This window comes from Nocardioides speluncae (assembly GCF_003121585.1).
GTDB lineage: Bacteria > Actinomycetota > Actinomycetes > Propionibacteriales > Nocardioidaceae > Nocardioides > Nocardioides speluncae.
In genome coordinates this window covers 55313-168697 of sequence record NZ_QEOO01000051.1, presented here as the reverse complement: position 1 = coordinate 168697, position 113385 = coordinate 55313, and the positions used below count along the sequence as shown (strand labels likewise).

Sequence of the window (113385 nt, the reverse complement as noted above, 5' to 3'; positions counted from 1 at the left end):
TAGGCGAGGCTGTCGCCGTCGACGATTGCTGGGCTGCGCGATGCGATGGCGGGCAGGCAGAGGCCGGACTCAACCGCCGCAGGTTGCGCCGCGATACGGCAGGTCCGTGGCTCGGTAGCGGTCATCAGCAGCCAGAGCCCGTCGAACGGCTCCTCGGGATCAACGGTGACGCCAGACCAGGCCTCCAGCCTGGGCTGGTCGAGCACCCCGGCCAACGCTGCGGCTTGGATGGGCTGGTCGGCATCCCAGTGCAGCGAGACCAGTCCGTCGTTGTCGATGGTGCCGGTGAGCTCGCCTTCCTGACCGACCAGAGGGACAAACCCGCAGAGCTCGACGGACTCCGCTACAAGGCGTTCGCCGTCGCGGACCAACGCCAGACTGCGGGTCTGGCCGCGCCACCTCAGGGGAAGGACCAGTCGCCCGCCAGGTGTGAGCTGCTGCCACATGGCCGGCGGTATGTCCCAGGCGCCCACAGTGAAGATGATCCGGTCGTACGGCGCATTCTCCTCGGCGCCGAGCGCGCCGTCGCGAGTGATCACCTCGATATCGGGATTGCCGGTCGCGTCGAGCGCCGCACGCGCTCGTCTGGTGACCTCGGCGTCGATGTCGACCGTGGTGACGCTGCCGCCAGGTCCAGCAAGGACGCGGAGGAGCGCGGCGTTGTAACCGGTGCCGGCGCCGATCTCCAGGACCCGGTGACCCGGTTGTACGTCGAGCTGGTCGAGCATCATCGCCACGGTGGTGGGGACGGACGCACAGCTCAGGGCAGTGCCGTCGTCAGTCTGCTTGGTGATGACGGCGATGTCGGCGTAGGCGTCCTCGACGGTGGCGTCGGGAACGAATCGGTGCCGAGGAACGGTGCGCATCGCTCGCTCGACAGCCGGCGTGCGGGCATGCTCGGCGTTGAGGATCGTGTCGACCATGGTGTCCCGGAGCGCCTCAGGGTTGGCGCTGGCGATGCTGTTCACATGGGTCCTTCCGAATCGTCTGTCGGGTAGTTCATCAGAGTTGGGCGGTCAGCAGGAGGCAGGCGTCCCAGCGCGTCGTGTCCTCTGGGTCGCCGATTGTGTTCTCGGCAAGTCGGAGACCGGTCACACCCTCGAGAAGCCCGGCGTGGCTCGGCTGGACGCGCTGTCCCCGCAGGTTCCGGAGACGTGGAACCGCTTCGGCGAGTCGGAGGTCGGCGCCCACCTCGCGAGCGCAGCGCCAGGTGGTTAGCAGCAGGCCAGTCGATCCGTGACAGAGCGAAGCGTCCTCAAGAAGATCGAGCTGACGGTCGTCGCAGACGCAGTCAAGGAGCGCGAGCTCGGCGAGGCGCTGGCGACCGCAGTCGTCGAGTGCAACGCCGGCCAGTTGTTGGGCTCGGGCGATACCGGGTGTTCCGTAGCACCAAGAAGGCCGCTCGGGGTGCCGCGACTGGAGAAGTAGCGGCTCGCGGTGCTCGGCTCGCGACACGAGTCCGGGCCAACGCACGGACTCGGCGTCGCAGATCCGGTAGTCGTCGATCCAGGCGAGGATTCTGCGCATGGCCTCGGCCTGACCGTCGACGGTAACGCCGCGTCGCTGGCTGTGGGCGAGCAGACTGAGCGGCCCTGCGATTCCGTGTGCGATGCCGACGTTGCCGTGGCCGCCTATCCAATTGGGATCGGCTTGATCGCTAGGCCCGTGGGAAGTCCACCAGCCCGGGAGGAGGTCGTCCCCTGAAGTCAACGGATGGGTGAGCCGGACGAGATAGCGGAGGACATCACGCAGCAGTTCGCCGTCCTTGCTTCGGTTGAGTAGGTAGGCGCCGAGTCCGGTGAGGCCACTGATCAGGTCGAACTCGCGGAGCGCAGGCAGCGCGCCGCGGTTGATGCGAGCCCGTGCGACGGCGAGGCGCTGCTCGACGATCGTCGCGATGTGTTTGTCGAGGCGGCTGAGCGATGGTTCGTAGCCGGGATGTCTGGCTGTGTGAAGTGCAAAAGCGACGGCTGGCGCCCCTCGGAACAGTCCGCAGGATTCGGGGTCGGCCGCCACCGGATCGCGGGTGAGTGCGCGTACGGCGTCGTGCAGTTCATGCCAAGGGCGGAGCCCGAGGCGGACCTGCTGGGCCTTCACGAGCAACTCGCCTGCGGCACCGTCGCCAAGCGAGTCTAAGCGAACGCGTTGAGCGGATGTTGGCGGCATCATGGGTGTCCTCGATCCCGTCGCGCACCCATGGCCAGCGCTGCCCTTCTGGCCAACGCACGGCAGGTGGCTTCTCCGCGACGGTCGATGCCCAGAGCCCGGTTGTGGTGCATGTGCAGCAGCGCATCTAACACTCGGTCGACGTCCTCGTCGGAAAGGTGGTCGCGATAGGCGGCGAGGGTGCGGCTGCGGTTGTCCCAGGCACTGACCACTTGCCTCGGCCAGGCGCTGGTCGGTGACGCCGACGACTGCCTGAGCACTGCGTCGACGACCTGGTCAGCGAGGGCGCGCTCGACAGGAGCTGTCAGGGCGGGCGGAGGGCGGGCGATCAGCCAGTCGACTGCGTCTTGGGTGCTGCCGAGGAGACCGGTAACGGTCGCAACCGCGTTGAGCGCGGCCAGGACTTGCGGATCGATGAGCTGCCCAGACTGTTGTCCTAGCTGGGCTGCGACGACGCGAGAGTCTGCGGCGAATACGCCCTCGGCGGCGACCATGGCCGGGCCGTCGCCGTACCGACCGGTCTCGGGTTGGTAGGTGTCGATGACGAGCCGTCCCGCGAGACAGTGTTCACGTAGGTGCTGCACCCACTCACCCACCGCGGCAATGAGGAGGGGCCCCTGACCGTGAGCAGCACGGAGCCGAAGGCGGAGATGGTCAGCCTCATGAGCACTGCGATAGCGGGCGAACCAGAAATCGGGCTCATCTAGTCGGTCAAGCAATGTGGGGAGATGGTCGCCAAGGATCTCGTCCATCCGCTCTGGATGGGTGAATACCTTGGCGAACAGCCACCTGCTCTCCGGCGTACCCGGGATCTGGCCATGTCGTCTGTTGGTGATCAGTGGCTGGCGCCCGCTTAGTGGTGAGGCGACTGGTCGGCTCGTCGACGCCAGCGGCAGGACCAGGTCGTGCGCGTGCCCGTCGATCCAGCCGAGTCCATCGGGGGTGATCGTCTCGTGGAGTACGGCGTGCCCGTGCTGTGCCAGGTGGGCTTGGAGAATCGCCGCGTGGCTCTGTTGGCCGAGAGTCAGCGGCAGGGACCGGTCCTCGTCGACCAGTTCAACGCCCTCCGGGCAGCGCCATCGGGCGCGCCATCGCGCCAGGTGGACCTGCCATGCGGCGGCGTCCAGGTCTGGCGGGAGGTCTGAGGAAGTTAGGCGCCAGCGCGACGGAGCGAGGATCGAGCGGCGGTATCGCACGCGTGGTAGGTACGGCATGTCAGCTGCCTGTTGTCCCCAGTCGAATCGGTGCCAGCTGGCCCGATTGGCCTGCGTGATGTGGGCAAGGAATCGAGCGAGTGCTGGTGGCTGGCTCTCCAGCGCGAGGGCATGGAAGACCTCAGGTTCGATCACCTGCCGCCGCGAGATGCTCACCAAGTGAAGGTTGTCGTTGGTAGCCATGACCGCGAGGTCACCCGGGGCAACGGTGGTCTCGTCGTAATGCCTGTGCTCGCCGAGTGACAACACCTGAGGCAAGTAGGCAGGGACGCGGCATATGTTCTCTGACCGCGGGAAGTTGGGCGGAAAGGTCAACTGCACCCGCAACGCCCCTTCGGTCGCGGCCGGAAGTTGCCGGTATGCGCCTCTCCACCCCTCCCCTTCAAGCAGATGCTGATGGCGCGAGGTCAACGTCCCGGCCGCGCGGGCCGGTTGGACGAAGATGAGGTAGTCGCCGCGCTCAAGATCGTCGACGCTGGCCGCCTGGAGCCGGGCGGACATCTCCACGTGCGGCGGTGTAGTCGGATCGGTGTCAGGGTCGCCGACGGCGAGCGCGCGGATAGTGTCGTCGGTCAGCACCACCTCGTCGGTGCCATCCGCCAGCGCCTGCCAGGCCAGTGCCAACAGCTTCGCATCACGCTCGGAGGCAGGGACGGCCGGCGACCGAATGACACTGCCGGGGTAGGTAGCGGGCAGTCCGAGACCAGTCTCGGGGTGGACCACGCATGACAACGGCACTAAGGCGTTGATGCCGTACCGATCGCAGAAGGCCGTGAAGTACTCGCGCCAGACGGCCTCGCCGGTCGGCTGGCGGGTCAGTCTGGCCAAGGCCGTCGCAGCCAGTTCGACTTCCTCGGCCACGCTTGTCGGCAGGTGAACCTCGCAGTCCAGCCGCAGATCGAGCGCAAGCGGAGTCCGCCCGTCCTCGGACAGAGGCGCCATCCGGTCAGGAAGAACCTCACGGATACGTATTGCCTCGGTTGGCGCGGTCGCTGGGTTGTTGTGTCGCGCGACGTCGGCCGCGATCTGATCAAGTGTGCGGTAGGTCGACGCGACCGGCGCGACGGCCTCCGCATTGACGTCGCGCAGCCTGCTGAGGACGTGTCCGAGTTGATCGGTTTCCGTCATGGGTGCGCGGAGGTTGGTGATGAGGAAGCCCTGCGCGACCAGGATGGCCAACATCGCGCGAATCTCTTGCTCGTCAGCGCCGGGGAACAATGCGCCCAAGTGGTCGACCAGCTCGTCGAAGCGCACGGGCGATGCCGCCGCCTCCCCAACTGCCCGGACCGCCGGCGTGTACTGGATCGTCACCCGACCGGAGCCGCGCGGCCACTCCAGTCGGCCGCCCCGCCGTACCGCGAGGTCATTGAAGACCACCTCCAGCCGGTCCAAAAGCGCTGGGCAGCGCTCAAGGCGCTGGACGACCCCAAGCAGCCACTCAGCGTCGGGGGCGATCATGGCTTGATGACCGTCGCCCCAACGCACCTTCGCCGAGTCGGCGACTGCCGCCGCCGCGACACCAGCGAAGAGGCCGAACGGCGTGCAGCGACCGGTTGCGCGAAGGTGGTAGCGGACTAACGAGAGCGCGATCCGAAGCAGATTCTTCTCAGCAACCGGATTCCCACGACCGATCCGCTCGATCTGCCTCGCGAGGCTCGGGCTCGCGTGCTGTACCGCTCCGGCGATGTCGGCGGTGGCGCCGAACTCCGCCAGCCACCGTCGACACTCAAAGGGGTCGGTCAGGTCCGGCCACCAGCTCGGTCCAGCATCCTTAGACAACCGCGCGCCCCGTAGCAGCCCGACGCCGAGATGCCGGTACAACGGCTCTGGTCTCTGATCAGACATCGGCTTCCTCAATCGGTGGGTGGTAGCAGGGACTGGGCCGTCGAAGACCCAGCCCCTGTTCCGAACAAGGGCTTCAGACCCTGCTCACGCACGACGACGGGCAGGTCGCTGCGCATCCATCGTTAGTGCCGCATCTGCCCGCCATCTCGAGCTCGGCGTCGGTCACCACCTGGATGTCGAGATCGAAGTCCGGCTCGATCGTTGCGGTCATCGGTTCCATTTGCTTCTTCTCCTTCTGTTCGGCGAGTGATGAGGCGACTGCCGACCTGAGCATCAAGACGTCAGCCCGCCAGATCAGTCGGTCCTGTCTGTGGACGGGTGGAGCGACGGAGCGCGCGTGGACTCTCGGGGTTCGACACGCGCTCCGTCGGTTCGTGGGCGCCTACAGGCAGGGCAAGCACCGAGACGGGCCGACAGGTCAGCCGGACCGTCAGTACAGGCATGCTTGCCTCCTCGCGGTGATGGGTGATTGGCGCCACCACAGAATCTGGTGCTCCGCAGTGATGCGAGGAGGCCGTATTCAGTTCCTGAATATGAGCCGATGCCCGGAATGTCTACCGGCCGTTACCCTCGGGGAGTGGACGCCACCGACGACGTGCTTGCCGCGCTGACAAGCGCTGAGGGTCAGCGCGCTGTCGCATCTGGCGACACGGGCGCCGTCGTTAGGGTCGTACGCAGGAGGCTCGGCGTTAAGCAGGTCGAACTCGCGAGGCACTCGGGATGGTCCCAGCCGACGATCTCCCGGGTTGAGAAGGGACTCAACCGTGACCCCGCAGTGCTGACAGATCTGGCCGGCGCGCTAGGCATCCCCCGGTCCATATTCAGTGACCTTGCGGCTGGATCCAAGCCGTCTAGCGTTGACGATATGGATCGGCGAAGGTTCCTGGAGAGCGTGACAACGGTCGCCGCTCTCGCCATGCTGCCGCCGCCGCTCTCCGACCTGGCCAGCGGAACACGCATCGGTGCCTCGACCGTTCGGCAGAGTTGGGCAACTCTCGCCCGACTCGACCAGTTAGAAGCAACCCATGGCGGCGGGGCGGTCTACGAGCTGACCACGTCCATCGCCAAGCGACTGATCGACGCCCTCGGCTCTGCCAGCTACAGCACGGCCACAGGCCGAGAACTCCGCGGCGTCGCCTCCGCCTCCGCCGTCAAGGCAGGCTGGCGCGCTTACGATGCCGGCCGATCAGAGGAAGCGCGCCGGTGGTGGCTGGAGACCCTCCGCCTCCACGAACTGGGACCCGGGGCCGAAGAGGCGCGCCATCGGGCCTTGGCCGCGATGTCGAAAGATGCGTCCGACCAAGGCAATGGCCGTGACGGCATCGCACTCGCGCAAGCCGCCGCCAAGGTTGGGGCCAACCTCGGGTCTCCGGCCATGATGTCCTTCGCGGCGGCGCGCGAGGCCATAGGTCACGCCAGTGTCGGTGATCAAGCGAACTCGATCCGCGCACTGCGACGAGCTCGCCTGCTCATGGACCGAGAAGCGGCCTACGACCGGCCTGAGTGGCTGATCTTCTGGGGTCCAAGCGACATCGCGAGCCACGAGATGCGATGTGGTCGTCTCCTGGAGAGTCCGCGCACATCCCAGGAAGCGGCCCGCACGGCCGCCAAGCTCGTTACGGACGACACCTCCCCACGGAACCGCGCGATCTACGACGTGTACCTCGCTTACGAACTCGCTCGCGCTGGCAACCTCGACGAGGCCATCGCGCTCGGCACCGGGATCCTTCGTCACACCGCGCTGCACGGCTCGGGACGAATCCGCAACGAACTCAAGTCGACCGCAACCTCGCTAGCTCGACATGACTATCAACCCGCAAAGGACTTCGCGTTGACCGCTCACCGAATCCTGTTTGCCTCATGAATGTCGATGACCTTGTCTTCACGGTCCACGGGCCGACGACGGCAATCGAGCAACTGGAGGTCGTCGTCGATCTGTACCGGGCGGCCTTCGAGAAGCCACCCGCTGAGATGGAGCAAGGTGTCGGTTGGCTGACCCAAGCCTGGGCCCGCCGAACCTCCGCCCCCGGATTCCGGCTCGTCGTTGCATCGCACGACGGGGCACCAGTCGGCGCAATCTACGGGCATCAGATCGGCGAATCCTGGTGGGAGTCAGCGATCGGCATTCCGTCCGACGTAACCAAGGAATGGCCAGGACGGACCGTCGCCTTCATTGACATGATGGTCCGCCCAGCCTGGCGACGGCACGGCGTCGCCAAGCGGATGCACGCTCTTCAACTCGCGGACCGGGCCGAGGAGAGGGCCACACTCCTCGTCAACCCGGCAAACACTAACGCCCGGGCTGCCTATATCAAGTGGGGCTACGAACGGGCCGGCGCTATCGAGCCCGTGGCCTTTCCTGGGAAGAGCTACGACGCCATGCTGCTCGATGGGCTGGGCGGCTGAACCCTCGAGCACCGATTGGATTGGTCCGGATTGCCTGGGTGAGGCGTGCCGTCGCGTCAAGACCTCGTGCAGACGAGGCTCCATGCACGCGCAGTCAGCTAGCGCGGTGCTCTGCCCAATGATGCGCGAGCCACTCGACTTGAGGATCGCGCAGACAAGTGCGGAGTGTCTGATCATGCAAGGTTGCGTACTGCGGATATGCCTCTAACGAATCCGAAACGTCGACTCGGAGGGTCCCTGGATCTACCGCCAGCCAGCCGTCATCGAATAGGCGATGGATGTCTCGGCGAAGAAGGAGGCCTCCGTGCTCATGATGCTCTCCGAGCTCCGCGTAGCTATACAAGTGGCCCGCCTCGAGAACTCGGGGCGGCGTGTCGCCGGTGAAGGCACATACTTCGCCCTGCGCCGCCAATAGGTGCTCACGGAACTGTCGCTGTCCTCGACGGACTCGCACCGTCTCCAGATGGTGGCCCTGCGGAACAAAGAAGCCTGGTGCCCGATGCGCTACTCGGTCGACCGCTCTATCGGCACCCCGCAGGGTGACAGCCTCCCGGAAGTCGTCCCATCGCAGCTGCCGCATACTCAGCTGGCTCCTGGGCGCGTCGCACAACTGGCGCAGGGCATCGCCAGGGAGAAGACCGTCCAATGATGTCCACGCTGCATCGTGTCGGGATCGGTACTCGACGACTGTCGCCGTCAAGGCGTGCGGTGTCTCGAACTCCTCACTGCACTTGTAGCACTTGAAGCGTGGCGACTTGACCACTCGCTGCTTGATGCCTGCCTTGCCGCAATAGGGACACTTGAAGAGGAGCTTCTCCTTGGTCTCTCGCACGATCTCCTCGATGACCGAGAGACCTAGGAGGCGCTCCTTGTCCCAGACTGCGATCGGGTCGCCGACCTTGATCCGTGCGTGATTCGGAACGGTGCTGTCCCACGTGTAGTAGACGTCCGCTTGGTCGTCATAGCCGGCATTGCCACCGTGCTGACGGTTCTCGCCCACGGTCATCAGAAGCCAGGCCGAAACCGCGCCAGGACCGGACATCACCACGACACGCCTCCCTGTCCATCAGCAGTGGTCCGAGCTTGACACAGCGGGCGAGACTGCGGACACCAGTTGGCGATATGCCCGCTCCACCTCGTCGGCCGCCTGACGCGGATCGGTGTGCTCCCAGATGCGGACGACGGTGGCCCCCATCTCCTCGAGTCTTTGCCGTGTGTCGAGATCCCGCCGATAGTTGCCGTTGATCTTTTTCAGCCAGAACTCGGTCCGCGTCTTTGGCTGGACGAAGTGCTCCGGACACCGGTGCCAGAAACAGCCGTCGACGAAGACATAGAGGTCGACTCGGGAGAACGTGAGATCCGCCCTACGCCGACGATCAAACGGCAGAGGTTGATTGACGCGGAACCGCAGGCCCCTCGAGTGGAGAATTGACCGAATCGCCAGCTCGGGCCCGGTGTCCCGACCGCGGTTCGCCTGCATCGTCCGACGCGTCGCGGGCGTCACCCCCTGACTCGCTTGATCCCGCATTCGTCGGTGCTCCTCGGTACGCTCTCGGCCACGGAGTGTCGGCCGTCGAGGCGGCCCCCCCAGTGCGATTATCTACCTCAGGAGGTGCTAGGTCTTGGCCGTGCGCAGGAGCTACTTCGATGTCCCGCCGTCGGCCGCCCGGCTGACAGGTTCATTACGTGACATCGGGTACGACTTCCAGACGGCAGTCGCCGACCTGGTCGACAACTCCATCTCCGCTGGTGGGCACCGCATCGGCGTCGAGCTCGTCTTCGAACCCAACAACTCCTACGTGCTGATCTGGGACGACGGCCGCGGGATGGGCCCAACCGAACTCCTCGAGGCACTCCGCTTCGGAAGTCGCAGGGACTACAGGCGCAACGAGCTCGGGCGATTCGGGCTCGGACTGAAGACAGGCTCGTTCTCGCAGTGCCGCCGACTCACTGTCGTGACTCGGAAGGCACCGAAGCAGCAGACGTTCCATGTACGAACACTCGACTTGGACTACATCGAGCGCGACGACTCCTGGAGTGTCTTAGTCGACGAGCAGAGCGAGGCGATCGAGCACGCGAAGCGGATCCTTCGTGATGGCCCCGGCACGGTCGTCGTCTGGGAAAATCTCGACCGGGTCCTTCCGGATCGCTACGCAGAGTCCGGCTGGGGTCGGCGTAGGTTGAGCAGCCTCGCCACCAAGACAGGTGAGCACCTAGCCATGGTCTTCCACCGCTTCCTCGCCGGGACACACGGGCTGGACCCCGTCACAATCTCGGTGAACAATTTGAACGCCGACACCAGCGAACCGGGAGTTCAGCTCAAGCTAGAAGCGTGGGACCCGTTCGCGACGGCTGAGGATCACACGCAAGCCATCCCTGTCGAGATCTTTGAGGTTGAGACCGACGAAGGTGCGTCCGACATCAGGTTCAGCGGATACGTACTCCCTCCGCGTGACAAATTCTCCTCTCCCGAGCGCTTCGAACGTCTCTCTGGGCCACTGAAGTGGAACCGTCAGCAGGGTCTCTACATCTATCGGGCGAACAGGTTGGTCCAGTACGGCGGATGGAACGGGCTCCGAGGGATCGATGAACACACGAAGCTCGCACGCGCTGCGGTTGACTTCGACACAGAGTTGGACGAGGCCTTCCAGATCAACGTGGCCAAGATGAGTGTCGTCCTCCCAGCAACCTTGAAGAACATGCTTGAGCGACCGATCCACGACCTGTGCGTCCGCGCAGACGCCGCCTACCGGCAGTCGGCCTCATCCGCGGGCGGTCGCAGGCCATCAAGTAAGTCAACATCAGCCGACGGTGTGGCCCTTCGCGAGGTCGGCGTGGCCTTGAAGGCCGTCATGTTGGAGTCAACCGATCTCAAGGGCTTCCGCGCTGCCTTGGGAAAGCTCAAAGAACGACACCCTGACCTAGCCCGTTCGCTTGACCTCTAGCTGAAATCAGCAGCCGAACGGCACCACGACTGCAACGGACACGCGCCACAGTTTGGGCGGGTCGGGAGACAGACGTCCGCTCCCACCTCGAGCAGGCCGAGTTGGGCAGAGCGAGCGTCTGGGCCGTAGCCGACCAGTTTTGCGATGGCGATCCGGCCGTCGCTGTTCTGGTTCTTGCGACCGAGCTGGTTCTTCTGCAACCGCGCTGCAACCCGAAGGGCACCAGATGTGACGACGACCGGCTCCTCGCCCTCGATACCTGCGAGCTGTGCCCGGTCGGCAACGCTCTGCATGACGATCTTCTTGCTCACCAGCGCGTCGAGCTCGTCTTCAGTCGGATCAGCCACGTCCCCCATGGCCTTCGCCAGGTTGATGACGGCGTCGAGGCGGTCTGCGCGGTCGATCCACCCGAGGATCTCCGCGACCTCGGCACGATGGTCAACAAGATCCTTCGGCGTGCTGTACTTCTCCAACAACGGCCACACTGAGCCCGCGACCAAGGGCGATACGCGATCCAGGAGCAGCTCTCCCACCATGACGTGCCAAGCGGACGCGGTGTGGTACCAAGGCGACGAGCTCGCGTGAGGCTCGCGGAACCAAGTTGCAAGGGCTCCGCCCACCTCCTCACTGGAGGGGCGATCGCTCGGCTCAGTGGAGAGAGCCGCGACTACAGCGGATCCAATCGCGAATCCAAGTCGCGGCGGGACTGCGTTCCCGATCTGCTTGAAGGCCGCCGAAGGCGGCCCTGCGAACCGAAACCAGTCCGGGAAAGTCTGGATCCGCGCGGCCTCACGCACTGTCAGCGTGCGGTTCTGCTCTGGGTGGATGTACCAGTAGCCGTCCTTGGCGATGTGGGCGGTGATAGTCCGTGAGACGTCGTCCCCGGAGAGACGCTTGTACTTGTCATCGAAGATGTCGTCCCGGTATCGCTTCAGGTGTTCCGGCAGGTCCGAGTAGCGACTCTCCGAGTCCAGAAGTTCGAATGCCCGCTCGTCATCCTCGCGAACTGGTCGCGTGATGTGATCGAAGACCTTTGCCTCGTCGTCGTTCTGCACCCCGGAGCGCATCGCGCGCTGGAACGCTGAACGGGGGCCTGCGTACTCGGTCCACCCCTGCGCGCCACCTTCGGGCCGCCAGCCACCCTCGACCGACGGCAGATCCGAGATCGCGTTCGCAACCGTCACCTTGCGGGGGGTCTCAGACGGCCATTCGAATTGGCCGCCGTCCCTGATCGCGACAAGGATCAGCCGCTGGCGGAACTGAGGGACACCGTACCGCCACGCATCGACGACCCGCTCCTCTACCGAATAGCCGAGTGACTCCAGCTCGAACACCATGCTCCGGAGGATGAACATCTCTCGGTCAAGAGCCATGTCTGGGACATTCTCCATTACCACCGCACGCGGCATGGCAAGCCGTACGACCTCGAGGTACGACCGCCAGAGGTCCCGTCGACGGTCGTGCGGATCCCGAAGCCCTTCACGTACAAGGAACCGCATTCCAGATCGGCCGGCCTTGGAGAATGGCTGGCAGGGCGGGCCACCAGCGAGCACATCGATCCGGTTCGCCACAAGGATTGATGCAACTCGCTCGACGACGTCCGCATCACCAAGGTCCCAGTCAATCGCCATCCCACCCATGTGGTGGCGGTGGGTCTCCAAGGCCTCGGAGTCATGGTCCGCGCCCAAGACGACGCGGACGCTGGCCTGCTCCAAGCCGAGGCCCAACCCGCCCGCACCGCAGAAGAGGTCCGCGGCGAGGAGCACCTCCGGATCGCGTTGACGGAGTCTTGAGCAGAGGTCTGCAAGTTCCACTTCGGTCTCACAATGGTCCTTGTGTGGCTCAAGGCGGAGGAAAGGACCCCTCACCAGCCGGACGCCTGGCCTTCGTCTTGCAGTCATGACTCACTCCTCGACGTGAGTCTAAGTAACCCACCCATCACTTCCCGTATCTGGCGGCTGTGTCCCGACTGACACGAGACACGGCCAAGGCCTCGTCTGGGTACCGTCCAGATGTCGCCCCCAAGGTCGATACGGACCACCTGTCCGGTCCTTCTCGGTTGCGACACTAGCCCGGAGATTTCGTGAGGTGGGCGTGCCGGTGAACTGAAAAGTGCTCCTGACCTGTGACGATGCGGAGTGTCTAGGTCCAAGTCGTCACAGCTCAAGGAGCACCTTCCAGGTGAGGAACACTACCGGGTTCTATCCACGTCCTCGTGTCGACACGTCCGCGTGTGGGGCGGTGGGTCAGGCGGGCGGGGTGCTGCTCACCCAGACCGTGGCCGCGACCGGGCTCGGAGCAGAGCTGTCGGCCGCTTTGGCGCCGTGGCGCAAGCCGTTGGCGGTCCATGACCCGGCCAAGGTTGTGTTGGATCTGGCGGTCGCGCTCGCGCTGGGCGGGGGCTGTCTGGCCGATGTCGCGCTGCTGCGCGCCGAGCCCGGCTTGTACGGGCCGGTGGCCTCGGATCCGACTGTCTCGCGCACCATCGCGGCGCTGGCTGCCGACGCGCCGACGGTGTTGAGGGCGATCAACACCGCACGCGCGGCCGCCCGGGCCCGTGCCTGGGAGCTGGCCGGTAAGGCCGCAGCGGATCACGGTGCCAGCGCCGCCAGCCCGTTGATCGTGGACCTGGACGCCACGCTGGTGACCTCGCACAGCGAGAAGGAGAACGCCAAGCCCACCCACAAGAAGGGGTTCGGGTTCCACCCGTTGTGTGCGTTCGTCGACCACGGCCCCGACGGCACCGGGGAACCACTGGCCATCCTGGCGCGGGCCGGCAACGCCGGGTCGAACACCGCGGTCGATCACATTGCGGTGATCAAGCAGGCGCTGGCCCAGCTGCCCGGCCACAAGCCCGGGGTCCGACCGGGCCGGCGAGTGCTGATCCGCACCGACGCCGCCGGCTGCACCCACGAGGTGCTGGACTGGATGGCCGGGCAGCGGCTGTCCTACTCGGTCGGGTTCACCCTGCCCGACCACACACCTGACCTGCTCAAACAGATACCCGAGCAGGTGTGGGTCCCGGCCTACGACGCCGACGGCGAGGTCCGCGACGGCGCCTGGGTCGCCGAGTTGACCGGGCTGTTGGACCTGACCGGATGGCCCGCCGGGATGCGGGTCATCGCCCGCAAGGAACGACCCCACCCCGGCGCCCAGCTCCGGATCACCGACATCAACGGCCACCGAGTCACCGCGTTCGCCACCAACACCACCAAGGGCAACTGGCCGACCTGGAACTTCGCCACCGGCGCCGCGCACGGTGCGAGGACCGGATCCGGATCGCCAAAGACACCAGCCTGACCAACCTCCCTCTACAGGGGTTCGACCAGAACCAGATCTGGTGCGCCATCGTGATGCTCGCGGTCGAGCTCACCGCCTGGATGCAGACCCTCGCCCTGCACGGCCACGCCGCCCGCAGATGGGAACCCAAACGGCTCCGGCTCAGGCTGTTCACCATCCCCGCCACCATCGCCCGCACCGCACGCCGCGTGACCTTGCACCTGGCCGACAAAGCACCGTGGGCAACCCTCGCCCGCCACGGCTTCCACCGGCTGGTCGCGCTCGCCGCACCCGGCTGACCACCAGCCCACCCGTCCCGACAACCCGCAACATCCCCGGACCGTGGAACCGGCGCCCACCCGAGGCGACACCCGGGCCAATGTCGGCGCCACCCGACACAATCAAAGCCATCACGCGGCCCTCACCGCCGCGACGAACCACATCACCCCTGCGATGAAATATCCGGGCTAGTCGTCAGGGCTCCAGCGGTCAGGAGTGGAGCCCGTGCGCCAAGCTCCACAGGCATTCATGTCGAGCTGATACGTGAGGCCGGCGACGCCATGCGGGAGTCCATCTGGGAACGTGGCTTGCGTGAGCCTCGGAAAGTCATCCGTCACTCGGTACAGTCCCTCGTCGACGACCCGGTAGGTCACCTCGCTCTCGTTGCGCCCAGCCGGCGTATACCCGCGACGAGCGAGCTTTGCCTTCAGGTCGGCCCGAGTGACCGGATCGTCGCGAAACGCGTTGATGGCAGATGTAGCCAGGCTGCTTAGGCTATTCGCCGCGAGCGAATCGCGAGCAATACGCAGGCTGTAGAGGTAGAGATGCCCGGTGACGGGGTCGTCGAGCTGCTCGAGGTGCTCGATGGTGTGCGTGATGGCACCACCGAGCGCGGTCGTCTTCACCTCAACGGACGATGTCGGCCACTGAAAGTCGTGCCGCGAGCCGTTTGACCCTTCCCAGGCCTGCACCGACGCCGCGGAGTGGCCCGCCCACCGGTTGAGAAACCAAAGCTCTCCAAATAGCCCGACGGCGCCGGCTACCGACATGCGATCTGGGTCGACACCCCAGAACCATCGCCACTCTCGCACGGCGGCGGTCACTGAGGCCGTGCGGAGCTCGATCGGCTCGTCGATAACCACAGTTGCAATGTCCGCTGCGACAGTTGCGAACGTCTGCACTGTGCCAGGGTCTAGGCACAGCAGGTCAACGTAGGCCGCGTCGGTGCGTCCCGCGATCCGGTGACGGATGATCGCGGCGCTCAGCCCATGAGTCTCGTCGAGCCCCAGGTCGGATCTACCGTCGACGAGGACCAGCAGATGCTGATGCTCGGCGTTGTCGCGTGCGATCCAAACCCCGGAGTCGGGAACGACCTCGCGCGCCTCCAACTCCTGATTCGTCGTCGGCGTTGCTAGCGACTCCCAGATCTCAACGAACTCATCCGGAGTCATCGAGGGGCTCCCGGACTTGGCGCAGACAGGTACTCGACCGTGGCATCCGACTTGCTGAACGGGAACGAAATGGCGTACTGCACGATCGTTGGCACGTCCTCAGGCTTCTCGAACAGTCGGACGCGATTCCTCGCTCGCCGAGCGTCCGGCTCGGCAGCAGGGCTGATCGGATAGATCATGAGAAGCCCTTCCGTAGGATCCCGCTGCTCGCGTTGCCGTATAGACAAAGCCACACCAGGGAACTCCCGGTACCGCTCTTGAGCGGCAGCGAGGGCCGCTTCAGTCAATCCAATCAGTTCATCACCAGGGTCGGTGACGACGCCCATGGAGGTCGGATCCTGCTTCATGCGCGTACGGCTGATCAGCGGCACGCTCTCCCGACCAGCCACCCCGAGGTTCTCACTGAATGATGGGTCGGGCGAGGCGCTGGATCCGCAGGCAAGGAGAACCTGCCAGCGCACCAGTTCGCCCATCTTGGCCTGAGCCTGGATGTAGTCCACCAGCGACGTGACGTCGAACTTTCGCTCCTGCGCAATCGAGAAAGTCCGAAGGAACTCGATCACGTTCGCTGGTTCGACGTTCACCCAGGTCGGCTTGGCCGCAGCAGGGTCCTCTGGTACCCCAAGTCGTTCGAACAAGCTCCGCGTCGCCTCGAGGTTCGCGAGGATCGTCTGCCGATCAGTCTCGCGGAGGTTGCCGGTCGGCAGCGCCTCCGGCACCCGTAGCGTCTGAATCAGCTCGCCGGAATAGCTGAGGTTGTTCTCCTCGGCGTCCCGCATCTTGCTCGGCTGGGTCACCTTCATGACGGAGTGCTTCCGAACGCGGACAACGAAGTCCGTCGGCGTCAGTCGGTCGCGCTCGTAGCGGGAGACCTGACTCCGAAGGTCAGCCTCAGCCGTTGCCAAATCGTGGAAATACGAGACCAGCGCTTTGGTGCTGTAAAGGCGCGTCAGATCAACGTATCGCCCGCGGTAACCAAACCACCGGGCCATCTGCAGGAGAGTGTCGTAGTAGAGCGTTGACCGCACGTAGAAGGACACAAGCAGTCCTTCGATGGTCAGGCCGCGGCTGAGTTTGTTGCCGCCGATCAGCACAGCCTTGAGCGTTGGCTCCGCGTCAAAGTCCAGTTCGTCCGCATGATCGGAGTTGAGCACTCGGATATCGATGCCGTCCCGCAACAGACGGTCAATGTGCGGCTCAATCTCGGCGAACGTCGCGACTCGGCTGATGTCCATCCCGGCCGTGACGCGCATGAAGCTCGCGGTCCAGCGCTCTGCGAGCTGCGGTCGGTAATCACGGGCCTCGTACAGCCAGCGCTGGCGGATGTAGGCGAGTTCCTTTCCGACGTCGGGTGCCAACTGGTTCTGCATTGCCCGCTGCATGTCGGTATGGATGAGCATCGTGCAGGGCTCATCCCGCCCGGCCCGGTGTACCAGCGCCGCCGAGGCAAGCACGTAGTCGGCGAGAGCCAACTTGAGACTTGGCGGAACCGTCGGCACGAACCCGGCGCGCTGTCGCGGTGGTGGGACGATGAGCGCAAGGTCCTTGTCGGAGACGAACTCGACTACGTCCAGCCCATCTTCGTCCAGGGTGCCGGCCTCACCCGAGATGGCATCGCGACCAAACAGGCGTACCGAGCCGACGTACAGGTCCCCTGGCGGGTCCGGCAGGTTGATGATGAAATGTCGAGGATAGAGGTCGCCGCCGGCGGCCCTATCGAATGCATCGGGATCGATGAGCACGTTTGCAAACGGCGTAGCCGTGTATGCCACGTAGGCACACTTGTCGAAGCGGTTTATGAGAATGCGAATGTTCTTGTTGATTGCGCTCGGGCTTAGCTCGTCAGCCGCGGGCGCTCCGCCATCGAAGTCGCGGCCGTCCCCCACCAGGTCGACTTGGTCTTCGAAGCCGACCTCCGCGGGCACCTCGCCGAAGCGGTTACCGCCGGTGTTGATCGATGCCTGGTCTGCTTCGTCGTCGATGACCAAGACGGCGACGTCCTTCGGGACGCGATCCTTCATCCATTCGTTGAGCCACTCAAGTCGTGACTTGTTCTTCTTAACGACCAGGATGACCTGTTCGTTGCCCTGCAGCACTGCGGCGTTGACGCCGCTCTTCGCGAAGTCTTCCCAGAGGCCGGGACCCGTCATCCACTGCCAGCGCTTGCCCGCTTCCGGCTCGCCGACGCCCTTCACATTCTCACGACCAAGATCGCGTTCCAACCGCAGCTGCGTCTGACGCCGCAGCGAGTTGTGCAGTCCAGACAGGACGATCACGATCTTGTAGCCGGCATCAGCCGCCTTGGCGATCAGCGCTGAGAAGTTCTGTGTCTTTCCGCTCTGAACGTGGCCAATGACTAGGCCGCGGATCGCAAACCCATCGTCAGACTTCGGGTCTTCGAGGTGCGAAAGGATCCTGTTGGTGGCCTTGTCAAGGCTGTCGATCTCGAATTCTTGACGTCTGAGGTCGTGCGCGAGAAGCTCGCGCTGTCGCCGCCAGTAATAGCCACCTGCCGGGTTGTGGTCATCGAACCACGCGCGCGGCCCGCCTTCGGCCAGGACGCCGGGCTCAAGCACCTGGATTGTCGTCGAGGTCTGCTGGGTGTAGGCACGCCGAACCGCCTCGTGATCCTCGGCTGGGATCAGATGTGCGGCGGCGCCAAGGGCGTCGTCTAGCGTCAAGCCGTCCGACATCAGCAATCTGACCATCCGAACGTGCTTGTCGATTCGCTCACCAGCCGAGGTCACGGGCCACCTCCGGGTAAGTTCGCTGCAGACTGGACATGATTCGACCGAGAGCGTCCCCCTCGCCGGCATCCTGAGCTGCCTTCTCCAATGCGAGGCGCGCCGCTGAGCGTGACGCCTCCAGGTCAAGGCCTGTTCGCCTCCGGTCCGACCCGGACGTCGGCGGCAGTCCGTATGGCGATCCAGCGGAGCCGGACGGAGTTGGCACCGGCTGGGGCATCGGCGAAGGCCCAGGCGTCGGCCGCGGCGCCGGACGTGGACCCGGCTTGGGGCGCGAGGACCGGTCAGCGTTGCGATACCGACTCTGAGCAGCGGAGCAGACCTGCCTGATCACAGGCTGAATCTCCTCACGGATGTCTACCGGCAGCTTAACGATCGCCTTCGAAATGTTGATGCCGAAGGCAGCGTCTAGTTCGGGCGAGAAGTCGAGGGAAACGCGCGCCAGCTTGGTGTGCTCGTCATTAGTGCGCAGCCGATTCCAGCCTCCCCATTGGATGAGACGATCAGCCCGATAGATGTAGAGACCCTGCTGGTTGTTCCACCGGTTGGGTCCGGACGCACGATTCCATGCATTAGTGTCGGTAAACTCCGACTGTCCTGGCAGGACGTACGGATGAAGTGCGACGATGCCCTGCGACCCCTCCGAGATAACCGGGTAGTAAGACGACTCAAGCGACTCGGTTGCGGGCTCATCGAGACAAAAGGGGTCCCACGGCTCAACTACAGCGTCGTTGACGAAGATGTCGACCTTCTGTCGGCCCCGGACCTTCCCACTCAGGAACCGATGGAACACCATACCCAAGTGCTGAGCCACATTCTCGGTCTGCTCAAGGAGCTTTCGCTTGGCCCAACCTCCCTCGGGATCCTTGTATGTCAGCACTCGGTCGAGCACCTGCCAGAGCACCACCGTGCCGGTCGTGGTCTGGAGCGGCTCCGTCAGGTCGATAGGTCGATCGTCCGGTTCGAGGACCAGAATCTCCCATCTGTTGGTGCGCTCGATGTGGTTTAGATCAAAGACGCGAGCCTCGACCCGCGCTCGCTGCGGCGCGATGCGACTCGCCACCACCACACGGCGACACTGCGAGATAGAGGCCGTCTTGAGGCCAAAACCGAACTTGCCCAAGTCATCGTCGCCGTACTCGCGGATCGAGCCAATCCGGAGGCTCTCCGTGATGGTGTCGGTGTCCATACCAGTGCCGTTGTCGGCAATCCGCACCCACGAGTCCGCGCCGTCAAAGACGAGGTCGATGCGCACCGCCGTCGCCTCAGCCTCGATGCTGTTGTCAACAAGGTCGGCGATTGCCTGTGGCAGCTCATAGCCGATGTCACGAAGGGAGTGGACCGTCCGGCCAGCAGCCGGGATAACCTCTTCGACCTTCTTCCGCACTGAAGCCACTACAGCGCTACCTTCCTCGAGTCCGCGGGTTTCGGAGCCTGCGCCAACGAGCGTAGGGCGTCACGTCGACACAGGTCCGAGGAACGCCGCCCTAAGTCGCAAGCGTGACGTACCCACCGCCTCCAGGCGGCACCCGTTCGCAAGTTTATTCGCGGTAAAGCCACTCCCTCGAGGCGCGCACCAGGTCGGCGGCGAGCATCAACCGGAACAGGCGGAAGCGGTGTTCTTCGACCGCGGTCCCGGCCGCGCAGCTCAGCGGACGCGACCTGCCCGCAGGCTTGCGATTGGGTGGCCACGAACTCAAGGGCAGCGCCTTCACTCACCCAGCACCGTCGGCCCCGTCGTCAGCTGCGTTGCGACAAAGGGCCGTCGAAGTGCTCGGGCATGGGCGGCGGTCGCGACTGAGTCACTCGAGGTGCAGTCCGAATAGTGCGCCATCAGGGCCTTCGTTGAGCTGAGGCAGTCGACCGCGGAGGAGGTCCTCATCGATCGGCGGGACCGGCACACCGTCATCGAGGGCGAGGCTACCTGACCGTGGGCACGGGATAGTCCGCCGCGGGTCGGTGCGCGACGCACAACTCCTCGGGGGTGGGCGGGCGTTGTCGAGGAACATCAGGCTGCGAAGCGGAAGTTGCAAGCGTTCTGCTCGCGGGTGTTCTGCGGGAAGGTGCCACCGATCTTGTAGCCGCGGGGCAGGGTGGGGCTGGTGCCGGTGCCGTCGACCTGTCACGGAACATCGGGAGCGTAGAAGCCTCCAGCGGCCATCTCGCCGGTCGTGCAGTCGAGCATCGCGGCGAGGTGCGCCCACCTGCCCCGCGCGGGTCAGCTCCCTGCCAAGGCTGCCAGGTCGGTGGACTCGTCCGCGAGGCGGTCGCGGGCGACGGCGGCGCCGACGAGCGCCCGGATGGGGTCGATGGCGTCCCAGTCGTTGACGTGCATGCCGGCCAGGACATGGTCGCCCTTGAGCCAGAAGGCGGTGAACACGCCGGCGGGGTTGCCGCGAAGGATCACCTCGTCGTAGCCGTCCGGCCCGACGTTGCCGACGTACTCCATGCCGAGGTCGTACTGGTCGGTGAAGAAGTACGGCAGACGCGTGTAGGCCTCGTCCTGGCCGAGCATGTTGCGCGCGGCCACCTTGCCCTGCTCGATGGCGTTGTCCCAGTGCTCGACGCGGATCCGCCGACCAAGGGTCGGGTGCCGGTGGTTGGCCACGTCGCCCGCGGCGTACACATGCGGATCGGCCGCGCAGAGCCGTTCGTCGACGACGACGCCGTTGTCCACGGCAAGGCCGCTCTCCCGTGCGAGCTCGTCGTTGGGCGCCACCCCGATGCCGACGAGCACCAGGTCCGCCGAGACCTCAGACCCGTCGCCCAGGCGTAGGACGGTCTCAGCGGCACCGGCCGAGGTGAAGCCCTCGACACTGGCGCCGAGCCGCAGATCGACGCCGTGCGAGCGATGGAGCTCGGCGAACGTGGCAGCGACCTCGGACCCGAGCACGCGGAGCAGCGGCAGGTCGAGTGACTCGATGACGGTGACCTCGGACCCAGCGGTGCGTGCGGCAGCGGCGGCCTCTAGCCCGATCCAGCCGGCCCCGACGATGACGATGCGCCGACCGGGCTGGAAGGCGGCCTTGAGCGCGCGGCTGTCCTCGAGGGTGCGCAGGTAGGCCACCGCTCCCCCGGCGTCGTCTGCTGCGGGAAGCCGACGCGGGGTCGAACCCGTCGCGAGGAGCAGCCGGTCGTAGGCGTGCTCGTCGGTGCCGACGTGGACTCGGCCACGGTCCAGGTCGATCCCGGTGACCCGGGAGCCGAGGTGCAGCTCGACGGACTGGTCGGCGTACCACTGCCCGTCGTGGACGAAGATCGACGCCTCGTCCTCGTTGCCGAGCAGGTAGCCCTTGGAGAGCGGCGGACGATTGTAGGGAAGGTGAGGCTCGGCGCCGAACAGCGCGATGCTGCCGTCATGGCCCTGGCTGCGGAGCTCTTCGACGGCGTTGGCGGCGGCCAGTCCAGCGCCGACGATGACGATCCTCATCGCGCACCTCGCGAGGGACGCGCCAGGGACAGGAACTCGGCGCGGGAGGCAGGGTCGTCGCGCAGCTGACCGAACAGCGCGGACGTGACGGTGCGTGCTCCCGCAACTCGGGCGCCGCGCAGGCTCATGCAGGTGTGCTCGGCATCGATCACCACCCCTACACCGTACGGCGTCAGCTGGCGTTGCAGGTGGTCGGCGATGCGCTTGGTCAGCCGCTCCTGGGTCTGAGCGTGGCGCGCGTGGAAGTCGACCAGCCGGGCGAACTTGGAGAGGCCGAGAATGCGCTCGCCGGGAAGGTAGCCGACGTGCGCGACCCCGACGAACGGCAGCATGTGGTGCTCGCACAAGGACTGCACCGGAATGTTCTCCACCAGCACGAGCTCGTCATAACCCTCGTCGTTGGGGAACGTGGTCATGTCGAACTCCGGGACCGTGAGCATCTCGGCGTACGCAAGCGCCATCCGTCGCGGCGTCTCCAGAACGCTCTCGTCCTCGATGTCGACCCCGAGTGCGGTCAGGAAGTCGGCGGCCGCTTCCTCGGCGGCCGTCGGGTCGATCTCGCGGCCCGGATGAGTGACCCGCGGTCGCCAGCGCAACAGGTCCGGCGCGGCCTGCGAGCTCATCGCGTGGTCTTGCCGACGCGGGTGCCGGTCCGGGGAGCGAGCAGGCTCAGGGAGAGTGCCGCCACGAGCAGACCGAAGTCGCGCAGCGCGACGTCGTAGTACTCGCCCATGGTGACGAGGTTGACGATGATCCCGCCCAGCCAGGCGGCGACCAGCAGCCCGCCGAACCTCGGACGCACCGCGACCGCGATGCCCGCGACGATCTCGACCACGCCGACCATGAGCATCGCGTCGTGGGCGCTGCCCGGCGCGATGTCGTTGATCCATGGGGCGAGGTAGTCCTCCCAATCGGTCAGCAGCCCGAAGAACTTGTCGAGCCCGAAGGCGATCGGGGCGACCGTGAAGACCGTGCGTAGCAACAGGAACGCCCGGTTCGCTGCCTGTGTCGTGTCCTGCGCGGTGTGGTCACTGTGAACGGTGTCGGTCATGACGTCTCCGATTCTAAAAAGTAAGTATCCACACTTTAGGAACAGAAGAAGTGTAAAGTCAAGGTAGTTCGGTTTTAGAGGTGGTGACGGTGGACATCGAGACACAGGCGGCCGGCATCGGCGCGCTCGCGGAGCCGATCCGCCGCGCGCTCTATGAGTACGTCGTGGCTCAGGGCGAGCCGGTCGGTCGCGAACAGGCGGCTGCGGCAGTGGACCTGCCCGGACACAAGGCGATCTTCCACCTGGACCGGCTCGTCGAGGAGGGGCTGCTCGAGGTCGAGTTCCGCCGGCTCAGCGGGAAGAGCGGTCCAGGCGCCGGCCGGCCTTCGAAGCTCTACCGACGCTCCGAGCGCGAGTGGTCGGTCTCCCTGCCTGCCCGGCGCTACGACCTCGTCGGGCGCATCCTGGCTGCCGGCGTCGACCGTGCGCGGAGGGAGCAGGTCGAGCTGGACGACGCACTCGACGACGCAGCCACTGCCGAAGGGGTCTCGGTCGGGGACGACGCGCGACCGAGCTCGCTGCCCGACGTACTCACCCACCTTGGCTACGAACCGCGCTCCGAGGACGAGGTGCTCGTCCTGGCGAACTGCCCCTTCGATGCACTCGCCCAGGACCACACCGACCTCGTCTGCGGCCTCAACCGATCCTTCGTCCAAGGCGTCGCCGACGGCTTGGGCCGCAAGGATGTCGAGGCATGTCTTGCGCCGCAGCAGGGCCACTGTTGCGTCAAGATCCGGCCCCGCCGGGCGGATCGCGGCGGCGCGTGATCGCGGCTCAGACGCATTGCAGCCAGAAGCGCTCACGAAGCCGGTGGCGGATGGGATCGGTCAGGTCGTACATGTCGAGCGCGTCCGACAGGTCGACCAACAGCGCCCGGTCGAGATCACGCGGGACAGACGGCTTGCTGCTCAGAAGCTCCGCCATCTCCTCGGCAGTCGCGCTCTGCCGGAAGGCGGAGACCACCTTCGTGACAACGGCGTCGATCTGGTTGTCGTAATCCGCCGGGTCGTCGTAGCCCGGCATCACCCGGGAAGGCACGCCGGTCGAGCCCTGGTAGGCCAGAGCCGCGGCCGGCGGCGTGGGGATGCGACGAGCCGCGGCAGCGAGATCGCTCGGCGTCGGCCGAGGCGACACGTTTCCCTCGGTTGCTGGCGCAGGCTTGGGCGGCGTCATGGGCGCGGGCGTTGCCGGCTCCGGCTTTGGCGGTACCTCGACGCGAATGACGGCTGCGTCGACGACGGGACCGGCCAACAGGTCCAGGTCATCGGCGGCGCGCAGAAGGTGGCGACTTACGCCATGTGGCTTGTCGTCGCCATCTGGGACCGCGAGGACGATGACCTCCACGCCGTGGCCCTGGGCTTCTTCGACTGCCTCGGTCAGGTCGTCGTCGCCCGAGACGAGGAAGAAGACGTCGGCCGCACTGTTGCGGGCGTGAGCCACAAGGTCGAGGCCGATGCGGAGGTCAACGCCCTTCTGCTGACCTTCACGGCCGAACCGGCCGAGCCTCAACTTCACCTTCCGTAGCTCGCCGATTCGGACCTGCTGTGGGTCCGGAACCGCGTCCCGTGCCGAGTCATACCAGTGGACTCGCAGCAAGGGCAGGCCCGACCGCTCCTCAGCCGCAGCGATCAAGGACTCGATCAACGCCCGGTACTCGACGTGGATGCTGCTGCGCAGCGACGTCCCAGCGACACGAGTCGCCACCGCCGCGAGGAGGTAACCGACGTCGACGTACAGGGAACAGGCAGATCGCATGCCTCAACGATCGCAGCGGGCCCCGCAGATGTCCGCGGAATCAGCAGCACGACCCGAAGGGTGGGATCGGCGTTGGCCATGCAGCATTGCAAGGGAGCCAGGTGGCCTCCTCGCCCATTGTCGTTTGGAGCCTCAGTTAGTTACTATTTGGCAAAGAAAGGCGGTGATCGGCAATGGGGCGAGCGATCCCGACATCACTGGCCGGCGTCGTCGAGCATCTGGAACTCGAGGGCGACCTGGTCGTCACGCACCGCTCCCTTCGCGCCGCCATGAAGGCCGCAGGACTCGAGGACACATCAGATGACCGTGTCCGAACGGTCGCGTACCAACTCCAGCGGGCTGGCTGGCTGGGCACTGTCCGCAGCAGGAACGCGTGGGAGTTCCAGCCCGGCTCACGCGGCGGCCCATTAGGGTCCGGCGACCGGTTCATGGAGTTCCGCGCCTACGCCGCAACCCACCCGAACTGGCCAGGGACGCTCGCGATGGAGTCTGCTGCCGGCTTAAACGGCCTGGCACAGCGGTTTCCCGAACGTGAGGTCATCGCGTTGCCGAAAGGGCTGTCCGAGCCGAAGCCCTTTCGAGGCGAGTGGCGAGTCATCACCTCCGCGCTCCCCACCGACGTATCCTCGGAGATCGATGACCTCCGAGTGTGGACCCTCGAAGCACTCCTCGTCGGGATCGGCGAGCGCCCAACCAACTACCGCGACACGGCCGGTCTGGCGCAATGGCTACCTGAGGCCGCTGGCCGGGCCGACGTCGCAGTGATGAGCGACTTGCTGAGCGTCCTTCCGGCCGCGGTCAGACAGCGCACTGCTTACCTCTTCTCGGCGGTCGGCGATCACCACACCCGCGACAAGATTCTTGGCCAGTCCAGGCCCACGCACGTCGCGTGGTTCGGTCCGCGGAACAGGAGCGGCACATTCGACCCGTCCACGCGCGTGCATGACACTGTGCTGCGGCCGTTCATGTCAGGGGGCATCGGGGCATGACACATAGGCTCACCGACGGACACATCGCCCGGCACTACCAGGGAGTCAAGGGTGGTCGGGACGCGGCACTCCTCGACATCGCCCAGGACTTCGCACTAAACCACCTCCACCGGCAGGGGCTGTTCGTAAGAGACCTGGTGTTCAAGGGTGGAACGGCATTGAGGAAGTTCCGGGCTGGCAGTGCCGGGCGCTTCTCCACCGACCTCGACTTCAGTGCACCCGACGAGGATGTCGCTCTCGATGTCCTCCAAGCGCTCGACGGCGTCGACGTCGACGGTTTCCGGTTCGCGATCACGAACATGGGCGACGACGGCCGTCGCGGTGACCTGCGGGTCGAGACGCCATTCGGAACTCCGGCGATCGGAGCGAAGGTGGAGCTCTCACGTCACGGGCTCAGCCTGCCCGCCGAGGTCATCGAGCCGGTGCCCCAGGCCATCCACAGCCGGTACGGATTCGCCTTACCTGCCCTTCCGGTGGTGCGGATGGAGGAGGCCATCGCCGAAAAGCTCGCTCGCTACCGGCGGGTCTCGCTTGCGCGAGACCTCTACGACCTGGCCTGGTTCGCCGAGGCTGGGACACTCGAGGATCCGCTGATCCGCCACCTCTGGGTCCTCAAGGCCTACCGCGACGTCATCGTCGACGGCCGAGGAATCAAGCCGCTCGATCCCGAGGAGATCCTGGCGAACCGAGAAGTGGCCGACTTTGACAGGGAAGACATCGGCTACCTGACCAAGCCCGTAGACGTGCCGAAGTGGATCAGCCAAGTGCGGGCGCGCTACGCGTTCCTTCGCGAACTGACCCCCGACGAACGGCGCTGGTGCGCGTGCAACGCCCGTGACCGATACGAGGTGGAGCAGATCCTCAGCAATCTCGGCTGAGAACGTCGAAGGCGGCTTTCGGATCACGCCGAAAGCCGCCTCCGACCTGCTGTCTCACTACGCCGTCATGGCCTACTTGAGGAACCGGCGGAACTGGTCGCTCACCTCCTCGGCGCTGGCGGCGTGGTCGAGGAACATCAGGCTGTCGAAGCGGCAGTTGCAGGGGTTCTGCTCGCGGGTGTTCTGCGGGTAGGAACCGCCGATCTTGTAGCCGCGGGGCAGGGTGGGGCTGGTGCCGGTGCCGTCGACCTGCCACGGGTCGCCGGGGGCGACGTAGAAGCCGTCCAGCGGCTTGCCGTTGCGGTAGAGCGCCATCTCGCCGGTGGTGTAGTCGAACGTCGCGGCGAGGTGGACCCACTTGCCCTGCGGGAGCAGGGTCTGCCAGTCCTGCGAGGCGGCGAAGGTCTGCGACGCCCCCTCGTCGATCCGCCGGCCAAGAGCGACGAGCCGGAGCTCGCCGTTCACGTTGATCAGCTCCAGCAGCGCGCGGACGCCGTGCCCGTCAGAGTTGCCGGACAGGATGCCGGCGAGCCCGACGGCATTGAACCGATCAGTGGGATCCGGGGTGTTCGAGTTGAGGTTCGGGTTGGTGCCGGTCATCTTGAACCAGCCCATCACCGTCGCCTGCTCGACACCGCGGAACGCCTCCAGACTCCGTACGCCGTTCGCGTTCCACACGCCGGCCTTCCAGTCGTCGTTGCCAGCGACCTCAGGGTTGACCTGCTGCGTCTGGATCGAGCTGTTGCTGCCCGGGAAAGCACCGTCGCGGACCCGCGACTCCTTCCGCCCGTTGACCAGGTTGAACAGCGTCTCCGAGGACCCGAGGTCGGCCTCGATGTCGTCGTGCTGGACGACCGGGAACGGGTGCTCGAAGTCGTAGTACGAGACCAGGTTCTCCCGCACCTCCGGGGTCACCTCGTTCTGCGCCGGCGCGTGGCGGGTGCCGACGACCTTCCACACCTTGCCGTTGGACTTGGCCAGGAAGTAAAGGTTCTTGCGACCGTCGACGCCGAACCGCACGTCGACCCGGGCGTCCTCGGCGAAGTCGGTCATCCGGAGCCGCTTGCCGTTGGTGTCCCAGAGCTGCATCTCGTGGAGGGTGGCCTCGCGGCCGGTCTCCTGCCTCATCTCGGATGCCTCGGTCCAGAAGATGCGCCCGTCGACCAGGTCGCCGAAGACGTACTTGCCGCGCAGCCCGGGCAGGTCACCCCGGTAGACCTGGCCACCGCTGATCCCGTGCCCGCTGTCGGAGCTGCACGGCCAGCCCGGCGGCGGGTCGTGGTCGAACGCCGCGACCGGGTAGGTGTAGCCCCACTCCTCGTGGTTCGCGGGCAGCGGGTAGAGATTGCACTCGTCGGTCGGGTCGTAGACGAACCGGCCCTCGACCGTGCTCCAGCCGATGTTGTCGCCGGCTCGGATCTCGTAGACGCCCTCGATCGCGTGCTGGCCGATGTGGCCGAGGTACATCCGGTTCTGGCCGCCGGAGTCCCACGCGAACCGGTGCGGGTCACGCATCCCGAGCGCGTAGATCTCGCCGATCGTCCCCTCGTCACCGACGAACGGGTTCGAGCTCGGAATGCCGTACTCGCCGTTCGGGCCGTTGGTCCCGTCCGGGTCGATCCGCAGGATCTTGCCGTACGGCGTGTGCCGCTCCTGCGGTACGACCGTCCCGACACCGCGGCCGCCGTCACCGACCGCGACGTACAGCAGGCCGTAGTCCTCGTCGTACCGGCTAGCGGTCGGGTTGAAGTCGATCTGCTGGATGCCGTGGATCTGGGTGCCGAAGCCGAGCCGCAGGATCTCCCGGCTGGTCCCGGAGAAGCTGTTGGCGTCCGGGTCTGAGGCGGTCCACTCGGTCACCACTCCCTGGATGAACTGGTTCGCCTGGGCCGGGTACGTCGCCGGCTTGGTCGACAGGTCCGCGAACTTCTCGGTGTGGACGGTGTAGAACTTGCCGTTCCGCTCGAAGTCCGGGTCGAAGGTGGCGAACCCGAAGCCGCTGCCCATGCCGCGGCCGGAGAAGAAGTCCGGGAACTGCGCCTTGACGTCGAGGTAGACGTGCCGCTGCCCGCGGTCGAGCAGGTAGAGCGGGCCGTTCAGGTCGGGCACGTACTGCCGGCGGCTGCCGTCAGGCACGTCGCCGATGTAGTTGATCCGCGCGCGCCGCATCAGCCGGTGGTCGGTCGGCGCGGGCGTCGGCTCGGTCTGCGGGAACTGGTGGTACTCCTTCAGCACCAACCCCAGCGACGACTTCTTCGGCGCCTCCGGGATCGGGTCGGGGATGGGTTCGCCCTCGGCCGCTGCCGGCGCGGGGCTCAACGAACCCTGCGCAGGCGAGCTCTGGGCGGACGTGATGGGGGCGAGCAACGCGGCGGCGAGTGCCGCCGTCGTCGCGGCGGCCCACCAGGCTGACTTCTGCATATCTTCCTCTCTCCACGGGTTAGATGAGTTGCTCCGAGGGGTCGCGCAGGCGAGCGTCGCTCAGCGCGTGCGCTGGCAAGGCGCCGGCGCGAAGGCGGGCCGGCGGCCCGTCGAGCGTCGGCAACGCCGCCAGCGTGCGTGGTGAGCGGCGCTCGGTGCGCGAGCCCTTGGAGCAACTCATCTAAAGTGGAACTTCCTTGTAAGAAGGACGCTGCCGGTGGCTGCCGGCAGCCCCGCCGGCCCCGCTTCCGCCTCGCGCGGCTGCGGGGCCGTCGTGGATTTGGGCTAGCTCCGGGTGCCGACGACGAACACGTCGCGGACCCGGCCGTAGTTGTCGAAGGAGCCGAACCCGACTCGGCCGCCCGAGTACGACGTGTCGGTGGCTGTCATCAGCGGCTTGCTGGACCGGTCGACGTACACCGCGACCTTGCCGGTGCTGGCGTCGTAGTCGAGGCGTACGTCGTGCCAGTCGGTGTCGTCGATCGCGGGCGGGGCGCCAAGGTTGGTGCCGTTCCACTGGTCGTCGATCCGCCGCCGGTCCGCGTTGTCGACCACGAAGATCCCGTTGTGGGGATAGATCGTGTTGTCCTGCGAGAGGTGGGCGTAGTAGAAGCGGGTCGGCGACTGGTAGTTCCAGATCAGTACGACGTCGCGGTCGTTGCGGGTCACCGGCTCGTCGATCCGCACCTCGGCCGAGTAGCTCAGCGAGCCGAGCTCCGGACCCTTGGTCACCACGGCGTACTCGAACGGGCGGCGGGGGCCGGGCGGCGCGGTGCCGCGCTCGGTCATCAGGAGCGTGCCGCGCTCGAACGACCACTTGGTGTCGGTCAGCGGGTCCCAGTGGTCGGCGGCCCGCGGCACCACGACCGCGAAGCTGCCACCCCGGTCGGTGTCGGAGTCGTCCGCGCCGGCCGATGGGGCCAGCAGCGTCACCGTCACCGCGGCCAGGGCGGCTGCTAGCGCAGCCGCCCCCCTTAACGATCGCAGTCTTCTCTTGCTCATGTGCGTCCCTTCCCTAGAGTGGCGCCAAGAACGGCTCCACCAGATCCAGATAGCGCCGGGCCAGGGTCTCCACGACCTCCTTGCCGGCCCTCCCCCACAGCTCCGCGTTGAAGATCTCCACCTCGACGTCACCTCGGTAGCCGGCAGCGGCCACCGCCGCGGTGAACGTCGCGAAGTCGATGTGCCCGTCGCCGACCATCCCGCGGGCGAGCAGCGCGTCCGGCGGAAACGGCGTGATCCAGTCGCTGACCTGGTACGACGCGATCCGCGGCCCCGCGCGGGCGATCTGGTACGCGATCCCCGGCTCCCACCACAGGTGGAACGTGTCCACCACGACCCCCACCTCGTCGACCGGGTGCGCCTCGGCGAGGTCGAGCGCCTGGGCGAGCGTCGACACCACCCCGCGGTCGGCGGCGTAGATCGGGTGCATCGGCTCGATGCCGAGGCGGACGCCGCGAGCACCGGCCTCGACCGCCAGCGCGGCGACGGCCTCGGCGGCCCGGCTGCGGGCGCCGGCCAGGTCACGGTCGCCGTCGGGCAGGCCGCCGGGGACCAGCACCAGCACCGGCGCACCCAGGGCGGCGGTCTCGTCGAGCGCGCGCAGGTTCTCGTCGTGGGCCTCGCGTCGGGCGGCCGGGTCGGCACCGGTGAAGAAGCCGCCCCGGCAGACCGACGAGACCCGGAGACCTGAGTCGCGCAGCCAGGCGGCGGCCGTGTCCAGACCGACCTCGGCGACCGGCTCGCGCCAGACGCCGATGGCCGGAAGGCCGGCGTCCAGGCAGCCGTCGATCGCCTCGCGCAGCGACCACTGCGCGGTGGTGCGCTGGTTGAGGGACAGCCTGTCGAGACTCATCGCGCCAGCCCGTGTACGTCGAGCCAGCCCCGCATCCGTGCGGCGGCGAGGTCCGGGTCGCGGAGCAGCCCCGCGGCGTCTGCCAGCTCGACCAGCCGGGCGAGGTGCAGCGCGCTGCGTGCCGACTGCAGGCCGCCCACCATGGTGAAGCCGGGCTGGTGGCCGTTGAGCCAGGCGAGGAACGCGATCCCGGTCTTGTAGTGGTACGTCGGCGCCGCGAACAGGTGCCGCGACAACGGCAGCGTCGGCGCCATCGCCGCGTCGTACGCCGCGAGGTCGCCGTCGTCGAGGGCCGCCAGCGCGCGCGAGGCGGCGGGCGCGATCGCGGCGAACGCCCCGAGCAGCGCGTCGGAGTGGTGGCTGCCGTCGCCGCGGATCAGCTCGGGGTAGTTGAAGTCGTCGCCGGTGTAGAGCCGGACACCCTCGGGCAGCGCGGAACGCAGGGCGATCTCGTGCTCGGCCGACAGCAGTGACACCTTCACTCCGTCGATCCGCGATGCGTGCTCGCGGACCAGCTCCAGGAAGGTCGCGGTCGCCGTATCGACGTCAGTGCTGCCCCAGTAGCCGCGCAGCTGAGGGTCGAAGACCTCGCCCAGCCAGTGCAGGATCACCGGCTCGCTCACCTGGTTCAGGATCTTGCCGTAGACCGCGTGATAGTCGTCCGGGTAGGCGGCGGTGGCCGCCAGCTCGCGGGAGGCCATCACGATCACCTGGGAGCCGCACGCCTCGACGTACTCCACCTGCTCGGCGTACGCATCGGCGACCTCGTCGACGCTCGCCGCCTCCGGCCGGTGGTCGGTGCCGGCGCCGGACGCGATCCGGGCACCCAGCTCGCGGGCCTGGGCGGCGCTGCGGCGTACCAGCTCCCGGGTGGCCGGCCAGTCCAGGCCCATGTTGCGCTGGGCGGTGTCCATCGCCTCGGCCACGCCAAAGCCGTAGCGGAACAGCTCGCGGCGGAACTCGAGCGTCGCGTCCCAGTCGAGCACCGCGGGCGCCCCGGGCGTGTTCTCCCCACGCGGGTCCGCGACCACGTGCGCCGCCGCGAATGCCTCACGGGAGGCGAAGCCACCCGGACGGTCGGCCCACGCGGTTGGTGGGCCGAGCGCCAACGTGTGCCATCCGCCCCCGGAGGCCGGGAGGTCGAGGGTCACCACGTGCGGGTCTCCAGCGGTACCCGCCGGCCGTCGGCAGAGGACCGAAGCCCGGCCTCGACGAGCTCGAGGCCACGGACCGCGGACATGAAGTCGTACGGGTGCGGCCGGCCGGCGTCGACGTCGAGGAGGTACTGCTCCCACTGGGCCCGGAAGCCGTTGGTGAACGTGTCGTTGTCGGGGACCTCGTCCCACTGGCCCCGGAAGTCCTGGTCGGTCGGCTGGTCGGGGTTCCACACCGGCTTGGGCGTGCGCACCCGCGGCTGCACCCGGCAGCCGAACAGGCCCGCGACCGCCGAGCCGTGGGTGCCGTCGACCTGGAACTCCACCAGCTCCTTGCGGTCCACCCGGACCGCCCACGACGAGTTCATCTGGACGACGACGTCGCCGATCTCGAAGATTGCGTACGCCGCGTCGTCGGCCGTCGCGTCGTACCGCCGGCCCTGCTCGTCCCATCGCTCGGGGATGTGGGTCACCGCCTTGGCGATCACCGAGTCGACCCGGCCGAAGAGGTGCTCGAAGACGTAGTTCCAGTGGCAGAACATGTCGAGGACCATCCCGCCGCCGTCCGCGGCCCGGTAGTTCCAGCTCGGCCGCTGCGCGGTGATCCAGTCGCCCTCGAACACCCAGTAGCCGAACTCGCCCCGCACCGACAGCACTCGGCCGAAGAAGCCGCCGTCGATCAGCCGCTTCAGCTTGATCAGGCCGGGCAGGAAGATCTTGTCGTGGACCACGCCGGTGACGGTGCCCGCCGTCGCCGCGGCCTCGGCCAGCTCGAGGCCCTCGCCCACCGACTCCGCGAGTGGCTTCTCGGTGTAGACGTGCTTCCCGGCAGCGAGCGCCTCGAGCAGCGCCTTCTTGCGCTCGGAGGTGACCTGGGCGTCGAAGTAGACCGGCGCGGTGTCGTCGGCCAGCGCGCCCTCGAGGTCGGTGGTGAACTCCGCGATGTCGTAGCGAGCGGCGAGCTCGGCGAGCTTGTCGCGGTTGCGGCCGACCAGGATCGGCTCCACCTGGATCCGGGTGCCGTCCGGTCGCTCGACGCCGCCTTCGTCGCGGATGGCGAGCACCGACCGCACCAGGTGCTGGCGGTGCCCCATCCGGCCGGTGACGCCGTTCATGACGATGCGCAATGGAGTGCTCACAGGGCCTTCTCCTCGGTAGTCAGGGCGGCGGGCCGTCCGCCGAGATAGAGCTCCGCCAGCTGGGGGTCGACGAGCAGCTCGGAGGCCGGGCCTGTGATGTGCACCCGGCCCAGGTCGAGCACGCAGCCGACGTCGGCGGTCTCCAGTGCGCGCCGTGCGTTCTGCTCGACCAGGAGTAAGGCGATGCCCGCGTCGCGCATCCGCACCACCTGCTCGAACACCTTGCTGGTGGTCTTGGGGTCCAGGCCCATGCTCGGCTCGTCGAGGAGCACCACCCGCGGGCTGACCATCAGCGAGCGGGCGAACTCGACCTGCTTCTGCTGGCCACCCGACAGCGCACCAGCCAGATCGTCCCACCGCTCCGCGACCACCGGGAAGAGCGTCTTGACGAAGTCGATCCGTTCGGCGATCAGCGCCTTGTCGCGCACCGTGTAGGCGCCGAGCCGGACGTTCTCCTGGACCGTCATCTCCTTGAAGACCGAGTGGCCCTGGAGCACGTGCGACAGCCCGTTGCGGATCATGTCCTGCGGGCCGTGCTTGGTGACGTCGACGCCGCCGACCCGGATCGTGCCGGAGCGCGGGGTGAGCATCCCGCTGGCGACCTTGAGCACGGTCGACTTGCCGGCGCCGTTCGGGCCGACCAGGCAGACGATCTCGGCGGGCCGGACCTTCACGGTCAGCCCGCGCAGCACCAGCGCCGCGCGGCCGTAGCCGGCCTCGATCTCGTTGAGCTCGAGGAGGTAGTCGGGGGCGTTAGACACCAAGGTAGGCCTCCAGCACTCGCGGGTCGTTCTGGACGGTGGCCGGGTCGCCCTCGGCGATCGGAGCGCCACGGTCGAAGACGACGACGTGGTGGCTGAGGCTCATCACCATCTCCATGTTGTGCTCGACGATGATGAAGGTGCGGCCCTCGGCGTTCAGCTCGCGCACGAGCGTGCCGAGCCGGCCGATCAGGGCCGGGTTCACCCCGCCCGCGGGCTCGTCGAGCATGATCGTCTCCGGGTCGGTCATCAGTACGCCGGCCAGCTCGAGCAGCTTCTGCTGCCCGTAGGAGATGTCGCGGGCCTCCGAGCGCTCCAGGTGGTCGATGCCGACCCGGCCCAGCAGCTGCCGGGCGCGGGCGATGTCGCCGGCGTTGTGTCCGCCGCGGAGCCGGTGTAGCAGCCCCTGCGGCCGGACCCCGACCAGCATGTTGTCGAGCACCGTCATCCGCGGGAAGACCCGGCACAGCTGGAAGCTCCGGCCGATCCCGGCCGCCGCGATCCGGTGCGGAGCCGCGCCGGTGACGTCGTCGCCTCGGTAGGAGACGCGGCCGGAGTCCGCCCGGATCATCCCGGTGACGCAGTTGAAGAACGTGGTCTTGCCCGAGCCGTTCGGCCCGATCAGGGCGTTGATCTTCCCGTCCTGGAACGCGACCGACGCGCCGTTGACGGCGTGTACGCCGCCGAACGACTTGGTCAGCCCCTCGGTCTCCAGCGATCGCGTGCTCATCGGCTGACCTCCTCGGCCTGGCGGGGCTCCGTCTTCGTGGTGCGGGCCAGCAGGTCGGCCGCGGACTCCTCGCGGATCGAGGTCGCCGTCGGCCGGAACCGGTTGACCAGCTGGCCGATCGCGGGCAGCACGCCGTCGGGCATGAACAGCACCACCAGGCCGAGCATCAGGCCGAGCGCGACCAGGTGGAACTGGCTGTCGCCGTACTGGTTCTTGAAGTACTCGAGCGAGTAGCCGACGATCACCGCGCCGACCACCGGCCCGAACAGGCTGCGGATCCCGCCGAGCAGCGACATCAGCACCATGTAGGAGCCGATCAGGATCGAGAACTGGAAGATCGGGTCGAGGTAGCCGAACCACAGCGCGTACATCCCGCCGGCCAGCGCGGTGAAGAACGCCGAGATCACGAAGACCACGAGCTTGTACTTGAACGTCGGCACCCCGAGCGACTGGGCCTTGTCCTCGTCCTCGCGGATCGCCTTGAGCCCGATCCCGAAGCGGGAGCGGTCGATGGCCCACCACACGAGGAGGGCGACGGCCACCAGCGCGACGTGCAGGTAGAAGAACCGCTCGTGCTGCTCGGGCCGGAGCACGTCGTCGCTGAACGGCCGGGGCACCCGCAGGCCCGACGAGCCACCGGTGACGTCGGCCCAGCTCTGGGAGACCAGCAGCAGGATCAGCACCATCGCGATCGAGACGATCACGAACGACGCACCGCGCACCCGCAGCGACGCCACACCGATCGGGACCGCGACCACCGCGACGCCCAGGGCGCCGACGCCGAGCGCCAGCCAGGGGTTGAGGCCGCCGTCGATGATCAGCAGCGCGGTCGCGTACCCGCCGAGCCCGGAGTACGCCGCGTGCCCGAGCGAGATGTAGCCGGTGAAGCCGCCGACGAAGTTCCAGCCGACCGCGAGGGCCGCGTAGCTGGCGATCGTCACGCCCACCGAGAGGATGAACGCGTCCGGCGCCAAGCCCGGGAAGGCCAGCACCAGCGCCAGCCCGGCGAGCAGCAGCAGCACCTTGCCGCCGAGCAGGACCCGGTCGAACGTCGTACCGCTCGTGCCGGTCGTGCCATCAGGGGCCTTAGAAGCGCTGCGCAAGACGACCTCCGAAGAAGCCCTGCGGACGAACCATCAGGGTGGCGAACAGGGCGATGTAGAAGACCGTCTGCGCCCAGGTGGTGCCCATCGGCACCTGCAGCAGGCTCTGGGTGACGCCGAGGAGCATCGCGGCGATCGCGGCGCCGGGGATGCTGCCCAGTCCGCCGATCACGATGATCGCCATCAGCGGTCCGATCCAGTGCCAGTGCAGGGAGGGGTAGATCGTCGAGTCGAGCGCGAGCGCCGTACCGCCGACCGCGGCCGTGGCCAGGCCGATGCCGAACCCGTAGCCCGCGATCCGGTCGGTGCTGATGCCGAGCAGCCGGGCCGCCTCGGGGTGCTGGATGGTGGCCCGCAGCGCCTGGCCGAACCGGGTCTTCTTCATCAGCAGGTAGAGGCCGAGCAGGGAGAGGGCCGCGAGCCCGAAGGCGATCAGCTTCACCACCGCGATGTTGGCGCCGGCGACCTCGAAGCTGCTGCCGGAGTAGTCGAGCTGGATCCGGCGCTGGGTGCCGGTGAAGACGTAGCCGAGCAGCCCCTCGATGGTCAGCGCGATCGCGAAGGTCAACAGCACCGACATCATCGTCAACGTCGCCGGCCGCAGTCGGGACAGCAGCAGACGCTGCATCGCCACGCCCGCCACGAAGAACAGCGGCACCGTCACCAGCAGCGAGAGCAGCGGGTCGATCCCGGTCTCGCGGTTGAAGTACCAGGCGAGGTAGGCGGCCAGGATGAGGAACGCCGAGTGCGCGATCATCACCACCCGCATGACCCCGAAGTAGAGCGTCAGCCCGGCGGCGAGCAGGGCGTACAGACCGCCCAGCAGGATGCCGAGGATGAGGCTCTGGAGCAGGAGAGAGCCAGACATCAGGGCCTCACCAGGCCGGCTTGACGGGGATGAAGTCGGCCTCGGCCTGGTCCTCGGGCAGCACGATCCGGATCTTGCCGTCGACATACTGCTGGATCATGTGGGCGCTCTCTGGGCGGCCCTCGGCGTCCCAGCTGAGCGGGCCGACCACCGTGTCGACGGTGGCCTCGCGCAGGTAGTCGATCAGCTCCTGCTGGCACTCCGGGGACGGGTCGGCGCAGTCGGCCGCCTCGACCGCCGCGGCCACGACCTCGCCGGTGGTCCAGGCGTTCGCCTCGTCCTCGGTCGGCGCGGTGCCGTTGAGCTCGGTGTAGTACTCCACGAACTCCTGGTTCTGCTGGTACGTCGCCTCCGGCGTGTAGCCGGTCGGCGAGAGGATGCCCTCGGTCTTGTCGCCGATCGCCTTCGGGAACTCCGGGTTGGTCGGCGCGGTGGAGAACGCCGCGAGCTTCGGCTGGTAGTCGAGCTGCTGCAGCGCCACGATCAGGTTCACCGCGTCCTGGTACTGCGAGCCGCCGACCACCATGTCGGCCTTGGAGTCGGCGATCTGCGCCGCGATGCTGCTGAAGTCGGTGGTGTTGGGCGGGTAGACCTCGTCGACGACGGTCTTGACCCCGGCCGCCTCGAGCTTGTCTTTCAGTCCGTACGCCGTTCCCATCGCGAACGGGTCGTCCATGCTCGCGTAGGCGACCGTCTTCGGTCGCTGGTCGGCCGGCATCGCCAGGATCTTGTCGGCGAGCAGGTTGTAGTGGTCGTCGGCGACGGCCGGCGCGGCGTAGAAGAGGTGGTCGAAGCCCTGGGTGAAGACCTCCTCGGCGGCACCCGCGGGCTCCACGAAGAGGTAGCCGTAGTCCTTGGCGACCTGCGCGGCCGGCACCACCAGCCGGGTCGAGAAGGGCCCGAAGACCAGGTCGACCTTCTCCTGGCTGATCAGCTTCTCGTAGTCGGAGGCGACCCGGTCGGCGCTGGACTGGTCGTCGAGGATCTCCAGCCGGACGTCCTTGCCGAGCAGCCCGCCGTTCTCGTTGACGTACTTCGCCCAGGCCTTGTAGCCGCGCTCGACTCCCTTGCCGGGCTCGCTGAAGTCGCCGGTCAGCGGCAGCGAGATGCCGATGACGATCTCGTCGTCACCGCCCTCGCCGTTCCCCGAGTCCAGGCCGCAGGCCCCGAGCGGGGCGAGCAGGGCGATGCAGGCGGCCGAGCTGATCGTCAGCTGCCGAACGTTCCGGGGACCGATCATCGGACACTCCCTCGAGTAGTTGCGTAAGCGCTTACGTAAGCGGTTACACTGACCGTACACAGCACCGCCGGTCAGTGGCAAGGGTCACAGGCCGACGAACTTTCAGGGGGTCACCGACTTGCGCCGACAATCCGGGCAAACGCGTCTGATCGACGTGGCGAACGCCGCGGGGGTCTCCATTGCGACCGCCTCCCGCGCTCTCGCCGGCACCCCTGGCGTCAGCCCCTCGGTCGCCGAGCAGGTACGCCGGGTCGCGGCCGAGCTGGGCTACGTGACGAACATGCATGCACGGTCCCTCGCCGGCGGCACCACGAGTGCGATCGGCCTGGTCGTGCATGAGATCGGCGACCCCTACTTCACCGAGATCGCCAGCGGGGTGATGCGGGTCGCGGCGGCCGAGGAGCTCACCGTGCAGATCTGCCACACCGGCCGCGATCCCGGGACCGAGCTCCGGCAGGTGCGCAACCTGGTCGCGAACCGGGTCGGCGCGATCCTGATCGCCGGCTCCGGCTTCGTCGACCCGGAGATCGAGGTGCCGGTCCGCGACGAGCTCGAGCGGTACACCGCCTCCGGAGGCCGGGTGGCGGTGATCGGCCGGCACCACCTGCGCGCCGACACCGTCCAGCCCGACAACACCGCCGGCGGGCGGCAGATCGCCGAGCACGTGCTGGGGCTCGGCCACCGGCGGCTGGCGATCCTGTCCGGCTCCCGCGGACTGACCACCGTCGCCGACCGCCTGGCCGGGGTCCACGACGCGATGTGGGCCGCGGGGGTCGAGCCGGACGCCGTACCCGTGATCGAGGAGGAGTTCACCCGGGACGGCGGGCGGGTGGGCACGACCCGGATCCTGGCCGAGCACCCTGACACCACGGCGATCGTGGCGATCAACGACGACATGGCGATCGGCTGCCTGTCCGAGCTGCGCCAGGCCCGAGCCTCGGTGCCCGGGCGGATCACCGTGACCGGGTTCGACGACGTCGCCGTCGCCGGCGATCTGGCGCCCGGCCTGACCACGATCCGGCTGCCGATGGCCGACATGGGCGCCCGCGCGCTGGCGCTCGCCCTCAAGGAGCCCGGCAAGCGGCCGCGAAAGGTCCGGGTCGGCGCCGAGCTGGTCGTCCGCGGCTCGTCCGGGCCGGTTCGGGGGTAGCCGGGTTGCGCGTGGTGCTGGCGGCCGACAAGTTCAAGGGATCGCTGACCGCCGCGGAGGTGGGCGAGGCGCTTCGCCGCGGGATTCAACGCGCGGATCCTTCAGCCGAAGTTGTTCGCGTCCGGGTCGCCGACGGCGGCGACGGCACGCTCGACGCGTTCGTGGCGGCCGGCTTCGAGCAGCAGCCGGTGACGGTGACCGGGCCGACCGGCGAGCGGGTGCGGACAGCGTACGCGCGTCGCGGCGAGGTGGCGGTGGTCGAGCTCGCCGACGCGTCCGGTCTGAGTCGGCTGGGCGCCGGGCCGGCGCCGTTGCGCTCTTCTACGTGCGGCACGGGCGAGGTCGCGCTCGCGGCGATCCGGGCCGGCTGCCGGGAGCTGGTGATCGGCATCGGCGGCAGCGCCTCCACTGACGGCGGCGCCGGGCTGGTCACGGCACTCGGGGCGCGGATCCTCGACGCGCGTGGGGAGTCGGTGCCGCCCGGCGGCATCGGGCTGCTGGACGCCGCGAGCCTCGACCTCGGGCCGCTCCGTGAGCTGCTTTCCGGCGTCACCATCACGCTCGCCTCCGACGTCGACAACCCGCTGCTCGGGTCGGACGGCGCGGCCGCCGTCTACGCGCCTCAGAAGGGCGCCACGCCGGCCGACGTCGAAGTGCTCGAACGGGCGCTGACTCGGTGGGCCGACCTGGTCGCCGCGACCACGGGCGCCGACCTGCGCGACGCGCCCGGCGCCGGCGCAGCGGGCGGCGCCGGCTTCGGCGCCCTGGCACTGCTGGGCGCGACGATGCGCTCCGGCGCCGACACCGTGCTCGACCTGGTCGGGTACGACGATGCGCTGGCCGGCGCCGACCTGGTCGTCACCGGCGAGGGGTCGGTCGACGAGCAGAGCCTGCGCGGCAAGGCGCCGTTCGCCGTACTGGAGCGAGCCCGGCGCCGGTCGATCCCCGTCGTGTTCGTGTGCGGCCGTACGTCGCTGGTCCCCGAGTCCCTCACCGACGCCGGCGTCGCGCGGCTGTGGGCACTCACCGACCGCGAGCCCGACCTCGCCCGCTGCATCACCGAAGCCGCCTCGCTGTTGGAGGAGGTCGGCGCGGAACTGGCCGGCTGGGATCCGCGGTAAACGGTTCGTCGGGGTAGCCGGTGTCGACGAGGGTCACGGTGTCGGCGAGACAGATTGCGCTCGGCCTTCACTACCCATGACTGAAAGATGTCTCCCACTTATCGGCAAGATCGGGGCGACGTCGGATGACGGTCGATCGACGTGACGCCCGCCCAGGACAGGCCACGTCGCCCGTTGGTGATCCAGCTGTGTCACTAACCAGCGGACGGATCTGTCCGATCGTTGGTAACACACCTGGATCACCAACGGCCAAGCACCCTTTCGCGGGCCCTTGGGGTCGTGCTGCAAGGATGGCCGCGTGCGTCGTGCTGTGGGTCCGTTGCTCGCGGTGACCGTCGCTCTGGTGCTCGCGGACTCCGCCATCGTCACGCTTGCGCTGCCCGACATCCTTCAGCACCTCGACACCTCCGTCGCCCAGGTCGCCTGGGTGCTGATCTCGTTCAACCTGGTGCTCGGGCTGGTCGCCGTACCGACCGCGGTCGTCTTCCACCGGGCTCAGCCACGGATCCTCGGCGCCATCGGTATCGCGGTCTTCGCCGCCGCCTCGGCGTGGTGTGCGGTGGCGCAGTCGATCGAGATCTTGAACGCGGCCAGGTGCCTGCAGGCGCTCGGCGGCGCGCTGGCGCTGGTCGGGTGCCTGGAGCTCCTGATCGATGTGTACGGCGAGCGCCGCGGGCTCGCTGCCTGGATCACCGCGGGCGTGGTCGGCACCGCCGCCGGCCCCGTCGCCGGCGGGCTGCTCACCCAGGCGATCTCCTGGCAGGCGATCTTCGTGGTGCAGGTGCCGTTCGCGGTGCTGGCGGTGCCGGCGGCCCTCGCGGTGCGCGACGTACCGAATGTGCCGGAGCTCCCACCCGAGGCGGACGATCCCGACGATGGCGAGCCCGCCCAACAGGGTCCGGCCCGGCACCGGCCGGCGATCCGTCACAACCTGACCCTGGCGCTGCTGTCCGCCGCGCTGACGGCAGCGCTCTTCCTGCTGGTCCTGCTCCTGGTCGACGGCTGGCGCCACTCCCCCGCGACCGCGGCGGTGACGGTGTCGGTGGTGGCACTCGCAGCGCTCGCCGCCCGGCCACTGGCCCGGCTCCTCGACCCGTCACCCGAGGTCGAGGTCGCGGTGGGCAGCTTCCTGGTCGCCGGCGGCCTGGTCGGCCTCGCGCTGCTGCCGTCGGCCGAGCTGGCCTGGACGATCGCGCCCCAGGCGCTGGTCGGGCTCGGTCTCGGCCTGACCGTCGATCAGCTCACCGCGCAGGCGATGCACCTGCGGCTGCCCCGGGTCGAGCACGCGGCCTGGACCATCGGCGCCCGGCACCTCGGCGTGGTGCTCGGCCTGGCGATCCTGACGCCGATCTTCGTCAGCGACCTCCAGGACGCTCAGGTGCCCGCCCAGGAGGCGATCACCTCGCTCGTGCTCGACGCCCCGCTGACCGCGCAGGACAAGGTGGCCCTCGCCAAGGCGCTCGGCGACGAGCTGAAGAACCAGCAGGGCGAGGTGCCGGACCTGCACAGCGCCTTCGTGGCCGCCGATCTCCCCGCCGACGCGCGTCCGGCCGCCGCCGAGCTCGAACGTGCCCTCAACGACCAGCTGGAGCGCGCCGCGACCCGCGCCTTCCGTGACTCCTTCCTCGTCGGCGCCGGACTCGCGCTGCTTGCCCTGCTGGCGATGGTCGCGCCACGCCGGCGGAGCAGTCCGGAGGACTCATGAAGCGCGATCTGCGTGGCGTCGCCGGCCTGCCGGCGGTCGCACTCGTCCTGGTGGCCGGCGTACTCGGGGTCCAGGTCGCGGCCGGTGGTGGCTCGTTCGAACCGCTCAAGCCGGCCGACGCCTGCGCCGAGCGGGTGGTCACCACTCAGTCCGAGGGAATCGAGGGCCTCACCGAGCGGCTGGTGCTGATCGGCATCAACGAGGCCGCCTGCACCCTCGGCCTCAGCCGCGAGGCGCTCACGCTGGAGCTCGCCCAGCCCGGCGAACGCACGGACGAAGAGATCGACGCGCTGCGCGAGGGCCTGAAGTCGGCCGTGCGTCAGCTGGAGGAGGACGGCGAGCTGCCGCCGCCGTCCGAGCTGGTCAACGAGGCACTCGACACCTCAGACATGAACGGCTTCCAGAAGGCCGCGATCCGCGCCATCCCGGACGCCATGATCGACGCCTCCCTGGACACCGACGACATCCTGCTCCGCGCGATCGACGACCTCGACCTGCGCGACCTGCTGGCCAACCTCGACAACGAGGACGACCTCAACAAGCAGATCCAGGACGCCGTCACCCAGGCGGTCAAAGACTCGCTCCTCGATCGCCTCAGCGACCTGCTCTGACTGGCGTAACGTCGTGGCCATGCCCTGCGACTACTGCGGCAAGCAGTTCGACCCGATCGCCACGCGGTGGCTCTGCCCGCACTGCCACATGAAGGCGAACTGCTGCGACGGCGCTCCGCTACCCCTGCCGCAGCCTCAGACGTCAACCGGCCGACAGTAGCGTCGGCCCGAGCACTGGCACACCCTCCACCCACACCTTGTGTACGTCGCCGGGGGTGCCGAGGGCGAACAGCTTCGCGAGCGCGTCGGTGTCATCCCGCGCGTTCCTGAGTACGACGTCCAGGGTGCTGCCGGGCGCCGGCCGGATCCACTGCGCGTCGAAGGGCATGCCGACGCCGAGGTGGCCGACGTTCAGGTCGAGGGCCCGGGCACCCGCCGTGGTGGCCAGGTACAGAAGGTGCCGCGGCGCCAGCGGGTAGCGCTTGCGGCCCGGCAGCTGCTGGCTGAAGTAGGCCTGCATCCCCTCCTTCAGCAGCGAGAACCCGTTGCCGGCGCCGACGTCGGTCCCCAGCGCCACGTGGACGCCGAAGGCTCGATGCCGGCGGAACGGGAACAGCCCGTTGCCGAGCGCGGCGTTGCTGGTCGGGCAGTGCGCGACCGTCGCACCACGATCGGCCATCACCCTCAGCTCCCGGTCGGTCGGGTACACGTTGTGCGCGAAGACGCTCCGGGGTCCGACGAGCCCGTGCCTGTCGTAGGTCTCGAGATAGTTGCGGAGGCCGAACAGCGTGGCGACGGTGCTGATCTCCTGCTTGTTCTCGTTGAGGTGCGAGGTGAAGAACGAGCCCTCGACGTCGCTGTGCAGGGCGCCGCAGGCCGCGAGCATCGGGTCGGTGCACGACAGCGAGAACCGCGGCGTGACGGCGTACCTGGCGCGGCCGGTGCCGTGCCAGCGATCGGCGAGCGCCAGCCCCTCGGCGTACGCGCGGTCGGGGGTGGTGAGCAGCTCCTCGCGCAGGATGCCGTCGCTGGTGACCAGGCCGCAGGTGACCCGCAGCCCGAGGCGTGCCGCCGCCTCGAAGAGAACGCCGACCGCGGGGGCGAAGTGCGAGCCGAACACCAGGGCGCTGGTGGTGCCAGCCGCGGCCAGCGACCGCACGAACTCCTCGGCCACGCCCGTGGCGTAGGTGACGTCGGCGAGCCGCACCTCCTCGGGGAGCGCGCACTGCTCCAACCAGTCCAGCAGCGACATGCCCAGCCCACCGATGACCCGCACCTGCGGGAAGTGCACGTGGGTGTCGACGAAGCCGGGCAGGACGACGCCGTCGGTCAGGTCCACGACCTCTTCGCCCAGGTGCTGGGCCTTGACCGCGGCGAACTGCCCGCGCCCGACGATCATGCCGTCGTGCACCAGCAGGCCGGCGTCGGCTTCGGCGCGCAACCGTCCGCCGGTGAAGGGGTCGTCCGGCGTGTCGAGGACCGTCGCGCGGTAGATCGTCACCGTCGTCCTCCGGTGCGCCATGCCTTCCCGACAGCAGAGAGCAGCCCGGCCGCGATCGACAGCGCGATCATCGCGGGCTCCTTGCCCTGGATCGAGGGGTCGCCGATCGGCGTGGTGATCCGCGACAGGGCGGCCTCGTCGTGCCCGAGCTCGCGCAGGCGCGCCTGGAAGCGCGCCCACTTCGCGGCGGAGCCGATCAGGCCGATGCTGCCCAGGCCCGGCGTCCGCAGGGCCGCGTCGCACAGCGCGAGATCCTCGGCGTGGTCGTGCGTCATCACCAGCACGTGCGTACCCGGGGGCAGCTCGGCGAGCACCAGCTCAGGCAGCACCGGCACCTCATGCACCACCACCCGGGCCACCGCGTCCGGGAATGAGTGCTGCTGCTCCGGCCGCGAGTCGGCCAGGTGCAGGTCGAGGTCGTGCCGGCTCAGGAGGTGCGCGAGCTCCAGGCCGACGTGGCCGACACCGAAGATCGCCACGGAGGGTACGACGGGCAGCGGCTCGAGCAGCAGGGTGACCTCACCACCGCAGCACTGCACGCCGTGTTCGTACGGCGCCTTTTCGCTGAGGTTGACGGTAAGCAACTGTGGTCGGTCGAGCTTGTCGAGACCCCCGGCGCGAGCCCGTTCGATGGCCACGGCCTCCAGGTTGCCGCCGCCGACCGAGCCCCAGGTCCGGTCCGCGGAGACGACCATCTTCGCGCCGGCGTCGCGCGGGGCGTGACCACGCACGTCGGCGACCGTGACCAGGACTCCGGGCGTGCGCGTCTCGCGCAACCGGCGGACCGCCTCAAGCCAGTGCATGCGTCACCGTCCGCACCGACTCGATCGCCCAGAACACCGCCTCCGGGGTCGCGGGCGAGGCGAGCTCGACCGATACCCCGGCCGGCCCGAACGCGGCCACCGCCTGGCGGATCGCCTCGCGCACCGAGAACGCCAGCATCAGCGGCGGCTCACCGACTGCCTTGGAGCCGTAGACCGCCCCGGTCTCCGTCGCGTCCTGCAGCAGCGACACGTTGAAGACCGCGGGCATCTCGCCGAGGCTCGGCAGCTTGTACGTCGAAGCCGCCTGGGTCAGCAGCCGCCCACGATCGGGACCGTCGGACTCGTCCCACCGCAGGTCCTCCAGCGTCAGCCAGCCGGCGCCCTGCACGAAGCCACCTTCGATCTGGCCGAGGTCGACCAGCGGCGAGAGGCTGTCGCCGACGTCGTGCACGATGTCGACGCGGCGTACGTCGTACGCGCCGGTGCTGCCGTCGAGCTCGACCTCGGCGGCGGCCACGCCGAACGCGAAGTACTTGAACGGCTCGCCGCTCATCGTCGCCGCGTCCCAGTGCAGGCCCTCGGTCTTGTAGAAGCCGGCGGCCGAGAGCTGGATGCGCTGCATGTACGCCGCCCGGACGCGCTCCTCCCAGGTCGTCCCCTCGACACCCGCGATCCGCGCGAGGATCTGCTCGCAGGCGTCCTTCACCGCGGCGCCGTTGAGGTCGGCGCCGGAGCTCGCGGCGGTCGCGCTCGTGTTGGGCACCTTGTCGGTGCGGGTGGGCGCGAGCCGCACCTTCTCCTCGGGTAGGCCGAGGGTGGTCGCCGCGACCTGGAGCATCTTGGTGTGCAGCCCCTGGCCCATCTCGGTACCGCCGTGGTTGACCAGCACCGAGCCGTCCTTGTAGACGTGCACCAGCGCGCCGGCCTGGTTGAACGCGGTGAGGTTGAAGGAGATGCCGAACTTCACCGGCGTGATCGCCAGGCCGCGCTTCACGCGAGGCTGCGAGGCGTTGAAGTCGGCGATCTCCTTGCTGCGCTGAACGAACTCGGCCTCGGTCAGCACCTGCTGCCAGGCACGGTCGAGCCGCTCGGGGTGCCGGACCACCTGGCCGTACGGCGTGGCCTGCCCCGCGGCGTACAGGTTGCGGTGCCGCAGCTCGGCCGCGTCGTACCCGAGCAGCGGCGCGCAGCGGCCCAGAATGTCCTCGATCACGAGCATGCCCTGCGGCCCGCCGAAGCCGCGGAACGCGGTCTGCGAGGTCTTGTGGGTCTGCGCGACGCGACCGTGCGCGCGGAGGTCGGGGATCCAGTACGCGTTCTCGATGTGACACAGCGCCCTGCTGAGCACCGGCTCGGACAGGTCCAGGCTCCAGCCGCCGTCGGAGGTGAGCGTCGCCTCCAGGGCGAGCAGGTGGCCGTCGTCGTCGAAGCCGACCTTCCACGTTGCGTGGAAGCCGTGCCGCTTGCCGGTCATGGTGAGGTCCTGGGTGCGGTTCAGTCGCAGCCGCACCGGGCGGCCCGTCAGCCGAGCGCCGAGAGCCGCCACCGCCGCGAATCCGTGCGGCTGCATCTCCTTGCCGCCGAAGCCGCCGCCCATCCGCAGGCACTGCACGGTCACCTCGTGACTGCGCAGGCCCAGCACGTGCGCGACGATCTCCTGAGTCTCGGTCGGGTGCTGGGTGCTGGACTGTATGAACACCTGCCCGCCCTCGTCGACCAGAGCCAGGGAGGCATGGGTCTCGAGGTAGAAGTGCTCCTGGCCCGCCATCTCGGTCTCGCCCTCGAAGACGTGCGCGCTCTTCGCCAGCCCTGCCTCGGGGTCGCCACGCGCGACCTTCGGCCGGGCACCCTGGAACGACTCCGCGGCGATCGCCTCGCGGACCGTGATCAGGCTCGGCAGCGGGTCGTACTCGACGCGCACCGCCGCCGCTCCGAGCCGGGCCGCCTCGAGCGTCTCGCCCAGGACCCAGCACACGGCATGCCCGTAGAACATCACCTCGTCGGGGAACAGCGGCTCGTCGTGCTTGGTGCCGGCGTCGTTGACCCCGGGCACATCGTCCTTGGTGAGCACGCGCACGACGCCCTCGACGTCGTACGCCGGGGCCGGGTCGAGGCTGGTGATCCGGGCGTGCGCGTGCGGTGCCTGCACCGGCCAGGCGTGCAGCACGTCCTTGGTGCTCCGCACCAGGTCGTCGGTGTAGAGCGCCTGGCCGGTGACGTGCAGCGCCGCGCTCTCGTGGGGGACGGCCTCGCCGATGCTCACTGTGCCCTCCCCAGCAGCCTCCGCAGGCTAGTGCCGAGCATCGCGCTGCGGTACGCCGCGCTGGCCCGGTGGTCGTCCATCGGGGTGCCCTCGCCGGCGAGCACCTCGGCAGCGCGCGCGACCGTCTCGTCGTTCCACCGCTGGTCGACGAGCGCGGCCTCGGTCGCCAGCGCCCTGATCGGCGTAGCAGCCACCCCGCCAAGCCCGACCCGAGCCCGCCGTACGACGCCCCCGACACCTCCGTCGATGTCGAGCGCGACCGCCACCGCGACGCTCGAGATGTCGTCGAGGCGGCGCTTGGAGATCTTGTGGAACGCGACCGTGCCGGCAAGCGGCAGCGGGAGGTGAACAGACTTGATCAGCTCGCCGGGCCGGAGCACGGTCTCGCGGTAGCCGGTGAAGTAGTCGCTCAGCGGCACCTCGCGCTCCCCCGCCCGCGACACGAGCACGACGGTCGCGTCGAGGGCAAGCAGCGCGGGCGGCAGGTCCCCGATGGGAGACGCCGTACCGAGGTTGCCGCCGATGGTGGCGCCGTTGCGGATCAGCCGGGACGCGAAGAGCGGGAAGACCTCGTCGAGCAGCGGCACCCGGCCGGCGAGCCGGCGCTCGATCTCGGTGAGGGAGAGCGCTGCGCCCAGCAGCACCCGGTCGCCGGTCACCTCGAACTCACGCAGCTCGGGCACCTGGTCGACCGCGACGGTCCGCTCGGGGCGCGCGCCGCGCAGGTTGATCTCGACACCGAGATCGGTACTGCCGGCGACCACCACCGCACCCTCGGCGACGGCGGCCAGTACGGCGGCCAGGTCCCCGGCCAGCTCGGGCGGCGGCTCCTGGGTCCGGCCGGCGAGTACGTCGTCCGCTGCCGGCTGCTCGAGGGCGAGGGCGGCGTCCTTGATCGGGCGGTACCCGGTGCACCGGCACAGGTTGCCGCCGATCGCCTCGAGGTCGAAGTCCGCCCGGCCGGGCCGGTAGTACTCCGCGGCCATGCTGCAGACGAACCCCGGGGTGCAGTAGCCGCACTGCGAGCCGCCGCGGACCGCCATCTCGCGCTGGACCGGGTGCAGCGCGCTCGGCGTACCGAGTCCTTCGGCGGTCACCACCTCCTGGCCCGACAGCGACGACGCCGGGACCAGGCAGGAGTTGATCGCCGTCCACTCGGTCGGGGCGTCGATCCCGGGACGCGCGAGCATGACCGAGCACGCCCCGCACTCGCCCTCCGCGCAGCCTTCCTTGGCGCCGGTGAGCCCCTGCTCGCGCAGCCAGTCGAGCGCGCTGGTGTACGGCGCGCAGGCTGCCAGCGCGCGAGACTGCCCATTGACGATGACCTTCCGCCTGTGCATGAGCGCCTCCTGATTCCGAAGGTACCCGCTGGCCCGGTGGCCGCGTGGCAGACTCAGTGACGTGAGTCACCCGGACGAGAAGCGGATCCTGACAACCGACGCGCTCGACCTCGTGCGCGCACTGCACCGCGAGTTCGGCGACCGGCGCCGAGAGCTCCTCGCCGCCCGGGCCGCCAGGCGCGGCAAGCCCCTCGACTTCCTGCCCGAGACCGCGCACGTCCGAGAGGGCAGCTGGCGGGTCGCGACCGCGCCGCCCGACCTGCTCGACCGGCGGGTGGAGATGACCGGCCCGACCGACCGGAAGATGACGATCAACGCCCTGAACTCCGGGGCGCGGGTGTGGCTGGCCGATCAGGAGGACGCCAGCACGCCGCACTGGGACAACGTGGTGGGCGGCCAGGCCAACCTGTACGACGCGATCCGCCGCGAGATCGACTTCACCTCGGATCAGGGCAAGCACTACTCGCTGAACGACGGCCGGCTGGCCACGATCGTGATGCGCCCCCGAGGCTGGCACCTCGACGAGAAGCATCTACCCGTCGACGACGAACCGGTCGCCGGAGCGCTGGTCGACTTCGGCCTCTACTTCTTCCACAACGCCCAGGAGCTGCTCGACGGCGGCAGCGGGCCGTACTTCTACCTGCCCAAGATGGAGAGCCACCTCGAGGCGCGGCTGTGGAACGACGTGTTCGCCTACGCCCAGGAGCAGGTCGGCATCCCCTACGGCAGCGTCCGCGCCACCGTCCTGATCGAGACCATCCCGGCGGCGTTCGAGATGGACGAGATCCTCTACGAGCTGCGCGACCACGCGTCCGGCCTGAACGCCGGCCGTTGGGACTACCTGTTCAGCGTGATCAAGTACTTCCGGGACGCGGGCCCGTCGTTCGTGCTGCCCGACCGCTCCGCCGTCGGCATGACCGCGCCGTTCATGAAGGCGTACGCCGAGCTGCTGGTGAAGACCTGCCACAAGCGCGGCGCGTTCGCGATGGGCGGCATGTCGGCGTTCATCCCGTCCCGCAGCGACCCCGAGGTGAACGAGCGCGCGTTCGCGCAGGTCCGCGCCGACAAGGAGCGCGAGGCCGGACAGGGCTTCGACGGCTCCTGGGTCGCGCACCCCGACCTGGTCCCGCTCTGCGCGGAGGTGTTCGACGGCGTACTCGGCACCCGTCCCAACCAGCTCGGCCGGCAGCGCGACGACGTGGCCGCCGACGCGAGCGCGCTCCTCGACGTCGCCTCCACCCCAGGCGAGATCACCCTCGCCGGCCTGCACGCCAACGTCGAGGTGGCGATCCGCTACCTGGAGTCGTGGCTGCGCGGCCAGGGCGCGGTCGCGATCCACAACCTGATGGAGGACGCCGCCACCGCCGAGATCTCGCGGTCGCAGCTGTGGCAGTGGGTGCGCAACGGCTCGACGCTCGACTCCGGAGAGACGGTCACCGCCGACCTCGTCCGGAAGGTGATGGACAAGGAGATGGCCGAGCTCGGGCCGGACTTCCAGCAGGCTCGCGAGATCTTCGAGCAGGTCGCGCTGGCCGAGGAGTACGTCGACTTCCTGACGCTGCCGGCGTACGAAGCGGTGCAGTGAGGCAGCCCGTCCACACGGTCTACGTGCCGGCCGACCGCTTCGACGACGGCACGGTCGCGTCGTACGGCGAGACGGCACTCGCGCTGCTCGACGAGTGCGCCGCCGTACTCGAGGCGTCGCCCGACCTCATCGACCGGGTCAAGGCCAAGCTGAGCAGCGAGCCGGTTGAGGACCTGCGCATCGACTTCGAGGACGGGTACGGCGTCCGCCCCGACGACGTCGAGGACGCCGACGTCCGACGGGTAGCCGGAGCGGGCCACGGCATCCGGTTCAAGTCGCTCGAGCCGGCGACCCGCGAGCGCGGGCTGCGCACACTGCGACTCTGGCTCGCCGAGGGCGGCACGGGCCGGGTCACGCTGCCGAAGGTCACCGCCGTCGACCAGGTCGAGACGATGGTGGCCGTCTGCGACGAGCTGGGCCTGCCCGGCTTCGAGATCCAGATCGAGACGCCGGAGTCGGTGCTGCTGCTGCCCGAGCTGATCCGCGCCGCTTCCGGGAGGTGCACCGGTTTGCACTTCGGCACCTACGACTACACGGCCTCGGTCGGCGTCGCGGCGCCGTACCAGTCGCTCGAGCATCCGGCGGCCGACCACGCGAAGAGCGTCATGCAGCTGGTCGCGGCCGGCACCGGCATCGAGCTGAGCGACGGCTCGACCAACATCCTGCCGGTGGGCGAGCGCCGAGCCGACGCCTGGCGGCTGCACGCACGGCTGGTACGCCGGTCGCTCGAGCGCGGCTTCTACCAGGGCTGGGACCTGCACCCCGCCCAGCTGCCCAGCCGCTACCTCGCGACGTACGCCTTCTACCGAGAGGGGCTGACCCGGCTGGCCGAGGTGGACCGGGCCGAGCCGGCCGCGGACCGCGCGCTGCGCGACTTCCTGCGCCGTGGGGTCGAGTGCGGCGCGATCGACGAGAAGGAGATACCGGCATGAGGCTGGACGCGGACACCCTGCTCGCCTGCGCCGACGTTCCGTCCTGGGCCGAGCAACTCGCCGCCGAGGACTTCGCCGACGAGCAGTCCCTCATCGACGCCGCGGACAGGCTTGCCGGCGACTGGACCGACGACGAGGTCGTGCGGGGACTGGCCGCCCACCCTCGTATCGGCGACAAGGCTGTGTCTCTCAAGGTGCGGGGCTGGTCCGCTCAGGAACAGGCCGGCGTCCGGCCGAGCGACGAGCTGGTCGAGGTGAACGCGGCGTATGAGCAGCGCTTCGACCGCGTCTTCCTGATCTGTGCGACCGGTCTGTCGGGCGACGAGATCATCGCGGCCGCGCGACAGCGACTCGGCAACGACGACGCCACCGAGGCCGCGGTGGTCAAGGACGAGCTGCGCAAGATCGCGCTGCTCCGGCTGCGAAAGGCGCTGCACCCATGAGCCAGGTGACCACGCACGTGCTCAACACCGCCTCGGGCAGGCCCGCCGCGGGCATCTACGTGACGCTCGAGGGCAACGGGGTGGCGGCGGAGGGAGTCACCGACGCCGACGGCCGGATCAGCGACCTCGGGCCGGACTCGCTCGCACCGGGGGTCTACCGGCTGGTCTTCGAGACCGGCGGCTTCTTCCCGGAGATCACCATCGCCTTCACGGTGAGCGACCACTCGCATTACCACGTGCCGCTGCTGCTCAGCCCGTTCGCCTACTCGACGTACCGGGGCTCGTGATGGTGCGACTCGGGCCCAACCAGTACGGCAAGGCAGAGAACCGCGTCGTCCGGGTCTACCGCGACACCGACGTCCACGTGCTGCGCGACCTCAACGTGTCGACCTCGCTCCGCGGCGACTTCGAGGCTGCGCACATCGCCGGCGACCAGAGGGACGTGCTGCCCACCGACACCCAGAAGAACACCGCGTTCGCGTTCGCCAAGGAGGAGGGCGTGCGGGCGATCGAGGAGTACGCACTCACCCTCGGCCGGCACTTCCTCACCGCCGCCCCGGCGGCGACCGGCGCCCGGATCGCGGTCGAGGAGTACCCCTGGGAGCGGGTTGGCGACCACTCGTTCGTACGGGCGGGTGGCGGCGTCCGCACCACGGTCGTCGAGGTCTCGGCGACCGACGAGATCGTGGTCTCGGGCATCAAGGACCTGGTGCTGATGAACACGACCGGCTCCGAGTTCAAGGGGTTCCTCAAGGACGCCTACACGACCCTTCAGGAGACCGACGACCGGATCCTCGCGACCTCGCTCGAGACCACCTGGCGCTACACGTCGACGGGGTTGGACTTCGACACGGTGTACGCCGAGATCAGGCGGCTGCTGATCACGACGTTCGCCGAGACGCACAGCCTCGCCCTGCAGCAGACCCTCTACGCGATGGGCGAGGCGGTGCTGTCGGCCGTCGAGGACGTGGCCGAGATCAGCTTCTCGGCTCCCAACAAGCACCACCTCCTGGTCGACCTCTCGCCGTTCGGCGTGGGGAACCCGGGCGAGGTGTTCATCGCGGCCGACCGGCCGTACGGCCTCATCGAGGCGACGGTCGTGCGCTAGTGGCCCCTCCCCTCGTGACCAGGTTCTCCGGACGCGTGCTCCTGCCGTCGGGCGAGGTGCGCTGCCAGGTGCGGGCGACCGACGGCGTGATCACCGCGATCGGCTCGCTGGGCGACGCGGACGTCGTACTCGCCGATGACGAGGTGCTGCTGCCCGGCCTGGTCGACACCCACGTCCACGTCAACGAGCCCGGGCGCACCGAGTGGGAGGGGTTCGCCTCCGCGACCCGCGCCGCCGCGGCCGGTGGGGTGACCACGATCGTCGACATGCCGCTGAACTCGATCCCGCCGACCGTTACCGTCGATGCGCTGGAGGTGAAGCGGAAGGCCGCCACCGGCCAGTGCTTCGTGGACGTCGGCTTCTGGGGCGGCGCGATCCCGGGCAACCTCGCAGACCTCCGCGATCTCCACGACGCCGGGGTCTTCGGGTTCAAGTGCTTCCTGGTCGACTCGGGTGTGGAGGAGTTCCCGCCGCTGAGCCTGGACCAGGTCGGCGACGCGATGGCGTCGCTTGCCGACCTCGGCGCCCTGCTCGTCGTACACGCCGAGGACGCGCAGGCCATCGGGACCTCCGGCCCGGACTACGCGAGCTTCCTGGCGTCGCGGCCGGGGCGCAGCGAGGCGGCCGCGATCGCGCACGTCGCGGAACTGTCCGAGGCGACCGGTTGCCGCGCGCACATCGTGCACGTGTCGAGCGCGGACGCGCTGCCGCTGTTGAGGCAGGTCACGGCCGAGACCTGCCCGCATTACCTCACGTTCCGGGCCGAGGAGATCGGCGATGACGCCACGCAGTTCAAGTGCTGCCCGCCGATCCGTGAAGAGGCCAACCGCGAGGCGCTGTGGGACGGGCTGCGCAGCGGCGCGATCGGGCTGGTCGTTTCGGACCACTCGCCGGCCACCGCCGACATCAAGACCACCGGCGACTTCGGCACCGCCTGGGGTGGCATCGCCTCGCTCCAGCTCGGGCTGTCGGCGGTGTGGACGGGCGCGCGCGAGCGGGGGTTCTCGCTGGCCGACGTCGTGCGCTGGATGTCGGCAGCACCGGCCGCCCTGGTGGGGCTCTCTCAGAAGGGCGCCATCGAGGTCGGCCACGACGCGGACCTGGTGGTCTTCGCCCCCGACGACTCGTTCGCGGTGGCGGGTGCCGACCTCCATCACAAGAACCCGGTCACGCCGTATGACGGGATGACGCTCTCCGGCGTCGTACGCAGCACCTGGCTGCGCGGCGCCCCCGTCGACGTCGACGGCGACCCGCACGGAAGGCTGCTGAGCCGATGACCGGTGAGCCGACAACCTTCACCGACCTCCCCGACTTGGCCTCCCGCGCGCTCGGTGGCGGCGTGGTGTTCGCCAACGACGAGCTCTTCGCGGAGAAGGAGAACCTGATCAAGCCCGGTCCTGCCGAGGCGACCGACGCCTTCGGCCACAAGGGGAAGGTGTACGACGGCTGGGAGACGCGCCGGCGGCGGGAGCCCGGCAACGACTGGGCCGTGGTCAGGCTCGGGGTTCCCGGCGTGGTGCGCGGGGTCGTGATCGACACGGCGTACTTCACCGGTAACTACCCACCGCACGCGTCGGTGGAGGGTGCCGCCGCGTCCGGCTATCCGGCGCCGTTGGAGATCACCGACTGGGTACCGCTGCTCGGCCGGGTCCCGTTGCTCGGGGACACCCCCAACCTCTTCGAGGTCGCGTCCGACGAACGGGTCACCCACGTGCGCCTCTCCATCTACCCCGACGGCGGCGTCGCCCGCTTCCGGGTGCACGGCGAGCCTCGTCCCGAGCCACAGGTCGGGTCGGTCGACCTCGCTTCGGGTGGGACGATCATCGACTGCTCCAACCGCTTCTACTCCGCGCCCGAGAACCTGCTCCAGCCCGGACCGCCGACCCACATGGGCGACGGCTGGGAGAACGCCCGCCGGCGCGACGACGGCAACGACTACGTCGTGGTCGGCCTCGCCACGCCGGGCCGGGTCCAGCGCGTCGAGATCGACACGACGTACTTCGTCGGCAACGCCCCCGGCTGGGCCTCGCTCACCAGCGGCCCGCTCGCGCTCCTGCCGCGCACGCGTCTCCAGCCGGACACCCGTCATGAGTTCCTGGTCTCCTCACCGGAGCCCGTCAGCCAGGTTCGGCTCGACGTCTTCCCCGACGGCGGCGTCGCCCGGCTGCGGATCTGGGGCGAACTGGACGGCTGACGTGGCGGCACGGCGTACGGCGCGTGCTTACTCAGCGACTGAGAGTGTCAATCGACCAAGCCGATCTCGTCGGAGAACTCCGCAAGCGCCTCTGCTGCCTTCGCCCGCCGCGCGTTGCGGGCGCGCTGGAAGTCCAGGATCGCTTGAGCCGGGATCCGGTGATGCGTGCCGACCTTGACGTGGTCAATCTCCACGGACTCAACAAGTTTCATCAGAGTCGGCCGCGACAACCCGAGCATCGTGGCAGCCTCAGTCGTGTTGAACACAGACACCATCCTCAACGCAACGGCAGATAGACGACCCGCCCTGACCATTCATCGGCCTCGCTTGCCTCGACGATGAGCGCGAGCTCGTCAATCATGTCGGCAATCGGGAGCGTCGACCGAGCGAGGAACACGCCGGGCATGGGCAGACCGGCCTTGATGCGGTCGTGCGCGAAACCGGGAATGGTCTTGAGGTCGTGCGAGACCAGCACTCGGCCCGCATCGGCAGCCCACTGGAGAATGGTCGGATCATCGACAGTACGAAGCCCGACCTCCTGGACGCGAACGATGTCAACCCGTTCCACCCGCCGTTGCAGGCCCAAGACGATATCGGGATCGATGTTCTCGTCAGCCAGCAGCCGAACGGTCACGTGTCCAGCCGAGCGAGCAGGGTGGCGCGCAGGCCCTCGGGGCGGTACTCCGCCTCCATCTGCGCCTGGATCTCCGCGCCGTCGCGCTCTTGCTCCGCGAGGTATGCCTCAACCTCACCCCGATGCCTGAGGTAGTACGTGAACACCGCATAGACGTCGGCGAGCGAGACAGTCTCGTAGGCGTCGTGGATCGCCTCCGGAGTCTTGCCCCGCTTGAAAGCCGCAACGAGTACGTCGAGCGAGATACGGGTGCCCGCAACCATCAGTCGGTCTGCCTCGTCCCGTACGAGCGGGACGGGCTCCGGATCGAATGCGGCTGCTGCGGTCATCGGAAACACCTCCGCCAATCAGTGTAGTGAAACGCCCTCGACTTGCTCTCGAGGATTGACCAGCCCGCTTCACACTTAGATCGCCAAAGGTCCTTTATAGTTCTAAGCATGCACTTGACGAAGCGGGAGCGGGAGATCGTCGCGTTGTTGCGGCGCGAGCCGACGATCAAGCCGTCGGCGATCGCCGAGCGGATCGGCAGCAGTACGGCCGCCGTCAACGTGCACCTGTCGAACCTGAGCCGGAAGGGGGTCGTGCTGGGGCGCGGCTACCTGCTCAGCGATGCACCCGGAGTCGTCGTGGTCGGCGGCACCAACGTCGACGTCAAGGCGCGCAGCGCCGCTCCGGCGACGCCCGGCACGAGCAACCCGGGCAGCGCCTCGATGCGGCCCGGAGGGGTGGGCCGCAACATCGCCGAGAACCTCGCTCGGCTCGGCACCCGGACCCACCTGGTCAGCGTCGTGGGGCGCGATCCCCTGGGCGAGACCGTGATGTCGCAGACCGCCGCGGCCGGTGTTCGGCTCGAGCACGTGCTGCGCACCGACGAACCAACCGGCACCTACACCGCCGTCCTCGACTCCGACGGCGAGCTGGTCGTCGCCGTCTCGGCGATGACCGCCACCGAGCGGCTGGGGCCGGAACACGTCAGTGAGGCGCGAGACCTGATCGCGGCCTCCGGCATGGTCATTGCCGACGGGAACCTGCGCCTCGACACGCTGCAACACACCCTGAACCTCGCCGCCGCGGCGGGCGCGCGCGCCGTACTGGAGCCGGTCAGCGTCCCCAAAGCGCGTGCGCTGGCGCCGGCGCTGGCCGCCGACAGACCGCTGTACGCCGTCACCCCGAACCGCGCCGAGCTCGGCGCCCTGACCGGCCTTCCCACCGACACCGACTCCGAGGTCTTGCAAGCCGCCGCCAGCCTCCACGACCGCGGCGTCGAGCTGGTCTGGGTCCGGCTCGGCGACCGCGGCTCACTGCTGAGCGGAGCCGACGCCGAACCGGTGACCATCCCCGCCATCCCCACCGAGGTCGATGACGTGACGGGTGCCGGCGATGCCGCGCTTGCGGCGTTCTGTCATGCCCTCCTTGCCGGCGAGGAGCCCGCGTCCGCGGTGAGGTTCGGGCACGCGGCGGCCGCGCTGACCGTGGCCAGCACCGACACCGTGCGCACCGACCTGACCGAACGCCTGGTCCGGTCCGCGCTGCCAGCCCTCACCTGACACCCACCCAGGAGTACCGATGACCGCCGTCCACCCTGACCTCGTCCTCAGCGACGAGGTCGCCACCGCGCTGCGCGACCGGACGCCGGTCGTCGCGCTCGAGAGCACGATCATCAGCCACGGCATGCCCTACCCGCAGAACGTCGAGATGGCGACCGATGTCGAGCAGATCATCCGCGACGGCGGCGCGGTGCCCGCCACGATCGCGCTGCTCGACGGCCGACCGCACGTCGGGCTCGACCGCGACAGTCTCGAGCTGCTCGCGAGCAGCTCCGAGGTGGCCAAGGTCAGCGTGCGCGACCTTCCCTACATCGTCGCCCGAGGTCTCCACGGCGCGACCACGGTCGCCGCGACCATGCGCCTGGCCGCCCTCGCCGGGATCAGCGTCTTCGTCACCGGCGGTCTCGGTGGCGTCCACCGAGGCGCCCAGCAGACGTTCGACATCAGCGCCGACCTCACCGAGCTGTCGCTGACCAACGTCGCTGTCGTCTCGGCCGGCGTGAAGAGCATCCTCGACATCGGGCTGACCCTCGAAGCGCTGGAGACCCTCGGCGTTCCCGTCGTGGCCTACGGCACCGACGAGTTCCCCGCCTTCTTCTCCCGGGAGAGCGGGTATCAGGCGCCGATGCGGCTCGACACGCCCGCCGAGGTCGCAGCACTGATGGCGGCCAAGTGGCGCCTCGGCCTCACGGGCGGGGTATCCCTGGTCAACCCCATCCCGGAGGCCGACGAGGTCCCGGAGTCGGAGATGGCCGCCGTCATCGAGCAAGCGCTCAGTGACATGGAGGCCGCCGGCATCCACGGCAAGGACGCGACCCCGTTCCTCCTCGGCCGCATCGTCGAGATCACCGGCGGCGCCAGCCTCACCGCGAACATCGCGCTCGTGCGCAACAACGCACGACTCGGCGCCCAGATCGCCACGGCGTACGCCGCGCTCTGACCTCTGTGCCATCAGCGGGCCATATGCTCCGCGCATGAGGATCGTCGTCGGCGTGACGGACAACCGGTGGGCGGCGTTCTTGCGCGACCGGAGCGAACTCACTGAGGCGAACTTCTGGCAGCCGTCTCCACACGGCTTCAAAGCCTTGTCCCCGGGCGAGCCCTTCCTCTTCAAGACCAAGGACCCCAAGAAGTTCCGGCACGTCGACATCCCGGGATACTCGTTGGTCGGCGGCGGCTTCTTCGACGAGTACGTCGAACTGCGGGTCAGTGAGGCATGGACGATCTGGGGGCCGGCCAACGGTGTCGCCGACGAGGCTGAACTGTTGGCACGAGCCCGGTCTTACCGGGCTGGGCCGTCTGAGGGCACGGAACCGGACCCGACCATCGGCTGCGTGATCCTTCGCAACATCTTCTTCGCCGTGAGGGGCGAGGAGCTCCCCGAACCCCCCAACTGGGCGAGGAACAGCGTGACCCACACCGGCTACGACCTGGCTCAGCCTGAGAAGCGACCGGATACCGAGTACGTCCAGCATGCCTTCGGCGCGTTGCAGGAGCGCGCTCGCATCGACCTCGTCTGGGAGCCCGATCTGCGCGGCATCGCCCTGGACTGGCAGGGCCCTCGACACGGACCGCCCGCGCTCGTGCGCCCACGGATGGGGCAAGGTCACTTCAAGCGAGCCGTGGCCGCGGCGTACGAGAATCGCTGCGTCATCACCAGGAGCGGCACGTTTCCCAGCCTCGAGGCGGCGCACATCCGACCATTCGCGGAAGGCGGCGCTCATGCGGTCTCGAACGGGATTCTGCTGCGAACCGACGTGCATCGTCTCTTCGACCGCGGCTACCTCAGCATCGACCCCGACCTACACCTGAGGGTCTCCCCGCAGCTTCGCGATCACGGCTGGAACGGAGTCGAGTTCTATGACCGAGAAGCGGACGGTTACCTCATCCCCGAACCTGCCCACCCCGAGCTGAAGCCTGATCGCGACGCCCTCGCGTGGCACTTCGAGACGAAGTTTCGAGCGGCCTGACTGGGCCGTGTCCGGTCACAGAGTCTCTGGGAGCAGCGTGAAATGACCACCGTGCTTCGGCGTGATCGCCGCGAAGTGTCGGCGGTCGAAGGTCGCGATCTCGCTCGCACCCAGGCGCTCCGCCAGTGCGACGACCGAAGCGTCCGTACCACCGAGCGGGAACGACGAGAACTTGCGGACCAGCTCGGCCATCCGTTCGACGTCCTCGGTGGTCAGATCGACAAGCTTGAACGTCTCTTCGGCAACCGCATCCAGGAAGGCCGCCTCGACCTCGGGACCACCGTGCTCGTTGAGCCAATAGCACGTCTCTGCAAGTACGGTCGAGGGCAGCAGCAGCGTCTCCCCAGCCATGTGGAGGTCACGGAAGAGGTCGTTGGCGGTGAAGTAGTGCTCGTCGCGCTTACTCGACAATGCGACGAGCGGGCCAGTGTCGCAAACGATCAACGCTCGTTACCGAAGCCTCGCGACAGGACGGAATCGACGTACTCGGACGACGAACCGTTTGTGGGCCCGTCCTTGATCATCCCCACGAACCTCGGCGGCCAACTGCTCTTCCGCTTCTCCTCAGCCAGCCGGCGAGCGTCCGCAAGCAGCGCGTCAACCTGATCGTCGGGCATACCTTCGATCAGGTGAATCAACTCGTCGCGATTCGCGGTCATGTGGTCGATTGTAGGCGACCGACTACGCCAAACCCTCAGCCCTTGACCGAGCCGGCCATCAGGCCGCCGACGAACCAGCGCCCGAGTACGACGTACACGATCAGGGTCGGCACCGACGCGATCAGCGCGCCGGCCATGCTCGCGGAGTAGTCCTGGAGCTGGCCGCTGGCCAGGAACTTCAGGCTGATCGTGACCGGGCCGTTGCGGGAGCTGGAGAAGAACAGCGCGAACAGGTAGTCGTTCCACGCCGAGGTGAACTGCCAGATCAGCACCACCACGAAGGCGGGCGCCGACAGCGGCAGGAAGATCCAGCCGTAGGTGCGCAGCATCCCGGCGCCGTCCACCCGGGCCGCCTCGACCAGGTCCTGCGGGACGCTGGAGTAGTAGTTGCGGAAGATCAGGGTGGTGATCGGGATGCCGTACACCACGTGCAGCACGATCAGGCTGGGCACGCCCTTGTCGATCTGCAGGTCGCCCATCAGGCTGACCAGCGGCACCAGCACGGCCTGGTACGGGATGAACATCCCGAACAGGATCAGCGTGAACACGATGTCCGCTCCGGGGAAGCGCCACCGCGACAGCACGAAGCCGTTCAGCGAGCCGATCACCGCCGAGATGATCGACGCCGGGATCACCATCGCGAAGGTCCGCCACAGCGCCGGCGACAGCGTGTCCCACGCGCTCTTCCAGCCATCGGTCGTCCACTCCTGCGGGAACAGCCAGGCGCGCGACGGGGTCGCGTCGCCGGGCCCCTTGAAGCTGGTGATGAACAGGACGTACGCCGGGATCAGCACCACGAACAGGAAGAAGACCAGGAGCGCGTAGCGCAGGATCAGGCTGATGATCGAGCCCGACTTGTGACGGCGTACCGGCGTGTGCGTCTTGGGTACGTCGGGGAGCGTCTCGGTGGTCATCGGCGACGCTCCTGCCGGAAGGTGTAGACCAGGTACGGCACGATCAGCACCGCGACGATCACCAGCAAGACGGTGCCGATCGCCGACGAGATCGCGTAGTCGCCGCGGCTGTACTCGGTCCAGAGGTCGATGGCCGGCACCTTCGTCGTGTAGTTGGTGTCGCCCGCGATCGCCACGATCAGGTCGAAGACCTTCAGCGACATGTGCCCGACGATGATGATCGCCGAGAGCGCGACCGGCGAGAGCTGCGGGAAGATCACGTGCCGGTACAGCTTCCACTCCGACGCGCCGTCCATCCGCGCCGCCTCCCGAAGCTCCTCGGGGATCCCGCGGAAGCCGGCCAGGAACAGCGCCATCACGTAGCCGGCCAGCTGCCAGACCGCGGGTACGGCGATCGCCAGGATCCCCCAGCGCTCGTTGCTCCACCACTCGTTCGAGAGGAAGCCGAGATGCAGACTGTCGAACCCTCGGTTCAGGCCGGTCGCCCGATCACCCTCGGCGCTGTTGAGCAGCCACCGCCAGACCACACCGGAGGCGATGAACGACACCGCCATCGGGAACAGGTAGACCGCCCGGAAGAAACCCTCGCCCCACAGCCCTCGCTCCAGCAGCCAGGCCCACACGAACCCGATCAGCAGCGTGCCGGCCAGGAACGCCAGCGTGTAGTAGAGCAGGTTCCGCAGCCCGTACCGGAAGTCCTCGTCGCCGAAGAGCGTCCGGTAGTTCTCCAGGCCGGCCCAGTTCCCTGGGCCGACCCGGGTGTGCTGGTCGGTCAGCGAGGTCTGCACGTTGGCCACGATCAGGCCGTAGACGAAGATCCCGATCAGGACCATCGACGGCAGCAGCAGGATCAGGCCTGGTGCCCAGGTTCGCCAGGAGCGGCGCACGTGTCCTCCGAAGGGTGACTTTGCGTCAGGGTGTCGCGTCGTACGTCGGAACTTGGCGCTAGCCGGCCGCCTTCTCCGCCGCGTCGGCCAGGTCACCCTGGAGCTCGTCGACGTCGCCGTTCGCGCTGAACTTCGCCACCGCCGAGGTGACGTCGGTCAGCCAGCTGATCGGGACCGCCGCGCCGTGGGCCAGCGAGGAGACGATCTGGTCGGACGCGTAGTCCTCGATCGCGGTCTGCTGGTAGGGACCGAACGCCGAGGTGTCGGCCTCGGTGTTGGCCGGGATCGAGCCCTTCGCCGCGTTGAAGGCCTCCTGGCCCTCGGGGCTCGCAACGGTCTGCAGCCAGGCTTTCGTGCCGTCCTCGTTGGGCGCGCCGACCGGCAGCGTGAACGAGTCGGCCAGGAAGTCGAAGACGCCCTCGGTGCCCGGCACCGGGAACGCGACGTAGTCGGTGTCCAGCGTCTTCTGGTTCTCGTCGAACGCCGCGACCGCCCAGTCGCCCATCACGTTGAAGCCGGCCTCGCCGTCGATGACCATCTGCGTGGCGTCGGGCCAGTCGAGCGACTGCCGGTCCTCGTTGGTGTAGCTCAGCAGCTTGGAGTAGTCCTCCAGCGCGGCCTTGACCTCGTCACCGCTCCAGTCGGTCGACCCGTCCCAGAGACCGTTGTAGGCCTCCTCGCCGAGGTCCGCGAGCAGCACGGTCTCGAGCAGGTGCACCTGGGTCCAGTCGGTCGCGATCGACAGCGCGACCTTGCCCTTGGCCTTCACCTTGTCCAGGGCCGCGAACCACTCGTCGAGCGAGGCGTACTTTGCCTTCGGGTCCAGTCCGGCGTCGGTGAGGACGGCGTTGTTCGCCCAGACCACGTTGGCGCGGTGGATGTTGGAGGGGACCGAGTAGATCTTGCCGTCCTGCTTGAGCCGCTCGATCAGGGTCTCGGGGAAGACGTCGTTCCAGCCCTCCTCGTCGTACATCGAGGTCAGGTCCTGGATCTGGCCGTTGTTGATGTAGTCGGTGAGCTCGGCTCCGGCGTGGGCCTGGAACGTGTCCGGCGGGTCCTCCTGCTGCAGCCGCGACGCGAGGACGTTCTTCGCGTCCTTGCCGGCGCCACCGGCCACGGAGCCGTTGATGAACTTGAGGTCCGGGTTCTGCTCGTCGAACACCGCCACCAGGGCGTCGAGACCGGCCTTCTCGCTGCCGCTCGCCCACCAAGTGAAGACCTCGACGTCGCTACCGCCGCCGTCGCCTCCGTCATCGCCACCGCAAGCGCTCGTCGCCAGCAGCGCCATCGCGGCCAGGGCAGCGCCCCATGCCCGTCGCTTGTGTCCCATGACCGTCCTCCAGGTTCGAAATCCTGCCTTGGGAGACACTTTGTCGCCGCACTTCCTCCACGTCAAGACATAAAAGACGCGGATTGAGTCAGATTTTAGTTCTTTGCAAGAAGAAAATGGGCTAGCGTCACCGCCATGACGACTGGCGGGTCTCTCGGGAGCCTGCGCGCGGCCAACCGCGCGGCGCTGTTGCGCGCCATCGAGTCCGCCGGCTCACTGAGCCGCGCCGACCTGATGCGCGCGACCGGCCTGTCCCGGACCGCGGTCTCCAGCCTGGTGGGCGAGCTGCTCAGCGATCGGCTGGTCGTCGAGCGCGAGGAGCGGGGTACGCCGCACCGCGGGGTCCGCGGCCGGCCACCGGTACTTCTGGAGCTGGCGAGCAACCGCGGCGCGGTGCTCGCCATCGACGTCGGCCACTCGCACATGCGGCTGGCACTCGCCCGCCTCGACGCCTCGATCCTGGACGAGCTGCAGCTCGGCTTCGCGGTCGACGACCAGCCGGCGGAGACCCTCGACCGGCTCGCCGACCAGGCGCTCGGCCTGCTGGACAACCACAACGTCGGCGCCGACGAGGTCCGCGGCGTCGGCCTGGGGATCCCGGGCCCGGTCGACCGCGACGGCCGGATGACCTCCTCGATCCTGCCGCACTGGCGAGGCCTCCAGCCCGGCGCCGAGCTCGAGCGCCGTACCGGTCTCGCGGCGCACGTCGAGAACGACGCCCACATGGGCGCGCTCGGCGAGCTGGCCTTCGGCGCCGCCCACGGGGTCAGCAACGCGATCTACGTCAAGGCGGCGACCGGCCTCGGCGCCGGCATCATCGCCGACGGCAGCCTGATCCGGGGCGCGACCGGCATCGCCGGCGAGCTCGGCCACGTGCAGGTCGACCCGGCCGGCAAGGTATGCCGCTGCGGCAGCCGCGGCTGCCTCGAGACGTTCGTCTCCGGACCCCAGCTGGTCCAGCTGCTCCAGCCCACCCACGACCGCGAGCTCACCGTCGAGCTGATGCTCGCGCTGGCCGAGGGCGGCGACATGGGCGCCGACCGACTTCTTGCCGACGCCGGCCGCAGCATCGGCCGGGTGCTCGCCGACCTGTGCAACGTGCTCAACCCGGAGCGCATCGTCATTGGCGGCACCCTTGGTGCGTCCACCACGCTCATCACCGGCGTCCGCGAGGCCGTCGACAGGCACGCCCAACCGAGTGCGTCCGCGGCGGTCACCGTCGTCGGCAGCCAGCTCGGCGAACGGGCCGAAGTGATGGGAGCGCTTGCTCTGGCGCTGGCAAGGACCTAGAACTACGAGAGCAACAGTGGTCATCTCCGGAAGTTCGTCGAAGGGTATGAGTGGTCAGGGTGCGTGCAGCGCAAGGCGTCGGAGGGAGGCGGGCCGGTGGCCCGTCGACCGACGACAACGCAGCGATGTGCGTGCCCTGGCCGCTCAGACCCCGATGAACTTCCGGAGATGACCACTATGTCCCCGACAACGGATCGTCCGGCACGTTCCTGCCGGTGAAGGGAAGTGCAGAACATGGCATCAGTGACCTACAACAAGGCGCAGCGCGTCTATCCCGGCGCCAAGCAGCCCGCCGTCGACAATCTGGACCTGGAGATCGAGGACGGCGAGTTCATGGTCCTCGTCGGCCCGTCCGGGTGCGGCAAGTCCACCTCGCTCCGGATGCTCGCCGGCCTGGAGGAGGTGACGTCCGGCTCGATCCAGATCGGTGACCGCGACGTCACGCACCTGCCGCCGAAGGACCGCGACATCGCGATGGTCTTCCAGAACTACGCCCTCTACCCGCACATGTCGGTCGCCGACAACATGGCCTTCTCGCTGAAGATGGCCGGCATCGACCGGGCCGAGCGGATGAAGCGGGTCCAGGAGGCGGCGAAGCTGCTCGACCTCACCGACTACCTCGACCGCAAACCGAAGGCGCTGTCCGGCGGCCAGCGGCAGCGGGTGGCGATGGGCCGCGCGATCGTCCGCGAGCCCCAGGTGTTCTGCATGGACGAGCCGCTGTCGAACCTCGACGCCAAGCTCCGGGTCTCGACCCGCACCCAGATCGCGGCGCTCCAGCAGCGGCTCGGCGTCACCACCGTCTACGTCACCCACGACCAGATCGAGGCGATGACCATGGGCGACCGGGTCGCGGTCCTCAAGGACGGCGTACTCCAGCAGGTCGACACGCCGCTCGCGCTCTACGACAAGCCGGCCAACCTGTTCGTCGCCGGATTCATCGGCTCGCCCGGCATGAACCTGATGAGCGCCAGCGCCCACGACGGCATGGCCACGATCGGCGGGTACGACGTACCGATCGACCGCTCCGCCGCCACCAAGATCACCGGCGCCATCACCGTCGGCGTCCGTCCGGAGAACTGGCGGATGGTCGGCGCCAAGGACGGCGGCCTGCCCGTTCGGGTGACCGTCGTCGAGGAGCTCGGCGCGGACGCCTACATCTACGGCACCTGCGACGTCGAGGGAACCCCCGCCAACGTCGTGGTCCGGATCGAAGCCCGCCGCGACCACCAGAAGGGCCAGACGGTCTACGTCACCACCGACCCGGCCCACGTCCACGTGTTCGACACCGAGACCGGAGCACGCCTCTCCGCCTGACCGCGTCGACGAACCCGTTGTCGTCGAGGTCGAACTCGGCCGGCTCGGCCGCGGCGAGGCAGTGGAACGCCGCCTTCGCCGCGTCCGGCACGGTCGTCCTCAGCGCCTCGGCGACCGGGCCGAGGTCAGGTTCGGCGCCCCGGAGTTGTTGTCCGATGCGGCGGCTGCTACTCGGGTGGACAGAGCACCCGGAGGATGGCCCTTCCCCAGTCGGCGTCGTCAGCGGGCATCTGCCACCAAGCGTTGTGGGTTTCGACGAGCTCACGGCGCAGGACAGCGAGGCGTTTGCGGTCCGAGACGGCGAGTTGGGCGATCTCGGCGAACGGGTCGTCGATGCAGGCCAGGAGAACCGCGGCGTCTTGCAGGTGCCGGCCGGGGTCGCGACTGTCGGCGACGTAGGCCGCAGCCTTCAGGTTCAGGGCCCCGAATGGGCGCGGCACCGAGATTGTGGTGATCTCACCCTTGGCGAACTCAAGCTGGTAGTTCGCGGTCCGCCGCAGTGCTTGCGTGCCGCCCGGAATCCTAACCATGTCCATGCGTCGCATCTGCTCCTCGACACTCGGCGCCGGGTGATCGGCGACGACGTCGATGACGTCCTCAGCAGGACCACCGCTGACGACGTCGACATGGGTTTCTCCGCGGGTGAACCGGTGGGCGACGTTGTTGCGCGGGTCGATGTTCTTCTTTATCTCGTATCCCAGCGACTCCAGTGCGTCGGCGGTGGCGTTTGGAGTCCCTCGCGCCGTTTCGATGTGCAAGGCGATGTCAACGTCGTTCGTTGGTCTGACGGCGTTGATGCCACGGTGGATGGCGTGCAGCTGTGTCATCAGGCCGCCTATCAGTGTCCAACGATCTGCGGACAGCACCCGAGCCAACTCTGCGACGTTCGGCCATGGGTAGGCCCAGCCGCCGGCGGGCGTCTTCACGTGGAACGTCGGACGTTCTGCCGCCGGAGGATTCGCATCATCTGGCGGCTCCGCGCCCGCCGGGCTACTAGTGGGTGCGGCCACGCGCGAACCCCTCCAGGTACGCGGTCAGGGCACGTGTGCCGACTCCGTGCTCACGCGAGTCAGTCGAGCCGGCCGCGTCCATGGCCGCAAGAGCCCCGTTTCCCTTGGTAGCGATCCGCTTGACGACGCGGATGTCAAACGTAGTCGCCCGGATGATCATGGTGCCGCGCGCGCTGCGCCGAAGGCCGTAACGCTTCTCCAGATCTGCCAGAACGCCCGCTTCGATGTATCCGTCGACGTGGTCCCTTCGGGCGTCAGCCAGCCCGAGTCGCCGACGGCTGACCGCCACGATCTCCTTGCGCATCATGGGCGCGAGGAACCCAAAGGACTCATACCTCCGCACCACGGCTCGGTTCCGAGCACGGCCGACGATCTCATGCGATCCACGCTCATCATCGGCAAGCTTTCGCAGCCGACCTCGGAGCCGAGATGTCTGCACCTGGCCGAGCCAGTCGACCTTGAGACCGGACAGCAGCGCCACTGCGCCCCACGCGGTCTCCTCACTCCAAGCGCGCGTACGCGAGAACTCGCGTTCCTGTAGGTATTCGATGACGGAGTCACGCTCCACAAGCCCGTGGCCGACGTAGCGAATCGCGCCGAGGTCGCCGAGTCGCGCGACGTGGCGCTTCGTCACGTTGAGCAGGCGGGCGGCCTCCCCGACGTCGACGTACTCGCTCTGGAGCGGGATTCTCATAACAGACATAGTCCTCTTCAAGAGGTTATCTGTAAAGCCTTACACAAACAGACAGCGTCCTTGACAGGACCTTACCTGTTAAGGATTCGCGCTCGTATGACGTCACAGTTGGCTCCCGGCACGCTCCGGAAGCCGCCCCTGCTGACCTGCTACTTTCACTTGTAGTGGGGGCCAGGAGTTGAAACTGCGCCCGCTGAACCTTCGCCCCAGCATGTCGACTCCCCACGCTTGACATCCCATCAGCACATTCATACATTCACTGCATCTTTGTATGATTGAGAGGCGGCGACTAGCGATGAAGCTTGGGACGACGGCCGTGGTGCTCGGCGGCAGTGCTGCCGGAGTGTGCTCAGCAGGGGCACTAGCCCGACACTTCGAGCGCGTGCTCGTCCTCGAGCGCGACGACCTCCCCGCCGAGGCCGAGCACCGGAGGGGCGTCCCGCAGAGCAAGCATCCGCACTTCCTGCTGAACTCCGGTCGGCGTGCGATCAACGAGCTCTTCCCTGGATTCGAGGACGAGCTGATCGCCCGCGGCGGACTTCACCTGATGCCGTCGATGGACGCGGGCTACCTCCAGGGCGAAGGATGGTCGGCCCGCAAGAGCAGCTCGATGACCATGATCTACAGCTCCCGGATCCTCATCGAGCGGGTCCTTCGGGACCACGTTCGGCGCCACGAGAACGTCACCGTCCGTGAGGGCGTGACCGTCCGAGGCCTTGCGACCCGGGGTGGCGGCACACCGAACGGGGAGGTCACGGGCGTCCGCTTCGCAACAGCAGCCGGCGAGGACCATGTCGAGGCGGACATCGTGGTCGATGCCCTTGGCCGGGGGTCAGCCGTCGGCGAATGGCTCGTCGCGGCAGGGTGGCCAGCAGCGCCCGTCCAGACTCTTGACGCCAAGGTCACCTACACCTCGCGTTGGTACGACCTGCCCTCCGCCTCGGAACGTCCCGAGTCCTGGTGGTGGAAGCACCTGGTGATCATGCCGACCGAGGGCAAGGGCGAGCACCCGCCCGAGCACGAGTACCTCGTCAACTTCTTCCCCATCGAAGGAAACCGCGCGATCGCGTGCATGGGTTCCTGGGGGCTTGCCATGCCGCGGACTACCGAGGAGTTCGTGGCGTCGGCCAGGCGGGTTCGAACGCCGGTGTTCGCGGCCGCGATGGACCGCAGCACACCGACGTCCGAGGTCCACCTGACCCGGGCGACCGGCAACAAGTGGCGCCGTTACGACCGCTGGCAGCACCCGCCCCGGGGCCTGGTCTTCGTCGGCGACTCGATCTGCGCGTTCAACCCGTTCTACGCCCAGGGACTGAGCTCGGCATCCAGCTCCGCGCTTCTCCTCAGGGACCAGCTGGCGATCGCCACCGAGCAAGGCAGCCAGCTGGACGCCGGGTTCTACGCTCGCCTGTTGACCGCACAGCGGACCCGCCTGAAGGTTCCGTGGGGCCTGGCTATGGCCCGGGACCGGGGGTACGAATGCGCGGTCGGGACCGAGCAGCTGCCTGAGTGGCGGCGCCGGATCGTGGCGGCGCTCAGCGATCCGGCGTTCCGGTTCATCGTTGGCGCAGCGCGCGAGGACGACGTCGTCGACCAGCACTTCGCCAGGGTGTTCAACCTGGATGAGCCGATCGGCGACATGCTGAAGAGCCCTCGGGTTCTCGCAGGTCTGCTGCGCTACCAAGTGCGCTCCGCCTTGGGTCGCCATCGCGTCCCGTTCGGGTTCGATCCACAGGCCGAGCCACCGGCCACCGACTACTCCATGCCCGGCGGCGGCGCCTCCCCGGTGACTGCGAGCGCCCGATGAGCTCGACCTGCGAGCCCGCAGCGGAGCAGGTCACCCGCGAGCTGGGATTCGACTGCCACGACGTGTCGACCGTGGTCTCGGTACGCGCGCCGTGGGATCTCGCGCACTGGTCGATGCCAGTCCTCGAGGCTCTCATCATCGGCGGCGCGGTCTTTGCGCTGGTGCACGCGTGGCGGCGATACCGGCAGGGGGACCCGACCAACCTCGCGCTGTGGTTCACGTCCCTGGTGTACCTCTTCGTCACCGAGCCGCCGTTGTACTTCCCGGAGTGGTTCGGCCTGGACAAGCAGTACGGGTTCATCTTCGCGCACAACCAGTTCACGGTTCAGTTCATGTGGGACCGCCTGCCCCTGTACATCGTCGCTTTCTATCCCGCCATCAGCCAGCTCGCCTACGAGCTGATCCGCGCCCTCGGCATCTTCAAGAACCGTGGCGCCGCCACCGGGGCGGTCGCCGTGGCCTTCGCCTGCCAGGTGTTCTACGAGGTGTTCGACCAGATCGGACCCCAGCTCAAGTGGTGGGCCTGGAACCAGGACAACACGCTGGTCAACCATCCGATGATGGCGTCGGTGCCGATGAACAGCGTCGTACTGTTCGCATCGGTCTCGATGGGCGCGATGACCTACCTGGTCGTGCGGCTCACCGGCGGAACCGGGGCCGACGGACGGCCCCGGCACGGCACCTCGCTCGCGCTGCGGGTTCTGCTGGCGGGCATCCTGACCCCGCCGACGATGGCGATCGCTGGCATACCGTCGAGTCTCTTCGGCGGGGACGACCCGAACACCTCTGCCCAGGCCTGGATCCTCGGCGTCGAGCTTGCCGTGGTGTGGTTGGCCGGGGCGTTCATCGTCGTTCGGGAGTACCGGGCCAACCACGAGCCGTTGGAGCCGTTGGCGTCGTTCTCGCGGTACTACCCAGCGCTGTATCTGGGCGGGATGGCTCTGTTCTGGATCACCGCTTTGCCCGCCTATCTCGGCGCCCATGGTGGACTCACGAGTGACGGTACGCCGACGGGCAGCGGCCCCTACGCCCTCGCCTGCTTCGCCGGCGCCGTACTGCTGCTCACCGCCATGTACCGAACGCACAGTCGGGCGCAGTCCCCCGCACTGACCTGACACCCCGTCGTCCGCCACGCTATGCCTATGGGACATCACGGTTGGCAAGGAAACCCTCCCGGCACCGAGGATGCCGCGCGGCGACGCATCGTCGAGGCGGCGACCGCGTGCATCGACCGCACCGGGCTGGCCAAGGTCAGCCTGTCCGATGTCGCGAACGAGCTCGGCGTAACCCGTCAGACCGTGTACCGGTACTACCCGAGTCTGAATGACATCCTCGGCGCCGTGGCCCAAGCCGGCGTCGACGACTTCGCCGAGCGGATGGAGCAGCATCTTTCCGGCTTCCACACCGCTCAGGACGTCGCGGTGGAGTCAATCGTGTTCGCGGTTCGCACCGTCCCCAACGAGCGCTACCTGAGCCTGCTCGTCCAGGCGAGCGAAACGGACTTCTTCACGGCCGGCGCTACGTCCTCGGAAGCCTTCCAGGTGGGCGCGCGCATCCTCCGCAACGTGCCGGTCGACTGGGAGGAGGCCGGCGTAGCCTCGGACGAGGAGCTCGCGAGCCTGGCGGAGGTCCTGATGCGACTGTTCATATCGCTGCTCCAGTTTCCGGCCGCCCCACCGCGGACCGATGACCAACTCCGTTCCCTGGTCCGCCGCTGGATCGGACCCGCGCTCACCGCCTGAGCCGAGTACGCCGACAGGAGCAGCATCGTGGAGACGATCGACGAGCACTTCGTCCGTGTGCTCCGCGCGCAAAGCGCCGGCTCGGCCAGCCGACGTACTGGCGCAGACACCGACGTACTACTCGACCTGTTCGAGGCCCAGGCACAGAGCCGCCATCTCGACTTCGCGGCCCGGTGGCTCCAGTCGCAGGGCAAGGGCCACTACACGATCGGCTCGGCGGGTCACGAAGGCAACGCCGCCCTCGGCCTCCTGTCGAGGGTGGACGACCCGGCTCTCCTCCACTATCGATCCGGTGGGTTCTACGCCGCGCGCGCTGCCCGCGCGGGCAGGGGTGACGCCGTCCGAGATGTGCTCGCCAGCCTGACTTCGGCGAGGAGCGATCCGATGTCGGGCGGTCGGCACAAGGTGTTCGGCCACCCGGGTCTGAACATCATTCCCCAGACCTCGACGATCGGGTCTCACCCTCCTCGGGCAGTGGGTCTCGCCTACGCCCTCGACCTCAGCCGAGTCACGGGAGTCGGGCACGTGTGGCCGGTCGACGCCGTCGTGCTGTGCAGCTTCGGTGACGCCTCCGCGAACCACTCCACGGTCACCGGAGCGCTGAACGCGGCCGCTTACCTGCGCCACCGCGCAATCCCGTGCCCGGTCCTCTTCGTGTGCGAGGATAACGGGATCGGGATCAGCACCAGGTCTCCCAGCGGCTGGCCGGCCGCCGCGCTCCAGCGACTTCCTGGTCTGCGGTACTGGGAAGCGGACGGCGCGGATCCCGAGTCGCTGCTGTCCGTGGTCAGCGAGGCCTTGGCGAGCGTCCGCGAGAGCCGCCAGCCCGGCGTACTCCACCTGCGCACGGTCAGATTCATGGGCCACGCCGGGTCGGACACGGAGATCGCCTACCGCTCCCGCAGCGAGATCCTGGCCGACTACGCGCGAGACCCTGTCCTCCACACCGCACTGGCGCTGGTCCGCCGCGGCGCGATGTCGCCGACCGCGATCCTGGAGCGGTACGAAACGGTCCGGCGGACGGTCATGGACGGGGCCAAGCAGGCGCTCGACGAGGAGCAGCTCGCCAGCAGGGAGGCGGTCATGGCGCCGCTCACCCTGCCCGCCCGCACCTCGGTCACCCACAGAGTCACGCAGGAGAGTCGGCTCCGGGCCTGGCGCGGCCGCCTGCCCGAAGATGGGCCGCCGATGACTCTCGCGCAAGCGGTCAACGCCACCCTCACCGACCTCATGTGCGCCCATCCCGAAGCGCTGGTGTTCGGGGAGGATGTCGCCGTCAAGGGCGGGGTGTACGGCGTCACCCGCGGGCTCCGGAAGCGCTTCGGCGGCCATCGGGTCTTCGACACCCTGCTCGACGAACAGACCGTCCTCGGGACCGCGCTCGGTACGGCCCTTGCGGGCTACGTGCCCATGCCCGAGATCCAGTACCTCGCCTACCTGCACAACGCCGAGGACCAGCTGCGGGGCGAGGCCGCCAGCCTGCGGTTCTTCTCCGACGGGCAGTACCAGAACGGCATGGTCGTCCGGGTCGCCGGGCTGGCTTACCAGCGTGGGTTCGGCGGTCACTTCCACAACGACAACTCGGTCTCCGTACTGCGAGACATCCCCGGCCTGTTGCTGGCCGTGCCGAGCCACCCGGAGGTGGCACCCGGCCTGTTGCGGACCTGCTTCCACCTAGCGCGCGAGGACGGCCGCGTGTGCGTGTTCCTCGAGCCCATCGCGCGCTATCACACCCGCGATCTCCTGGAGGCGGGCGACGGCGAGTGGACCGCGTCGTACCCGGCGCCCAACGTGCCCAGCACCCCGCTCGGCGAGATCGGCCGGTACGGCGACGGGCGCGACGTACTGCTCGTCACCTTCGGAAACGGGGTGCACCTGAGCCGGCGAGCGGCCATGACGCTGGCCGGCAACGGCGTGGAGTCCACGGTGCTCGACCTGCGCTGGCTCGCGCCGCTCCCGGTCGAGGCCCTGACCTCGGTCGCCGACGAGTTCGCGGCGGTCCTGGTCGTCGACGAGACCCGGCACAGCGGGGGCGTCTCGGAGGGCGTCGTCGCGGCTCTGGTCGACGCCGGATACCAGGGCCGGCTCTCCCGCGTCACCAGCGCCGACAGCTTCATCCCGCTCGGACCTGCGGCCGAGACTGTGCTCCTCGGCGAGAGCGACATCGTGAACGCCGTCCACGAACTCCTCGACACCTCACGACCGCCCGGCACAGCCACCTAGACTGCGGGTCAGAGACCAAATGCGACGAGGCCCGGACCAGTTGGTCCGGGCCTCGTCATTTTGTAGCGGGGGCAGGATTTGAACCTGCGACCTCTGGGTTATGAGCCCAGCGAGCTACCGAGCTGCTCCACCCCGCGTCGGTGAACCCAAGGTTACGTGATGCTGGGACTGCGACCAAATCGGGGGTGCGCGACGCGGCCGGCGCACCTCGGGCCGAACCTTGCGCCACTTCGGCGAGCAGCAAAGGGCCCGAACCCACGGCCGGTGGGTTCGGGCCCTTTGGTCGACTCTCCTCGCGGTCGGCTCAGCCGGTGCTCGAGGACTCCACCGGTGAGCGGGTCGCGTTCTCGTCGGACGCGGCCGGCTCGGCTGGCTCGGTTGGCTCGGCGCCTTCGAGGGCCTCGAGCGCGTCGGCCGTGTACTGCTCCGCCTTCGTGATCGCGGCGTCATAAGCAGCGAAGTTGCCTTCTCGCAACGCGGCCCGCGCCTTGGCGTACTCGTCATCGGCGAGCCGGAGCAGGCGGATCGCCTCGGCCTGCGGCGTACCGGCGGGCGGGTCCTCCTGGCCCGGTGGCTCCTCGCCCGGATCCTCGGGATCCTCCTCCGGGGGTGTGGTGCCGTCGACGCTGAGCGCGTTCTGGATCGCCTCGTTGAAGTCGTTGCCGATGCCGATCGACGAACCCAGGGCGACCAGGACCTTCGACAGCTGCGGATACGCACCCGCGCCGCCACCACGGGTCGCATAGACGGGTTGGACGTTCATGAAGCCATCGGCGACGGGCAGGGTGAGCAGGTTGCCGTACGTCACCGTCGCCCCTTGCTGCAGTGTGAACAGCTCGTCGCGGACGGCCTTGTCGCCGCTAAAGTCGTTGGCCACCTGGCCGGGGCCCTGGCTCTGAGTCCCCTCGTCGCTGACGCTGAGGATCCGCAGCTTGCCGTAACCGTCGGAGGTGGCGTTGGAGTCCACGGCCATGAAGCCGGCCAGGTTGCTGCGCTTGTTCGGCACGAAGACCGAGGTCAGCGAGAACTCCGGGGTGCCGACACCCTCGCCCTCCTCGTTGGGCAGCGTCACTGAGACCCGGTACGGCGGCTGCAGGCGGCCGTCGATCTCCGGGTCCTCCGGGACGTCCCAGCGGTCGCGACCTTCGTAGAAGTCGGCGGCGTCGGTGACGTGGTACTTCGCGAGCTGGTAGCGCTGCACCTTGAACAGGTCCTCGGGGTAGCGCAGGTGGCTCTCGATCGCTTCCGGGATCTCCGACTTCGGTTTGACCGTGTCCGGGAAGGCGCTCATCCACGCCTTCAGCATCGGGTCGGTCTCGTCCCAGCCGTAGAGGGTGACGGTGCCGTCGTAGGCGTCGACGGTGGCCTTCACGGCGTTGCGCAGGTAGTTGATCTCGTCGGTCGGCAGCGTCCGGAACTCGGACGTGGTATCCAGGGCGTCGTCGGTCATGTCCTCGAACGAGCCACGCTCGGACAGCGGGTAGCGGTCGGTGCTCGTGTAACCGTCCAGCACCCACACGATCCGGCCGTCGGCGACGACGGGGAACGGGTCGCGGTCCACGATCAGCCACGGCGCGACCCTCTCGACCATCTCCCGCGGGTCGCGGTCGTAGAGGATCTTGGAGTTGTCGTTGACCCGCTCGGAGAGCACCAGATTCGCCTCACCGAACTTCACGGCGTACAGGAACTTGTTGAACGAGCTCTCGAGCGAGACCCCACCCGCGCCGTCATAGGTGTTGTTGGTCCCCGCCTCCTCGTCCTCCTCCGTCGCGGAGGGGCGGTCCAGCTCGACGTCGTCGGCGCCCTCGGACGCCTTTCCGACCACCGAGTAGCTGGGGCTCCGCTCGCCGTAGTAGATCCGCGGGTTGTAGTCCTCGGCGGACTTGCTCAGCTCGTGGACGGGCGGCTCCTCGGCCTCGGCCCAGACCGGATCACCGGTGGTCTGCTTCTGGTCGCCGTAGGCGCCGACCACGCCGTACCCGTGGGTGTAGACGGTATGCAGGTTGAGCCAGTTCTTGTTGTCGTCGGCGAGGCCCGACTGGTCGAGCTCACGCACGCCCAGCACCACGTCCCGCTCTCGGCCACCGATCTCATAGCGATCCACGTCGAGCACGTCGGCGACGGTGTAGTAGGACTTCTGCTGCTGCTTCTGCTCGAAGGTCTGGTGCACGATCTTCGGGTCGACCAGGCGGACGTCGCTCTTGCCGGCCTCGGTCGCGAGGTCCTTCCCCTCCAGGCTGAGCGCGCCGGTGTACGTCTCGGGTTCCACGTTCGCGATGTCGTACGCCGCGCGGGTGGCGTCGATGTTGCGTTTGATGTACGGCGCCTCCTTGTCGGCCTCCGACGGCGACACCTGGAACTGCTGCACGATGCCCGGCCAGATCAGGCCGAGCAGGATCGCCGACAGCACGAACAGGCCGAGCCCGACGGTCGGCAGCAACCAGGTCCGGCGCCACACGTTGAGGAAGAACAGCAGCGCGCAGATGACCGCGATGCCCATCAGGATGTTCTTCGCGGGTAGCACCGCATGGTCGTCGGTGTAGGTCATGCCGTCGATCAGCCGGCCGCTGTCGGTGAGCAGGTCGTAGCGGTCCAGGTAGTAGTCGGCGGCCTTGGCCAGCACGAAGATGCCGAGCAGGATCGACAGCTGCGCCTGAGCCGGCCCGGAGAGCCGGTCGTGCGGCGACTGCAGCCGGATCCCGCCGTACAGGTAGTGAGTGACCGCCGCGACCAGCAGGCAGACCACGGCCACCGCCATCACGAAGTCGACCAGGAAGTGCAGCCAGGGCAGGTCGAAGACGTAGAAGCCGATGTCGCGGTTGAAGACCGGGTCGTTGGTGCCGAACGGGACGCCGTTGCGCCACAGCAGGTACTGCCGCCACTCCCCCGCCGCCGAGGTGCCGGCGAACAAGCCCATCAGCGCCGCGATCCCGATCAGGATCCACAGCCGGATCGGGGTGACCGCCTCGCGGTAGCGGTCCAGGCTGGTCTGCTCCGAGGAGGCCGGCCGGAAGAACGGACGGAGCCGGTACGCCGCGATCATGTTGCCGGCGACCGCCAGCGCCATCAGAAGGCCGAAGACCGCGAACAGCCCTATCCGGGTCCACACCAGCTTGCTCCACACGGAGCCGTAGCCGGCCGCGTCGAACCACAGCCGGTCGGTCCAGAAGCCGGCGAAGGCCGCGGTGAACAGCACCGCGGCGACCACGATGCCGGCGGTGATCAGCAGCGCCCGGGAGCGTCCCGTCCCGACCGGCGCGAGCTCGTCACGATCTCGTCGCGTGTTGTCGTCGCCATCGTCGAAGAGCCCACTCATCGCGTCCTACCGTCCTCATCGGCCTGGTCAGTCTGTTCATCGGAGTCGTCGAAGGTCGCCCGCAGCAGCTCGAGCAGCGCGGGGACCAGCTCGGAGCCACCGACCACCGACTGGTCGTCGTCGTGGGCACGCAGCCGCAGCGCGCAGTACGTCGCGCCCGCGCGGGTCACGCCGGCCACCATCCGCACCTCCTGCCGGTCCGGGTGCTCCGCGGCGTACGCCGTCGCACCCTCGCGGTCGTCCGGGATCTCGGAGTCCGCGCCGGGCGGCAGCACCAGCCGCTCCACCACCGCCGCACAGCCGGCGACCCCGTCCGGCCAGGCGATCGAGGTCAGCACGTCCTCGAGCGGCTGGTCCAGCGGCAGCTCGTCCTGCTCGACGGGCGTCAGCGAGCCGCGCGCGGCCGAGCTGTCCAGACCCATCGCCGCGGCCAGCCGCGGCTCGTGCTCGACCAGCCGCGCGGTCTCGACCAGCGCGTAGAGCCGGGCCGGCTGGTCCCAGCCGGCGTCGGCGATGTGCGACTCGATCTCCAGGACGGCGGCGGCGAGCGCCGGGTCACTGTCGAGGTCGTCGAGCAGGTCCTCACGCAGCTCCGGTGGCTCGGCTTCACTCACGCAGGTCATCCCTTCGTCGTGCAGGTCGGCAGCTCGGCATCGTGGTCCTTCACCCAGGACTTGATCGCGTTCAGGGCGTCGTGCATCGTCGTCGCCTTCACCAGCCGCATGTCGCCGTTCTGGGCGCCGATCGCGTCGTCGCAGTTGTCCGGCGGCACCATGAACAGCCGGGCGCCGGACTTCCGCGCGGCCACGATCTTCTGCTGGATGCCGCCGATGCTGCCGACCTTGCCCTCGCCGTCGATGGTGCCGGTGCCGGCGACGATCTCGCCGTCGGTCAGCGAGCCGGGGGTCAGTGTGTCGTAGATGGCCAGCGAGAACATCAGGCCCGCGCTCGGGCCGCCGATGCTGTCGGGGATGTCGACCGAGACGTCGAACGGGAAGTCGTAGCCGGGGCCGGTGATGATGCCGACCTTCGGCCCGTCCTCGGTCTTCTCGGGCTTGATCGCGACCTTCTTGACGGCGTCCTTGCGCCTGACCTGGAAGGTGACCTGCTTGCCGGCCGGCGTACCCTCCACGGCCTTGATGATGTCGTCGGGCGAGTCCACCGCCTTGCCGTTGACCGACACGATCTGGTCGCGGACCTTGAGCTTGCCGTCAGCGGGCATGTCGCTGGACACGCTGAGCACCTCGGTCACCGCCGTCACCTTGACCTTGAGCTCGCGCAGCGCGGCCGCGATCGCGGCGTCCTGCGAGGAGACCATCTGTACGGCGGACTCGGTCTCGTCCTCGTCCTGGGTCTGCCCCTCGCGGTAGACCGAGTCGAACGGCACCACCGCCCGCTCGTCGTTCATCCACGCCCGCATCACCTCGAACAGCGAGATGTGCGCCTCCCGCTGGGTGACGTAGACGGTGGTCATCCGGATCTCGCCGTCGTCGCGGTAGGTCTTGTGTCCGTTGACCTGGATGATCTCCTTGCCCTGATCCTCGGCCAGCACGTCGACCGTGATGCCGGGCGAGTAGGTGACATACGGCAGCGGCAGCACGAGAGCGGCGAGCCACAGGCCGAACAGCAGCGCGACGGCGATCAGGCCCGCGAGAGTTCGGCGAGTCATGCGGCCAAGCCTCTCACTGCGTGGCAAGTACTCAGGTGTCAGGGCCGCGTGGCGCGGGATGGGCGGACGGCGATGCCGGTGCTGCGGTCGCGTCGTACGGCCGGCGGCGGCGTGCGCTGACCCGGGTGCTCGCGCCGCAGCGCAGTGGCCAGCCGGGCGATCGCCACGTCCGGATCCACCTCGCCTCGACCCGCGCGGCCCAGCCACGTCACCCAGGCCATCGCGACCAGGGTGACAACGACGGGCGGCACCAGCCACAGCAGCACGCTCACCCGCTCAGGCTAAGCCGACCCGGCCCGTGTTCACGCCTGGCCACGCCGACCCGGCCGGTCTTCACGCCTGGGCATGCCGACCCGGCCCTTGTTCACAGAGGCACCGTCAAGACGGGCCGGGTCACCGATGTCACGCGTGAAGACCGGCCGGGTCGGCGGTGTCAGGCGTCAACACGGGCCGGGTCAGCATCAGTCTGAGCTCGCGAAGGCTGATGTCGACCCGGGGCTCCGCTGGCGCGTTACGGCGTACCGACCCACTCGTCGGTGCCGTCGGCGAAGAGCTGGTGCTTCCAGATCGGGACCTCGGCCTTGAGCCGGTCGATCAGGGCGCGGGAGGCGTCGAAGGCGACGCCGCGGTGGGCGGCGGTGGTGGCGACAACTACAGCCGCGTCGCCGATGGCGAGCGTCCCGACCCGGTGTACGGCGGCCACGCCGTACACGTCGTACTCGGCGGCGACCGCCTCGCACACATCGCGAAGCCGGTCGAGGGCAGCGGGGTGCGCGGAGTAGTCGAGGCCGGTGACCGATCGGCCGCCGTCGTGGTCGCGCACCCGGCCCACGAACAGCGTCAGCCCACCCGCGCCGTCGTCGCCGAGCGCGTCGACGACCTCACCGACATCGAGCGCCGTCTCGCGCAGGCCGACCAGCCGAACCACAGTGGACACCCGACCGAGCCTAGTGGTCACGCCCGCTGATGTTGCGGTCGGCGAGTAGTTTGGAGGCATGAGTGACAAACCGGGTGACGGCCCTGACGAGCCCCAGAACCCGTTCAAGGGCACCCCGTTCGAGCAGATCTTCGAGATGTTCAGCCAGGGCTTCACGCAAGGTCCCGGCAAGAGCACAGGCGGCTCCGTCGGGTTCACCGCCGACCCCGCGAACATGGGCGGGATGGGTGACATCGCCGGCCTCTTCGGCCAGATCCAGTCCCTCATGCAGCCCCATGACGGCCCGATCAACTGGACGTACGTCGTCGACATGGCGCGCAAGGGCGCGGCTCAGCAGCCCGACCCGTCGCCGACCCAGAAGCAGCAGGACGCCGTGGCCGACGCGGTCCGGCTGGCCGACCACTGGCTCGACGAGGCGACCGAGTTCGCCTCCGGCGTCAGCGGTACGGCGGCCTGGAGCCGGGCCGAGTGGATCATCGGCACCACCGACGTCTGGAAGGTGCTGGTCGAGCCGGTCGCCGGCCAGGCCGTCAACGCGCTCGGGAGCGCGCTGCCCGAGGAGGCGCGCGAGCTGACCGGCCCGCTGATGGGCATCATCGGCAAGGCGACCGGGATGATGGTCGCCACCCAGCTCGGCTCCGGGCTGGCCGCGCTCGCCGGCGAGGTGCTGACCGCGTCCGACGTCGGGCTGCCGCTGGGCCCGGCCGGCCGGGCCGCGCTGGTCCCGGTCAACGTGAAGGCGTTCGCCGAGGGGCTCGACGTCTCCGAGGACGACGTACTCCTCTACCTCGCGCTCCGCGAGGCCGCCCACCAGCGGCTGTTCGCCCACGTGCCGTGGCTGCGCGACCACCTGATCGGCGCCGTCGCCGACTACGCCCGCGGCATCGAGATCAACACCGACGCCATCGAGGAGCAGCTGCGCGGCATCAACCCGATGGACCCGAGCTCGATGCAGCAGGCGATGGACGGCGGCCTGTTCGACCTGAAGAAGTCGCCCGCCCAGGAGGCCGCGCTGCAGCGGCTGGAGACCACGCTGGCGCTGGTCGAGGGCTGGGTCGACGAGGTGGTCAGCCAGGCCACCGCGGAGCGGATGCCCGCCGCGACCAAGCTGCAAGAGGCAGTACGCCGCCGCCGCGCGGCCGGCGGTCCGGCCGAGCAGACCTTCGCCTCGCTGGTCGGCCTGGAGCTGCGGCCGCGCCGGCTGCGCGACGCCTCGACGCTGTGGGGCTCGCTGCGGACCCGGCAGGGCGTGGAGGCCCGCGACGCGGTCTGGCTGCACCCCGACCTGCTGCCCACCGCCGCCGACCTCGACGACCCGCTCGGCTTCCGCGAGGACGTCAGCACGCCGGAGTCGATGAGCGAGGAGGACTTCGACGCCGAGCTGGCCAAGCTGCTGGACGCTGACAAGGGCGACGAGCCGGAGAAGCCGACCGAGTGACGCTGCACGCCGACGCGCTGGCCACGCTGCAGGACTGGCCGGCGCCGACCGCTGCCCAAGAACGCCTCCGGCAGCGGTACGTCGCCCACCTGGTCGCCGAGCCGACCGCAATGACGCGTGCCTGCTTCCCCGACCACCTGACCGCAAGCTGCCTGGTGCTCTCCGCCGACTCCGGCGAGGTGCTGCTGACACTGCACGCCAAGGCCCGGCAGTGGTTCCAGCTCGGCGGGCACTGCGAGCCCGGCGACAGCACCCTGGCCGGCGCCGCGGGCCGCGAGGCCGCCGAAGAGTCCGGCCTCGCCGGGCTGGCGCTCGACCCGGTTCCGGTCCAGCTCAGCGAGCATGCGGTGCCGTTCTGCGATCCCCGCGGCACCGTCCACCACCTCGACGTCAGGTACGTCGCGGTCGCGCCGGCCGACGTCGTACACGCGGTCAGTGAGGAGTCGTTGGACGTCCGCTGGTGGCGCGCCGACGCGCCGCCCACCGACGAGCCGGAGCTGGTCGAACTGATTGCGCTCGCCCACGCCCGGGTAGGTTAAGCGGCCATGGAGCTCCGGATCCACCCGCTCGCCGTGATCGGCACATTCCTCTGGCGCGGCGGGATCGCCGCCAGCGCCCTGACCGGCTGGTTCCTCTACGGTGCCTCCGTCGACAGCGACGACCTGATGTTCCTCACCCAGTCGGGAAACCTGCTGGCCGGGATCGTGTACGCCCTCGTCGCGGCGTACGGGCTGGTGCTCGGGCTGGCCACCGGCAAGGAGCCGCTCACCAACCTGCCGCGGGGTGCGATGACGCTGCTGCTGATGGTGGTCGGCTGCACCTACATCGGGGTGATCGCCGGCGACACCTCTGAGGCCAAGGACCTGCTGACCCATGTGATCACACCGCTGCTGGCCTTCGTCGACTGGTGCTTCGTCGGCCGCAGCCAGAACCGGGTCCGCTTCTGGCACCCGCTGCCGTGGCTGGTGGTGCCTTCGCTCTACCTGGTGGCCTACACCGCCAACGGCGAGGCGCTGTACGACTTCATGGACCCGGACTCCAGCGACTACGCCGGCGTACTGATCGGCCTGGTCGTCGCGACCACGATCGGGGCGTTCGGGCTCTACGCGATCGGCAAGGTGAAGGGCGCGATCTCGAGGTCGATCCGCGGAGAGCAGCAGCCGCCACCCCGCCAGCAGCAGCCGTACCAACAGCCCTATCAGCAGGCGCACCAGCAGCAGTGGCAGCAGCCGCAGCACAACTGGCAGCCACCGCAGCAGGGCTGGCAGCAGCCTCCCCAGCAGCAGCCGCAACCGCAGCAGCCTCCGTGGCAGCAGCCGCCCCGTCGCTAGTCGACGTCGATGTCTTCGGCGCCGTCGGTGCCGTCGACGTCGTCAGGCGGTGGGTCGAGGTGGGCGGCAGCGGAGAAGCCGAGCAGGTAGCCCTTGGCCCGCTCGGCCTTGGGGTACTTGTCGACCCAGGCCCAGAACCGCGCGTCGTGGCCGTGCTCGAGCAGGTGCGCCAGCTCGTGAATCAAGACGTAGTCGACCACCCAGGACGGCATCCCCTGGAGCCGGGACGACAGGCGGATCGAACGGTCCCCGGGCGTACACGAGCCCCAGCGTGACTTCTGGTTCTCCGCCCAGCGCACCGACTCCGGCCTCGCAAGCCCGCCGAGGTACTGGTCGCTCAGCTCCACCGCCCGCTTGAGTAGCTGCTCGTCGCTCGGCCGGCGCCGCGCCTCGGCCTTCTCCAGCCGGGCGACCATGGTCTGCACCCACTCGGCTTCCTGCCGCGAGGACATCGTGGCAGGGATCATCACCACGACCTTGTCGCCGTCGCGGTACGCCGAAACGGTGCGTCGCCGCCGCTTGGAGCGACGTACCTCGACGTCGGGAGCCGCGTCGAACGACATGGCGGTCCTCCTCGCTGAGTTAACTAGAGGCTAGCCATCTCGCCAACGGTTCGCCCACTTCATCAGGCGATCCGCGGGCCAGGTGTTGACGATCCGCTCGGGCTCGATCCCGGCGGCCTCGGCACGTGCACAGCCGTGGTCGAGGAAGTCGAGCTGGCCCGGAGCGTGTGCGTCGCTGTCGATCGAGAACAGGCAGCCGGTGTCGCGGGCCAGCTCCAGCAGCCTGGTCGGCGGGTCCCGGCGCTCGGGGCGCGAGTTGATCTCGACGGCGACGTCGTACTCCACGCAGGCCTCGAAGACCGCCCGCGCGTCGAACTGGGACTGCTTGCGGGTGCCGCGGTTGCCGGTGACCAGCCGGCCGGTGCAGTGGCCGAGGACGTTCATTCGCGGGTTGCGGATCGCGGCGACCATCCGCTTGGTCATCGGCGCGGAGTCCATGGCCAGCTTGGAGTGGACGCTGGCCACGCGCAGGTCGAGCTTGGCGAGCATCTCCTCGGTCTGGTCCAACGCGCCGTCGTCGAGGATGTCGACCTCGATCCCCTTCAGCAGCCGGAACCCTTCGCCGGTCGAGCTTGTCGAGACCAGGTGGTCGTTGACCGCGTCGATCACGCCGAGCTGGCGTTGCAGCCGGGCCACGCTGAGGCCGTTGGCGACCCGCAGCCGCGGCGAGTGGTCGGTCAGCACCAGGTAGTCGTGGCCGAGCTCGATCGCGGTGAATGCCATCTCCTCGATCGGCGAGCCGCCGTCGGACCAGTCTGAGTGGCAGTGCAGGTCGCCCTTCAGGGCGGCTCGCAGCTCGCGGCCGCCGGGCACCAGCGGACCCGGGTGCGCCGCCTCCAGGGCGGCCAATCGCTCGGGGAGCTCACCGCGCACCGCCGCCGTGATCACCTTGGCCGAGCTGGCACCGACCCCGGACAGGCTGGTGAGGGTGCCCGCCTCGACGTGCGCCGCGACCTCGGCCGGCGGCATCGGGATCAGGATCGCGGCGGCGTTGCGGAAGGCCTTGACCTTGTAGGTGTCCTCGCGGCCACGCTCCAGGAGGAAGGCGATCCGGCGTAGCGCGGCGACCGGCCCGGCGGCGTACTCCTGGGTCACGGTGCGTTTTCCTCCTGGATTCTCGTGGTGTTTCTTGCGTCCACAGCCGGTGGACGAACATTCTCGCTGGTCAGCCACCTGTACGGCGACGGCCCGGGCGTGTCCTCCACAGTGCCCTCCCCCGACATGTTTGTGCCCTCCACCCCTTATCCACCGGCGCAGGCAAGTTGTCCACAACGTTATCCACAGGCGTGGACAACGCCGCGTTGACCCACGCTCGATCCGGATCCTAGGTTGTGTAACAGACGAGGCCCCCGGCCTCAACCGCCCGACATTCGCAAGGGGAAGGCAAATGTCGGACGGATGGCCGGGGGCCTCGCCTATTGCTCACTTGCCCTCGAACACCGGCGCCCGCTTCTCCCGGGCCGCGCGGACGCCCTCCTGGAGATCCGAGGTCGCCAGCGTGATCGGCTGGGCGAGCGCCTCCCACTGCAGCGCGGACTCGAAGTCGTGGTGCCCACCGCTGCGCAGCCCGACCTTGGTCAGCCGGCTCGCGACCGGCGCCGTGGCCGCGACCTCGGACGCGGTCGCCAGCACCTCGCCCAGGAAGTCGCCCTCAATCACCCGCGACACCAGCCCGATCCGAAGCGCCTCGTCGGCGTCGACCGTGCGCCCGGTCAGGAGCAGGTCACGGGCATGCGCCTCGCCGACCACGTCCGGCAGCGAGTACGTCGCGCCCATGCCGGCGTGCATGCCGAGCTTCACGAACGGCACGCTCAGCTTCGCGCCCGGCGCGGCGTACCGGATGTCGCAGGCCAGCGCCAGGCAGAGCCCGGCGCCGACCGCGTGCCCGTTGACGGCCGCGATGGTCGGCACGTCGAGGTTCCGGATCGATAGCCAGGCCCTATAGAAGGCGATCATCCGGTGCCGCAGCTGGGCAGGCGTGGCGTCCGGCTCGCTCGCGATCCAGCCGGTGTTCCCGCCCGAGCAGAACGCCGTACCAGCACCGGTCACGACCACCACCCGCACCGACCTGTCGGCGGCCAGCGCGTCGATCGCGGCGGTCCACGAGCGGGTCATCTCGTCCGACATCACGTTGCGCCGGTCGGGGTTGTCGAGCGTGAGCAGTACGACGCCGTCGGCGGGCCGCTCCAGGCGCAGCTCGGCGAGTTCGAGTTCCTCGGTCATGGACCGCAGCGTAAGGCCACGTCGTAAGGGGTGAGGAACCGTCCCATGCCCCCAACGGTGAGCCTCCGACGACTCTCAGGCGTGGTGACGTAGTGTGTCCAGCGGTCTGGCGGCGATCCGCCGCCTGGCCCCGGCGGGCTTCCCCACCTGTCCCCGTCGCGACGACCGAAGTATCGAATAGGCAAGGAGGCCGTCATGGCGGAGACCTGGAGCGGCGAGTTCTACTGCGTGAAGTGCAAGGAGAAGCGCGAGGCCAGCGGCGAGGTCAAGGTCAACGACAAGGGCACGCGCATGGCTAAGGCCCAGTGCCCCGTCTGCGGTACCAACCTCAACCGCATCCTGGGCAAGGCGTAGTCCCACCCACAATCTCCCAAGCGGCAGCACCCATCCCGGCCTCGGACCGGGGGGTGCTGCCGCTTCAGTTTGCGCTTCAGTTTGCGGCCGTTTGCTTGCCTGTGGATGACGAAGCCGCCGGTACGCCGGATATGTCATGGTTTCCGGCATGACAGAGGTGTTCCCGGGATTTCCACGTCGTCCGCTGCTCCGGCCTGGCGTCCGGGTCTGCCGACACGGCCACGGCCAGCTGCAGATCGGGCTCGACCCGACCCAGGCGGTCCTGGCGCCCGACACCGAGGAGATCCGGGCGCTCCTGCGCGGCCTGGCCGTCGGGCAGCCGCCGCCGCGGTACGGCACGTTCCCGGCGACCCGGATGTGCCTGCTGCTCCTCGAGCGCGGTCTGGTGGTCGACGGCGATGCGCTGCTCGGGTCGCTGCCCCCGCGTGAGTCGGCCCGCGGCGCCGTCGCGGCCGCCTTCGCGACGTACGGCGAACGTGCGGCCGAGGCGATCGGCTCCCGGCTGTCGTTCCGAGCCCGGGTTGCCGGGCCGCCTGAGCTGGCGGCGGTGGCCGCGGCGCTGCTCGCCGACTGTGGCCTGGTCGTCGGCCGCCGGCGACCGGACCTGGGACTCGTGGTCGGCATCGGCGAGGCGCCCCGGGAGGAGGCGGACGCACTGCTGCGGTCCGGGATCCCGCACAGCCTGGTGGTCGTGCGCGAGGGCATAGTCGAGGTCGGCCCGTTTGTACTGCCCGGTGAGACCGCGTGCCAGCGCTGCGTGGACGCCTATGCCGCCGACGCCAACCCGCGCCACGCGCTCGCCGTGGAGCAGTACGCCGTACCCGTGCTCCGGTCCGACGGCGTCCCCGAGCCGGTCGACCCGGCACTGTTGAGCATCGCCCTGGGCTGGGCCGTGCGCGACCTGGCCGCGTGGGCCGACGGGCAGGCGCCGGCGACCCTGTCCACCTGGTCCACCACGATCGAGATCGACCCGGAGCTCACCCTCCCCCGCACCCGTTGGCGGCCGCACCCCGCCTGCGGCTGCAGCATCGACCTACGCAGCGCCACCGGCTGACCCCGACCCGGCCCATGTTGACGCCGTGTGCCGCCGACCCGGCCCTTGTTGACGCCGTGTGCCGCCGACCCGGCCCTTGTTCACACGGCACATGTCGAGACGGGACGGGTCGGCGTGCTCTGGTGTGAAGACGGGACGGGTCGGCGTGCTCTGGCGTGAACACGGGCCGGGTCGCGTCACCACCACTCGCTGTCGAGCTTTCCTTCGATCGCGCGCAGGTGGTCTCGGGAGCAGGTGTCGCAGAAGCTGCGCTCCCGGCCGTTCTCGACGGCTGTCGTCCACGACAGCAGCGTGATCGCGTCGACGCCCTCCGAGGTGCGCCCGCAGAAGGCACAGGTCTGCATGTAAGCCAACCTACGCCGGTCGTCGCGGTCGCCCGCGCCCCAGACACAAAGAAGGGAGCCGGGTACGACGGTGACGTCGTACCCGGCTCCGCTAACGGTTGCCGCGTGCGCGGGTGGTGTTACAGAGCGCGGGCCAAGGCGAGGCGCGCCTGCTGAGCTGACTTCTCTGCCTTGCGGCCGAGCCGCAGGGCGAGAGCGAACTGGTGTTCACGTCGCTTTGCTTGCGCCTCTCCCAGGCGCGCGGACATTTGCGCGCGGGCGAGTTCTTCGTTCATGAGACTCATCTGGATGCTCCGGATCTGGTTAGTGGTCATTGGACTTCGTTTTCACTTTCGGATGAGGCACCGCCGCTGCCTGCGACGACTGCGGTCGGTCAGGCTGCGGACTGGTCCTTGCGGGGCCGGCCGCGCGGCCGCTTCCGAGGAATCACAACTCCCTGCAGGAACAGCTCACCGCCCCACACACCCCAAGGCTCACGCCGCTCGAGTGCGCTCGCGAGGCACATGGCCTTGACAGGGCAGTCGACGCACAGTGCCTTGGCGTGCTCCACGTCTGCGGGCAGCTCGGCGAAGAACAGCTCCGGGTCGTTCACCCGGCAGGGCAGGAGCTCCTCGTCGATCTCCCCGGCAGCGTCGTGCAGCTGGCCGAGCGTGACCTCGGCGTCCCGGTCGAGAACGCTGATGGTCATCTTTCACCTCCTCCTTTGACCTGATCGGTGTTGCAGGTAGAACACAGGGCCCAAATACAAAGGGCCGCGGATCCCGGTTCTGGGATCCGCGGCCTGGAGGTTCGCCGTCTGTTGTCTAGGTCAACAGATGGGTGGGCTCCAGGCAGAGATCCCCGGGGTGGCTCCCTTGACGAGAGCCGGCACGAAACGGTCGCGAACCCGGACGTCGACGCCGCCCTGGGTAGCCAGACCATCGATGGCGCAGGTCGCGCCGAAGGTGGCCCAGGCAGACGTGTACATGGCTGTGCCGTACGTGGGCATGCCGGACGGGGTCGAGAACTCGACCTTCATCGTGTGCTTGATGTTGCTCATCTGGGTCCACCTCCTTCGGTGTCTTCGGGCGCCGGTCGTGCCAAGACCGTGGTGCGCGTGGCTTGTTGTAGAAGAAAACTAGCGTGCGGCGGCTGTAATGGGCAAACGATTTACTGGGTATTTCTTGAAAATCTTTGGATCGATCACGCCAGCAGCTCCAGCACGTCCTCACCGTACCGCTCGAGCTTGGTCTTGCCGATCCCATTGATCCGCAGCAGCTCGCTCTCGGAGCTCGGCTTGAGCTCCGCGATCAGCTGCAGGGTGGCGTCGGTGAACACGACGTACGCCGGGACGCTCTCCTCGCTCGCGCGCGCCAGCCGCCACTCGCGCAGCCGCTCGAACAGCTCCTCGTCGTACGACGCGGGGCAGCCGGCGCAGCGGCCGACCTTCCGCTCGGCCGGCGTGTCCAGCGGCTTCCCACACTCGCGGCAGGCCGCGGCCCGGCGGTTGCGGCCGCCTCTGCCGCGCTCTGTCGGCGCCGCCACTGGGTCGGCCGGCCGGAGCCCGTCGAGGAACCGGCTGGGCTTGCGGGAGGCGCGACCTCCGGGCTGCCGCGCCTGCGCCCACGAGACCGAGAGGTGTCGGCGGGCCCGGGTTATGCCGACGTACAGCAGCCGCCGCTCCTCCTCCACCGCGGCTGGGGTGTCGGCGTAGGTGATCGGCATCGCGCCTTCGTGCATCCCGCACAGGAAGACCGCGTCCCACTCCAGGCCCTTCGCGGCGTGCAGGGTGGCGAGGGTGACGCCCTCGGCGACGGGCGCGTGCTGCTCGGCGGCACGCCGGTCCAGCTCGTCGACGAACGCCGCCAGGGTGGCGACCTCGCCCCGCGCGAACTCCTCGGCCTGGCTCACCAGCGCCTGCCAGGACTCCCAACGGTCGCGGGTCTGGCCACGACCGGTCGGCGGCTCGGTCGTCCAGCCGAGGCCGGCCAGCGTGGCCCGGACGTCCTCGACCAGGTCGCCGCTGCCGCCCTCGCCGCGGGCGGTGCCGCGCAGCAGTGACACCGCCTGCTTGACCTCGGGGCGATCGAAGAACCGCGCGGCGCCGCGCACGACGTACGGAATGCTGCGGCCCGACAGCGCGTCCTCGAACGCCTCGGACTGGGCGTTGATCCGGAACAGGATCGCCATCTCCCGCAGCGGTACGCCGTCGTCGCGCAGCGCGGCGATCCGCGCCGCGACCGCGTTGGCCTCGGCGACCTCGTCGGTGTGCGGGGAGTACGACGGCTCCGGGCCGGGCTCGCGCTGGGCTCGCAGGTCCACGCCCTTGCTCGGCCGGCCGGCCAGCAGCCGGTTGGCGGCCGAGACCACCTCGGGACTGGACCGGTAGTTGCGGACCAGCTCCAGCGAGACCGCGCCCGGGTGCTTGGCCCGGAAGTCCTGGAGGTACGCCGCGTTGGCGCCGGCGAAGCTGTAGATGGTCTGCGCCGGGTCGCCAACCACGCAGAGCTCGTCACGGCCGCCCAGCCACAGGTCGAGCAGCGCCGACTGGATCGGCGAGACGTCTTGGAACTCGTCGACGACGAACCATTTGTACTGCTGCCGGATCTGGGCGGCGACCCGCTCGTCCTCGGCCAGCAGCGCCGCGCCGAGCAGCAGCACGTCCTCCATGTCCATCCGGCCCTGGCCGCGCTTGACCTCTTCGTAGCCGGCGAAGATCCGGGCCACGGTCTCCTCGTCGAGCGCGCTCACCTCGCGGCCGCGGACCGGCGCGATCTCGGCGTACTCCTCCGGTCGGACGTTGCTCACCTTGGCCCACTCAACCTCCGATGCAAGGTCGCGCAGCAGCGCCTGGTCGGCGTTGAGCCGGAGCCGGCGGACCGCGCCGGCGAGCATGCCGATCTTGGACTCGGTCAGGGTCGGCAGCTCGGTGCCGTGGACCCGCGGCCAGAAGTAGCGCAGCTGGCGCAGCGCTGCCGAGTGGAAGGTCCGGGCCTGGACGCCGCCGGCGCCGAGCTCGCGCAGCCGGGTCCGCATCTCGCCGGCCGCGCGGGTGGTGAACGTCACCGCCAGCACCTCGGTCGGCGCGTACACGCCGGTCCCCACGCCGTACGCGATCCGGTGGGTGATCGCCCGGGTCTTGCCGGTCCCCGCCCCCGCGAGCACCCGCACCGGCCCGCGCAACGCCTCCGCGACCTGGCGTTGCTCGGGGTCGAGGGCGGCCAGGATCGCGTGTGGGTCGGTAGGACGCATGGGCGGGAAGAATCTCCGACTGGTCGTGGTTGGATCAAGCAGTCCGAGAGTAGACGCCAGAGGGGACAGTCCTGACGATGAGTGGTTCGTTCACGATGTACAGCACGCCGTGGTGTGGCTACTGCCACCGGCTGGGGAGCCAGCTGGACCGCGAGGGCATCAGCTACGACGTGGTCGACATCGAGCAGGACCCGGCAGCGGCCAGGATCGTCGAGCGGGTCAACGGCGGCAACCAGACGGTACCGACGCTGGTGTACGCCGACGGCAGCGCCCAGACCAACCCGTCGGTCGCCCAGGTCAAGGCCAAGCTCGCAGCCCTCAACTGATCGCTGCGCCCAACCAGGCCTCGACAAGCGACTGCGAGATCGAGACCCCGAACGGCCGCAGCAGCGTGCCGTCGTCGTACGCCGCCGCCAGTTCGGCACGCGTGAACCAGCGGGCCTCGGCGATCTCGTCGGGGTCCAGGTGCAGGGTCATGTCGTCGGCGTGGGCGATGTAGCCGAGCATCAGGCTGGCCGGCAGCGGCCACGGCTGGTTGCCGAAGAACTCGACGTCGCCGACCCGGACGCCGACCTCCTCGTCGACCTCCCGGCGTACGGCGTCCTCGAGCGTCTCGCCCGGCTCCAGGAAGCCCGCCAGCGTGGAGAAGCGCGCCTCCGGCCAGCCCGCACCGCGGGCCAGCAGGATCCGTTCCTCAGCTGTCCCGGGCTCGCCGTGGACGACCGCCATGATCACCGCTGCGTCGGTGCGCGGGAACTGGGTGCGGCCGCAGTCCGGGCAGTGCAGCTCGTGGCCCGCCGCCCGAGGCGTCAGCGATGCGCCACAGCGCGGGCAGTGCTTGGTGACCAGGTGCCACTCGGCCAGGCCGATCGCGTGCAGCACGAGCGGGGCGTGCGCGGGGTCGGCCAGCAGGTTCGCGACCACCGCCCGCAGGCCCACCCACTCCGGCCCGGTCTCCTTGTCGTCGACGATCACCGCGAAGTAGGTGTGGCCGTCGTGCTGGCCGAGCAGCGTGCGTACGCCGTCCGGCGCGTCCGCTGGCGACACCCAGGTCGGCTGGCCGTCGGCGGCGTGCATCCGGTTGCCGCGGATCACCAGCACCCTGGTCTTCGGATCCGCCCACCGCTCGGCCAGCCAGGCGTCGTCGGAGCGGCGTACACCGAGCCGGTCGTGGGAGCGTCGGGAGAGGGCGAGATGGGGCAGCAAGCGCGTGCTCGTCACGCTGCCGAGGCTACCCGGGCCGCCGTACGCCCCAATCCTTAGGATCGGCTGCATGAGCACCCACATCGGCGCCAAGCCCGGCGAGATCGCACCCCACGTCCTGCTGCCCGGCGACCCGCTGCGGGCGCGGTGGATCGCCGAGACGTTCCTGACCGACCCGCAGTGCTACAACGAGGTCCGCGGGATGCTCGGCTACACCGGCACCTGGCAGGGTCACCGGGTCTCGGTGCAGGGTTCCGGGATGGGCCAGCCGTCGATGGCGATCTACGTCAACGAGCTGTTCTCCGAGTACGACGTGGAGTCGATCGTGCGGGTCGGGTCGTGCGGCGCGCTCCGTGAGGACGTGAAGGTGCGCGACGTGATCCTCGCGTCCGGCGCCTGCACCGACTCCTCGATGAACCGGATCCGGTTCCACGGCCTCGACTACGCGCCGGTCGCCGACTTCGGCCTGCTGCGGGCGGCGTACGACGCGGCCGCGGCGCGCGCCGACCTGACCACCCACACCGGGCTGATCTTCAGCGGCGACTCCTTCTACCCGGCCCGTCCGGAGCTGTTGGAGCCGATGGTCGCGCACGGCGTCCTGGCGATCGAGATGGAGGCCAGCGCGCTGTACACGCTGGCCGCGAAGCACCAGCGCCGCGCCCTCGCCATCTGCACCGTCTCCGACCACATCGTCACCGGCGAGGAGACCTCGGCCGCCGAGCGCGAGCAGACCTTCGGCGCCATGGTCGAGATCGCCCTCACCTCCCTCACCGCATAGCACGGTCCGAGCGTCAGCCGCGCCGAGTCGGCAGAGAGCGTCCGGGCGGCGTCAAGCGGCTTGGCCGCGGCGCGCGCAGCGGCGCTGGACCACAGCGGTGGCCGCCCGCGCGACGCGCCGCCGCAGCGCACGGACGCTCTCTGCCGACTCGGCGCAGCCGACACTCACCGCAAGCCCTCCCCCGGCAACAACCCCTCCAACTCTCCCCGCCCAGGAAGCCCCGCGTGCTCGACGAGTCGCCCGGCGCGCACGTAGTAGAACCCAGCCGCGACCCAGTCCAACTCCACCCCGCACAGCTCGGCCCAGGCCAGGCGGTAGATCGCGAGCTGGAGCGGGTCGGCGGTGGGCTGGCGGCCGGTCTTCCAGTCGACAACGAGGTAGCGGCCGTCGGACTCGACGTACACGGCGTCGATCCGGCCGCGCACCACCTGGCCGCGCAGCACCAGCGCGAACGACGGCTCGACGGCGTGCGGCACCCGGTCCGCGAACGGCCCGTCCTCGAAGCGGGCGATCAGCTCGCGCAGGTCGGCCTCGTCCTCGATCTCGGCGTCGCCCCGGCCGGGCAGCTCGTCCGGGTCGAGCAGCAGCTGCTGGCCGAACCGAGCCTCGACCCAGGCGTGGAAGCGGGTACCGAACCGGGCGGCCGAGGACGGCGGTCGCGGCATCGGCCGCGCCAGGTCGCGGGCGAACAGCTCGGGGTCGTCACGCAGGCGCGCCAGTGAGGTGGCGGACAGGCTCGAGGGCAGGGGTACGTCGATCCGCGGTGACCGGTCACGGCGGGCCTCCTCCAGCAGCCGCGCGATCTCCGCGTCCCACTGCTGGATCCGGTCGAGCTGGAGCATGTCGTCGGCCTCGTCGGGCGCGTCCAGGTCGGCCGCCCGCACCCGTTCCGCGGCCTCGGTCCGGCGGGTGACCTCGGCGGTGTGGTGCGAGATCGGCCAGGGCAGGTCGCGCTCGGCGGCGGCGTACGGGTTGGCCGCGCCCTTCGCGGGCGCGTCCAGCCAGCACTTGGGCTCGCCGCCCCAGCCGGCGATGGCCAGCCGGGTGTCCTGGAGGTACGCCGACGGCCCGCGGGACGTCTTCAGCGTCGCCGACCAGCACCACGCGGAGACCGAGAGCTGGTGCCGGGCCCGGGTCCACGCGACGTACGCGAGCCGGAGCTCCTCACGCACCTCGTGGTCCTTGGCCGCCTTCTTCAGCGCGTCGATGTCGGCCGGGGTATGACCGCCCAGCTGCGGCAGGTCGCGCGCGTCGCCGCGCAGCGCGTTGGGCAGCACCGACGGCAGCGTCAGCCAGCTGGACCGGCCCCGGTTCGACGGGAACTTCGTCTCGGTCACGCCGACCAGGAAGACCGCGTCCCACTCCAGCCCCTTCGCGCGGTGGACGGTCAGCAGCTTGACCGAGTCGGCCTCCGACGGGGTCGCCACGTCGAGGCCCTGGCCGAACTCGTCCTCGGCCTCCAGCCAGGCCAGCAGCGCCGCGAGAGTGACCTGGCCGTCGACGGCCTGGAACTCGGCCACCGCCTGCACGAACAGGTCCAGGTTGTCGCGCCGGGCAGCGGCCGCCGGGCTCACCGAGGAGGCCAGCTCGACGTCGATCCCGGTGGTGTCGATGATCCTCCGGACCAGGTCGAGGAGCGGCTCCCCGATCGCGGTCCGCAGCCGGCGCAGCTCGGCCGACAGCAGGCCGAACCGGTGCCGGGCCGCCTCGGAGTACGCCAGGTCGCCGGGGTCGTCGAGCGCGTCGCACAGCGACGGCACCTCGGTCGGGTCGGCCCCGTCGGCGGCGGCCGCGAGCTGCTGCTCCAGCGAGTCGTACGACGCCGCGCCGGCCCGGTCACCCGCGAGCTCGCGGGCCCGCCGCCCGAGCAGGGCAAGGTCGCGCGGGCCGACCGCCCAGCGCGGGCCGGCGAGCAGCGTCAGCAGCGCGGCGTTGGCGGTGACGTCCTGCACCAGCGTCAGCGTGGCCACAACCTCGGCGACCTCGGGCAGCCGCAGGAGCCCCTTCAGGCCGACGATCTCGACCGGGATCTCGCGGCTGCTGAGCGCGTCGAAGACCGCGGCCGCATGGGAGTTGTCACGGGTCAGTACGCCGATCTCGCGCCACCGCGGCTCCCGCATCGCGGCATGGGCCGCCGCCACCTGCTCGGCGAGCCAGGCCAGCTCGCCGTCGTACGTCTCGTGGACCGCGACCCGCACATCACCGTCGGCAGCCCCGGGCTTCGGCTCGAGCGGCAGCAGGTCGGGGCGCTCGTCGTACAGGCTGCTCGCGACGTGGTTGGCGGTGGCCAGGATCCGGGTGTCGGAACGCCGGTTGACCGTCAGCGGGTAGGACGCCGCCGGGCCACCGACAGCGGGAAAGTCGCGGCCGAACTCCAAGATGTTGGACACCGAGGCGCCCCGCCAGCCGTAGATCGCCTGGTTGGGGTCGCCGACCGCGGTCACCGGGTGGCCCAGCCCCTCCTCGGGCGAGGGTCCCGAGAACAGCCGGCGCAGCATCAGCGCCTGCGCGACCGAGGTGTCCTGGTACTCGTCGAGGAGCACCACCTTGAACTTCCCCCGCTCCAGCACCCCCACCTCCGGGCATTGCTCGGCCAGCTGCGCCGCGAGCGCGATCTGGTCGGAGAAGTCCATCAGCCCGAGCTGCGCCTTGAGGGCGCGGTAGGCCGCCACCAGCCCGAGCAGCTCGGCCCGGCGGTCGATGGCCAGGATCGCCTTCTCGCCCTTCTCGAGGTAGGTCTTGCGGTGCTCGGCGACCAGCCCGGCCACGAACCGCGGCCGCTCGGCGACGTCGTACTCCAGGAGCTTCGCGGGGTCGACGAGGTGCTCGCTGAGCTGGCCGTCGAGAGCGAGGAGGTACTGGATGACGTGCCGCGGCGAGTCGGTGAGGTGCCGAACCGGCTCGGTGTAGCGCTGTACGGCGCGCGCAGCGAGCTGGTAGCGGCTGGCGTCGGCGATCAGCCGGGTGTCCGGCTCGTGGCCGATCCGGAGCCCGTGCTCGGCGAGCAGGCCGGACGCGTAGGAGTGGTACGTCGCGACCGTCGGCTCCTCGAGCTCGACCCGCTCGCCGTCGTCTTGCACCTCGACCGAGCCGGGCGCCGGCAGCAGCCCGGACTGGCGCAGGCTCTCGCGGATCCGGGTCTGCAGCTCGGCGGTCGCCTTGGTGGTGAAGGTGAGGCCGAGGATCTCGCCGGGTTGCACCTGGCCGGTGGCGACCAGCCACACCACCCGGGCCGCCATTACCGTGGTCTTGCCGGACCCGGCGCCCGCGATCACCACGGCCGGCTCCAGCGGCGCGGTGATCGCGGCGAACTGCTGGTCGCTGAACGTCCAGTCGGCGCCGAGCAGGTCGGCCAGGGCCTGGGGCGTGTCGACTCTCATGACAGCACCGTCCCCGAGTTCTTGTCCGGGCACAGCGCAGTGAACGCACACCGCTCGCAATGGGTCCCCGGCCGGGCCACGAACTCCTCGGCCCGCAAGGTGTTGACCGCCTGGGTCAGCTTGTCGTAGATCGGTTCGGGGTCGACGGGGCGGTCCTGGCGCTGCACCTTCGGCTGGTCGTCTCCCAGCCGGAGCTGGACCAGCTCGGCGCCGCCCGCCAACATCTCGCGGCCGGCCACCTCGTCGGCGGCGCCGTGGTCGACGGCGAGCTGGTAGAGGCCGAGCTGCGGGTGGCCCGCGACCTCGGCGCTGGTGGGTGGGTACTTCCCGGTCTTGAGGTCCACAACCACCACTCGGCCGTCCTCGTCGAGCTCCAGGCGGTCGGCGTACCCGTGCAGCCGGACGATCTGACCGTCTGGCAGCTTGACCTCGGCCCGCAGCTTCGGCTCGGTCGCGATCAGCAGCCGCGCGCCGGGCCGCCGGTGCCAGGCGACGAAGCGTGCGAGTACGGCGGTTACCGCCTCCCGCTCGCGCTTCCGCGACCACGGCGTGCGGAACTCCATCCGCTCCCACACCTCGTCGACCAGCGGCATCAGGTCGGCTGTCGGGTCCACCTCGCCGCTCGCGATCCGCTCGGCGATCGCGTGCACGATCGTCCCGAACCCCTGGCTGGTCGAGCTGACCACCTCTCCCCCGGCCTCCCGCTGCAGGAACCACTGCGCGGGACAGGTCAGCAGTCCCTCCAGCGCGCTCGCCGAGATCGCCAGCGGCTCGTCGGCCGGCCGGACCGGCTGGTCGGAGCGGCTCGGCGCGCGCAGCCCCCACCAGCTCGCGGGGTCGGCGGCCGAGGCCACCGCTCGGCCGTGTACGTCGGTCTCGGCGAGCATCCGGAGCCGCTTGGCGGCCGCGCGGCGCAGCGGCTCGGGCTCGGCCGGGTCCGCGAGGGTACGGCGCAGCTCGGAGACCAGGCCCGCCATCGACAGCGGCCGGCGCGGGCGGCCGACCCGGTGCTCGACCGGCCGGCCGAGCTCGGCCAGGAAGCGCGAGGGCTGCTCGCCGTCGTCGTCGGGCGACTGGACCGCGGTCACCACCAGCCGCTGCCGGGCACGGGTGCAGGCAACGTAGAAGAGCCGTCGTTCCTCGGCGAGCATCGCCCCCCGAGTCAGCGGCGGCAGCAGGCCGTCGCGCCCGATCCGGTCGGCCTGCAGCAGCGTGTCGCGCCGGCGCAGGTCCGGCCAGCCGCCCTCCTGGGAGTGGGCCACCACCACCAGCCGCCATTCCAGCCCCTTCGACCGGTGGGCGGTCAGCAGCCGCACCGCGTCGCCGCGGACGCCGCGGTCGGCCAGGGTGTCCGCCGGGAGCTCCTGGGCCCGCAGCGTCGCCAGGAACGCCGAGACGCTGGTGCGGCCCTTGCGCTCCTCGGCCCGCGCGGCGGTCTCGAACAGGGCACAGATCGCGTCCAGGTCGCGGTGCGCCAGCCGGGCCGCCTGCCCGCCCGACTCGGTGGACAGCCGCAGCCGCATCCCCCAGTCGGAGCTCTCCCAGAGCAGCCACAGCACCTCCTCGACCGTGGCGTCCTCGGCCAGCGCCGTCCGGGCCTGGGCGATCAGGGCGGCCAGCCCGGCGGCCCGCCGCGCCGCCTCACCGTCGAGCCCGTCCAGCACCGACGGGTCGAGCACGGCCTGCCGCACCAGCTCGCGCGCGGGCGTGTCCGGCGAGCCCGCCCGCAGCTGCCGGGTCAGCGACCGTACGTCGGTGGCGTCCAGCCCGCCGAGCGGCGAGGTGAGCAGCGCCTCGGCCCGGTCGGCGCCCACGTAGTCGGGATTGCGTGGATCGTCGACACCCGCGTCGACGACCACCGAGAGGGCGCCGAGCAGCGGCAGCACGGCCGGCTCCCGCACCAGCGGGGTGTCGTCGCTCGCGACCTCCACGGGTACGCCGGCCGCCGCCAGCGACCGCCGCAGCCCTGGGATCGACGTCCGGCCGGAGCGGACCAGCACCGCCATCTCGGACCAGCCGATCCCGTCCTCCAGATGGGCGCGCCGCAGCAGGTCGGCAACCTGCTCGGTCTCGGCCCGCGCGGTGTCGAAGGTGAGCACCTCGACCGCTCCCGGCCCGAACGCGTTGGGTGCCGGCTCGGGCGCACGGAACGCGGCGTACACCTCCGGCGGGATCGAGCCGGTCACGCCGATCGCGGCCGCCACCGACCGGGATGCGCGCAGGATCCGGGATCCGAAGCGGCGGGTGGTGCCAAGCGCGACCACGGGCGCGCGGGCGCCGTCGGTGCGTGGGAACTCGGCCGGGAAGTCGAGGATGCCGCGGACCTCGGCGCCGCGGAAGCCGTAGATCGACTGGTCCGGGTCGCCGACGACCACGAGGTCACGGCCGTCGCCGGCGACCGCCTGCAGCAGCGCGACCTGGCTGGGGTCGGTGTCCTGGTACTCGTCGACGAACACACACGAGAACCGGGCCCGGATCTCGTTGCGGTGCCGCTGCGCCTCGATCACCGCGCGCGCGATCAGGTCGGGGTAGTCGATCGCGCTCTGGTCGCCGAGCACGTCGAGGTACTGCGACAGGAACAGTCCGGCCGCCTCGAACTCCGGCACCCCCTCGGCGCGACCCAGCGCGACCAGGTCGGCGGGGTCCAGACCGCGCTCCCGCGCCCGGCTGAGTACGGCGTGCACCTCGCGCGCGAAGCCGCGGGTGCCGACGGCGGCCTTGAGCGCATCCGGCCAGCGGATCGACTCCGGGTTGTGGGTGAGCAGCTCCTGCAGGACCACGTCCTGCTCCGGCGCGGACAGCAGCCGCAGCGGGGCGGCGTACAGCTCGGCGGGCGCGTAGCGGCGCACCAGGCCGTAGGCGAAGGAGTGGAACGTCGAGCTCAGCGTGGTGGCCGTCGTCCGCCCGAGCCGGGCGGTCACCCGGTCGCGGAGCTGCTCGGCCGCCTTCCGGGAGAAGGTCAGCGCCAGGATCTGGTCGGGCGCGACGCCGCGCCGCTCGACCCGCTCCACGATCGACTCGACCAGGGTCGTGGTCTTGCCGGTCCCGGGGCCGGCCAGCACCAGCAGCGGCCCGCCCGCGTGGTCGACCACCGCCTGCTGGAACGCGTCGAGCTCCGGCCCGGACGCAGCACCGCTCGCACGCACCAGCTGGTACGTCGTCGGGTGGCGGGCGGCACTGCTCATGGCGTTACCCAAGCATCACCCGCCGACAGCGCTGGGACGGGTATTTCACAGGTCGGGCGCGCGGTCGTTGTAGACGCCGGCGGTCTCCTGTCCGCTCAGCGCCTGGATCGCGGTCATGATCTCGTCGGTGACCTCGCGCCGGGCGCGGCCCAGGGGTACGCCGTCCGCGCGGCCGCTGAAGTCGAGCGGCTTGCCGAACTCCACGGTGACCTTCACCAGCCGCGGCAGGTTCGCGTCGACCGGCTGCAGCTTCTCGGTGTCCCGCAGGCCGACTGGGACCACCGGCACGTTGGCGGTCAGCGCCAGGTGGGCGACGCCGGTTCTCCCGCGGTACAGCCGGCCGTCGCGGGAGCGGGTGCCCTCCGGGTAGATGCCGAACGCCTCGCCGTCCGCCAGCACCTTCAGCGCGGTGTCGAGGCTGTGGATCGCGGCCTGCGGGTCGTCGCGGTCGACCGGCAACATGCCGAGCCCCTCGAACCACATCCGGATGGCCCGGCCCTTGATGCCGGTGCCGGTGAAGTAGTCGGACTTGGCGAGGAAGACGACCTTCCGTGGCGCCACCACCGGGATCACCATGCTGTCGGCGAAGCTCAGGTGGTTGCTGGCCAGGATCACGCCGCCGGTCGCCGGCACGTTCTCCAGTCCCCGCACGGTCGGTCGCCAGATCACCTTGGCCAGTGGCGGTACGACGTTGTGGAGGACCCCATAGAGCATGCGGCCATTGTTGCCTAGCGCAGAGCTCCCGGGCGCCAAGGGTTGGTGGTCGAGCAGGTTGCGCTAGCAACCGTCGTCGAGACCACCAGTAAAAGAGGTAAAGGGCCCGCTTTGCGGGCGCCTTCCCTTTGCTGCGCAAAGGTGAAGGCCCCCGCAAGTATGCGTTGCGGGGGCCTTCTGGTTGACCGGATCTTGGTGACGCTTCCAGTCGATCTGAGCTCGGTTCCGGTCCCAGCGGCTTCGTCACCCTGCCGCCTCGATCAGGTTGCCCCGACCGGATGGACCTTCACTTCCTTCGGATCCCGATCTCCCCGAGGGGAGTTCGTGAGAGAAGTTCTACGCCGCCTCCGAGGGGCCGCACAAGGGGTAACAGCAAACAAATTCCAGGGAAATCCTGTTTCCGGCGTGTCCCCCACAGGATGACCAACACTCTCCACAGAAGCGCCACTTCCCATCCACAGATTGGGGACCTGCCTGTGGAGAATTCGGGTACCTAACCTGGGGGCTGCCAGAAGGCTGCGGCGATGTCGACGTTGCCCGAAGGACGCAGCGGAGTGCCCTCCTCGAGGTAGCACTGGCGAGCCTCGTCCTGGTGGCTCGCGGGCAGCGAGCCGTCGGCGCGCACCACCCGCCACCACGGCACCGGTCCGCCGTACGCCGCCATCACCGCGCCGACCTGGCGCGGCCCGCCGCCGCCGAGCTTGCGGCCGACCGCCTCGGCGACGCTGCCGTACGTCGTCACCCGCCCGCGCGGGACCTGCTCGACGTAGGCGAGCACCTGCTCGACGTACTCCTCGTGGTCCACCGCAACGGAGCGTCGAGCGCTGGGTCAGCGGTTGCGCCGCAGCGGGCGGGCGACCACGACGGTGTTGCTGAGGTAGGAGTCGCCGTCCCAGTCCGAGCAGGTCACCAGAACCAGCCGCGCCGGGCCCGACTTCGAGAAGAGCTTGTCGGACTCCAGCGCCAGCTCGTCCTTCGACAGCTCGGTGACCTGACGGACCCGGTAGCCGCGGCCGTTGCCGGCGCCGTACACCTTGACCCGGGCACCGCGGGTGAGCTCTCCAAGCGCACCGAAGGCGCCGGAGAGTCCCTCGACGGTGTGGCCGATCACGACCACGGCACCCTCTTTCGAGCCGAGGCGGGCGCTCTTGCGCCACCAGCCGACCCGGTTGGCGTCACTCGGTGGTGTGAGTACGCCGTCGCGCTCGTCGACCGGCTGCACCCGCGCGTCCACACCGAGCCCGGGGATCCGGACCCGGGTGGGCACCGCCGGCCCGGACGCCTGGTCCAGGACCTTGCCATTGACCACCCGGGTGTCACTGCGGGAACTCGATTGGCCGTCCTCGCGCGCATCCTCCCCGGAGGAAAGCGGGCGGGTGACATCCTGTCCCGAGGTGTCCAGCTCGGGCTGGAACAGCACCAGGGTCGCCCCGGTGACTACCAGCACGACGGCCACCAGGATGCGCGCGAAGGACGCCATCGACTAGGCCCGGGAGTTGAACCGGCGACCGACGATCGCGATCGCGAGACCAGCCACCACCAGCACCACGCCGACCAGGCCGGCGACCAGCGAACGCTGGGTGCTGCCGGTGTCGGCACCGGTCAGACCGGCGTCGATGTCACCGGGCACGTCGTCGCTGGGCTCCGGCTCACCCGGGCTCGGCACTGCGGTCGTGGGCGACTCGGACGGCTCCGGCTCACCGGGCGATCCGCTCGGCGAGGACGGGCTGTCCGTGGGCTCGGTCGGCTCCGTGGGCTCGGTCGGCTCCGTGGGCTCGGTCGGCTCCGTGGGCTCCGTGGGCTCCGTGGGCTCGGTCGGCTCCGTGGGCTCGGTCGGCTCGGTCGGCTCCGTGGGCTCGGTCGGCTCGGTCGGCTCCGTGGGCTCGGTCGGCTCCGACGGGCTGGGCGAGGAGCTCGGGTTGCGCCAGCCGATGTGGCTGATGTCCTGGGGGTGGGTGTAGGTGAAGACGCCGTCCGCACCGACGCGGCCGGTCTCGTGGATCGGCGTCTCGTTGCCACCCTTGATGCACAGCTCGACGGTCCAGCCGGGGTTCGGCGTGAACGTCAAGGTCCGGCCGCTCCACTCGAGCTTGCCGGCGGGGATCTCCTCGCTGCCGGACTCGCTGTCGAACTTGTTGTAGCCCAGCTTGTCGCAGGTCGTGGACGCGGCATACGCCGGCGGGGAGTCAGTCTTGGCGGACGCAGCGGAGACGCCGATGAGGGCGACCCCCGCGCCCAGCACGACGAGCCCGGTAACAGCAAGGGCGGAGCGGAAACGGACACGGGTTGGCAGTGCAGACACGAGGTAACTCCCATGATGTGGCGGGTCGGGCCGAGAGCGGCACGGGCGGCATTCTGGCAGGCTCCCTAGGGGCTTCGGCAAGCGGCTGGGGACCCTAGTTGAAGATAGTTGTACATCGAGCAGCGGCGGCGAGGGGGCTCCCCCGCCGCCGCTTCTCGGTTAGCGGTCTCAGGTCAACCGACGACCAGCGCTCAGGGATCGGTCGGTGACGCGCGCTCGGTCCCGGTCGCGGCACCTGGGCGCCGCGGCCGGGACCTGCCGCAAATGGGTTCTGAGGTTACGAGGGGTGCGAGGTCGGCGAAGGCTCGCTCGAGTCCGGGTTCCGGTAGCCGATGTGGCTGATGCCCTGGGGGTGCGTGTAGGTGAACACGCCGTCGGCGCCGACCGGGCCGGTCTCGTAGATCGGCACCTGGTTGCCGCCCTTGATGCACAGCTCGATCGTCCAGCCAGGGTTCGGCGTAAAGGTGAGTGTGTTGCCGCCCCACGTGATCGTGCCGGCGTCGAGGGTCACGCTCCCCGACTCGCTGTCGATCTTGGTGTAGCCGAGCTTGTCGCAGGTGGTGCCGTTGCCGTTGGCCGAGGACTGGACACTGCTGCGATCGGGCGCTGCGGTAGCGGCCGAGACACCGACGGCGGTGACGACGGAGCCGGCCGCGAACAGACCTGCGGCAATCAAGACGGTGCGGGTGCGGGCGGGTGAAGGAGATGACACGACGGCCTCCTGAGTAGGGACGCCGGCGACCCCACGACGCCGGCAGTGCCCACGTTGCACCCGTCCGCGTCGGCTGGGGCGACTTTACCCAGCCCCAGGGGTTGGCCCCAGCCGTCCGATAGCTCAGTAGGACGGCTGCGATGGGTCAATCTGGTTGACCCAGGCGACCACACCACCACCCACATGGACCGCGTCGGCGTACCCAGCACCCTTGACGATGGCCAGCGTCTCGGCCGATCGCACTCCGGTCTTGCAGTGCATCACGATCTGCTTGTCAGCCGGGAGCTTCTCCAGAGCCGAGCCATTGAGGAAGTCGCCCTTGGGGATCAGCACCGAGCCGGGGATCTTGTTGATCTCGTACTCGTTGGCCTCGCGCACGTCGACCAGCACGAAGTCGCGGGTGCCCTCCTCGCGCTCCTTGAGCATGTGCTCGAGCTGGGTCACCGAGATCGTCGAGCCTGCGGCCGCCTCGGCCGCCTCGTCGGAGATCGCGCCGCAGAACGCCTCGTAGTCGATCAGCTCGGTGACCGTCGGGTTCTCGCCGCACAGGGCGCAGTTGGGGTCTTTGCGGACGCGCAGCTTGCGGTACTCCATCTCGAGTGCGTCGTAGATCATCAGCTTGCCGACCAGCGGGTCGCCGATGCCGGTCAGCAGCTTGATCGCTTCGTTGACCTGGATCGAGCCGATCGAGGCGCAGAGTACGCCGAGCACCCCGCCCTCGGCGCAGGACGGGACCATGCCGGGCGGCGGCGGCTCCGGGTAGAGGCAGCGGTAGCACGGGGCTTCCTCGGCCAGCGTCGGCGCGAACACCGAGGCCTGGCCGTCGAAGCGGTAGATCGAGCCCCAGACGTACGGGATCTTCAGGAAGTACGCCGCGTCGTTGACCATGTAGCGGGTCGCGAAGTTGTCGGTCCCGTCGACGATCAGGTCGTAGCCCTCGAAGATCCCCAGCACGTTGTCGTTCTCGAGGCGCTCCTCGTGCAGGACGACGTTGACGTAGGGATTGATCTCGGCGATCGACTCCTTGGCGGACAGACCCTTCGGCTTGTCGATGTCGCTGACGCCGTGGATCACCTGGCGCTGCAGGTTGGACTCGTCGACAGTGTCGAACTCGGCGATGCCGAGGGTGCCGACGCCCGCGGCAGCCAGGTACAGCAGCGCGGGGCTGCCCAGACCGCCGGCGCCGATCACCAGCACCTTGGCGTTCTTGAGCCGCTTCTGCCCGGTCATGCCGACGTCCGGGATGATCAGGTGCCTGCTGTAGCGGCGTACCTCGTCGATCGTCAGCTCGGCGGCCGGCTCCACGAGAGCGGGATAGGACACGGGTTCTCCTGAGGCTGTCTTGGGTCTGTCTGTGGGGTAACGGGGCATCAACGCCGCCACCGCTTTCCATGTTCCCTCGCGCCCGAAGGCGCGCCGTACCGAATCCGTCATACGGACGGGCCCGCCGCCACAGAATTTGCGGGATTTGCTTGCGGACACCGCAGCCCTTGAGTAAAGGTCTCGTCCGGGCCGAAACCACAGACGTTCGGACCCGGAATCCTCAGAGGGAGACATATCTTGAAGAAGTTGGCACCCGGCCTGCTGGCCGGTACCGCCGCGCTGGCTGTGAGCGTGCTCTCGGTGCTCCAGCCGGCCCAGGCAGATCCCACCTCGGCCGACAGCCACGAGCCCGTCGGCGCCATCAGCGAGCACCGGCCGGACAACCGGCCCGGCCCGTTCACCGAGCGCGAGCAGAAGCTTCGCCAGAAGGCGCTCGCGATGGTCGAGAACGGCACGGCGAAGATGGTTCGCCGCTCGGACGGCGGCGCGACGGTCAAGATCGGCGAGGACACCTGGGTCGAGTTCCCGGTCAAGAAGCAGGACCGGATCCTCACGATGCTCTCCCAGTTCGGTGACGGTGTGGTCGGCGACTATGGCGACGAGCCGGGCCCGGAGCGGAACGCGATCCCGAAGCCGGACCGCGCGGTCAACAACTCCACGGCCTGGGTGCAGGACTTCGACACGGCGTACTACAACGAGCTCTTCAACGGCAGCGGCGAGTCGATGAAGGACTATTACTCCAAGCTCTCCAGCGGCCGCTACACCGTGAAGAACGTCGTCGAGGACTGGGTGACGATCCCCAACAACGCCAGCGCGTACGGCGACAACGAGATCGAGGACAACGGCGGCTCCTGGAACTTCGTCGCCGACACCGGTAACGCCTGGTACGCCGAGCAGCGCAAGCAGGGCCTGACGACGGCGCAGATCGACGGCTACCTCGCCCAGTTCGACGCGTGGGACCGCTACGACTTCGACGAGGACGGCGACTTCAACGAGCCCGACGGCTACATCGACCACTTCCAGGCGGTGCACGCCGGTGAGGGCGAGGACGCCGGTGGCGGCGCGCAGGGCGAGGACGCCATCTGGTCGCACCGCTGGTACGTCCGCGGCAACCTCGAGGGTGAGCTCGGCCCGAACGTCAACGGCCGCAAGAACCTCGCCGGTGGCACCCGGATCGGCAACTCGAAGTACTTCATCGGCGACTACACCGTCGAGCCCGAGAACGGCGGCCTCGGCGTGTTCGCGCACGAGTTCGGCCACGACCTCGGCCTCCCCGACTACTACGACACCGGCGGCGGCGAGAACAGCACGGCGTTCTGGACCCTGATGTCGTCCGGCTCGTGGCTGAACCACGGCCCCGACGACATCGGCAGCACCCCCGGCCTGATGGGCCCGGAGGAGAAGCTCTACCTCGGCTGGCTCGACTACAGCGAGGTCGACGCGGGCGAGGACGGCACCTTCAAGCTGAGCCCGTCCCAGCACACCGCCGAGGGCGCGGACCAGGCGGTCAAGGTCAACCTGCCCGACGTCACCACCACGACGAAGTACACCAAGGCCTACCGCGGCAAGAAGGCGTGGTGGAGCACCCGTGGGGACAACCTGAAGTCGACCATGACCCGCGCCGTACCGAAGTCCAAGGAGGTCTTCATCAAGGCCAAGATCTGGAACCAGATCGAAGAGGGCTACGACTTCCTGTACATCGAGCGCTCGGTCGACGGCGGCACCACCTGGAAGAAGATCGGCCAGCCGATCACCGGTGACTCGAAGGGCTGGAAGACCAAGTACTTCCACTACAAGTTCAACGGCGGCAAGCGGAAGTCGCTGCTGCGCTTCCGGTACGACACCGACGGTGGCGTCAACGAGGCCGGCGCGTTCATCGACGAGATCAGCATCCGCGCGGGCGGCACGCGGTTCACCGACGGCGCCGAGCAGGGCCGCAACGGCTGGACGCTGCGCAAGGTGAAGGCGTCGACCGGCACCGAGACGCTCACCACGCCGCGCTACTACCTGCTGGAGAACCGCCAGTACGTCGGCTACGACGCGACGCTGGAGACCGGGCCGTACCAGTTCAGCGAGGGCATCACCCGCCCGGACTGGGTGGAGCGCTTCCCGTTCCAGAACGGCATGCTCGTCTGGTACGTCAACCACGCCTACCCGGACAACAACGTCAGCGCCCACCCGGGTGCCGGCAACGCGATGGTCGTGGACGCGCGGCCGAACTCGATGGCCTACCCCGACGGCTCGCGGCCGTCGAACCGCCGTCAGCCGTTCGACTCGACGTTCGGGCTCGACGCGACCGACGCGGTCTGCCTGCACAAGCAGGTCGCGACCGACGGCGGTCACGAGACGGTGGAGGCGTGCGCGCCCTCCTCGCCGGCGATCGCGACGTTCGACGACACCGACCCGAACGCGTACTACTGGGACGGGAACCCGCAGGGTTCGGTGAAGGTCGCCGGGCTCGGCGTGACCGCCACGGTCACCGCCCAGGACGGCAACTTCATCACCGTCCAGGTGCACAACCCGGCGCACTGACCGCGCAAAGCCGCGCTGACCTGCGCTGAGCAGGCGCACAGCGCGCACAAGAGAGGGGCCTCGAATTCGGGGCCCCTCTCGTCGTACAGGTAGGCTGCGAGGACCCTGGGGCACTTCACCGGGGCCAGGCAGTAGCAGGTCGTAGAGGGAGCAGTGGGAGTTGACCCAGCAGGATGTAGAGGAGCAGCGACCGCGTGGCGGCCGGATGCCGCGGCGCGCCCGCCGCGCCCAGCTGCTGGAGTCGGCGCTCGAGGTGTTCGTCTCCCAGGGCTACCACTCCGCGGCGATGGACGACATCGCGGAGCGAGCCGGCGTCTCCAAGCCGGTCCTCTATCAGCACTTCCCCGGCAAGCTCGACCTCTACCTCGCGCTGCTGGACACCTCGTGCGACGCGATCATCGACAACTGCCGGCAGGCACTCGAGTCCACCCATGACAACAAGCTGCGGGTCGAGGCCGCGATGCGGGTCTTCTACGACTACGTGGCGAGCGACTCCGGTGCTTTCCGGCTGGTCTTCGAGTCGGACCTGACCAGCGAGCCGGCCGTGCGTGAGCACGTCGACCGGGTCACCAACGAGTGCGCCTCGATGATCGCCCACGTCATCCACGACGACACCGGGCTGCCCGACGAGGCGTCCCGCCTGCTCGCGGTCTCGCTGGTGGGAATGGCACAGGTCAGTGCGCGGTTCTGGCTGGCAGACGGTGCCCGCGAGCTGGACCGCGAGTCCGCGGCCGGCCTGGTCGCCGGTCTCGCCTGGCGGGGCATCCGGGGCTACCCGAAGCACGACGACCCGCACGACTAGGGTCGAGGCGCACCGACCGACCCACCGACCACCCCTGAAGGAGACTCCGCCGCATGGAGGTCAAGATCGGCGTCCAGCACGCCGCCCGCGAGCTCGTCGTCGAGACCGACGAGTCGATCGACAACGTCGAGAAGCGGATCAGTGAGGCGGTCGCCGGTGACGGCGTACTCACCCTCACCGATACCAAGGGCCGCAAGACCGTGGTGCCCGCTTCCAAGATCGCGTACGTCGAGATCGGCGGCGGTGTGTCCGGCCAGGTGGGCTTCCGGAGCTGACGCGACACGCCCGACGACGGGGTGCAGACCCGTGCAATTTACGCGGGGTAGCGGCATGATGCGAACCAAGCGCCACCCTGCGGCGCGCCCCTGCAGCACTGGCAGTTTCGGGAAGGAACCATCATGCTCGGCACAATCCTGGCGGCGCTGATCGGCGGCACGATCATCGGCCTGCTCGCGAAGCTCGTCGCCCCTGGCGACCGTGACAACATCCCGCTCTGGCTCACCATCATCTGCGGCATCGGCGGCGCGTTCCTCGGCAGCTACGCCTACGCCGCCCTCTTCGACTGCAGCGACATGACCAACTGTACCAAGGGCATCGACTGGTGGCGTCACCTCTGGCAGGTCGGCGCAGCGGTCATCCTGGTGATGATCGCCTCAGCAGTCACCGGCCGCCGCAGGTCCTAACGCTGACCCGGCCCGTATTCACGCCACAGCACGCTGACCCGGCCCGTATTCACGCCGTACATGTGAAGACGGGCCGGGTCAGCGCGTTTGGGCGTCAACAAGGGCCGGGTCGGCTCCGACATGAGCTTGCGAATGACGGAGCCAACCCGGAGCTCCGCTGGCGGGAAACTAGGCGTCGAGGCCGAGGTCGGCCATGCGCTCGGTGTGGCGCTCGGTCATCCGGGTGAACATCCGGCCGAGGGCGGCCAGGTCCATGCCGGGGCGGTCGACGCCGCCGGCGAGCAGTGCGGAGAGCGCGTCGCGTTCGGCGGCTGTCTGCTGGGCCTGGGTCAGCGCCTCCCCCATCAGCCGCCGGCCCCACAGCGCCAGCCGGCCACCCAGCCGCGGGTCGTCGACGATGCCCTGCCGGACCCGGTCGACCACGAACGCCGACTGGCCGGCGTCGCTCAGCGAGCCAATGATCAGCTCGCGAGTGTCGGCGTCCAGGAACGCGGCGATCTCGCGGTAGAAGTCGGCCGCCAGGCCGTCGCCGACGTACGCCTTGATCAGGCCCTCGTACCAGTCCGCCGGCGCGGTGTGCGCGTGGAAGTTGTCGAAGGTCGCCTGGAACGGCCGCATCGCGTCGTACGGGTCCGCCCCGAGCTCCACCAGCCGGTCGCGCAGCCGCAGCACGTGACCGAACTCCACGCTCGCCATCGTGCCGAGCGCGATCTTGTCCTCGATGGAGGGTGCCAGCTTGGCGTCCTCGACCAGCCGCTCGTACGCCGAGATCTCGCCGTACGCGATCGCCCCGAGGAGGTCGACCACGGCGGCCCGGTAGGACGGGTCCTGGAAGGCGACCGGATCGCCCTCGGCTCGGCCCTCGACTCGCTCGGCCATCGGCGATTCAGTCATGGTCGCAGCCTACCGATAGACTTGGGGTACGGCGTGCCGCGATGCCCCCGCTGAAACCTGGTGGGTGGCCCCCGCCGGCGCCAGCGTATGTGCGCGGCAGACCCCCAATTCCTTCCGGAGTCGGCCGCAAGAAATCGACTCACAGGAAGAACAGAAAACTGACTACCTTCAGAGAGCTCGGGGTGCTCCCCGAGATCGCCGACGCGCTCGAGCGCAAAGGCATTACGACCCCGTTCCCCATCCAGGAGATGACCCTTTCGGTCGCCCTGCTGGGCACCGACCTGATCGGCCAGGCTCGCACCGGCACCGGCAAGACCCTGGCCTTCGGCATCCCGATCATCCAGCGCACCGTCGCTCAGCACGACGCCGACTACGCCGAGATCGCCACCGGCAAGCCGCAGGCCCTGGTCATCGCTCCGACCCGTGAGCTGGCCATCCAGGTGTCCGGTGACCTCGAGCTCGCCGGCTCCGACCGCGGCATCCGGGTGCTCACCGTGTACGGCGGCGTCGGCTACGAGCCGCAGCTGGACGCGCTGAAGAACGGCGTCGATGTTGTCGTCGGCACACCGGGCCGGCTGCTCGACCTGGCCAACCGCCGCTCGCTCGACCTGTCCCACGTGAAGTCGCTGGTCCTGGACGAGGCCGACGAGATGCTCGACCTGGGCTTCCTGCCCGACGTCGAGAAGCTGCTATCGAAGACCCCGGAGACCCGGCAGACGATGCTGTTCTCGGCGACCATGCCGGGCGCGATCGTGGCCCTGGCCCGCACCCACATGCGGCACCCGATGAACATCCGCGCCGAGTCCTCGGTCGACACCCAGATGGTGCCGGCCACCGCGCAGTTCATCTACCAGGCCCACGACCTCGACAAGCCGGAGATCATCGCCCGCGTCCTGCAGGCCGACGACGCCGACAAGGTCATCGTGTTCACCCGCACCAAGCGCCAGGCGCAGCGGATCGCCGACGACCTCGCGGAGCGCGGCTTCAAGTCAAGCCCGCTGCACGGCGACATGGCGCAGGTCGCTCGCGAGAAGGCCCTCACCAAGTTCCGCGAGGACAAGCTGAAGGTGCTGGTCGCCACCGACGTCGCCGCTCGCGGCATCGACGTACAGGGCATCTCGCACGTCATCAACTTCACCTGTCCCGAGGACGAGAAGACCTACATCCACCGGATCGGCCGCACCGGCCGCGCCGGCGCCTCCGGCGTCGCGATCACCTTCGTCGACTGGGCCGACGTGACGCGCTGGAAGGTCATCAACAAGGCTCTCGACCTGCCGTTCCCGGACCCGCAGGAGACCTACTCGACCTCCGAGCACATCTACCACGACCTCGGCATCCCGCACGGCACCAAGGGCCGGATCGTGCCGCCGAAGCCGGAGGGCTCCGACGCACCTCGCCGCGAGAAGTCGGGCGAGAGGTCGGGCGAGAAGTCCGAGCGCGCGCCGCGCAAGCGCAACCGGACCAGGACCCGGACCCGCAGCGGTCAGGCAACCGAGCAGGCCGGCGACAAGGCCGGTCAGCAGGCAGCCAGCGGCGGTACGGCGACCGTCGTGGCCGACGCGCCCGCCGAGGCCGGCGAGAACACCGCCCCGCGCTCCCGCAACCGCCGGCGTCGCCGTCGTTCCTCTGCCAAGCCGGCGGAGGCCGGAGCCGCAGCCGAGTGACAGATGCGGGTACGACGCGCCACGATCGGGCGGGGCGTCGTCGTACTCGCGCTGCTCGCGGGAACGGTGCTCGGTTTGCTCTGGCTCCTTCAGCGCCAGCTGATCTACTTTCCGGACCGGACCTCGCCGCCGCCGGCCGCTGAGGTCATCGACGGAGCACGCGACGTCACGCTGCACACCGACGACGGCCTGTCCCTCACCGCCTGGTTCGTGCCGGCGGAGAAGGACGCGCCCGACCGCGACATCGCCGTACTCGTCGCGCCCGGCAACGGCGGCAACCGCGCCGGCCGCGCGGAACTCGCCGAGGAGCTGAGCCGTCGCGGGCTGGCCGTGCTGCTGCTGGACTACCGCGGGTACGGCGGCAACCCGGGCTCGCCGAGCGAGGACGGGCTGCTGCTGGACGCGCTCGCCGCAGTGGATGCCCTGGAGGACCTCGGCTATCCGCCGGAGCGGACGATCTACTTCGGAGAGTCGTTGGGCGGCGGGGTCGTGGCGGCGCTCCAGGCCGAGCGGCCGCCGGCCGGACTGGTGCTGCGGTCGCCGTTCACCGAGCTCGCCGACGCGGGCGCGCACCACTATCCGTGGCTGCCGGTGCGGCTGCTGCTGCGCGACCGGTTCCCCGTCGCGCAGCACCTCGCCGAGTCCGACGTACCCGTGACCGTCGTGTACGGCGACCGCGACTCCGTCGTACCGACCGCGCTTAGTGCACAGGTGGCGTCGCAGGCGAGCAACCTGGCCGAGGAACTGGTCATCAAGGGCGCCGACCACAACGACCCTGTGATGTTCGGCCCGCGCGTCGCCGATGCCGTTGCCCGGCTGGCCGGCCGGGTGGTCTGACCTGCCGGCTCACTTGCGGATGGCGGCGTCGCGGCGGAGCGCCTCCGTGCGCGCCGCGGCGAGGTCGACGATCGGCGGCGGGTAGCCGGGCGCGCCGCCGTGGCGCCACGGCTCGTGGACCGCGGCGCCGGCAAGGCCGCGCAGCTCCGGGACCCAGCGCCGGACGCAGTCACCGGCCGGGTCGTGCCGGATGCCCTGCTGGAGCGGGTTGAAGACGCGGAAGTACGGCGCCGCGTCGGCGCCGCAGCCCGCCACCCACTGCCAGTTGAGTGAGTTCGAGGCCAGGTCGCCGTCACGCAGCTGAGCCAGGAACCAGCGGGCGCCGTGCCGCCAGTGGATGTGGAGGTCCTTCACGAGGAAGGAGGCGACGACCATCCGGACGCGGTTGTGCATGAACCCCTCGGCCAGCAGCTGGCGCATCCCGGCGTCCACAATCGGATAGCCGGTCCGCCCGGCACACCAGTCGTCGAACGCCGGGCCCGGCTCGTCGTACTCCATCTCCTCGAACTCGGGTCGCAGGGGCTTCCAGGCCGCGTCGGGGTGGCGGGTCAGCAGGTCCGCGCAGAAGTCGCGCCAGGCCAGCTGGCGGCGATAGGCGGCGGCACCCGCGCTGCGTGCTTCGGCGAGGTCCGCGAGCAGGGTCCGCGGGTGCAGCTCGCCGTACTTCAGCGGGATCGATATCCGCGAGGTCGCGTCCAGGTCGGGCTGGTCCCGGATGTCGTCGTACTCAGCCAGCTCGTCGAGGTACCGCGTCCAGCGGCCGCGCGCGGCCCGCTCCCCCGCCCCGGCGACCTCGTCGTACGCCGGTAGCCCGTCGCTGGGCAGCTCCACCCACTCGACGCCGGTCGCGCGCTCGGCCGGCGGCCGCCAGCCGTGGTCGGCCCAGGCGCGGTGGTACGGCGTGAACACCTGGTAGAGCCGTCCCTGCTGGTTGCGGACCCGCCCGGGCGCGACGGCGTACGGCGAACCGCACGGCACAAGTGGCACCTCGCCCAGCCTCGATCGGACGGCGGCGTCCCGGCGCTGTCCGTACGGCCCGTAGTCCGCGGCCAGGTGCACGCTGACCGCGCCGGCCTCACGCACTACGGCCGGTACGACATCGACGGGGCGCCCGCTCCGGACGACCAGCCTGCCGTCCATCGCGTCGGACAGCCGCCGCAGCGAGGTCAGCAGGTGGTCGCGGCGCGGCTTGCCTGCCGCCGACAGCAGCACCGGGTCCAGCACGAACAGCCCGACGACGCGCCCGTCACCGGCGGCAGCCGCCTCGAGCAGCGCGGGGTTGTCGGTCAGCCGGAGGTCCCGTCGGAACCACATCACCGCGGGCGGAAGCCGGGTCACGGCCGTGTCGGGCTCAGCCACTCAGGCGGTGACGACGACCGTGGTGCCGATGTCGGCGAACTCCCACAGCGCGATCGCGTCGGACCGCTTCTGGCGCACGCAGCCGTGTGAGGTCGGCGTACCGAGCTCGTCGACCGACTGCAGGGGTACGCCGTCCAGCTCGGGGATGTCGTGGAAGCCGATCGCGGCGCCGTTGTCACCTTCGGTGAACCGCACGAAGTAGCGCATAGTGCCGGAGTTGTCGATGCCGACGGCCTCCTCACTGCGCGAGTAGACCTCGTAGGTACCGGGCTCGAGGTTGTCGTAGATGCTGCCGGACACCGAGTAGCTGCGGTTCACCTTCTCGTCGTCCTTGACCAGCCACACCCGCTGCTCCGACTCGCTGTAGACCACGCGCCGGCCCTCGCCGGACTCGTCGGGCAGGAGTGGGGTGCGCTTGGCGTTGCGGGCGGGGGTGCCGCCCTCGGGGCGGTCGTCGTCGTCGAGCGGGCTCAGCTCGGTGCTGGGCGGCGCGGCCGGCTCCTCGGTCGGCTCCTCCGTGACTTCGGTGGATGCGGTGGGCTCGTCCTTCGGCTTCGGGTTGGGCTCGGCGGCCGCCATGTCGGTGGGCGCGGTCTTCACGTCGTCCGGGAACAGCCCGATCCCGCCGAGCACCGCTGTTCCGGTGAGGACCACCGCCGACCCCGCTGCCGCCATCCGGCCGTACCGAGGCTTGGTCTCGGCGCGGCGGGAGCCGGCGCGGCGCTTGGGCTGGCGGTGTTTGGACACGGTCAGCCTCGGCCCTGCGCGGGATTCGCGACTTTTCGGGCTTTGCCGGCTTTGGAGCGGGTCGCGAGATTCTTGGCCACCTCGCGATAGGCGACCGCACCCTTGTTGGTGCGGCTGGTGGCCAGGATCGAGCGGCCGGCAGCCGGCGCCTCGGCGAACCTGATCGTCTTCGGGATCGGCGGCTCGATGAGGTCGAGTTCGTAGGTCTCGGAGATCGTGTCCAGGACCTTGCGGGCGTGGTTGGTGCGGCCGTCGTACAGCGTCGGCAGCACGCCCCAGACCTCGAGGTCCGGGTTGGTGAAGCGGCGTACGTCGTGGACGGTGTCCAGCAGCTGGCCGACACCGCGGTGGGACAGGGTCTCGCACTGCAGCGGCACCAGGACGCCGTCGGCCGCGGTCAGCGCCGCGACGGTAAGTACGCCGAGCGAGGGCGGGCAGTCCAGCAGCACCCAGTCGTAGGTGATGCCCTGCTTCGCGAGCGCCTCCAGCGCGGTCCGGATGACGTGCTCGCGGCCGGTGCGGGTCAGCAGGTCCGCCTCCGCCCGGGCCAGCTCGATGGTGGCCGGGAGCAGGTGGACGCCCTCGTCGGTCTCGACGATCACCTCGGTGGGCTCGACGCCCTTGGCCAGCACGTGGTGGACCGACAGATCGAGGTCCTCGGGGTCGATCCCGAGCGAGAAGGTCAGGCAAGCCTGGGGGTCGAGGTCGACCAGCAGCACGGTCTGACCGAGCTCCACGAAGGCTGCGCCCAGGGAGGCGACGGTGGTCGTCTTGGCCACCCCGCCCTTCTGGTTGGCGACTGCCAGTGTGGTGCTCATTGGCGACCATCATGCCGGATCGGACAATGGGCGCCGAGCCGACACCTGGACAGGTTCTGGAATCCTGGTAGGTATGTCACATCCTGGAACTGCCCTGGTCACCGGCCCCACTGCCGGGATCGGCCTCGAGTTCGCCCGTCAGCTTGCCGCCCGCGGCCACGATCTGGTCCTGGTCGCCCGCGACCGGGCGCGCCTCGACGAGCTCGCCGAGCAGCTCGCCAAGGAACACGACATCGAGGTCGAGGTGCTGGTCGCCGACCTGGTCGACGCCGACGAGCGACGCGAGGTGGAGTCGCGGCTGTCCGACCCCGACCGGCCGGTCGAGCTACTGGTCAACAACGCCGGGTTCGGCCTCAAGCACCGCTTCCTGGACAACCCGGCCGACGCCGAGCAGGCCATGCACGACGTACTCGTCACCGCCCCGCTCCGCCTCAGCCATGCCGCGCTCAAGGGGATGTCAGAGCGCGGCCACGGCGGCGTGATCAACGTGTCCAGCGTGGCGTCGTTCCTGCCCCGCGGGACGTACGCCGCGTCGAAGACCTGGCTGAACAGCTTCAGCGAATGGGCCGCCAACGAGTACCGGGGCCAGGGAGTCCAGGTGATGGTTCTGTGCCCGGGCTTCGTGAAGACCGAGTTCCACGAGCGGATGGACGTCTCCCGCGACTCGGCGCCGTCGTTCATGTGGCTGGAGGCGGACCGGCTGGTGCGCGACGCGCTCAAGGACTACGACAAGGGCAAGGTCTACTCGATCCCGAGCAAGCGCTACAAGGCGATCGTCACCGCCGCCCGGCTCACCCCCAACCGCCTGCTGCAGCGGGCCCAGGCGCTCGGGCGGAAGTAGGGGCGGTTTCACAAGGTACCCAGTGAAACCGTCCCAGCCCACGCGA

At 69.1% G+C, this 113385-nt stretch carries 104 protein-coding genes, 1 tRNA gene and 2 pseudogenes (1 of these 107 running past the window's edge); 42 read left to right on the top strand and 65 right to left on the bottom strand.

What is annotated here, in order from left to right; genetic code table 11:
- From fxlM to DDV73_RS27390, 4 genes are all read right to left on the bottom strand, one after another.
- Positions 1-968: the 5' portion of a methyltransferase, FxLD system gene (gene fxlM, locus DDV73_RS27405; RefSeq protein WP_109510446.1), read on the bottom strand. The gene continues 244 nt to the left of window position 1, outside the view; 968 of the gene's 1212 nt are visible here — the first part of the coding sequence; it begins with the start codon at positions 966-968; its stop codon lies off the left edge, out of view.
- Between the two features lie 34 nt (positions 969-1002).
- Positions 1003-2166 carry a lanthionine synthetase C family protein gene (locus DDV73_RS27400; protein WP_109510515.1) on the bottom strand — a complete coding sequence of 388 codons (1164 nt, stop codon included), beginning with the start codon at positions 2164-2166 and terminating at the stop codon, positions 1003-1005.
- Entirely contained in the window at positions 2166-5225 is a 3060-nt protein-coding gene (locus DDV73_RS27395; RefSeq protein ID WP_109510445.1) for a lantibiotic dehydratase, read from the bottom strand. Before DDV73_RS27395 ends, DDV73_RS27400 begins: the two co-directional genes overlap by 1 nt.
- A 73-nt stretch (positions 5226-5298) precedes the next feature.
- Positions 5299-5436 carry an FxLD family lanthipeptide gene (locus DDV73_RS27390; protein ID WP_206051131.1) on the bottom strand — a complete coding sequence of 46 codons (138 nt, stop codon included), beginning with the start codon at positions 5434-5436 and terminating at the stop codon, positions 5299-5301.
- A gap of 330 nt (positions 5437-5766) precedes the next feature.
- Here DDV73_RS27390 and DDV73_RS29785 point away from each other — a divergent pair.
- The 3 genes and pseudogenes from DDV73_RS29785 to DDV73_RS27380 all read left to right on the top strand — a co-directional run.
- Positions 5767-6030 (top strand): annotated as a pseudogene (locus DDV73_RS29785) (helix-turn-helix domain-containing protein); the annotation flags it as partial.
- A gap of 87 nt (positions 6031-6117) precedes the next feature.
- On the top strand, positions 6118-7089 hold the full coding sequence (locus DDV73_RS27385; RefSeq protein ID WP_240617523.1) for an NsdA family TPR-like regulatory protein: 972 nt from the start codon (positions 6118-6120) through the stop codon (positions 7087-7089).
- Positions 7086-7631, top strand: a complete 546-nt coding sequence (locus DDV73_RS27380) for a GNAT family N-acetyltransferase (RefSeq protein ID WP_109510442.1) — start codon at positions 7086-7088, stop codon at positions 7629-7631. Before DDV73_RS27385 ends, DDV73_RS27380 begins: the two co-directional genes overlap by 4 nt.
- A gap of 94 nt (positions 7632-7725) precedes the next feature.
- Here the strand turns inward: DDV73_RS27380 and DDV73_RS28960 are convergent, their stop codons facing one another.
- Together DDV73_RS28960 and DDV73_RS27370 are read right to left on the bottom strand one after the other, a co-directional pair.
- Positions 7726-8673, bottom strand: coding sequence for an HNH endonuclease signature motif containing protein (locus DDV73_RS28960; RefSeq protein WP_240617528.1), 948 nt, complete (start codon positions 8671-8673; stop codon positions 7726-7728).
- A gap of 24 nt (positions 8674-8697) precedes the next feature.
- Positions 8698-9159, bottom strand: coding sequence for a very short patch repair endonuclease (locus tag DDV73_RS27370; RefSeq protein WP_109510441.1), 462 nt, complete (start codon positions 9157-9159; stop codon positions 8698-8700).
- A gap of 100 nt (positions 9160-9259) precedes the next feature.
- Between DDV73_RS27370 and DDV73_RS27365 the strand changes: the two genes are divergently transcribed.
- Positions 9260-10576 (top strand): ATP-binding protein, encoded by a 1317-nt coding sequence (locus DDV73_RS27365; protein ID WP_206051129.1) that lies wholly within the window; start codon positions 9260-9262, stop codon positions 10574-10576.
- On the opposite strand, the gene dcm is transcribed toward DDV73_RS27365, so the two are convergent.
- Positions 10573-12477, bottom strand: a complete 1905-nt coding sequence (gene dcm, locus DDV73_RS27360; RefSeq protein WP_109510439.1) for a DNA cytosine methyltransferase — start codon at positions 12475-12477, stop codon at positions 10573-10575. The genes DDV73_RS27365 and dcm overlap by 4 nt on opposite strands.
- A gap of 280 nt (positions 12478-12757) precedes the next feature.
- On the opposite strand from dcm, the pseudogene DDV73_RS27355 reads away from it, so the two are divergent.
- Positions 12758-14154, top strand: a pseudogene (locus tag DDV73_RS27355) (IS1380 family transposase).
- Positions 14155-14322: 168 nt separating this feature from the next.
- On the opposite strand, the gene DDV73_RS27350 reads toward DDV73_RS27355, so the two are convergent.
- The 6 genes from DDV73_RS27350 to DDV73_RS27320 all read right to left on the bottom strand — a co-directional run bounded on the left by DDV73_RS27350 (position 14323) and on the right by DDV73_RS27320 (position 22531).
- A complete protein-coding gene (locus DDV73_RS27350) occupies positions 14323-15306 on the bottom strand; it encodes a PD-(D/E)XK motif protein (RefSeq protein ID WP_109510438.1) in 984 nt (327 codons plus the stop codon).
- A complete protein-coding gene (locus DDV73_RS27345; protein WP_161962548.1) occupies positions 15303-18053 on the bottom strand; it encodes a Z1 domain-containing protein in 2751 nt (916 codons plus the stop codon). Before DDV73_RS27345 ends, DDV73_RS27350 begins: the two co-directional genes overlap by 4 nt.
- A complete protein-coding gene (locus DDV73_RS29560) occupies positions 18037-19437 on the bottom strand; it encodes an ATP-binding protein (RefSeq protein ID WP_161962547.1) in 1401 nt (466 codons plus the stop codon). The genes DDV73_RS27345 and DDV73_RS29560 overlap by 17 nt, the downstream gene beginning before the upstream one ends.
- An 831-nt stretch (positions 19438-20268) precedes the next feature.
- Positions 20269-21480, bottom strand: coding sequence for an NAD(P)/FAD-dependent oxidoreductase (locus tag DDV73_RS27330; RefSeq protein WP_109510434.1), 1212 nt, complete (start codon positions 21478-21480; stop codon positions 20269-20271).
- The gene (folE, locus tag DDV73_RS27325; protein ID WP_109510433.1) at positions 21477-22103 is read right to left on the bottom strand and encodes a GTP cyclohydrolase I; all 627 of its coding nucleotides are present in this window, start codon (positions 22101-22103) and stop codon (positions 21477-21479) included. The genes DDV73_RS27330 and folE overlap by 4 nt, the downstream gene beginning before the upstream one ends.
- Positions 22100-22531, bottom strand: coding sequence for a hypothetical protein (locus tag DDV73_RS27320; RefSeq protein ID WP_109510432.1), 432 nt, complete (start codon positions 22529-22531; stop codon positions 22100-22102). The genes folE and DDV73_RS27320 overlap by 4 nt, the downstream gene beginning before the upstream one ends.
- 89 nt (positions 22532-22620) lie before the next feature.
- On the opposite strand from DDV73_RS27320, the gene DDV73_RS27315 reads away from it, so the two are divergent.
- The gene (locus tag DDV73_RS27315; RefSeq protein ID WP_109510513.1) at positions 22621-23298 is read left to right on the top strand and encodes a helix-turn-helix transcriptional regulator; all 678 of its coding nucleotides are present in this window, start codon (positions 22621-22623) and stop codon (positions 23296-23298) included.
- 7 nt (positions 23299-23305) lie between these two features.
- Here the strand turns inward: DDV73_RS27315 and DDV73_RS27310 are convergent, their stop codons facing one another.
- Entirely contained in the window at positions 23306-24235 is a 930-nt protein-coding gene (locus DDV73_RS27310) for an NYN domain-containing protein (protein ID WP_206051128.1), read from the bottom strand.
- Between the two features lie 224 nt (positions 24236-24459).
- On the opposite strand from DDV73_RS27310, the gene DDV73_RS27305 reads away from it, so the two are divergent.
- Positions 24460-25275, top strand: coding sequence for a type IV toxin-antitoxin system AbiEi family antitoxin (locus tag DDV73_RS27305; RefSeq protein ID WP_109510430.1), 816 nt, complete (start codon positions 24460-24462; stop codon positions 25273-25275).
- The gene (locus DDV73_RS27300; protein WP_109510429.1) at positions 25272-26153 is read left to right on the top strand and encodes a nucleotidyl transferase AbiEii/AbiGii toxin family protein; all 882 of its coding nucleotides are present in this window, start codon (positions 25272-25274) and stop codon (positions 26151-26153) included. Before DDV73_RS27305 ends, DDV73_RS27300 begins: the two co-directional genes overlap by 4 nt.
- Before the next feature lie 72 nt (positions 26154-26225).
- Here the strand turns inward: DDV73_RS27300 and DDV73_RS27295 are convergent, their stop codons facing one another.
- From DDV73_RS27295 to DDV73_RS27250, 10 genes are all read right to left on the bottom strand, one after another.
- The gene (locus DDV73_RS27295; protein WP_109510428.1) at positions 26226-28574 is read right to left on the bottom strand and encodes a PQQ-dependent sugar dehydrogenase; all 2349 of its coding nucleotides are present in this window, start codon (positions 28572-28574) and stop codon (positions 26226-26228) included.
- A gap of 285 nt (positions 28575-28859) precedes the next feature.
- Positions 28860-29576, bottom strand: a complete 717-nt coding sequence (locus DDV73_RS27290) for a hypothetical protein (protein ID WP_109510427.1) — start codon at positions 29574-29576, stop codon at positions 28860-28862.
- Positions 29577-29589: 13 nt separating this feature from the next.
- Positions 29590-30429: a sugar phosphate isomerase/epimerase family protein gene (locus DDV73_RS27285; RefSeq protein ID WP_109510426.1), complete on the bottom strand. Its 840-nt coding sequence runs from the start codon at positions 30427-30429 to the stop codon at positions 29590-29592.
- The gene (locus DDV73_RS27280) at positions 30426-31583 is read right to left on the bottom strand and encodes a dihydrodipicolinate synthase family protein (protein WP_109510425.1); all 1158 of its coding nucleotides are present in this window, start codon (positions 31581-31583) and stop codon (positions 30426-30428) included. Before DDV73_RS27280 ends, DDV73_RS27285 begins: the two co-directional genes overlap by 4 nt.
- On the bottom strand, positions 31577-32722 hold the full coding sequence (locus tag DDV73_RS27275; protein ID WP_240617522.1) for a Gfo/Idh/MocA family protein: 1146 nt from the start codon (positions 32720-32722) through the stop codon (positions 31577-31579). The genes DDV73_RS27280 and DDV73_RS27275 overlap by 7 nt, the downstream gene beginning before the upstream one ends.
- Positions 32719-33483, bottom strand: coding sequence for an ABC transporter ATP-binding protein (locus DDV73_RS27270; protein ID WP_206051127.1), 765 nt, complete (start codon positions 33481-33483; stop codon positions 32719-32721). Before DDV73_RS27270 ends, DDV73_RS27275 begins: the two co-directional genes overlap by 4 nt.
- Positions 33476-34213: an ABC transporter ATP-binding protein gene (locus DDV73_RS27265; protein WP_109510422.1), complete on the bottom strand. Its 738-nt coding sequence runs from the start codon at positions 34211-34213 to the stop codon at positions 33476-33478. Before DDV73_RS27265 ends, DDV73_RS27270 begins: the two co-directional genes overlap by 8 nt.
- Positions 34210-35316 carry a branched-chain amino acid ABC transporter permease gene (locus tag DDV73_RS27260; protein ID WP_240617521.1) on the bottom strand — a complete coding sequence of 369 codons (1107 nt, stop codon included), beginning with the start codon at positions 35314-35316 and terminating at the stop codon, positions 34210-34212. The genes DDV73_RS27265 and DDV73_RS27260 overlap by 4 nt, the downstream gene beginning before the upstream one ends.
- Positions 35300-36184 (bottom strand): branched-chain amino acid ABC transporter permease, encoded by an 885-nt coding sequence (locus tag DDV73_RS27255; RefSeq protein WP_109510421.1) that lies wholly within the window; start codon positions 36182-36184, stop codon positions 35300-35302. Before DDV73_RS27255 ends, DDV73_RS27260 begins: the two co-directional genes overlap by 17 nt.
- Before the next feature lie 7 nt (positions 36185-36191).
- Positions 36192-37424, bottom strand: coding sequence for an amino acid ABC transporter substrate-binding protein (locus DDV73_RS27250; protein ID WP_109510420.1), 1233 nt, complete (start codon positions 37422-37424; stop codon positions 36192-36194).
- Between the two features lie 154 nt (positions 37425-37578).
- Here DDV73_RS27250 and DDV73_RS27245 point away from each other — a divergent pair, with 154 nt between their 5' ends.
- The 4 genes from DDV73_RS27245 (at position 37579) to DDV73_RS27230 (ending at position 42011) form a co-directional block, all read left to right on the top strand.
- On the top strand, positions 37579-38574 hold the full coding sequence (locus tag DDV73_RS27245; RefSeq protein WP_240617520.1) for a LacI family DNA-binding transcriptional regulator: 996 nt from the start codon (positions 37579-37581) through the stop codon (positions 38572-38574).
- An 11-nt stretch (positions 38575-38585) separates the two neighbouring features.
- Positions 38586-39695, top strand: a complete 1110-nt coding sequence (locus tag DDV73_RS27240; RefSeq protein WP_240617527.1) for a glycerate kinase — start codon at positions 38586-38588, stop codon at positions 39693-39695.
- Positions 39696-39993: 298 nt separating this feature from the next.
- Positions 39994-41400 carry an MFS transporter gene (locus DDV73_RS27235; RefSeq protein ID WP_109510417.1) on the top strand — a complete coding sequence of 469 codons (1407 nt, stop codon included), beginning with the start codon at positions 39994-39996 and terminating at the stop codon, positions 41398-41400.
- Positions 41397-42011, top strand: coding sequence for a hypothetical protein (locus DDV73_RS27230; protein ID WP_109510416.1), 615 nt, complete (start codon positions 41397-41399; stop codon positions 42009-42011). The genes DDV73_RS27235 and DDV73_RS27230 overlap by 4 nt, the downstream gene beginning before the upstream one ends.
- Positions 42012-42153: 142 nt before the next feature.
- On the opposite strand, the gene DDV73_RS27225 is transcribed toward DDV73_RS27230, so the two are convergent.
- Genes DDV73_RS27225 through DDV73_RS27210 form a run of 4 tightly spaced genes read right to left on the bottom strand, consistent with a single transcriptional unit; the run spans position 42154 to position 47819 of the window.
- On the bottom strand, positions 42154-43452 hold the full coding sequence (locus DDV73_RS27225; RefSeq protein ID WP_109510415.1) for a guanine deaminase: 1299 nt from the start codon (positions 43450-43452) through the stop codon (positions 42154-42156).
- Complete coding sequence (xdhC, locus tag DDV73_RS27220; RefSeq protein WP_109510414.1) at positions 43449-44255, bottom strand: xanthine dehydrogenase accessory protein XdhC; 807 nt, start codon at positions 44253-44255, stop codon at positions 43449-43451. The genes DDV73_RS27225 and xdhC overlap by 4 nt, the downstream gene beginning before the upstream one ends.
- The gene (locus tag DDV73_RS27215) at positions 44242-46479 is read right to left on the bottom strand and encodes a xanthine dehydrogenase molybdopterin binding subunit (protein WP_109510413.1); all 2238 of its coding nucleotides are present in this window, start codon (positions 46477-46479) and stop codon (positions 44242-44244) included. The genes xdhC and DDV73_RS27215 overlap by 14 nt, the downstream gene beginning before the upstream one ends.
- Complete coding sequence (locus DDV73_RS27210) at positions 46476-47819, bottom strand: xanthine dehydrogenase small subunit (RefSeq protein WP_109510412.1); 1344 nt, start codon at positions 47817-47819, stop codon at positions 46476-46478. Before DDV73_RS27210 ends, DDV73_RS27215 begins: the two co-directional genes overlap by 4 nt.
- Positions 47820-47880: 61 nt before the next feature.
- Between DDV73_RS27210 and aceB the strand changes: the two genes are divergently transcribed.
- From aceB to alc, 7 genes are read left to right on the top strand one after another with little or no spacing between them, the layout of a single operon-like run.
- Positions 47881-49404, top strand: a complete 1524-nt coding sequence (gene aceB, locus DDV73_RS27205; protein WP_109510411.1) for a malate synthase A — start codon at positions 47881-47883, stop codon at positions 49402-49404.
- Positions 49401-50336, top strand: a complete 936-nt coding sequence (locus DDV73_RS27200) for a DUF6986 family protein (RefSeq protein WP_109510410.1) — start codon at positions 49401-49403, stop codon at positions 50334-50336. The genes aceB and DDV73_RS27200 overlap by 4 nt, the downstream gene beginning before the upstream one ends.
- On the top strand, positions 50333-50779 hold the full coding sequence (locus DDV73_RS27195; protein WP_109510409.1) for a 2-oxo-4-hydroxy-4-carboxy-5-ureidoimidazoline decarboxylase: 447 nt from the start codon (positions 50333-50335) through the stop codon (positions 50777-50779). Before DDV73_RS27200 ends, DDV73_RS27195 begins: the two co-directional genes overlap by 4 nt.
- Positions 50776-51066, top strand: coding sequence for a hydroxyisourate hydrolase (gene uraH / locus DDV73_RS27190; RefSeq protein ID WP_109510408.1), 291 nt, complete (start codon positions 50776-50778; stop codon positions 51064-51066). Before DDV73_RS27195 ends, uraH begins: the two co-directional genes overlap by 4 nt.
- Complete coding sequence (pucL, locus tag DDV73_RS27185) at positions 51066-51887, top strand: factor-independent urate hydroxylase (protein ID WP_240617519.1); 822 nt, start codon at positions 51066-51068, stop codon at positions 51885-51887. The genes uraH and pucL overlap by 1 nt, the downstream gene beginning before the upstream one ends.
- A 14-nt stretch (positions 51888-51901) precedes the next feature.
- A complete protein-coding gene (gene allB / locus DDV73_RS27180; RefSeq protein WP_240617518.1) occupies positions 51902-53164 on the top strand; it encodes an allantoinase AllB in 1263 nt (420 codons plus the stop codon).
- On the top strand, positions 53161-54081 hold the full coding sequence (gene alc / locus DDV73_RS27175) for an allantoicase (RefSeq protein ID WP_109510405.1): 921 nt from the start codon (positions 53161-53163) through the stop codon (positions 54079-54081). Before allB ends, alc begins: the two co-directional genes overlap by 4 nt.
- Before the next feature lie 47 nt (positions 54082-54128).
- Here alc and DDV73_RS27170 read toward each other — a convergent pair whose 3' ends face one another.
- From DDV73_RS27170 to DDV73_RS27160, 3 genes are read right to left on the bottom strand one after another with little or no spacing between them, the layout of a single operon-like run.
- Entirely contained in the window at positions 54129-54356 is a 228-nt protein-coding gene (locus DDV73_RS27170; protein ID WP_276310151.1) for a helix-turn-helix domain-containing protein, read from the bottom strand.
- Positions 54357-54358: 2 nt separating this feature from the next.
- Positions 54359-54715, bottom strand: a complete 357-nt coding sequence (locus DDV73_RS27165) for a DUF5615 family PIN-like protein (RefSeq protein WP_109510403.1) — start codon at positions 54713-54715, stop codon at positions 54359-54361.
- A complete protein-coding gene (locus DDV73_RS27160) occupies positions 54712-55044 on the bottom strand; it encodes a DUF433 domain-containing protein (RefSeq protein WP_109510402.1) in 333 nt (110 codons plus the stop codon). The genes DDV73_RS27165 and DDV73_RS27160 overlap by 4 nt, the downstream gene beginning before the upstream one ends.
- 108 nt (positions 55045-55152) lie before the next feature.
- Between DDV73_RS27160 and DDV73_RS27155 the strand changes: the two genes are divergently transcribed.
- The 3 genes from DDV73_RS27155 to DDV73_RS27145 are packed head-to-tail and all read left to right on the top strand — an operon-like array spanning position 55153 to position 58232.
- The gene (locus tag DDV73_RS27155; RefSeq protein WP_109510401.1) at positions 55153-56262 is read left to right on the top strand and encodes a carbohydrate kinase; all 1110 of its coding nucleotides are present in this window, start codon (positions 55153-55155) and stop codon (positions 56260-56262) included.
- A gap of 19 nt (positions 56263-56281) precedes the next feature.
- Complete coding sequence (locus DDV73_RS27150) at positions 56282-57202, top strand: pseudouridine-5'-phosphate glycosidase (RefSeq protein WP_109510400.1); 921 nt, start codon at positions 56282-56284, stop codon at positions 57200-57202.
- A 34-nt stretch (positions 57203-57236) separates the two neighbouring features.
- Positions 57237-58232 (top strand): HNH endonuclease, encoded by a 996-nt coding sequence (locus DDV73_RS27145; protein WP_109510399.1) that lies wholly within the window; start codon positions 57237-57239, stop codon positions 58230-58232.
- Positions 58233-58247: 15 nt separating this feature from the next.
- Here DDV73_RS27145 and DDV73_RS27140 read toward each other — a convergent pair whose 3' ends face one another.
- The 5 genes from DDV73_RS27140 to DDV73_RS27120 all read right to left on the bottom strand — a co-directional run bounded on the left by DDV73_RS27140 (position 58248) and on the right by DDV73_RS27120 (position 62022).
- On the bottom strand, positions 58248-58676 hold the full coding sequence (locus DDV73_RS27140) for a type II toxin-antitoxin system VapC family toxin (protein WP_109510398.1): 429 nt from the start codon (positions 58674-58676) through the stop codon (positions 58248-58250).
- Positions 58673-58891: a hypothetical protein gene (locus tag DDV73_RS27135; protein WP_109510397.1), complete on the bottom strand. Its 219-nt coding sequence runs from the start codon at positions 58889-58891 to the stop codon at positions 58673-58675. The genes DDV73_RS27140 and DDV73_RS27135 overlap by 4 nt, the downstream gene beginning before the upstream one ends.
- Before the next feature lie 35 nt (positions 58892-58926).
- Positions 58927-59805, bottom strand: a complete 879-nt coding sequence (locus DDV73_RS27130; RefSeq protein WP_109510396.1) for a carbohydrate ABC transporter permease — start codon at positions 59803-59805, stop codon at positions 58927-58929.
- Positions 59802-60638, bottom strand: a complete 837-nt coding sequence (locus tag DDV73_RS27125) for a carbohydrate ABC transporter permease (protein WP_109510511.1) — start codon at positions 60636-60638, stop codon at positions 59802-59804. The genes DDV73_RS27130 and DDV73_RS27125 overlap by 4 nt, the downstream gene beginning before the upstream one ends.
- Positions 60639-60750: 112 nt before the next feature.
- A complete protein-coding gene (locus DDV73_RS27120; protein WP_109510395.1) occupies positions 60751-62022 on the bottom strand; it encodes an ABC transporter substrate-binding protein in 1272 nt (423 codons plus the stop codon).
- A gap of 135 nt (positions 62023-62157) precedes the next feature.
- Between DDV73_RS27120 and DDV73_RS27115 the strand changes: the two genes are divergently transcribed.
- Together DDV73_RS27115 and DDV73_RS27110 are read left to right on the top strand one after the other, a co-directional pair.
- The gene (locus tag DDV73_RS27115) at positions 62158-63312 is read left to right on the top strand and encodes an ROK family protein (protein ID WP_109510394.1); all 1155 of its coding nucleotides are present in this window, start codon (positions 62158-62160) and stop codon (positions 63310-63312) included.
- Positions 63313-63546: 234 nt separating this feature from the next.
- On the top strand, positions 63547-64629 hold the full coding sequence (locus DDV73_RS27110) for an ABC transporter ATP-binding protein (RefSeq protein ID WP_109510510.1): 1083 nt from the start codon (positions 63547-63549) through the stop codon (positions 64627-64629).
- Between the two features lie 167 nt (positions 64630-64796).
- Here DDV73_RS27110 and DDV73_RS27105 read toward each other — a convergent pair whose 3' ends face one another.
- A complete protein-coding gene (locus DDV73_RS27105; protein WP_240617516.1) occupies positions 64797-65456 on the bottom strand; it encodes a hypothetical protein in 660 nt (219 codons plus the stop codon).
- Positions 65457-65622: 166 nt separating this feature from the next.
- Positions 65623-66333: a helix-turn-helix domain-containing protein gene (locus tag DDV73_RS27100; protein ID WP_109510392.1), complete on the bottom strand. Its 711-nt coding sequence runs from the start codon at positions 66331-66333 to the stop codon at positions 65623-65625.
- 271 nt (positions 66334-66604) lie between these two features.
- On the opposite strand from DDV73_RS27100, the gene DDV73_RS27095 reads away from it, so the two are divergent.
- From DDV73_RS27095 to DDV73_RS27080, 4 genes are read left to right on the top strand one after another with little or no spacing between them, the layout of a single operon-like run.
- Positions 66605-68140: an FAD-dependent oxidoreductase gene (locus tag DDV73_RS27095; protein WP_338066413.1), complete on the top strand. Its 1536-nt coding sequence runs from the start codon at positions 66605-66607 to the stop codon at positions 68138-68140.
- A complete protein-coding gene (locus DDV73_RS27090; protein WP_109510390.1) occupies positions 68137-69255 on the top strand; it encodes a hypothetical protein in 1119 nt (372 codons plus the stop codon). The genes DDV73_RS27095 and DDV73_RS27090 overlap by 4 nt, the downstream gene beginning before the upstream one ends.
- Before the next feature lie 27 nt (positions 69256-69282).
- A complete protein-coding gene (locus DDV73_RS27085; protein WP_109510389.1) occupies positions 69283-69882 on the top strand; it encodes a TetR/AcrR family transcriptional regulator in 600 nt (199 codons plus the stop codon).
- A 27-nt stretch (positions 69883-69909) separates the two neighbouring features.
- Complete coding sequence (locus tag DDV73_RS27080; RefSeq protein WP_109510388.1) at positions 69910-72105, top strand: thiamine pyrophosphate-dependent enzyme; 2196 nt, start codon at positions 69910-69912, stop codon at positions 72103-72105.
- Positions 72106-72168: 63 nt separating this feature from the next.
- Here DDV73_RS27080 and DDV73_RS27075 read toward each other — a convergent pair.
- The 6 genes from DDV73_RS27075 to DDV73_RS27050 all read right to left on the bottom strand — a co-directional run bounded on the left by DDV73_RS27075 (position 72169) and on the right by DDV73_RS27050 (position 78027).
- Positions 72169-72242, bottom strand: a tRNA-Met gene (locus DDV73_RS27075).
- A gap of 167 nt (positions 72243-72409) precedes the next feature.
- Positions 72410-75421 carry a UPF0182 family membrane protein gene (locus tag DDV73_RS27070; RefSeq protein ID WP_109510387.1) on the bottom strand — a complete coding sequence of 1004 codons (3012 nt, stop codon included), beginning with the start codon at positions 75419-75421 and terminating at the stop codon, positions 72410-72412.
- The gene (locus DDV73_RS27065; protein ID WP_240617514.1) at positions 75418-76035 is read right to left on the bottom strand and encodes a PPA1309 family protein; all 618 of its coding nucleotides are present in this window, start codon (positions 76033-76035) and stop codon (positions 75418-75420) included. The genes DDV73_RS27070 and DDV73_RS27065 overlap by 4 nt, the downstream gene beginning before the upstream one ends.
- Positions 76036-76040: 5 nt before the next feature.
- Positions 76041-77090 carry a YlbL family protein gene (locus tag DDV73_RS27060; protein WP_109510386.1) on the bottom strand — a complete coding sequence of 350 codons (1050 nt, stop codon included), beginning with the start codon at positions 77088-77090 and terminating at the stop codon, positions 76041-76043.
- A 38-nt stretch (positions 77091-77128) separates the two neighbouring features.
- The gene (locus DDV73_RS27055) at positions 77129-77362 is read right to left on the bottom strand and encodes a hypothetical protein (RefSeq protein ID WP_170126065.1); all 234 of its coding nucleotides are present in this window, start codon (positions 77360-77362) and stop codon (positions 77129-77131) included.
- A 239-nt stretch (positions 77363-77601) separates the two neighbouring features.
- The gene (locus tag DDV73_RS27050; RefSeq protein WP_240617513.1) at positions 77602-78027 is read right to left on the bottom strand and encodes a molybdenum cofactor biosynthesis protein MoaE; all 426 of its coding nucleotides are present in this window, start codon (positions 78025-78027) and stop codon (positions 77602-77604) included.
- 58 nt (positions 78028-78085) lie between these two features.
- Here DDV73_RS27050 and DDV73_RS27045 point away from each other — a divergent pair, with 58 nt between their 5' ends.
- From DDV73_RS27045 to DDV73_RS27035, 3 genes are read left to right on the top strand one after another with little or no spacing between them, the layout of a single operon-like run.
- Complete coding sequence (locus DDV73_RS27045) at positions 78086-79465, top strand: zinc-dependent metalloprotease (protein WP_109510384.1); 1380 nt, start codon at positions 78086-78088, stop codon at positions 79463-79465.
- Positions 79462-80004 (top strand): NUDIX domain-containing protein, encoded by a 543-nt coding sequence (locus DDV73_RS27040; RefSeq protein WP_109510383.1) that lies wholly within the window; start codon positions 79462-79464, stop codon positions 80002-80004. The genes DDV73_RS27045 and DDV73_RS27040 overlap by 4 nt, the downstream gene beginning before the upstream one ends.
- Positions 80005-80010: 6 nt before the next feature.
- Positions 80011-80796 (top strand): Pr6Pr family membrane protein, encoded by a 786-nt coding sequence (locus DDV73_RS27035; protein WP_109510382.1) that lies wholly within the window; start codon positions 80011-80013, stop codon positions 80794-80796.
- Here DDV73_RS27035 and DDV73_RS27030 read toward each other — a convergent pair.
- The 3 genes from DDV73_RS27030 to DDV73_RS27020 all read right to left on the bottom strand — a co-directional run bounded on the left by DDV73_RS27030 (position 80793) and on the right by DDV73_RS27020 (position 83582).
- A complete protein-coding gene (locus DDV73_RS27030) occupies positions 80793-81359 on the bottom strand; it encodes a M48 metallopeptidase family protein (protein ID WP_109510381.1) in 567 nt (188 codons plus the stop codon). The genes DDV73_RS27035 and DDV73_RS27030 overlap by 4 nt on opposite strands.
- 30 nt (positions 81360-81389) lie before the next feature.
- Positions 81390-82454, bottom strand: a complete 1065-nt coding sequence (locus DDV73_RS27025) for a PHP domain-containing protein (RefSeq protein WP_109510380.1) — start codon at positions 82452-82454, stop codon at positions 81390-81392.
- A 327-nt stretch (positions 82455-82781) separates the two neighbouring features.
- Positions 82782-83582 (bottom strand): enoyl-CoA hydratase/isomerase family protein, encoded by an 801-nt coding sequence (locus DDV73_RS27020; protein WP_109510379.1) that lies wholly within the window; start codon positions 83580-83582, stop codon positions 82782-82784.
- Positions 83583-83777: 195 nt separating this feature from the next.
- On the opposite strand from DDV73_RS27020, the gene DDV73_RS28560 reads away from it, so the two are divergent.
- Together DDV73_RS28560 and DDV73_RS27015 are read left to right on the top strand one after the other, a co-directional pair.
- A complete protein-coding gene (locus tag DDV73_RS28560; protein ID WP_170126064.1) occupies positions 83778-83936 on the top strand; it encodes a DUF5679 domain-containing protein in 159 nt (52 codons plus the stop codon).
- 148 nt (positions 83937-84084) lie between these two features.
- Positions 84085-84990, top strand: coding sequence for a hypothetical protein (locus DDV73_RS27015; RefSeq protein ID WP_154402929.1), 906 nt, complete (start codon positions 84085-84087; stop codon positions 84988-84990).
- 176 nt (positions 84991-85166) lie between these two features.
- On the opposite strand, the gene DDV73_RS28555 is transcribed toward DDV73_RS27015, so the two are convergent.
- From DDV73_RS28555 to DDV73_RS26995, 5 genes are all read right to left on the bottom strand, one after another.
- Positions 85167-85334, bottom strand: a complete 168-nt coding sequence (locus tag DDV73_RS28555) for a hypothetical protein (RefSeq protein ID WP_154402928.1) — start codon at positions 85332-85334, stop codon at positions 85167-85169.
- A 119-nt stretch (positions 85335-85453) separates the two neighbouring features.
- Positions 85454-85648 carry a hypothetical protein gene (locus DDV73_RS27010; RefSeq protein ID WP_109510377.1) on the bottom strand — a complete coding sequence of 65 codons (195 nt, stop codon included), beginning with the start codon at positions 85646-85648 and terminating at the stop codon, positions 85454-85456.
- A gap of 59 nt (positions 85649-85707) precedes the next feature.
- The gene (locus tag DDV73_RS27005; RefSeq protein WP_109510376.1) at positions 85708-86022 is read right to left on the bottom strand and encodes a WhiB family transcriptional regulator; all 315 of its coding nucleotides are present in this window, start codon (positions 86020-86022) and stop codon (positions 85708-85710) included.
- Positions 86023-86142: 120 nt separating this feature from the next.
- A complete protein-coding gene (locus tag DDV73_RS27000; RefSeq protein ID WP_109510375.1) occupies positions 86143-86373 on the bottom strand; it encodes a hypothetical protein in 231 nt (76 codons plus the stop codon).
- 143 nt (positions 86374-86516) lie between these two features.
- Positions 86517-88565 carry an ATP-dependent DNA helicase UvrD2 gene (locus DDV73_RS26995; RefSeq protein ID WP_109510374.1) on the bottom strand — a complete coding sequence of 683 codons (2049 nt, stop codon included), beginning with the start codon at positions 88563-88565 and terminating at the stop codon, positions 86517-86519.
- Between the two features lie 77 nt (positions 88566-88642).
- On the opposite strand from DDV73_RS26995, the gene DDV73_RS26990 reads away from it, so the two are divergent.
- The gene (locus DDV73_RS26990) at positions 88643-88891 is read left to right on the top strand and encodes a mycoredoxin (RefSeq protein WP_109510373.1); all 249 of its coding nucleotides are present in this window, start codon (positions 88643-88645) and stop codon (positions 88889-88891) included.
- Here DDV73_RS26990 and nudC read toward each other — a convergent pair.
- On the bottom strand, positions 88884-89786 hold the full coding sequence (gene nudC, locus DDV73_RS26985) for an NAD(+) diphosphatase (protein ID WP_240617512.1): 903 nt from the start codon (positions 89784-89786) through the stop codon (positions 88884-88886). The genes DDV73_RS26990 and nudC overlap by 8 nt on opposite strands.
- Positions 89787-89838: 52 nt before the next feature.
- Between nudC and deoD the strand changes: the two genes are divergently transcribed.
- Positions 89839-90546: a purine-nucleoside phosphorylase gene (gene deoD, locus DDV73_RS26980; RefSeq protein WP_109510371.1), complete on the top strand. Its 708-nt coding sequence runs from the start codon at positions 89839-89841 to the stop codon at positions 90544-90546.
- Positions 90547-90710: 164 nt separating this feature from the next.
- On the opposite strand, the gene DDV73_RS26975 is transcribed toward deoD, so the two are convergent.
- From DDV73_RS26975 to moeZ, 8 genes are all read right to left on the bottom strand, one after another.
- Positions 90711-93926, bottom strand: coding sequence for an ATP-dependent helicase (locus tag DDV73_RS26975; protein ID WP_109510370.1), 3216 nt, complete (start codon positions 93924-93926; stop codon positions 90711-90713).
- Positions 93923-97111, bottom strand: coding sequence for an ATP-dependent helicase (locus DDV73_RS26970; RefSeq protein ID WP_109510369.1), 3189 nt, complete (start codon positions 97109-97111; stop codon positions 93923-93925). The genes DDV73_RS26975 and DDV73_RS26970 overlap by 4 nt, the downstream gene beginning before the upstream one ends.
- A 45-nt stretch (positions 97112-97156) precedes the next feature.
- Entirely contained in the window at positions 97157-97825 is a 669-nt protein-coding gene (locus DDV73_RS26965) for a lysophospholipid acyltransferase family protein (protein WP_109510368.1), read from the bottom strand.
- 493 nt (positions 97826-98318) lie between these two features.
- Entirely contained in the window at positions 98319-98630 is a 312-nt protein-coding gene (locus tag DDV73_RS26960) for an MGMT family protein (protein ID WP_109510367.1), read from the bottom strand.
- Positions 98631-98654: 24 nt separating this feature from the next.
- The gene (locus DDV73_RS26955) at positions 98655-99305 is read right to left on the bottom strand and encodes a class F sortase (RefSeq protein WP_109510366.1); all 651 of its coding nucleotides are present in this window, start codon (positions 99303-99305) and stop codon (positions 98655-98657) included.
- Positions 99306-99308: 3 nt separating this feature from the next.
- Positions 99309-100127: a hypothetical protein gene (locus tag DDV73_RS29415; RefSeq protein ID WP_240617511.1), complete on the bottom strand. Its 819-nt coding sequence runs from the start codon at positions 100125-100127 to the stop codon at positions 99309-99311.
- 277 nt (positions 100128-100404) lie between these two features.
- A complete protein-coding gene (locus DDV73_RS26940; RefSeq protein WP_154402927.1) occupies positions 100405-100839 on the bottom strand; it encodes a hypothetical protein in 435 nt (144 codons plus the stop codon).
- A 123-nt stretch (positions 100840-100962) separates the two neighbouring features.
- Positions 100963-102162, bottom strand: a complete 1200-nt coding sequence (moeZ, locus tag DDV73_RS26935; RefSeq protein ID WP_109510363.1) for an adenylyltransferase/sulfurtransferase MoeZ — start codon at positions 102160-102162, stop codon at positions 100963-100965.
- A gap of 237 nt (positions 102163-102399) precedes the next feature.
- Between moeZ and DDV73_RS26930 the strand changes: the two genes are divergently transcribed.
- The 4 genes from DDV73_RS26930 (at position 102400) to DDV73_RS26915 (ending at position 106179) form a co-directional block, all read left to right on the top strand.
- Positions 102400-104694, top strand: a complete 2295-nt coding sequence (locus tag DDV73_RS26930; protein WP_109510362.1) for an immune inhibitor A domain-containing protein — start codon at positions 102400-102402, stop codon at positions 104692-104694.
- A 205-nt stretch (positions 104695-104899) separates the two neighbouring features.
- Positions 104900-105496: a TetR/AcrR family transcriptional regulator gene (locus tag DDV73_RS26925; protein ID WP_109510361.1), complete on the top strand. Its 597-nt coding sequence runs from the start codon at positions 104900-104902 to the stop codon at positions 105494-105496.
- Between the two features lie 53 nt (positions 105497-105549).
- Positions 105550-105771 carry a DUF3107 domain-containing protein gene (locus tag DDV73_RS26920; protein ID WP_109510360.1) on the top strand — a complete coding sequence of 74 codons (222 nt, stop codon included), beginning with the start codon at positions 105550-105552 and terminating at the stop codon, positions 105769-105771.
- 123 nt (positions 105772-105894) lie between these two features.
- Positions 105895-106179 (top strand): GlsB/YeaQ/YmgE family stress response membrane protein, encoded by a 285-nt coding sequence (locus DDV73_RS26915; RefSeq protein ID WP_109510359.1) that lies wholly within the window; start codon positions 105895-105897, stop codon positions 106177-106179.
- Between the two features lie 168 nt (positions 106180-106347).
- On the opposite strand, the gene DDV73_RS26910 is transcribed toward DDV73_RS26915, so the two are convergent.
- Positions 106348-107073 (bottom strand): ferritin-like fold-containing protein, encoded by a 726-nt coding sequence (locus DDV73_RS26910; protein WP_109510358.1) that lies wholly within the window; start codon positions 107071-107073, stop codon positions 106348-106350.
- A 248-nt stretch (positions 107074-107321) separates the two neighbouring features.
- Between DDV73_RS26910 and DDV73_RS26905 the strand changes: the two genes are divergently transcribed.
- Together DDV73_RS26905 and DDV73_RS26900 are read left to right on the top strand one after the other, a co-directional pair.
- The gene (locus DDV73_RS26905) at positions 107322-108737 is read left to right on the top strand and encodes a DEAD/DEAH box helicase (protein WP_338066419.1); all 1416 of its coding nucleotides are present in this window, start codon (positions 107322-107324) and stop codon (positions 108735-108737) included.
- A gap of 3 nt (positions 108738-108740) precedes the next feature.
- Entirely contained in the window at positions 108741-109574 is an 834-nt protein-coding gene (locus DDV73_RS26900; protein ID WP_109510356.1) for an alpha/beta hydrolase, read from the top strand.
- Positions 109575-109583: 9 nt separating this feature from the next.
- Here the strand turns inward: DDV73_RS26900 and DDV73_RS26895 are convergent, their stop codons facing one another.
- From DDV73_RS26895 to DDV73_RS26885, 3 genes are read right to left on the bottom strand one after another with little or no spacing between them, the layout of a single operon-like run.
- Positions 109584-110933: a cryptochrome/photolyase family protein gene (locus DDV73_RS26895; RefSeq protein ID WP_240617508.1), complete on the bottom strand. Its 1350-nt coding sequence runs from the start codon at positions 110931-110933 to the stop codon at positions 109584-109586.
- A complete protein-coding gene (locus tag DDV73_RS26890) occupies positions 110934-111680 on the bottom strand; it encodes a L,D-transpeptidase (protein WP_109510355.1) in 747 nt (248 codons plus the stop codon).
- 2 nt (positions 111681-111682) lie between these two features.
- The gene (locus tag DDV73_RS26885) at positions 111683-112498 is read right to left on the bottom strand and encodes a ParA family protein (protein WP_109510354.1); all 816 of its coding nucleotides are present in this window, start codon (positions 112496-112498) and stop codon (positions 111683-111685) included.
- Positions 112499-112571: 73 nt separating this feature from the next.
- On the opposite strand from DDV73_RS26885, the gene DDV73_RS26880 reads away from it, so the two are divergent.
- Entirely contained in the window at positions 112572-113339 is a 768-nt protein-coding gene (locus DDV73_RS26880; RefSeq protein WP_109510353.1) for an SDR family NAD(P)-dependent oxidoreductase, read from the top strand.
- The last annotated feature ends 46 nt before the right edge of the window (positions 113340-113385 follow it).

Excerpts from the sequence above, each read along its gene's own strand:
- DDV73_RS27400 (WP_109510515.1), bottom strand. The coding sequence starts at position 2,166 with ATGCCGCCAACATCCGCTCAACGCGTTCGCTTAGACTCGCTTGGCGAC.
- DDV73_RS27395 (WP_109510445.1), bottom strand. The coding sequence starts at position 5,225 with ATGTCTGATCAGAGACCAGAGCCGTTGTACCGGCATCTCGGCGTCGGG.
- DDV73_RS27390 (WP_206051131.1), bottom strand. The coding sequence starts at position 5,436 with ATGACCGCAACGATCGAGCCGGACTTCGATCTCGACATCCAGGTGGTG.
- DDV73_RS27380 (WP_109510442.1), top strand. The coding sequence starts at position 7,086 with ATGAATGTCGATGACCTTGTCTTCACGGTCCACGGGCCGACGACGGCA.
- DDV73_RS28960 (WP_240617528.1), bottom strand. The coding sequence starts at position 8,673 with ATGTCCGGTCCTGGCGCGGTTTCGGCCTGGCTTCTGATGACCGTGGGC.
- DDV73_RS27370 (WP_109510441.1), bottom strand. The coding sequence starts at position 9,159 with ATGCGGGATCAAGCGAGTCAGGGGGTGACGCCCGCGACGCGTCGGACG.
- dcm (WP_109510439.1), bottom strand. The coding sequence starts at position 12,477 with ATGACTGCAAGACGAAGGCCAGGCGTCCGGCTGGTGAGGGGTCCTTTC.
- DDV73_RS27350 (WP_109510438.1), bottom strand. The coding sequence starts at position 15,306 with ATGACTCCGGATGAGTTCGTTGAGATCTGGGAGTCGCTAGCAACGCCG.
- DDV73_RS27330 (WP_109510434.1), bottom strand. The coding sequence starts at position 21,480 with ATGAGGATCGTCATCGTCGGCGCTGGACTGGCCGCCGCCAACGCCGTC.
- folE (WP_109510433.1), bottom strand. The coding sequence starts at position 22,103 with ATGAGCTCGCAGGCCGCGCCGGACCTGTTGCGCTGGCGACCGCGGGTC.
- DDV73_RS27320 (WP_109510432.1), bottom strand. The coding sequence starts at position 22,531 with ATGACCGACACCGTTCACAGTGACCACACCGCGCAGGACACGACACAG.
- DDV73_RS27305 (WP_109510430.1), top strand. The coding sequence starts at position 24,460 with ATGGGGCGAGCGATCCCGACATCACTGGCCGGCGTCGTCGAGCATCTG.
- DDV73_RS27300 (WP_109510429.1), top strand. The coding sequence starts at position 25,272 with ATGACACATAGGCTCACCGACGGACACATCGCCCGGCACTACCAGGGA.
- DDV73_RS27295 (WP_109510428.1), bottom strand. The coding sequence starts at position 28,574 with ATGCAGAAGTCAGCCTGGTGGGCCGCCGCGACGACGGCGGCACTCGCC.
- DDV73_RS27290 (WP_109510427.1), bottom strand. The coding sequence starts at position 29,576 with ATGAGCAAGAGAAGACTGCGATCGTTAAGGGGGGCGGCTGCGCTAGCA.
- DDV73_RS27285 (WP_109510426.1), bottom strand. The coding sequence starts at position 30,429 with ATGAGTCTCGACAGGCTGTCCCTCAACCAGCGCACCACCGCGCAGTGG.
- DDV73_RS27265 (WP_109510422.1), bottom strand. The coding sequence starts at position 34,213 with ATGAGCACGCGATCGCTGGAGACCGAGGGGCTGACCAAGTCGTTCGGC.
- DDV73_RS27255 (WP_109510421.1), bottom strand. The coding sequence starts at position 36,184 with ATGTCTGGCTCTCTCCTGCTCCAGAGCCTCATCCTCGGCATCCTGCTG.
- DDV73_RS27250 (WP_109510420.1), bottom strand. The coding sequence starts at position 37,424 with ATGATCGGTCCCCGGAACGTTCGGCAGCTGACGATCAGCTCGGCCGCC.
- DDV73_RS27230 (WP_109510416.1), top strand. The coding sequence starts at position 41,397 with ATGAAGCGCGATCTGCGTGGCGTCGCCGGCCTGCCGGCGGTCGCACTC.
- xdhC (WP_109510414.1), bottom strand. The coding sequence starts at position 44,255 with ATGCACTGGCTTGAGGCGGTCCGCCGGTTGCGCGAGACGCGCACGCCC.
- DDV73_RS27210 (WP_109510412.1), bottom strand. The coding sequence starts at position 47,819 with ATGCACAGGCGGAAGGTCATCGTCAATGGGCAGTCTCGCGCGCTGGCA.
- DDV73_RS27195 (WP_109510409.1), top strand. The coding sequence starts at position 50,333 with ATGAGGCTGGACGCGGACACCCTGCTCGCCTGCGCCGACGTTCCGTCC.
- uraH (WP_109510408.1), top strand. The coding sequence starts at position 50,776 with ATGAGCCAGGTGACCACGCACGTGCTCAACACCGCCTCGGGCAGGCCC.
- pucL (WP_240617519.1), top strand. The coding sequence starts at position 51,066 with ATGGTGCGACTCGGGCCCAACCAGTACGGCAAGGCAGAGAACCGCGTC.
- alc (WP_109510405.1), top strand. The coding sequence starts at position 53,161 with ATGACCGGTGAGCCGACAACCTTCACCGACCTCCCCGACTTGGCCTCC.
- DDV73_RS27170 (WP_276310151.1), bottom strand. The coding sequence starts at position 54,356 with ATGGTGTCTGTGTTCAACACGACTGAGGCTGCCACGATGCTCGGGTTG.
- DDV73_RS27160 (WP_109510402.1), bottom strand. The coding sequence starts at position 55,044 with ATGACCGCAGCAGCCGCATTCGATCCGGAGCCCGTCCCGCTCGTACGG.
- DDV73_RS27155 (WP_109510401.1), top strand. The coding sequence starts at position 55,153 with ATGCACTTGACGAAGCGGGAGCGGGAGATCGTCGCGTTGTTGCGGCGC.
- DDV73_RS27150 (WP_109510400.1), top strand. The coding sequence starts at position 56,282 with ATGACCGCCGTCCACCCTGACCTCGTCCTCAGCGACGAGGTCGCCACC.
- DDV73_RS27145 (WP_109510399.1), top strand. The coding sequence starts at position 57,237 with ATGAGGATCGTCGTCGGCGTGACGGACAACCGGTGGGCGGCGTTCTTG.
- DDV73_RS27135 (WP_109510397.1), bottom strand. The coding sequence starts at position 58,891 with ATGACCGCGAATCGCGACGAGTTGATTCACCTGATCGAAGGTATGCCC.
- DDV73_RS27130 (WP_109510396.1), bottom strand. The coding sequence starts at position 59,805 with ATGACCACCGAGACGCTCCCCGACGTACCCAAGACGCACACGCCGGTA.
- DDV73_RS27125 (WP_109510511.1), bottom strand. The coding sequence starts at position 60,638 with ATGGTCCTGATCGGGATCTTCGTCTACGGCCTGATCGTGGCCAACGTG.
- DDV73_RS27120 (WP_109510395.1), bottom strand. The coding sequence starts at position 62,022 with ATGGGACACAAGCGACGGGCATGGGGCGCTGCCCTGGCCGCGATGGCG.
- DDV73_RS27115 (WP_109510394.1), top strand. The coding sequence starts at position 62,158 with ATGACGACTGGCGGGTCTCTCGGGAGCCTGCGCGCGGCCAACCGCGCG.
- DDV73_RS27110 (WP_109510510.1), top strand. The coding sequence starts at position 63,547 with ATGGCATCAGTGACCTACAACAAGGCGCAGCGCGTCTATCCCGGCGCC.
- DDV73_RS27105 (WP_240617516.1), bottom strand. The coding sequence starts at position 65,456 with ATGACACAGCTGCACGCCATCCACCGTGGCATCAACGCCGTCAGACCA.
- DDV73_RS27100 (WP_109510392.1), bottom strand. The coding sequence starts at position 66,333 with ATGAGAATCCCGCTCCAGAGCGAGTACGTCGACGTCGGGGAGGCCGCC.
- DDV73_RS27095 (WP_338066413.1), top strand. The coding sequence starts at position 66,605 with ATGATTGAGAGGCGGCGACTAGCGATGAAGCTTGGGACGACGGCCGTG.
- DDV73_RS27090 (WP_109510390.1), top strand. The coding sequence starts at position 68,137 with ATGAGCTCGACCTGCGAGCCCGCAGCGGAGCAGGTCACCCGCGAGCTG.
- DDV73_RS27085 (WP_109510389.1), top strand. The coding sequence starts at position 69,283 with ATGGGACATCACGGTTGGCAAGGAAACCCTCCCGGCACCGAGGATGCC.
- DDV73_RS27070 (WP_109510387.1), bottom strand. The coding sequence starts at position 75,421 with ATGAGTGGGCTCTTCGACGATGGCGACGACAACACGCGACGAGATCGT.
- DDV73_RS27060 (WP_109510386.1), bottom strand. The coding sequence starts at position 77,090 with ATGACTCGCCGAACTCTCGCGGGCCTGATCGCCGTCGCGCTGCTGTTC.
- DDV73_RS27045 (WP_109510384.1), top strand. The coding sequence starts at position 78,086 with ATGAGTGACAAACCGGGTGACGGCCCTGACGAGCCCCAGAACCCGTTC.
- DDV73_RS27035 (WP_109510382.1), top strand. The coding sequence starts at position 80,011 with ATGGAGCTCCGGATCCACCCGCTCGCCGTGATCGGCACATTCCTCTGG.
- DDV73_RS27030 (WP_109510381.1), bottom strand. The coding sequence starts at position 81,359 with ATGTCGTTCGACGCGGCTCCCGACGTCGAGGTACGTCGCTCCAAGCGG.
- DDV73_RS27020 (WP_109510379.1), bottom strand. The coding sequence starts at position 83,582 with ATGACCGAGGAACTCGAACTCGCCGAGCTGCGCCTGGAGCGGCCCGCC.
- DDV73_RS28560 (WP_170126064.1), top strand. The coding sequence starts at position 83,778 with ATGGCGGAGACCTGGAGCGGCGAGTTCTACTGCGTGAAGTGCAAGGAG.
- DDV73_RS27015 (WP_154402929.1), top strand. The coding sequence starts at position 84,085 with ATGACAGAGGTGTTCCCGGGATTTCCACGTCGTCCGCTGCTCCGGCCT.
- DDV73_RS28555 (WP_154402928.1), bottom strand. The coding sequence starts at position 85,334 with ATGCAGACCTGTGCCTTCTGCGGGCGCACCTCGGAGGGCGTCGACGCG.
- DDV73_RS27010 (WP_109510377.1), bottom strand. The coding sequence starts at position 85,648 with ATGACCACTAACCAGATCCGGAGCATCCAGATGAGTCTCATGAACGAA.
- DDV73_RS27005 (WP_109510376.1), bottom strand. The coding sequence starts at position 86,022 with ATGACCATCAGCGTTCTCGACCGGGACGCCGAGGTCACGCTCGGCCAG.
- DDV73_RS27000 (WP_109510375.1), bottom strand. The coding sequence starts at position 86,373 with ATGAGCAACATCAAGCACACGATGAAGGTCGAGTTCTCGACCCCGTCC.
- DDV73_RS26995 (WP_109510374.1), bottom strand. The coding sequence starts at position 88,565 with ATGCGTCCTACCGACCCACACGCGATCCTGGCCGCCCTCGACCCCGAG.
- DDV73_RS26990 (WP_109510373.1), top strand. The coding sequence starts at position 88,643 with ATGAGTGGTTCGTTCACGATGTACAGCACGCCGTGGTGTGGCTACTGC.
- deoD (WP_109510371.1), top strand. The coding sequence starts at position 89,839 with ATGAGCACCCACATCGGCGCCAAGCCCGGCGAGATCGCACCCCACGTC.
- DDV73_RS26975 (WP_109510370.1), bottom strand. The coding sequence starts at position 93,926 with ATGAGAGTCGACACGCCCCAGGCCCTGGCCGACCTGCTCGGCGCCGAC.
- DDV73_RS26970 (WP_109510369.1), bottom strand. The coding sequence starts at position 97,111 with ATGAGCAGTGCCGCCCGCCACCCGACGACGTACCAGCTGGTGCGTGCG.
- DDV73_RS26965 (WP_109510368.1), bottom strand. The coding sequence starts at position 97,825 with ATGCTCTATGGGGTCCTCCACAACGTCGTACCGCCACTGGCCAAGGTG.
- DDV73_RS26955 (WP_109510366.1), bottom strand. The coding sequence starts at position 99,305 with ATGGCGTCCTTCGCGCGCATCCTGGTGGCCGTCGTGCTGGTAGTCACC.
- DDV73_RS26925 (WP_109510361.1), top strand. The coding sequence starts at position 104,900 with ATGCCGCGGCGCGCCCGCCGCGCCCAGCTGCTGGAGTCGGCGCTCGAG.
- DDV73_RS26920 (WP_109510360.1), top strand. The coding sequence starts at position 105,550 with ATGGAGGTCAAGATCGGCGTCCAGCACGCCGCCCGCGAGCTCGTCGTC.
- DDV73_RS26915 (WP_109510359.1), top strand. The coding sequence starts at position 105,895 with ATGCTCGGCACAATCCTGGCGGCGCTGATCGGCGGCACGATCATCGGC.
- DDV73_RS26910 (WP_109510358.1), bottom strand. The coding sequence starts at position 107,073 with ATGACTGAATCGCCGATGGCCGAGCGAGTCGAGGGCCGAGCCGAGGGC.
- DDV73_RS26905 (WP_338066419.1), top strand. The coding sequence starts at position 107,322 with ATGACCCTTTCGGTCGCCCTGCTGGGCACCGACCTGATCGGCCAGGCT.
- DDV73_RS26900 (WP_109510356.1), top strand. The coding sequence starts at position 108,741 with ATGCGGGTACGACGCGCCACGATCGGGCGGGGCGTCGTCGTACTCGCG.
- DDV73_RS26885 (WP_109510354.1), bottom strand. The coding sequence starts at position 112,498 with ATGAGCACCACACTGGCAGTCGCCAACCAGAAGGGCGGGGTGGCCAAG.
- DDV73_RS26880 (WP_109510353.1), top strand. The coding sequence starts at position 112,572 with ATGTCACATCCTGGAACTGCCCTGGTCACCGGCCCCACTGCCGGGATC.